Origin of the sequence: Flavobacterium sp. SLB02 (assembly GCF_009664855.1) — a bacterium.
Classification (GTDB): Bacteria; Bacteroidota; Bacteroidia; order Flavobacteriales; family Flavobacteriaceae; genus Flavobacterium.
The window spans coordinates 6,154,875-6,270,217 of record NZ_CP045928.1 but is presented as its reverse complement, the minus strand read 5'-3'; the positions used below and the strand labels follow the sequence as shown (position 1 = coordinate 6,270,217).

Below are 115,343 nucleotides of genomic sequence, written 5' to 3'. Positions count from 1 at the left end.
TATAAAACGGAGTGATTACTCGTTTGAAATGTCAGTTTTGCGATATGCGGAACCGCTAAACCTATAAAGGCTATTGGACCTGCAAAAGCGGTAACACTTCCGGCTAAGATACTTGTGGCGAATATGATGATCAGTCTTGCCTTTTTATAATTCAATCCCATGCTTTTAGCGTAATTTTCGCCAAGAAGTAGTGCATTTAGCGGTTTGATGCTGCTAGCGCTTAAAAGCAAACCAAAACCAACACAAAATGCCAGGATAGAAATAGAGGTCCAGGAAAGGTTTCCGAGGCTTCCTAATGACCAAAAAGTAAATTTTTGTAACTGTTCTGCCGAACTAAAATAAGTTAAAACGCCCACGATAGCGCTTGTAAAGCTACCAAACATAAGTCCTATAATTAGAATTGCCATTGTGTTTCGTAAACGCTGTGCTACTAACAAAACCAGCATTAAAACCAAAACACTTCCTAATGTTGAGGCAAATACGATTCCGTACGGGGACAATAAAATTACGTTTAAAAACGAGGGTAAAAAACCTGCTCCTAAAATTACAATGGCTACGGCTAGTATTGCTCCGGAACTTAATCCTAAAACATCCGGGCCCGCCAACGGATTCCTAAATAAGGTTTGCATTAAAAGTCCGCTTATAGACAAACCTACACCAACTAGCATTGCCGTAATTGCTTTTGGCAAACGATAATTAATTATGATATATTCCCAGGTCGATTTACTGGCCTGACCTCCTGTTAAACTCGTACATACTTCTTTGAACGGAATAGTAATAGAGCCCAGACTAATGTCCAGAAAAAACATAAATAAAAGTGCTAAACCAAGTACTGAAAACAGGATTATATTTCGCTTTTTATTGATCAATACGCTTAGTTTAATTTTGATGCAAAAGTAAATTCATAGCTTGGCAATAGATCAGGATGAAAAATCTTGATATAATCTTTTAGCACTAAATCCGGACGACTTGGAGCCAATTCATAATAAACGGTTCCTCCGGTTGCGCCGTATTTACCTTCGAATGTATAAACGTTTTTATTTTTAAAGGCATCGAACTGACTGTAATGCGGATTTGTCTTTTCTATTTCGGCTAAAGTTTTAAACGATCCTGAAGCAATCCAGAAATTGGCAGTTTTGGCTTTTACCAATACTTTTTCAAAGGATAAACCTTCGCTTCCCGTTCCTTTTAAATCTGCCCATAAATAATTAGCATGGGCATCTTTCATAAACTGTGCTACCCAGCTATTTCCTTTGGCTACATACCAAACATCTTCGTACATAGAACCGTATAAAACAGTTGAAGTGGCAGGTTTATCGGCCACTAATTTTTTGGCCTGATCGTAACTCAAAACAATTTTATCAAATAATTCTTTGGCTTTGTCTTCTTTACCAAATAAAGCCCCGTAAAGTTTGATCCATTCTGCTTTTCCTAGTGGAGACTGCTCCATCCAGTCGGCTTGAATTAAAACATTTAAACCACTTTTCTTTAAATTATCCAGCGCTGGATTATTATTGTCTACACCAAAAGTTACAATCAAATCCGGAGACAATTCGATTAATTGCTCGATATTTAACTTTTCGTTTTCACCAACATTTTTAACTGATCCTTTATCGATTAGAACTCTTGTTTTCTCAGATGAAACATAATCAGTATGAGGAAATCCGATCAATTTATCTTCGACTTCTAACATTTCAAGAAACGGAATATTGGTTGTTGAGGTTACTACAACAGATTCTAAAGGAACTTTTATTGTGGTATATTTTTGTAAGCTGTCCGGAACTTTCGCTTCTTTTTCTTTTAGAACATAAGTAAACTTTGCATTGGCATTTGGCCACGGTTCTGTTACGGTTACAACTGAATACCCATCGTGCTTTACGATAGATAGGCCAGATGCGTATTCGATACTATTTTTTGCATTGGCAGATTTTGCAACAGTTTCAGTTTCATTTTTTTTACATCCTACAAGAAGAAAAAAAGGTAAAATAAAAATCAATTTAGAGAATAAATGTTTCATATATAGGTTATCTTATTTTAAGGAATAGTTATTGATTTCATGATTTTGACATTTAATTTAAATCATCACCATTTCATCATTTACGTTTTGATAGTGACAAAGGTAACGCAATTTCTATTTTTTTTATTTACCTTTATTCTTACAAAACGCAACAAATACCACTTTTAACCTATGAATAGCATAAAAACAAAAGTTTGTTCCAGCTGCGAATCTTCTTTTACTTGTGGAGATATTTCAGCAGAAAGCAAATGTTGGTGCAATGATTTTCCTCCTATTTTTAATCTTTCTGAAGGTGGCGATTGCCTCTGCCCGGTTTGTTTTAAAGAAGCTTGCGAAGACAAAATTGATGCTTATGTAGAAACGATTACACCTCAAAAAGCGCTTAAAAACAAAGCTATAACTTTATCCAAACAGGAAAAATTAATTGAAGGAATCGATTATTATATTGAAAATGGCAATTATGTTTTTAAAACATGGTTTCATCTAAAAAGAGGCTCTTGCTGCGGAAATGATTGTCGTCATTGCCCATATTAAAAGTTATGAGTTATGAATTATTAGTTATAAATTTATAACTGTTTTTTTTAATGCTATTGGTCTTTTGCGTTAGGGATAGCAGCGGTATCTTTTTATTTTTTTCTTTAAAAAATAAAAGATATAGCGGATAGCCCGACCGTAGGGAACGCCATAACAATTCACAACTTACAACTTACAATTCACAATTATAATGATTTACTTAATTACAGGAGGCGAACGATCAGGAAAAAGCAGCTATGCGCAAAACCTGGCTTTACAACTTTCAGATTCACCGATTTATGTGGCAACGGCAAGAAAATGGGATACTGATTTCCAGAACAGAATCGATCGCCATCAACAAGAACGTGATGAACGATGGACGAATATTGAAGAGGAAAAGTATTTAAGTAAAATTGATTTTACCGAAAAAATAGCCTTGATCGATTGTGTAACGCTCTGGCTGACCAACTTTTTTACAGATCATCAATATGATGTGAATTTAAGTCTGGACGAAGCTAAAAAAGAGTTTCTTTCGATTGCCAATCAAAAAAATGCCACACTAATTATTGTCACCAACGAAATTGGAATGGGTGTTCATGCCGAAACTCATATTGGCAGAAAATTTACCGAATTGCAAGGCTGGATGAATCAGTTTTTGGCATCTAATGCTGATGAGGTGTTTTTGATGGTTTCAGGGATTTCGGTTAAGATAAAAGGCTGACAATGGCAATTTCAAAAATCAATGTCAATGTCAATAAAAAATCTCAAATTTTAAAATCCCAAATTCCAACGCTATACTTTATCTTTACTTAAATATTAAAATTTCACATTAAAATAATTTTTGTCATTGACATTGAAATTGTCATTGATATTGAGTTGGAATTTGGAATTTATATTTTGGAATTTTCCACATATTTGGAATTTAAAAAAAATGGAATTTAATAATGAGCTACTTAGATGATATTTTAAAATCGCGCCGGGATACCCGACATTTTACTGCCGATGAAGTTCCTGATGAAGTAATAGAGAAAGCTTTACAGGCCGGACATTGGGCACCATCTGTTGGTTTGACTGATGCTACGCGCTATTTTATCATTAAATCTGATGAAGTTAAAACGGCTGTAAAAAATCTGTTTTTAGATTACAATAAAAAAGCAGAGGAACTTACCGATAATCCGGAACAAAAGGAGCACTATAAAACCTTGAAATTGGAAGCGATTGAAGAAGCACCAATCGGGCTTATTATTGCTTATGATCGATCGGTTCTCAATCAGTTTACGATTGGGACTGTAGGCAGTAACGAAGCGGTAAAATTTAGTTCGGTTTGCGCTGCCCAAAATATCTGGCTTTCGCTTACAGAGCAGGGTTACGGCATGGGTTGGGTTTCGATTTTAGATTATTATCAGTTTAAAAAGATCCTTGATTTACCTGAAAATATAGAACCTTTGGGTTATTTCTGTATTGGAAAACCAGCAACGAATTACGATAATCAACCTATGTTGCAGCAGTTACATTGGAAACAAAAATCTGAAGCTCCGATTTGTACAGAAATTAAAAACGTTACCGAAATTCCTGTTTTAGATTTTAATCTAAAAGTTGAAAAATCAGCTGAACCAAAACCTGATTTCACTAGACTTTTACAGGAAAAAATAGATTCTAAAACCAAACCTATTGGTTCTTTAGGAACTCTGGAAAAGCTGGCTTTTCAGATGGCAACGGTTTTTGAAACTCTGAATCCAAAAATAACAAATCCTAATATTGTGGTTTTTGCCGCAGATCACGGCATTGCCAATCATGGCGTGAGTGCTTATCCGCAAGATGTTACCCGACAAATGGTGGGTAATTTTCTCGAAGGTGGTGCAGCGATAAATATTTTCTGTAATCAGAATGACATTCAATTATCGATTGTAGATGCTGGTGTAAATTATGATTTCCCCACCAATGCGAATTTAATTCATGCGAAAATTGCAAAAGGAACGCAGTCGTTTTCACACATTCCTGCTATGAGCGAAACCGAATTACAGTTGTGTTTCGATAAAGGAAAATCGATTGTTGAGCACATTGCTAAAACCGGTTCTAATTGTATTGGTTTTGGCGAAATGGGAATTGGAAATACTTCTACAGCTTCGGTTTTAATGAGCCTTTTAACGGGTTTACCTATCGAAGATTGTGTTGGAAAAGGAACTGGAGTCGAAAATGAAAAACTACTTGAGAAACAAAATATTCTAAAAAAAGCGATTGAAAATTATTCCGGTCAAGCCGAATTAAAACAACAGCTCTCCTATTTTGGAGGTTTTGAAATTATACAAATCGCCAGCGGAATGTTGACCGCTTTTGATAATAAAATGCTAATTTTAGTTGATGGCTTTATTTGCAGCACCGCATTTTTGATTGCTTTTAAAATAAATCCTGACATTAAAAATAACGCCGTTTTCTGTCATTGCTCTGCCGAGAAAGCGCATCAAAAACTTCTTGATTACCTAGATGCAAAACCTATTTTAAATCTTGATTTACGTTTGGGCGAAGGAACTGGATGTGCAATTGCTTTTCCAATTTTAAAATCGGCTGAAACTTTTTTGAATGATATGGCAAGTTTTGAAAGTGCGGGGGTTAGCAGGAAATGAAAAAAGTCGCAGTTTGCAGTTTCAGTTTGCAGTCCTAATCGTAAATATATAATCACAATTCTTAAATGAAAAAAGAACTACATATTTTCTTTACCTCTTTAATGTTTTACACCAGAATTCCTTGTCCCAAAAACATTGACCATCATCCTGATTATTTAAACAAAGCCACTCGGTATTTCCCTTTGATTGGCTGGATTGTGGGGAGCATTTCTTTTCTGGCTTTCTATCTTTTTTCGTTTTTTCTTTCAACAGAAACAGCGGTAATTTTTGCCCTTGTTGTTTCTGTTCTTACTACCGGAGCTTTTCACGAAGATGGCTTTGCAGATGTTTGTGATGGTTTTGGTGGCGGCTGGACCAAAGAAAAAATCCTGATTATTATGAAAGACAGCGCGATTGGTGCTTATGGAGCTATTGGTTTGGTTTTGCTTTTTTTATTAAAATTCAAATTGCTTTCAGAATCTGTTTCGCTTTTTAAAGGAGATAATTCTATTGCACTTATTCAGGTTTTTATTTTGTTTATTTCTGCTCATGCTTTGAGCCGTTTGGCTGCCATCTCTATTATTTTTACGCATGAATATTCCAGAGACGATGCTTCGAGTAAAAGTAAACCTATTGCAAAAAACCATAACTGGAAAGAAATTTTCGGTTCGTTTTTCTTCGGATTACTTCCTCTTTTCGTTTTCTCTTATTTTCAATATAAATTCCTTTTGGCTTTAACTCCGGTTTTTATAACGCGATTTTTTCTTGCGCGTTATTTCCAGAAATGGATTGATGGTTATACTGGAGACTGTCTTGGTGCAACACAACAGGTTTGCGAGGTTGTTTATTATTTAAGTATTCTTTTGATATGGAAATTTATCTAGTTCGTCACACCGAAACGATTTGCGAAAAAGGAGTTTGTTACGGACAATCTGATGTAGATTTGGCAGAACCTTTTGAATCTGTTTTTGAAAATATCGTTTCGCAATTACCTCCTGAAGCAATAATTTTTTCGAGTCCACTAAAACGTTGTGTCATTTTAGCTGAATATATTCAGAATCATATTAAAACAATTGCATTTGAAAAAGAAGATCGTTTAATGGAAATGAATTTTGGCGATTGGGAAATGAAAAACTGGAATAAAATTCCGCCGGAGCAACTTAATCCCTGGATGGAGGATTTTGTAAATATCAGGGTTTCAAATGGCGAATCGTTTGTTGTATTACACGAACGAGTGGGGATTTTTTTATCTCAAATTTCAAAAGAAATAACAAAACCTATCATTATCGTAGCGCACGCAGGAGTAATACGTAGTATTTTATGTCATCACACTTCGTTGCATCTGAAAGATGCCTTTAATAACAAAGTAGATTTTGGTGAGGTAATAAAAATAGCACTTTAAATACCTTTTTGTTTAGATTTTGTCCTTAATAGTCAAACAAATTAGAAAATTCGATATTTTTAACTTTATCTTTGCAACCAATTAAGGTTGTGTTTTTTCGAAACACATTAAAAGGGAATCAAGTAATAATCAAAATCTTGAGCTGTACCCGCAACTGTAAGCTTAGTTCTAAAAAGAATGTTTGTTGTTAACTCTAATACCACTGCTCGCCCCGGCGAATGGGAAGGTAAACAACAAGACGCAAGCCAGGAGACCTGCCTTTGTAACAAATATCGAGCTCTCGGGAAAAAGAGTTTAGAAATTATGACTTTAAAAAAACTTTTCGCATTTTGTTTATTGCTGTTGTGCCAAATTATTATGGCGCAGAATGATACTATTACCAGCTTGAAAGAAGTTGTAGTTTCTGATGCTAATCTAAAAAAATACTCCGCCTCCCAATCGGTTTTAAAGCTCAATGATTCTGTCATTAATAAAAATGAAGCTTTATTAACAGATTTACTAAATTATAATTCTACTATTTACTTTAAAGAATACGGACGCGGAATGCTTTCGACAGTTGCTTTTAGAGGTACAACTGCATCGCAAACGGCTGTTATCTGGAACGGAATTAATATTAATTCTCAAATGAATGGAAGTACGGACTTTAATACGATTGCAGGATCTGACTATAATTCTGTAAGTGTAAAAGCTGGTGGAGGAAGTGTTATATATGGCAGCGGAGCGGTTGGAGGAACCGTGCATTTAAATAATGACCTGAGTTTTTATAAAAGATTCGAAAACAATTTAAAATTAGATTACGGAAGTTTCAACACGATTGGAATAAATTTCAAAACTAATATTTCGAACAAAAAATGGAGTGCACAAATTGGCTTTTCTAAAAATAGTTCGACAAATGATTATAAATATCTAAATAGTTATACCTGGAAAGGTGAACAGCGCTGGAATCAAAACGGGCAATACGATATTATAACAATGAGCGCCAATGTGGGTTATAAAATTGATGCAAAAAACACTCTGAAACTTTACAGTCAAACATCAAATACAGACAGAAATACTTCATTAGTAACAGAAAATGAAACTAAAAGTAAATACATAAATGGTTTCAATCGAAATTTATTAGAGTATGATGGTGATTTTGGTAAATTCAAAACTAATTTCAAAACAGCTTATATTTTTGAAAACTATCAATACTTTGCCGATAACACAAAAGATTATTATAGTTATGGTAAAACCGAGAGTTTAATTACAAAGCTAGATTTAGGATATACTCTTTTTAAATCGACACAAATAAATGGTATCGTAGACTACAATAGAACAAAAGGTTACGGAACTAGTTTTGGGGATCACATTCGCGAAATCAGTTCTGCTTCGTTACTTGTAAAACAAGATATTTCGACCGATTGGAAAAGTGAATTTGGTATCAGAAAAGAATTTACAGATAACTATGAATCACCGCTTTTATTTTCTCTGGGATCTACGTATCAATTGAGTAAGTTGTACAATTTAAAACTAAATGTGTCAAGAAATTTCAGAATCCCAACTTATAATGATCTTTATTGGAGTCCGGGTGGTAATCTGAATTTAAAACCTGAAAGTTCTTATCAGGCTGAAATTGGAAACGTTTTTACATTCAAAAACTTTTCTTTTACCCAGACTTTTTATTACCTCAAAATAAAAGATTTATTGCAATGGGTTCCAGGTAAAAACGGAATTTGGTCCCCACAAAACACTGACAAAGTAAACAGTTATGGAACTGAAACCTTATTGAGCTGGAAACAGCAATTTGGCAAAAACTATTTTGGAGCAAATGCGTCTTATGCATATACAGCCTCTAAAGATGAAGAAACTAAAAACCAACTGTTCTTTGTTCCATATAACAAAGTTACTGCCGCTATTTCTTATACCCGAAATAGAATTAACTTCTATTATCAATTTTTATATAATGGTTTTGTCTACACCAGAGCAGATAATAATCCGGACGAAATTATAAACGATTATACAGTCTCAAATCTGGGTATCAATTATGATTTTAACTTTCTGGATTCTTTTAAACTGGGCTTTAAAGTTTTAAATCTATTCAATAAAGATTATGAAGGATATGAAGACCGACCAATGCCTGGCCGTAATTTCAACATGTATTTAACTCTAAAATTTTAATATTTATGAAACTTAGTAAATTACTTTTAATAGCGCTTAGCATTTCATTATTTGCTTCTTGTTCAAGCGACAATGATGACAACGATACTGATGAGCCAAAAGGACAATATGAAAATGGATTTTTCATATTAAATGAAGGAAGTTCCGGACAAGGAACTGTTTCTTTTTCAAGCAATGATTTTAGTGTCTTCGCAAAAGATGCTTATATTGCAGCTAACCCAAATGATAAAATTGGAAAGTTTGTTCAAAATATTTTTTTTGATGGTGATAAAGCTTATATCATCGCAGGTGGTTCTAACGTAATTAATGTTGTAAACAGATACACATTTAAATTAATTGCAAAAATAGAAACAGGACTTGCTAATCCAAGATATGGAGTTGTTAAAGACGGGAAAGCTTACGTTACAAACGCTAATACCTACTACAACTTTGAAAAACCAGAGGAAAACCCTAACGGAAATACGGATGATTATGTAGCTGTAATTAATTTGGCAACTAATACTTTAGAATCTAAAATTGAATTAAACGCTACTGCCAACAGAGTAATTTTAGAAGATGGTAAATTATATATTACTGAACCTCTTAACAGCAATAAATTGTTAGTTGTAGACATTGCAACAAAAAAATTAGAAACATCTGTAGAAATAGGCTACAGCTCTGATTGTATCGAAGAAGAAAACGGGATTTTATATATTTTAAGAGGTCCTTACCAACAAAGAAGTGAGATTGTAAAAGTAAAACTATCAGACAAATCTGTTTCTAAAATTACATTCCCTGAAAGTTTAGATGGTGCTTCTTTAATGGATATTGAGGATAATAAAATTTATTATACAGTAAATAGTGCAGTGTATACTATGGCTCTAAATGCCACGGCACCTTCTACAACAGCAATTGTTACTTCAGAAGCAGGATACTTATATGGATTTGCAGTTAATGACAACCGCATATATATTGCAGATGGAAACTTTAAAGCAGATGGTAAAGCATACATTTATAACCTAAGTGGTGAATTACTAAAAACATTAACTACAGGAGTTGGATCAAACGGTTTCTACTTTAATGATTAATTCCTAGCTATAGAATTGGTTTTTGGATATTCTATATTGCTAAAAAAGGCTTTCATTTCTGAAAGCCTTTTTTATATTTATTATTTTAATGATCTTAAAAGTCCCTCCGGAGCATCTTTAACATACATCTGATTTCTGATACCATCCATTGCTTTGGTATCTGTAAAATTCTTTAAAACAATACCTTTATCCAGTTGCGCTTTTTTACCCGTTGCTCCTGTAATTTGCGAAATAGCAACACTTAATAACGGTTCTGATGTATCACCTAAAACTCCCAGATTAGTAATACGCTCTAGTTGTTCATAAGTTGGTTTTAATCCATCTGTATACTCTCCAAAATCAGCAGCATTTACTATTTTTAGCACCAAAGGCTGCATAGCGTATTTGTGATTTAGATTTCTTTTTGCTTTTCCAAAAGTTGGAGAATCATATAAAGTAACAGAACCAACGTTTTTACCCACTGTTGTTTCCCCTATCTGAACTACTGAAATATACGGCACCAAACCATTTATAACTAATTCACTCGCAGAAGCTGTACCTGTAGTAGTTAGAATATATACTTTAGACAAGTTTAAACTGCTTATTGCCGCTCCATCTACTTTGTCTACAAAACGATTATTTAGATATTCCGGATTATCAATTTCAAAAGCTGCATTTATTTTTGCATTCCATTTTTCCTTAGCAAAAATCTTGTCCGTAAACTGACCTGTAATCATACTTGCCAAACGCGTTGCAGTTTGTATAGAACCGCCGCCGTTATATCTTAAATCCAAAACAAGATCTGTAATTCCTTGCGATTTCAATTCGGCGAAAGCAGCATTTAATTGCGCATCGTAATTGGCATAAAAACCATTATACATTAAATAACCAATTTTATGACTACCTGAAGTAATCACTTTATTGATAAAAATAGGATTTTCGTCTAAAGTTGTTTTTACTAAAGAAACTGTTTTTCCATTAGATTCAAAACTTGTACCATTAAAATCAGCCATATTTAGAGTATAACTATCGGCTGCCAAAAGAGATTGATAGTTTGAAACGGTAAGTTGAGTTCCATTTATTGCTGTAAAAAGATCTCCACGTTTTATTTGTTTTCCTGAAGCATCAGAATTAGGAATAATATAACGTACATAACCCACTAAATCAGTTGTACTATTAGGCTTATAACTTAATCTAAAGTCGACACCATTATTTTTTGTAGTTCCCTGAAGTTCCTGTTCTAAAACAGTATAATCAGATACAATCCAACTAAAGCGATCAATTGCCTGACCTTTTGGAAATTTGCTAATAGGTTTATTTAATAAAGCCTGGAATAAATCTTCCGGTTGAGAATATCCTCGTAAAAAAGAATTTAATAATTCCTGATTATTATTAAAACGTTCATCGGCTAAATTAGGTACATCGGCTTGCCATAAATAGTATTGATTTAAGCCTTTCCAAATAAAATCATTCACCTGCAAATCAGCCGGAGCGGCAACATCATCCTGATCCTCACAAGACTGCAAAGAAAAAGCAAGTAAAAATAATAACAGTACGCCCTTTAAAATTGTTTTCATATAGTAGGTATCTATGTAGTATTAACGTAAAAATAGTATCTTTAGTTTTAACTATGATATTTTTAAAGTGTTTTTTATTATAAAAAAAATTATACTCTGCTGTAACAAAAATAATAGTGCCTCGTCTTGACTATATAAGCTAACGAATAACCAACCAATTTTATGAATCAGAATGTGTTTATAGAATTAATAAATCCTTTTAAAGACAAAGTTTTTCGTCTGGCAAAAAGATTATTAACCAGTACAGAAGAGGCCGAAGATGCTACGCAGGAAGTAATAGTTAAATTATGGAATAAAAAAGAAAATTTAGACAGCTATAATAGTGTCGAGGCACTAGCGATGACAATGACAAAAAATTATTGTCTGGATCAGTTAAAATCGAAAAGAGCAGGAAATCTTCAAATTGTACATAATAACTATACCGACCGGGAACCTCAGTTGGATAAAAAATTAGAGGATTCGAATAGCTTAGAATGGGTGGAGAAAATTATAAGTCAGTTGCCCGAGCAATTACAAATATTAATTCAGTTACGCGATGTTGAACAATATGAATTTGATGAAATTGCTAAAATTGTCAACATGAATGAAACGGCTATTCGGGTAGCACTTTCGAGAGCGAGAAAAAAAATTAGAGAATCAATGGTTAACACACACAGTTATGGAATTCAATAAAATAGAAGATCTATTAGAAAAATACTTTCAGGGAGAAACCAGTATTGCAGAGGAAAAAGAATTAAAAGACTATTTTTCTTCACCAAATGTTGCGCAGCATTTAAAGCAATACAAACCTATATTTGGTTATTTCTCTCAGGTAAAAGAACAAAAATCGACGCAGGACATACCACTAAAAACTAAAAAACGAAATGTGGCGTGGTTATCGATAGCGGCTTCTGTTGTTGTTTTACTAGGAGTTGGAACCTATTTTTATGTAAGCGAAAAAAATGCAGCTCTGGCTGTAGCGCAAACAGAACTAGGAACCTATGATAATCCGGAAGAAGCATTAGCAGCAACTCAAAAAGCTTTAGCCTTATTATCAAGCAATGTTAATGTAGGTATTGGAAGTGTACAATACATTAAGGAATATGAACAATCAAAAAATAAAATTTTTAAACAATAAAACATCAATCAAAATGAAAAATTTCATCATAACACTAGTTTTCGCATTCGTTACCACTACTTTTTATGCACAGGGTGCATTTGACAAATTTGATGGTCAGGACGATGTAACCTCTGTAATTGTAAACAAAAAAATGTTTGATTTAATGAGCAAAGTAAAAGCTGATCCCTCTGATAAAGAAACACAACAGTACATTAATCTCATTAAAAAATTAGACAACTTAAAAGTGTTTACTACTAAAAATCCTAAAATTGAAGCTGATATGAAAGCCTCTGCTGACAAATATGTAAAAACGGCAGGATTAGAAGAATTAATGCGAATTAATGATGGCGGGAGAAACGTTAGAATATCTGTAAAATCAGGAGCATCAGATTCTCAAATAAGAGAATTATTAATGTACGTTGACGGGGCGAAAAACGACGAAACTGTTTTATTATCATTAACAGGTAATTTTGATATCAACGAAATTTCAGTACTTACAGATAAGATGCAACTTCCTGGTGGTTCTGATCTAAAAAAAGCCTCTAAAGGCAAAAAATAAGATGAAAACCAACATTTTTACCTCAGCCCTTTTAGTATTACTGACTTTAGTAAGTTGTAATTCTGATCCTTCGTTGCAAAAATATTTTGTAGAAAACACAGATAACAAAAATTTTATTGCTCTTGATGTTTCTCCAAGTATTTTAAACGTAGAAAAAACAAAATTATCTGCAGAACAAAACGAAGCTTTAAAATCATTTGACAAGATGAACATTCTGGCTTTTAAAGCGAACACTACCAATCAGGTTCAATTTGAAGCAGAAAGAGCCAAAGTCAAAGCGATTCTAAAAGATCCTAAATACCAGCAATTGATGAGTTTTGGCTCAGGTAAAGATGGCGCGTCAATAAGTTATGTAGGTTCTGATGACAACATCAAAGAGTTTGTAGTTTTTGCCAATAGAAAAGAAAACGGATTTGCAGTAGTGCGTGTATTGGGCGAAAACATGAACCCAAATAACATCATGACTTTAATGTCTGTTTTAAGAGAATCAAAAATCGACATGGAACAATTGAAACCTTTACAGCAATTGGTTAAATAATACATCTATCTTACTTTAAACGAGAAAGCTCCATAATTTTGGAGCTTTTTTTTATATAACATTTTTAGAAGATTATACTGAATAATACTTTATTTGAATTGCTTTGATATGAACCTAATTTATCTATATTTGTTATTAACCAAAACATGAAAATAAATTAATATGGTACAAAAAACATCGAATGCCTTTATAGCGGCATCATGGGTAGCTCTTGGAGCAGGAATGGTTGGATACATCGTTGGACTTGCTAGAGCCGAAATGCTACTAAATGAAAAAGGATATTACTTTACAGTTCTAATGTTTGGTCTTTTTGCTGTAGTTTCATTACAAAAAAGCGTTAGAGACAGACTTGAAAAACTTCCCGTAACAGATATTTACTACGGAATTTGCTGGTTCGGAACACTTTTATCAATTGTACTATTAGCTGTTGGACTTTGGAATGCTACCATTTTACCAAGTGAAAAAGGTTTTTACGCATTTGCATTTTTATTAGCATTGTTTGGCGCTATTTCAGTACAAAAAAATACGAGAGATAATATGGCATTTAGCCAAAATGAGTAATCTCTAGCATTATAATCAAGCAAAAACAACTTCCAGGTCAACAAAACGAAAAGCTCCATTATTGGAGCTTTTTTATTACAAAATACTGTACTGCAAAATTTAATATTAACAAAAATTAATCTACATTTATCCCTTAATTAACATCTAAAAATCATTGATGAAAACTACTTTAAAAACCCTATTACTTTTTTTAATTCTTTTACTAAACAGCTGTTCTAGCGATAATAACAGCGAAGAAAATCCTGAAACCCCTACTTCACCAACCTCAAAATTTGCAATGACAGCAAAAGTTGATGGCACATTGTGGGAAGTCAACAATCCTTTTAACTCAAATTTTGCCACAAAGCCATTATTTGATTATTATCCTGCAACAGAATATATTCAACTTGTAGGAAGAAAAGGATTAGAAGAAATTAGACTTTACATTAAAAGAAGCGATCTTAAAATAGGCAGCTATACTATTACTAAAAGCACATATGACGCCTCAAAAACACAGATTGAAGTTTCGATGGCTTTGAGTAAAGAAAATATGCAGGAGGTAATTGAAGGAAATATATCAATAACTGCAATTGATTTAAGTGCAAAAACCCTTGCAGGTACATTTTCATTTAGTTGTGTTGAAGACGATTCAAAACCTGTAAGCGCTTCAAACCCTATTACAACAAAAGTAACAGATGGTACTTTTAATTTTAAATATGATTTTGCTTATTAAGAATGAAGATTGAATGTTGCAAAACTATACCTGATCTCTTTTTAAAGAATCAACATACCATAAAACTAAAAAAGCTCCAATTTTCATTGGAGCTTTTCTTTTTATATTAGAATTTGAGATTATTTACTCAAATACATTTTTCTTCTAGAGTACAATTCGTAGAATTGATCGTCTTTTAAGTCATCAATAAACAAGATACTTTCTCCTGTCGATTTCATCTCTGGTCCTAATGCTTTGTTTACATTATGGAATTTACTGAAAGAGAAAACCGGTTGTTTGATCGCATAACCTTTTAATTGTGGGTTAAAATCAAAGTCAGTTACTTTATTATGACCTAACATTACTTTCGTAGCATAGTTTACATAAGGCTCTCCGTAAGCTTTTGCAATAAATGGTACCGTTCTTGACGCTCTAGGGTTTGCCTCGATAATATAAACTGTATCGTCTTTTATCGCAAACTGAATATTGATTAGACCAACTGTTTTCAGCGCTCTTGCAATCTTTTTAGTATGATCTTTAATTTGTTGCATTACGAATTCTCCTAAGTTAAAAGGAGGCAATGTAGCATTACTATCTCCAGAGTGAACTCCGCAAGGTTCGATGTGCTCCATAATTCCTATGATATACACATTACCATCAGCATCACAAATTGCATCAGCCTCAGCTTCGATTGCTCCGGCTAAATAGTGATCCAGCAATAATTTATTTCCTGGAATCGTTTTCAATAAATTGATAACGTGTTCTTCTAATTCTTTTTTGTTGATTACGATTTTCATTCCCTGACCTCCTAATACATAAGAAGGACGAATCAATAATGGAAAATCTAAAGTATCAGCAAGTGCAGAAGCTTCGTCAGCCGTTTCAGCAATTCCAAATTGTGGGAAAGGAATATGTAGTTCTCTCAATAAATCTGAGAAACGTCCTCTGTCTTCTGCTAAATCAAGTGCATCAAAACTAGTTCCGATAATTTTTACTCCGTATTTAGATAATTTTTCAGCCAGTTTCAAAGCTGTTTGTCCACCTAACTGTACAATAACACCTTCTGGTTTTTCATGCTGAATGATATCGTAAATATGTTCCCAGAAAACTGGTTCAAAGTATAATTTATCAGCCGTATCAAAGTCAGTTGAAACCGTTTCAGGATTACAGTTGATCATGATTGTTTCGTAACCACATTCTTTAGCAGCCAAAACTCCGTGTACACAAGAATAATCAAACTCAATTCCTTGTCCAATTCTGTTTGGTCCTGAACCCAGAACTATAATTTTCTTTTTATCGGTTACAATACTTTCGTTATCTACATAACGCTCACCATTTGCTTTTTCGATTTCAGCCTCAAAAGTAGAGTAATAGTAAGGTGTTTTTGCCTTAAACTCAGCCGCACAAGTATCAACCAATTTAAACACACGGTTAATGTTTTGATCCATACGTAAAGTATGCACTTCACTTTCTAAACAGTTTACCATGTGAGCAATTTGTCTGTCGGCAAAACCTTTTTGTTTCGCTTCAAGCAAAAGTTCTTTTGGAAGATTAGATATCTTATAGTTCGAAATTTCTTTCTCTAAAGTATAAAGTTCCTCGTATTGTTTCAGGAACCACATATCGATTTTAGTAATTTCATGAATACGGCTCAACGGAATTCCCATTGCGATAGCATCATAAATTACAAAAACACGATCCCAACTTGCAAAAGTTAGTTTCTCTATAATCTCTTCGTAGTTTTTATATCCTTTTCCGTCAGCACCTAAACCATTTCTCTTAATTTCAAGAGATTGAGTTGCTTTATGTAATGCTTCCTGAAACGAACGTCCAATTCCCATTACCTCACCTACAGATTTCATCTGAAGACCTAAAGTTCTGTCGGCACCTTCGAATTTATCAAAGTTCCAACGAGGTATTTTTACGATTACATAATCCAAAGTTGGTTCAAAAAGAGCCGAAGTCGATTTTGTAATCTGGTTTTGCAATTCATCTAAGTTGTATCCTAAAGCCAGTTTAGAAGCTATTTTAGCAATTGGATATCCAGTTGCTTTAGAGGCTAAAGCAGATGAACGAGACACACGAGGGTTAATCTCGATCGCTACGATATCTTCTTTTTCATCTGGCGAAACTGCAAATTGTACGTTACAGCCTCCTGCAAAATTACCGATACTACGCATCATCAGGATGGCATAGTCACGTAATTTCTGGAATGTTGTGTCTGATAATGTCATTGCTGGTGCCACCGTAATCGAATCTCCAGTATGAATTCCCATTGGATCCATATTTTCGATCGAACAGATGATGACAACATTATCATTTTTATCTCTTAAAAGTTCTAACTCATATTCTTTCCATCCCATCAAAGCTTTGTCAATCAAAACTTCGTGAATTGGTGATGCTTCAAGTCCGCGAGTTAAAAGCTCATCAAAATCTTCTTTTTTGTAAACAATTGCTGCTCCAGTTCCTCCAAGTGTAAACGAAGGACGAATTACAAGCGGAAAACCAAATTCCTGTGCAATTTCTTTTCCTTCTAAGTACGAAGTAGCTGTTTTTGCGGGCGCAGTTGGTACATTAATTTTTTCTAAAAGCTGTTTAAACTGCTCTCTGTCCTCGGTAATATTAATAGCGTTTACGTCAACTCCAATTAATTTTACTCCAAAATCCTGCCAGATCCCTTTTTCTTCAGCTTCCAAACATAAATTCAAAGCCGTTTGTCCGCCCATTGTTGGCAAAACAGCATCAATTTGTGGATGTTCTTTCAGAATCTCAATAATCGATTTTGTAGTTAAAGGTTTCAAATATACATGATCGGCCATTGTTGGGTCGGTCATAATAGTCGCTGGATTTGAGTTTATCAAGATAACTTCAATCCCTTCTTCACGAATAGAACGAGCAGATTGAGATCCTGCATAGTCAAATTCGCAAGCTTGACCAATAACAATAGGTCCTGACCCTATTATTAAAACTGATTTTATTGATGTGTCTTTAGGCATTTTGTATGTATTGTGTAGTTATTATATGTATTCAAAATCATTCACAGTGCTTTAGAAACTAGAATGTTACATTTTTTTTTACCGACAAGGTATAAAAAAAGGCGATACTAAAAAAGTAATCGCCTTATGTATGTTTATACAAACATTATTTTTTGTGTCTAGGCTCGCTAGAAACAGTTAATTTATGTCTTCCTTTAGCTCTTCTACGCGCCAGAACTTTTCTTCCATTCGCAGAAGCCATTCTGTCCATAAATCCGTGCTTATTTCTTCTTTTTCTTTTCGATGGTTGAAATGTTCTTTTGCTCATTGCTTTGTATCTTTAAAATGGTGTCTATTTTCTGTTTTTCTGTTTTGAATATCATTATTCCAAAACCGAGTGCAAATATACAAAGACTTTTTTTTCTCGCAAGTAGTTTTATAAAAATATTTTTAATTCATTTTACTATATTTGCAATCACAAATATACATCTATTATGTTTCACAAAAATATTAAACTTATTTTAGCCGGACTTCTTGTAGTTGCTGGCATCTGGCAATTTACGGAAAGCAATATCGGGAACGGAATCTTCCTTATATTATTGACGGCAATTCCAATATTTCTTTACTTTAAAAACGAATTTATCCTTTTAGCCTTCCTAAAATTAAGAAAACAAGACTTCGAAGGTGCTAAAAAATGGCTGGCATACATCAAAAACCCGGAAGCGGCTTTAGTTAGAAAACAACAAGGATACTTTAATTACCTTCACGGAATCATGTTATCTCAAACAAATATCAATCAGGCTGAGAAACATTTCAAAAAAGCAATCGAACTAGGACTATCAATGGATATGGATTTAGCCGTAGCAAAATTAAACCTTGCTGGAGTTGCAATGTCACGCCGCAGAAAGCTTGAAGCAACAAACCTACTTAACGAAGCGAAGAAATTAGACAAGCAAGGAATGCTGAAAGAGCAAATCACAATGATGAAAGATCAAATGAAGAAAATCTAGATTTCTTTAAATCACAATATTTTAAAATCCCAAATTCCAAAGAGTTTGGGATTTTTTGTTGTCAGGCTCATGGGAATCGAAGCGTCAACCCAATCTTGTCTTTGCAAGGAACGAAGCAATCTCATGCAGCACATCTTGAAAGCTTGCTTATTGTTTGGATGGTTGCTTCGTGCCTCGCAATGACTTTGTTTGCGCATACATTTTTCACGCAACTACCTTTATATAAGATCCCTAATCACAAAACATTTGGAATTTGGGATTTTAAAAAAAAAAAAAAAATGCAATTTCCCAAAATTTAATCTTCCAAGATGATCGAAGGTAAATTCTCATTCAGCCATTTATATTTATTCAGGATCATAATATGAGTTCCGCCTTTTACCACAATACAACTGTTGATATACTTTATAGGAAAAACATCATCCTGATCGCCATGAATATGAATCACTTTTGTATCGATTTCATTTCTGTCCCATAAAATAACCGATTCTACTGCCCATTGCAAATACTTAAGATCACGAACCGCTAAAAACTTCTCGTATAATTTAATTCGTTTATTGATTTTTTCTCCAAACGAATATTTTGCCAGATTTTCGATATTCAAAATCAACTTCATCGGAATCAGCTTGTAGGCTTTTGTAGTTTTACCAATTTTCATTCTTCTTGGAAATTCAACATTACTTCTCACACTCGAAATAATAATTACTTTTCGGGCTTCGATATGTTTTGCGATTTCCTGAACCAAAATTCCTCCAAACGAAACCCCAATTAAAACCGGATTCTCATGTTTGATATTTTTCGAAATTCTAAGCGCATAATCAGACAAGGATTCTTTGGGTTGCGGAATCTCCCATTCTAATAAACATACCTCAAAAACAGATTCGTCTAATTTGATTCTTTCAAAAATAGCAGGACTAGCCGCCAGACCAGGCATAAAATATACAGGGATTTTACTCATTTTAACAGAAACAGATTATGGTTACAGCTTTTAATTACAAGCTAAAATTACTTTATTTAGCAATATGCACTGCAAATCTTACACCATAATTATTTTAAACAAAATAAATTTACAAAAAAGCATACGTAACCCAAGCCTTTACCGGACTATCAAAAAATAATTTTATATTGAAAATCAAATGATTACCTTTGCACTCATTATAACCAATATCAAAAGATCCGTCCAAGATCTTTTGCACAATACTATTAACGTTCTTTTTCTATTATTTTTTTAATTCAATCCCCAAAAAACATGACTAATATGGAACCTATTGAAACTATGGAAATCAAAGACAATACTTTTGCAAGACAATTTGAAACCATAGTACCTGAAGGATTACTTTCTGTTGAATATTCATTTCAGGAAAAGAAAATCTTTCTAACCAAAATCAACTCACCAGAAGGTTTTGACAATCAAGCATTAATTGATGTCGTACTTAAAAACATCATGGAACTAATTATCGAAAAAAAATTCAGATTAATGCCTATTCATCCCAGAATTGTATTATTCATCAAAAAAAATCCTCAGTACAAGGAATTACTTCCTCCCGGAATTCGAATTTAATTTTTAAAAATACCCAATAAGTCTTAGCCATAGCCCACCGATAACCATGTAAATAAGCAACATTGTTAATCCGGTGACTAAACCTTTGACCCACCAGCTTTTTAAATCAACGTAGCCGCTCCCAAAGAAAACAGGTGCCGGCCCATGACCATAATGTGTTAAAGTTCCGTAAAGAGATCCGACAAAACCAAGCATAAAAGCTAATAACAAACCAGGAATTCCAAGCGAAACCCCTACACCAAGCAAAGCCGCATACATCGCAGCAACGTGTGCGGTCGCACTTGCAAAAAGATAATGACTAAAAAAGTACACCAGTATAATAATAGGAAAAGCCATTTGCCAGCTTAAACCTCCTATTTCGGCTTTTACCAAATTACTAAACCAGCCTATAAATCCTAATTCGTTGAGCGAACTGGCCATCATCACCAAAACCGAAAACCAAACGATGGTATCCCACGCTCCTTTTTCGGCTTTTACATCTTCCCACGTCAATACTGATGTTAAAAGCAAAACGACCAAACCAATAAATGCCGTTGTGGTAGCATCGATAGAAAATAAATCTCCTGTCATCCAAAGAAATAACAAAATAAAGAAAGTCAGCAACATCAACCATTCATCGCGAGTGATCGCACCCATTTCTTTTAGTTTCTGACCTGCAATTTGCGGAGCATCTCCTGTTTTCTTTAATTCAGGCGGATAGATTTTATATAACACAAAAGGAATCACAAAAAACGAAACCAAACCCGGAACGATTGCAGCAGTTGCCCAGGAAATCCAGCTTATTTTAATCCCCAAATCAAGGGCGAATTTTTGACACATTGGATTACTGGCCGTCCCCGTTAAAAACATTGACGAAGCGATCAGATTGACATTATAACTACTCAAAGTCAGGTATGAACCCAATTTCCTATGTGTTTCCGGCTTTTCAGGATCTGAGCCAAAACTCATTGCCATCGATTTCATGATAGGATAAATAATCCCTCCTCCTCTTGCTGTATTACTTGGCACGGCTGGAGCCAAAACCAAATCAGCTAATCCTAAACCATAGGCCAGACCAAGAGAACTTTTTCCGAATATTCTAATAAATAAAAAAGCGATTCTGTTTCCTAATCCTGTTTTAATAAAACCTCTCGCAATAAAAAACGAAATCCCGATCAGCCAGATTACTTTATCCCCAAAACCTCTCAGTGCCAAAGTAATTGATTTTCCCGCCTCACCCGGAGCTAACACTTGCGAAAAAGCTGTTAATGCAATAGCAATCATACACATGGTTCCCATTGGCGCCGCCTTTAGAATGATCCCTAAAATAGTAGAGACAAAAATGGCAAATAAGTGCCAGGCTTCATTTTTTACACCATCCGGAGCAGGAATTAACCAGATTGCAATTCCAGCTACAAGTGTGATTATGGCTTGAGGAATTTTTACTTCTTTCATAAGATGAGAATTAAATTAAACTAAAGTCTGCACTGAAACTGAATTAAAAACAGGTTGTCATTATAATATGCTGTATTAGGAATATTTTTATCGTATTTATCGATTTCAAATCCCATTTCAATACGACCTGTATAAGCTTTACCAAATTCAAGACTTATCATTGGCGTATAAGTTCTCCTTAAATTTGGACTTGTTTTAAAATTATTATCAAAGGATTCAAATCGGCAGGATAACTCCAATGCAGTCAGTTTTTTATAATCGACCAGATATCTTAAATTAGGTAAAAAATAAATACCACGCATTTGATAATCATCAATTTTAGCAGTTCTGCCTTCCGGAGGCAAAGAAAAATATAAATTTTGATTCGTTCCCTGTTTATATTCAATTTGCAAATCAAAAGTAAATTTATCGGTAAGCTTAAAATCACTTGTAATATCTGCCCCTACAGCAAAAACCTTTTGATTAGATCTTTTTCCAATTCCACCATTCAAACCCAAATTTATTTTATGAACTTTTGATAATCCAAAAACCCATCTGGTAGCATATTGTTTTCCGTTATCATTGTCCATTTCCTGATTTCTTCCGTTTCCGTTTAAAACTGAAATAGCATAACTTATAGGGATTTTACCTACATCGACAGATCCTGTTGCAGAAGCTCCGATTTGAAAACTCGTCCATCCGTTTTTCCCAAATTCATAATACTGGTTCGAAAAGTCAAATGATTTTATAATATCTACCGGAACTAATTCTTCAATACCAAATGCCGGACGAAACTGACCTCCGGTTAAAGCGATATATTTATTAAAAGTATATTTTGCATAAGCATTTTCAAGCACCTTCCCTTTAGGATCTGATTTGAAATCGGCCAGATTCACTAAAATTACAACTTCAGTTGCTTCACTTAACTTTGTATTTAGCCCTATACGCATTCTTTTAATATCAAACGAACTTTGAGTAACCTCACCTGTCGAATGATGAACTCCCAAAACATCTACATTTTCACCAAAACTTTCTAAATATCTAGCCTGTAAAAGACCTTTAAACTGAAACTGTGGATACTTAACACTACTTTCAGAGTCTTCAGGCGCAGGCTCAATGCCCGTTTGGGCATTCATAAAAAGTGGCAGTATAAAAAAAACAAAAACGATTATTACGTGTAAATTTTTACTCATAAGTACTACAAATAAAAAATTAAGCCAATATTGGCAATTGTAAAATTTCGAGCTCTTACTCTTATCTTCTATTCGAACCTCCATTCGCCGGTCTGGTCGTTGCTGGTCTTGCTACGGGTTGTGTTGGTCTAACAGCCTGGCGTGTAGACGGATTAGTTGGAGTAACCGGTCGCGTAGTTGGCCTTGTTGTAGGCTGTGTTGGCCGTACGGCAGGTCGGGTTGAAGGATTGGTTGGAGTTACAGGACGCTTTACAGGTCTTGTTGTATTTGCTGGTCTTGTCGATGGATTAGTAGGACGCGTTACAGGTCGGGTTGTATTTCCCGGCCTTGTCGAAGGGTTAGTCGGACGTGTTGCTGGTCTCGTTGTATTTCCTGGTCGGGTTGGTCTGGTAGAAGTTACCGGCGCCGGTCTTTTATAATCCCTGCCATTATAGGTAGTATTATAGCGACCGTTTGTACGGTTATCTCTCACGATTACCGATGTATTTCTTCTTGACACATAGTTATTGTAATATCTTGGATTTCTTATTACAACCGTTCTGCGATAATAAGGACTTCCGTAATAATGTCCGTGATAACCCCAATAATCATGGTAATAAACCGGACGCCACGGATGCCAGTAAGCAGGATAATATCCCCAATGCCATGGAGATCTATAAGCAACATATACAGGCGAAAATAAAAATAATACAACTGGCCATGCGCTCACACTAGGACTTACATAACTCGGGTTAGTGGTTGTTGTATTATAATTATTGGTTGTGTTATTATTTACAATTACACTACCATCACTTTTATAACCGGGATTTGGTGTCCCTGAAACACTATCTGAAGGTTCTACAATATAATTTTTACCATATAAATCTTCATCGCCAATGGCCTGAACGTGCACATTATTCTTTTTATCTTTATCAACTTCGATAACAGCGACATCTTGTGTTTCGTTATTATTAACAGCAACCTGAAGCACAATTACATGTGTATTGCCTTCCTTATGACTCTCGACCTCGATATAATCGATTTCTCCATCATTATTTAAATCTAAATTATTAACCTTATTATCCGGATCGTTTAATGCTTTTTCGAAATCTTCTAAAGTTTTAGATTTTTGAAAAATATCCAATACTGCATACAAATTAAGATTGTCCCCTGGTAAACCTAAAGCAACAGGCTCATTATCTGTTTGAGAAAATACAGGCAGACTAAATAAACCAGTCATTACAATAGCAAAAAATAAGAAGCGCTTTTTCATGTTAATAATTAGTTAAATAGAATTATGATGACTAAGGTATAAAAAAAACGTAAGAATTTAACATCATTACATAACTTTCTATAATTGAGACAAAAAACAGTCTAAACGTATTTTTTCTAAACCATTTTACTTGCAACAAAGCTTCTAATGTAAGATTAATATTCTTAACTTTGTAAATACCCCTCAACCTCTTAAGATATCTTTCTTTTATAATATCTTACAAAATACTCTTTAAGATTTATTACAACTTTAAGAAACAAAATTACGATGAGAAAACATTTACCTATTTTCATTTTCTTTCTTTCACTAACTTACAGCTACGGTCAGATTGAAGTTTCGAGAACTCTTGAAGATGCTATAAATAAAGCAATAGAAAAGAGTGTTTCATTAAAAAATAAAGACCTGGATATAGAGAAATTAAATCTTCAGGAAAAAGGTGTTTGGAACAAGTATATCCCTACTGTTGAAGCCAGCGCGCTATATACTTATTTTGATAATAAACTAACCGTCGATCTTCCTACGGCTACCATACCTATTGTAAATTATCCATTATTTGATGGGAAAACGGCTTTTAAAAATTACGGAAATATTTTTAACGGAAGTGTAATGGCCAAAACAGTTCTCTTTAGCGGAATGCAAATCCCGAACGGAGCCAAGGCAATTCAAGAAAAAACCAAAGGAACTGAATTTTTAAAAGAATCTGAAAAAGATCAAATCATAAAAGACGTCATTAATACATTTGACCAACTTGAGCTATTAAAACAAATAGACCAACTTATAAAAGATAGCGAAAACCGACTGGAAACAGAAACCAAACGTGTTACAAAAGCCATAGAACAAGGACTTGCTGTTCCGTATGACAGAGATAAAATTAAATTGGCATCATTAGAACTGGCTTCAAAAAAAATTGAACTGGACGGAAAACGAAGATTGGTTTATAAAAAGATTCAATATCTGACAGGATATTCTATTACTGAAATTGAGCAAGTTCAATACAATTTGGTTCCGTATTTAATTACAGATGAAAAATTAAGCACGCAAAACAAGCAGGAGATAAAAGCTCTGGAGTCGTTTAAAACCGCTTACGAATATTTATTAAAAAAGGAAAAAGGCACTTACTTACCTACTTTAGGCGCGTTTGGAGGTGTTTCGTATTCGAGTTTATTTAATGCAAATGCGACAACACCAATCATTACAGGAATAAACGAAGCTTTATATTTAGGATTAAACGAAGCAACGATTAGCAACAACTGGGTTGTGGGCGCGGCCATGAAATGGGAAGTTTTTTCAGGTTTTGAAAGAAAACACAAAGTACACGAAGCCAAGATAAACATAGAACAAGTTCAGAACCAGATCGACGATACCAAAGAAAAGTTAGAATTACTTCTCGAAAAAAACTTTGTTGATTATAGCGTTCTGACTCAAAAAATCAACATTACGCAACAACAGGAAAAAGTAGCAGGCAACAATTTGAATCTGGCCATAAAACAATATAAAGAAGGTTTGATCAACATATCTGAACGTTTGGAAGCCGAAAATGATTCTTATAAGGCATCGGTAAATAAAACCACTACTTTAATCGAACAGCGATTATCAGCCATTGAAACCATCATTGCTACCGGCGATCTATCAAAAAAATTATCTAAATAAAAGTTCTATTTTATGAAAAAAGTAATCATCATAATCAGTTTAATTTTCATTTTTATAAGCTGTCAAAAAGCTAAAAAAGAAAATGTAATTCAGGGAAAAATAGAAAAAGAACAAATTGCCGTTGTGAGTAAAATTCCGGGCAAAATTTTAAAAATCTTTGTCAAAGAAGGAGATATTGTCCAGAAAGGAGATACGCTTGCGATCCTTGATATTCCGGAAGTAGATGCTAAAAAAAGTCAGGCCGAAGGCGCTGTAATATCGGCCAAAGCACAATATAAAATGGCTGTAAAAGGAGCGACCGAAAATCAAATCAAACAGCTTGAAGCCAAAAAAATGGGGTTAAAAGAACAATATGAATTTGCTCAAAAATCAATTAAGCGACTGACCAACATGCTAAAAGATTCTTTGATATCACAACAAACTTATGATGAAACTTTTGCCAAATATCAAGGCGCTCAGGCACAATATAATGCCGTGGTTGCCGAATTGGACGACGCCAAAAAAGGTGCCCGTATCGAACAACAAACAATGGCTCTTGGTCAGCAAGACAGAGCTCTTGGCGCATTGCAGGAGGTAGAAACTGCTGATAAGGAACGTTATATAATTGCACCACAAAATATGAGTATCGAAACTATTACTCTAAATCTTGGCGAACTGGCTTTACCTGGTTATACTTTATTCAACGGATATATTGCCAATAGTACTTATTTTAGATTTACCATACCAGAAAATCAATTGGGACAATTTAAAAAAGGTCAGCAAATAACGGTTCATGTTCCATATAAAAAAGAAGATATAAAAGGAACGATTTCTACCATAAAACAACTTGGAGCTTACGGGAATATTGCAACCGCATATCCGGATTATGAAATGCAGGAAAGTTTATTCGAAATAAAAATAACACCTTCTAACGTAGACGGAACAAAAGATCTTATTACCAAAACCACTGTTACTTTATCTCTTTAGAACTATGCAAAATTTCTTTTCATTGCTTAAACGGGAATTCAGATTATTCTGGAGCAATAAAGTCCTGAGATTGCTTTTTATTGGAGCACCAATTCTCTATGGCGTTTTATTGGGTTATGTATACGGAAAAGGCAAAGTGACCGATTTACCTATCATCATTGTTGATCAGGATCACTCTGAATTAAGCTCAAAAGCCATTCAGATGTTTGAGGATAATGAGGTGCTTTCGATTGCTTCAATCTTGTATGATCAAAACAATCTTTCGCAAATTGCCATTCAAAAAGAAGCGACTTGTGTTGTTATTATTCCGAAGGATTTTGAAAAAATGACACTTACCAAAAAGTATCCGGAGATTACCACTATAGTAAACACCTCAAATGTTCTAACCGCCAATTATGCTTCAACAGCCATACAGGTTTGTCTTGGAACATTGAAAGCCGGAGTTCAAATTGAAACCTTAAGAAAACAAGGCGTTCCTGAAAATTTACTGGCATCGCAATACGAACCTTTTAAAACTACTTTCATAAAAAAATACAACCGGAGCACCAATTATATGTATTTTCTTTGGCCGGGTGTTTTGGCGACTGTTTTACAACAAGTACTTTTATTAGGATTAGCGCTTTCATTTGCATCAGAATTCGAAAATGGAACTTTTGAAGATTTAGTAAAAAGGTGCCCATCAATTTTAAATCTATTAGCTGTAAAAATGATTCCCTACATGATTATGAGCTTTGGTATTTGGTTCATTTACTGGCTTTTTACTTTATGGTTCCGATTACCTTTTTACGAAAATTTATTGCCGCTTACTTTTATTGCCGGCATATTTGTGCTTTCGGTTTCTTTTATTGGTATTCTGGTGAGTATTTTAGTTCCAAGCCAATTAAAAGCTACTGAGATTTTAATGGTTATTGCAACTCCAAGTTTCATCTTAAGCGGATTTACCTGGCCTTTAAGTCAAATGCCACAGGCTGTTCAGGCAATTGCGAATGTGATTCCGTTAACGCATTTCCTAAAAGCTTTTCGAATATTGATCATAGAAAAGGGAACTTTTTCTCAAACCACAAAACCTATTTGGAACATGGTTATCATAGGCATAGTTTGTTTTATTGCAGCTTATATTGCGTTATACTTAAAAAAGAAAAGCGTTTTGAAAGAAGTTTAAAACATCTCATTTAAAAACAATAAAAAAGCACAAGATCCCTCTTGTGCTTTTTTTAAATTAACAAAACTGTAAATAATAATAAATTAACTCATAATAATTTCACCAATCCAAACCCTACAATAACCGCGGTCCAAACTGCAATCATCCCCGGAATCATGAAACTATGATTTAATATCCATGAACCCGCTTTTGTTGTTCCGGATCTGTCAAAATTTATTGCGGCCAAATCACTAGGATAAAAACAGAAGAAGAAATACGCATATGAAGCTGGTATACAAGCAATCAATACCGGTGTCGGAATCCCTAAAGAAATTCCCAGAGGCATAATAACTAACAATGTTGCAGCCTGACTTTTCAGGAATGCAGAGGCGCAAAACATTGCCAGGGCAAAAGTCCACGGATGTGCCGTTACAGTTTCGCTAATAAGCGACAAGATGTAAGGTTTATTGTTTTCTATTACCGTATCACTCATCCAGGCAATACCAAAAATCATAATTGCAGCTACCATCCCTGCATTAAATACTTTGGTATCAGAAATACTTTTAGCTGATATTTTTGTTGCAAAAAGTATTATCGCACCAACTGCAAGCATTACAAATTGCAATACGATACTCATTTTTAAAGGATTTCCCTCTTTATCTAATGGAAGTATCGCTTCGGGAAAAATAGCAATAATTACAATTCCTAAAATTCCCAGCAGGAAAAGTGCTAAAGCTGTTTTAGATTTTTTTTCAAACTTGTTCGTTTGTTTCTCTAAATCTCCAAAAATGTATTTTCGTTGTTCTTCATCTTTTATTTTTTCCTGAAAATCAGGATCGTTTTCTAAATCTTTTCCTCTTTTCAAGCTCCAAAGTGCTGCAAGAAGCAAACCGGCAAGACAAGACGGAATTGTAATTTTTAGAATATCTATAAGACTTACATGTAAATTGGCTGCTGCAAAAATTCCAACCAATGCTGCTGCAGCTGCCGAAATTGGACTTGCCGTAATTCCTAACTGACTACAAATTGCTGCCATTGCCATTGGGCGTTCCGGGCGAATTTTATTCTTTATCGAAACATCATAAATAACAGGTAATAAAGGATAAACCGCATGTCCTGTACCTACAAGCATAGTAAGAGTAAAACTTGTTAATGGTGCTAAAAACACAATTTTATTTGGATTTTTACGCAGCAATTTCTCAGCATAACTTACAATTAAATTCAGTGCTCCTGTCGCTTCTAATGATGATGATGTGGTAACGACCGCAAGAATAATTAGCATTACTTCTATTGGAGGTTTTCCCGGTTCTACTCCATATAAAAACACTAATAAGGTAACACCTAAACCACCAAGCATACCCAAGGCAATTCCTCCATATTTTATTCCGAAATAAATAATTACAAGAAGTAAAACCAATTGGCTCCAAAACAAAAATGGGGCATTTGCCGGTATTGCTTTTTCAGTGTTTGTTTCTGCTTTCTTAACCGAATCACCTTGTGCTTTTTGCCTAGCAGTAGTTTCTTTTGCATCAATTGCCTTCGAAACATCCGGAATAGGAACATCGGCTATTTTTTGTTCTACAACTATACTTTCTTTGGTTTTGCTCTCTGCCTTATTTGCAAAACCAAAAGTAACTCCCGTAATTATCATAAAAAGACAAAGACGCATTTTTACACTTATTTTCATTTTAATTATATTTTAAATATTTGTTAATGGGTGATATTTAGAAAAACCTGCCTTGAAATTGTATAATAAACAGGTTGTTATCGTATGCTGTAGAATTTGCTATATTGTGTTTGTAGTTATCGAACTGCATTCCCATTTCGATGCGTCCGGTATACCCTTTTCCAAATTCCAAACCTGCCATTGGAGTATAAGTTTGTCTGGCGTTTGAATTGATTTTGAAGCTTCTGTCAAAATATTCATAACGACACGAAAATTCTATGGCAGTTAATTTTTGATATTTGATTTCATATCTCAAATTAGGCAGGAAATAAGCGCCACGCATTTCATAATCATTAATATTTGTTGTTCTTGAATCTGCAGCTAAAGAATAATACAGGTAATGATTGATTCCTTGTTTTGCTTCAAGCTGAGTTTGTAATATTAATTTATCTGACAATTTGAAATCAGCTGTAAGATCTAGTGCAACTGCAAAGACTTTGTGATTAAAAACCTCACCAATACCACCATTAATTCCAAAATTGATATTATGTTTTTTATCTAGTTCAAAAGCAAAACGCGAAGAATATTGTTTACCATCGTCTTTGTCTGACACTTGGTTTCTTCCATTACCATTTACAGCAGAAAAAGCATAACTAACGGGTAGTTTACCTAGATTAAAACTTCCAAAAACAGAAGCTCCAATTTGAAAACTCGCCCATCCATTGTTTCCAAATTCAGTATATTGATTGGAGTAATCAAATGATCTAAGAATGTCAGCAGGATTTAATTCCTCGATTCCAAAAGCGGGTCTAAACTGACCTGCCATAACACCGATATTTTTACTAAAAGTGTATCTTGCAAAAGCATTCTCTAAAACCTTTCCTTTGGGATCTGATTTAAAATCAGCAAAATTGGCCAGAATAACGATATCAAAACCTTCACCTAATTTGGTGGTAAGCCCCAGACGCATTCTTTTAATATCAAAAGTATCTTCGACCGCATCACCATTTGTATGTTGAAGTCCTGTTGTGGCATCTATACCATGCGAAAAGCCACTTAAGTAGCGTCCCTGAAAAAGTCCCTGCACTTTAAATTGCGGATACTTTACTTCAGTTTGGGCATTAGAATCTGTTGTTTGCCCACTTGATAAAAAGGGAAATAAAAAGAGTAGAAGTACAATCTTTTTGGAGAAAAATTTATTTAAAACGTTCATAATAAAAGTTTAGATTATTTTATTTTATAAAAACCAAGCTACTTACAGCCCTATTTTACTCTACTAAAATTATCTAATCCTTATAATTGCAGTTCTGATTTATATCATGTTTTTAACATTTGTTTAATAATTATTTTTCTATATTTTTTAATAAAAAAAAGGCGTTAGAATTAACTAACGCCCTTGATATTATTATATTTTTAACTAGATTACTTCTCAATCTCTCGCATAGAATCCATTTTTTTATGAGCAAGGAAACCAGCGACATCTTCAAAATGTTCTTTGACACGTTTGTTTCCAAACTCAAAAACTTTAGTAGCTAATCCGTCAAGGAAATCACGGTCGTGCGAAACCAGGATTAAAGTTCCGTCGAAGTCACGTAAAGCATCTTTAATGATATCCTTAGTCTTCATATCTAAGTGATTCGAAGGCTCATCCAGAATCAGTAAGTTAACAGGTTCCAACAATAATTTGATCATTGCTAAACGTGTTTTTTCTCCTCCTGAAAGTACTTTTACCTTCTTGGTAATATCATCTCCCTGAAACATAAAAGCTCCAAGAATATTTTTTATTTGTGTACGAACGTCTCCAACGGCAATATTATCGATGGTTTCAAAAATCGTAGCATTTTCGTCTAATAAAGAAGCCTGGTTTTGTGCAAAATATCCAATTTGAGAATTGTGTCCAATTTCTACACTTCCTTCATCGATACCAATTTCTTTCATGATCGCTTTGATCATAGTTGATTTTCCTTCACCATTTTTACCTACAAAGGCCACTTTCTCGCCTCTTTCGATCACAATATTAGCATCTTTAAAAACCACATGATCTCCGTATGATTTAGAAAGTTCTTTTACTACAACCGGATATTGTCCTGAACGTGCTGCTGGTGGGAATTTTAATTTCAAAGCTGAGTTATCTACTTCATCAACTTGTACGATAACTAATTTTTCAAGCATTTTAACACGAGACTGAACGGCATCTGTTTTAGAAAAAGTTCCTTTAAAACGATCAATAAAAGCTCTGTTATCAGCAATCATTTTTTGTTGCTCATCATACGCTTTTTGTTGGTGTACACGACGATCTTTTCTTAATTCTAAGTAATGAGAATACTTCGCTTTATAATCGTAGATTCTTCCCATTGTAACTTCGATAGTACGATTGGTAATATTATCCACAAACGCTCTATCGTGCGAAATTACTACAACCGCTTTTGCAGAATTGATCAGGAATTCTTCTAACCATTGAATACTTTCAATATCCATGTGGTTGGTTGGCTCATCCAGTAAAATCAAATCCGGCTTTTGCAATAAGATTTTAGCCAATTCAATACGCATTCTCCATCCTCCTGAAAATTCAGAAGTCTGACGTGTAAAATCTTCACGCTCAAAACCTAAACCAACTAATATTTTTTCAACTTCTGCTTCGTAATTTATTTCTTCGATAGCATAAAATTTTTCACTTAAGTCAGAAACTCTTTCGATCAATTTCATGTAAGCATCACTTTCGTAATCGGTACGAACGGTTAATTGTTCATTGATTTCATCGATTTCAGCTTTCATTTTAAAAATTTCACCAAAAGCTTTTGAGGCTTCTTCCATTACAGTCGAACCATCTTTAGTCAATAAATGCTGAGGCAAATATGCTACAACAGCATCTTTTGGAGTAGAAATACTTCCCGTAGAAGGTTTGCTCTGACCTGCAATTATTTTTAAAAGTGTCGATTTTCCCGCACCATTTTTACCCATAAGGGCAATTTTATCATTTTCATTTATAGCAAAAGAAACATCGCTAAATAATGTAGTTCCACCAAACTGAACCGAAATGTCGTTAACTGTAATCATTTAGATTTTTAGATTTTTAGACTGCTTAGATTTTTAGACTTCTTAGCAAGTGTTTTTTTGAAAGCGCAAAGATAGATTTTAATTAGAATGTGCCAATGAGATAATTAGATAATTTCTGAATTAGAAAATTTGCCAATTTGAGAATGTGCCCATTAGAAAAATCTTAAAATGAAAAATATCATAATGACATATTTTTTACCACACTCAACAAATTATCTAATTGACACATTGACTAATTTTCTAATTAAAAAAAATGTTCCCAAATGTTTCCAGAAACGGGGTTTTATTTTGAACTTGTATTCATACATTTGAAATACACAAAACAGGCAAAAGATGAAAATTTTAATAATAGAGGATGAAGCTGGTTTACGTGAAGTGGTACAACAATCACTTGAAAAAGAGAAATATATTGTAGAAACTGCATATGATTATATTTCGGGGCTAGACAAATTGGGCGCTTATGATTATGATTGCATTTTAATTGATATCATGCTCCCAAACGGAAACGGACTGGATTTACTGCAAGAATTAAAACGACAAAAAAAGCAAAGTGCCGTGATTATTATTTCGGCAAAAGATGCTGTCGATGATAAAGTAAAAGGACTCGATCTGGGTGCAGATGATTATTTGAGTAAACCTTTTCATTTATCTGAATTGCATGCCAGAATCAAATCCGCCATACGCAGGAACAATCATAATGGAGATAATCTGATTGTCTGGAAAAACGTAACGCTTTCTCCGGAACAAAGAACGGTTTCTATAGATAGTAAAGAGCTAATTTTAAATAGAAAGGAATTTGATTTGCTCTACTATTTCATCATTAACCCAAACCGACTTATAAATAAAACCGCTATTGCGGAATATGTTTGGGGCGACCATACCGATCAGGCAGACAATTTAGATTTTGTATATTCGCAGATTAAAAATTTACGAAAAAAACTAAAAGACAGTGATGCCGAAGTTGATATTCAGGCGGTTTATGGTATTGGATATAAAATGAATTAATGAAATTACAAAATTATACTCTTCGCTATCTGGCCATAACATTATTGCTTGTAATCCCAATTTGGGCAGGGATTTTTTATGTGCTGATTTTAGATGAAGTATATGACAATATTGATGATGATTTAAAGAACTCCAAAATCATGATCATTCGTCATGCTTTTGCCAATAAGGAATTATTGAACTCTCCTGAATTCGGAATCAATAAATTTACCATAAAACCACTTCCTAAAGGGGAATATTCTAATAAAGAGGAATTTTCGACCTCAAAAGAATTTATGGAATATGATAACGACGATGAACCCATTCGAACTTTAAAAACTGTTTTTAATGATGATAAAGGAAATCCTTATGAATTGACCATAAAAGCCTCGATTGTTGAAGAAGATGAGTTACTCGAAGATTTATTTCTGGCCTTAATAGGTTTATATGTTATGCTTGTTATTAGCATTCTGGCCGTTAACCATTTATTATTACAGAAAATCTGGAAATCTTTTTACACCATTTTAGAAAATCTGAAAGAAATAAAACTAGGAACCGGAAGCCAACTAAAAGCAATCGATTCTCCTATTGACGAATTTAATATTCTGGAAAAAGAAGTCGAGAAAATGCTCAATCGTAATGAATCGATTTATTCAAGCCAAAAACAATTTATCGAAAATGCTTCTCACGAATTGCAAACGCCTTTGGCCATTAGCATCAACAAACTCGAATTGTTTGCAGAAAATAGTGTTCTTGCCGATGAGCAATTAATGGAAATAGGAAAAATTACCGATACCTTAAGCCGATTAACGAGATTGAACAAATCTTTGCTGATGTTGTCGAAAATCGAAAACCAACAATTTTCTGAAGAGGAAGATGTTAATTTCAATAAACTTATTTTAGTACTAACAGAAGACTATTTTGATCTGGCCGATTTTAAAGAAGTAAAAATTACGGTAACCCAAAATGATACTTTATATTTTAAAATGAATAAAGGTCTGGCGATTGCTTTGATTAGTAATTTATTAAAGAATGCTTTAATACACAATCATCATAACGGTTTTGTGAATTTCATCATCAATAAAAACAACATCACAATCTCGAATAGCGGCAATAATTTTCCTTTAAACTCAGACCTTATCTTTAATAGATTCTACCGTCATACTACGACAAACGAGTCTACCGGTTTAGGTTTATCGATCGTGAAATCTATTATCAATAATTATTCTATTACGATCGAATATCTATTTACCAATAATCACCAATTCAAAATTATTTTTCCAAAAAAGTAGTATTTTTCTTCCTTTCCTAATTGTTTCCAAATTCAGGTTATACACTTGTATCAGAATTAAAACACACAATTATGAAAACGAAATTAAATCTGGCTGCATGCCTAGTTGTAGGATTAACATTTGGACTTTCTGCAAATGCACAAAAATCAGTGATTACAAAAGCTGCTTTACCTGCAAATGCACAAACTTTTTTAAAGACTCATTTTACAGGACAGGAACCAACTTCTATAATTGAGGATAAAGAAACATTCTCTAAAGATTACAAAGTAAGATTTGCCAACAACATTGAGGTAGAATTTGACGGAAAAGGAAATTGGGAAGAAGTCGATGGTAATCACCAAACAATTCCCGCTACTGTAATTCCTAAAAATATTGCGGCTTACATAAAAACAAATTTTCCCAATACCACAGTTACTAAAATCGACAAAGGAACCTGGGGCTACGAAGTAGATTTAAGCAATGGCATAGAACTGGAATTTAACTCAAAAGGGAATTTTTTAAGAATCGATAATTAAACAACATCAAATTAAATAATACAATCATGAAAAAAATATTTTTAACCGGCTTTATCGCTTTATCACTTTTATTTACCACTACATCATGCGATAGTGACGATGATAATAACGAATCTGTAATTAATGTTAGCGATTTACCAAAAGCTGCAGATACATTTGTTACGACTTATTTCCCTAACACGACTTATGTTACTATAACAAAGCAAAATATTGCTGATATAGACGGATCTATTTATGATGTTAAACTAAGCAATAATTTCGAAATTGATTTTGATGCCAATGGAAACTGGATCGATATAGACGGGAATCATCAGGCAGTTCCTGTTGCTCTGATTCCGGAGAAAATACAAACGTATGTAACAACAAATTACCCTAATCAGTTTGTGACTTCTATTGATAACGAAAAAACAACTGTCGAAGTTGAACTTTCTAATGATTTAGATTTAGTTTTTGATCTTCAGGGAAATTTCCTTCGAATTGATCAATAAGAATCATACATAATACTAAAAAAAGCTCCGAAATTAAAGTCGGAGCTTTTCTGGTTTAAGCTATTTCCTCTTTTAAATTCAAATCTATATTCTTACATCTTTAAAAATTTAGCCTTATCTTGTATAACAATTAAAATCAGCAAATTATGAGAATGAAATTAAACTTGATAGCCTGCCTAATTGCAGGATTAATATTTGGACTTTCTGCAAATGCACAAAAAACCGTTATTAAAAAAGAAGCTTTACCGGCAAATGCTCAAACTTTTTTAAAAACTCACTACGGATCAAAAAAGCCCAGCTATATACTAGAGGACAAAGAATTACTTTCTACAGAATACAAAGTTCAGTTTGACAATAAAACCGAAATCGAATTTGATAAAAAAGGAAACTGGAGAGAAGTAGACGGTAATGGGGATAAAATTCCTTCGTCTATTATCCCGAAAAAAATCGCTTCGTATGTAAAAACAAACTTTCGCAAAGAGAAAATAACCAAAATTGAAATAGGAACTTTTGGCTACGAAACGAAACTCACCAACGGTTTAGAATTAAAATTCAACTTAAAAGGAGATTTTACTAAAATCGATAAATAGTATTTAACTAAAATCTTACATTAATTTTTTGCCACAGATTATAGGATTATCACTGATTATTTCTCTAAAAAAAGTATAGCGTTTTCAAAAAAATCTTTTTTAATTTTATAATCTGTGGCAAAAAATGCAAAAACAAAACCCGACAAGTTCTACAACTCATCGGGTTTACTATTATTATCTCATTATCAAATTGACTAATTATCTAATTAAAATCAGTCTTTTCTCCATTTTTTAGTTTCCTCAAAAATATGCTCTAAGATGGCAGATTCTGTTTCGTCGAAATCTATATTTCGTCTTCCCATCACTAATTTGGCAGTTTCAAATGCTTTTTTGGTTACATAAGTAGTAAATCCGGCAGCTCCACCCCAGGAAAAACTCGGTACAAAATTGCGAGGAAAACCACTTCCGAAAATATTGGCACTTACTCCTACTACAGTTCCGGTATTAAACATCGTGTTGATTCCGCATTTACTATGATCTCCCATCATCAAACCACAAAACTGAAGTCCGGTTTTGGCAAAACCTTCGGTTTCGTAACTCCATAATTTTACTTCTTCATAGTTATTTTTCAGGTTCGAATTATTACTATCAGCTCCAATATTACACCATTCGCCTAAAACAGAATCTCCTAAAAATCCGTCGTGCCCTTTGTTTGAATTGGCAAAAAGAATCGAATTTTTAACTTCTCCCCCTATTCTTGATCCCGGACCAACTGTTGTTGCACCGTACACTTTGGCGTTTAGCTTTACCTGTGAATTTTCGCATAAAGCAAAAGGACCACGAATTACGGTTCCTTCCATAATTTCGGCATTCTTACCTATATATATAGGTCCTGTTGAAGCATTCAGCGTAACAAACTCTAGTTTTGCTCCTTCTTCGATAAAAACATTCTCAGGCGCTATAACATTTACGCTTTTTGGGATGGGCTGCGATTTTCTGTCTTCGGTTAGGTAAATAAAATCTTCACGAATCGCCGCGTCGTTTTTAGAGAAAATATCCCATGTATGTTCTACAGTCAGAGCATCTCCGTTATATTGGATGATTTCGTATGAATCAAAATCTACTTCTTCCTGATTTTCTGTAGTAAAAAAAGCGATAACATCCTCCCCTTTAAAGATGGCTTGATTTTCTTTTAAATCAGAAACCAGTTCTGCAAGGGTATCATTTGGTAAATATGCCGCATTGATCATCACATTTTCTTCCATTTCCACCATTGGGAATTTGGTTGATAAGTAATCTTCGGTAATCGTTGTTATGGTCGAACCTAAACGCGCTTCCCATTTTTGGCGAATCGTCATGATTCCGATTAGTATGTCAGCAACAGGTCTTGTAAAAGTAAAAGGTAGTAAAGCATTCCGGACGGGACCGTCAAAAAGAATGTAATTCATAAATATAAAATTTGTACTTGTTAAAATCTTGATTTGGTTATCGAGATCAAAGTTACAAATATTTTATTGGTTTCATAAAACCGATTGAAATCGCATATTGAAATTTTACCACAGAGTGCACAAAGTTTTTTTTCAGCAGAATTTTGTAAAAACACAAAGAACACCAAGCTTTGCGAACTTGTTTTAATAAAACTTCACTAAAATCTTTGTAAACTTTCAGAAACCTTTGTGAGCTCTGTGGTTAAAAATCGATGTTATTAAAGCAAAAATAATCCCATAAAAAAAGCCTTCCGGATTGGAAGGCTTTTGTATAAGTAAAAACAGTTATTAGTTTTTAACGTGTTTTGCATATTTAGTTTTGAATTTATCAATACGTCCTGCAGTATCGATAAGTTTAGATTTACCAGTATAAAAAGGGTGAGATGTTCTAGAAATCTCCATTTTTACAACTGGATACTCAACTCCGTCAACTTCAATTGTTTCTTTTGTATCTGCAGTAGATTTAGTGATAAAAACTTCGTCATTTGACATGTCTTTAAATGCAACTAATCTGTAATTTTCTGGGTGAATTCCTTTTTTCATCTTTTCTTTTTATTTTATTGTTTAGAGCATTTCTATTTTGAAGCTTTTTCATGGTTAGAAAAAGGTGTAAACAAAGGATACTCTTTTTTTGTTTAAAACTTTTAATTATTTCAGTTTGCAAATTTACAATTCTTTTTTAATCTACAAATGTTTATCCCACTTTTTTTTAGTTAAATTCAAAAAGCTTTTTTATCTCTCATATATTGGGAATTGCTATATTTGTGGATTAATTAAACTAATAATTATATGGATAAAAATATATCTCCTGCCAAGTCGGGAACTATGTACGGTCTTTTGTTCGGTGTTATAATGGTTTTAGAGTTTGTCATTATGTATGTAATTGGCATGAAATCATTAGTAAACTCAAGTGTTGGAGTAATTGTAAATATAGCCAACTATTTAGTTCTGCCTCTTATATTTATATACTTAGGTTGCAATCATTATAAGAAGGATATCAACAATGGATTCATATCTTTTTCTGAATGTTTAAAAACAGGAGTTTCAATTACTGTTATTGCAGGTCTGGTATATGCCGTATTTAGTGTGATTTTTAATCTGATATTTCCTGAATTCATAAACGAAATGTTAGAAATTTCTAAAGAAGGAATGATAACTCAGAATCCTAATATATCGTCAAAAGAATTAGAAATGGGACTTAGCATGGTTAAAAAATTCATGAACCCATTAATTGTTCTTCCAGTAACACTTGTCATGTATTCATTAATTGGATTAATTTATTCTTTAATTATTGGAGCAATAGTAAAGAATGACAAACCTTAAGTCTATAATAAAATATAAATGAATCTATCTATACTTATACCGCTTCTTAACGAAGAGGAATCACTAAAAGAACTCTATTCGTGGATTATTAAAGTGATGCAATCTAACAATTACTCTTATGAAATCATTTTTGTAGATGATGGAAGTACGGATGATTCTTGGAATATTATCGAAAGTTTTTCTAACGAAAACCCTAACGTAAAGGGAATTCGTTTCATGAAGAACTTTGGAAAATCACAGGCCCTTCATGCTGGTTTTGCAAAAGCGCAAGGAGACGTTATTATTACTATGGATGCCGATTTGCAGGATAGCCCGGATGAGATTCCAGGATTATACGAAATGATCACGGCTCAAAAATTTGATTTGGTTTCGGGCTGGAAAAAGAAACGTTACGACTCTGTAGTGGCAAAAAACCTTCCGTCTAAACTTTTTAACTGGGCAGCCAGAAAAACTTCAGGGGTTGAATTGAATGATTTCAACTGCGGATTAAAAGCCTACAAAAATACGGTGGTAAAAAACATTGAAGTTTCGGGCGAGATGCACCGATACATTCCTGTTTTGGCCAAAAATGCCGGTTTTAATAAAATTGGCGAAAAAGTGGTGATTCACCAGGCACGTAAATATGGCGAAACCAAATTTGGAATGGAACGTTTTATAAACGGTTTCCTTGATTTAATCACAATTTGGTTCTTGTCAAGATTCGGAAAAAGACCAATGCACTTATTTGGAGCAATGGGTTCTCTGATGTTTATTATCGGATTTTTACTGGCGGGTTATATTGGCGTTTCGAAATTGTACCATATGTATAACGGAATGAAATATAGCTTAATCACCAGTAATCCATGGTTTTTTATTGCTTTAACCACTATGATTTTAGGAACTCAGTTATTCCTGGCTGGTTTTCTTGGTGAAATTATCCTGAGAACTAAAAACAATGAAGCACGTTATAAAGTTGCCCGAGAGGTTAATTTTTAACGTAAAGTCCTAGCCCTGATAGAAGGGAAAATCCTTTTTTATTGTTTTTTCTACAATAAAAAAGATTAGAATGATAGCAGGATTAGCTCCTGAAAATTATTACTATTTTAAATTAAAATTATAAAAATATACGAATGATGAATATAGCACCTAATATATTGAATGCTGTAAACGAATGGTTAACACCTACATTTGACAACGATACACAAGCTGCGGTTAAGGAATTAATGACTACCTCACCAAAGGAACTTGAGGAAAGTTTTTATAAAAACCTTGAATTTGGAACTGGCGGAATGCGCGGTGTTATGGGCGTTGGAAACAACAGAATTAACAAATATACCCTTGGAAAAAATACTCAGGGATTATCTGATTATTTACACCAGGTTTTCCCAAACCAGCCTTTAAAAGTTGTTATTGCTTATGACTGTCGTCATAACAGTAATACGCTGGCTAAAGTTGTGGCTGACGTTTTCTCAGCAAACGGAATTCATGTTTACTTATTCTCTGATTTAAGACCAACTCCTGAATTGTCTTTTGCTCTTAAATATTTAGGCTGCCAATGCGGAATCGTACTTACGGCTTCTCATAATCCGCCAGAATACAACGGATACAAAGTTTATTGGGAAGATGGCGGACAAATTGTTCCTCCGCAAGATGCTGCCATTATCAATGTAATCGAAAATTTAAGCTACGATAAGATTAAATTTAACGCAAACGAAAGTCTGATTGAATATATCGATACTGAAATTGACAAGGCTTTTGTCAAATCATCTATCGAAAACGCAAGTTTTAATACTCCGGCTAAAGCCAAAGATAATCTACATATTGTTTTTACTTCGTTGCACGGAACTTCTATAAAATCTATTCCTGATACTTTATCGCAAGCGGGTTATACAAATGTGCATATTGTTCCTGAACAGGCAGAGCCAAACGGTGATTTCCCAACGGTTAAATCTCCAAATCCTGAAGAGCCCGAAGCTTTGACTATGGCTTTGGCATTGGCAGATAAAACCAATTCTGATATTGTTGTAGGAACTGATCCTGATTGCGACCGTCTTGGTGTTGCCGTTAGAAACAACGAAGGCAAAATGATTTTGCTTAACGGTAATCAGACGATGATTTTGATGACTTCTTTCTTATTGAAACAATGGAAAAAAGCAGGCAAAATCAATGGTAAACAATTTGTAGGCTCTACAATTGTTTCTACTCCGATGATGATGGAATTAGCCACAAGTTATGGCGTAGAATGCAAAGTTGGTTTGACTGGTTTTAAATGGATTGCCAAAATGATCAAAGATTTCCCGGAACTCGAATTTATTGGAGGTGGTGAAGAAAGCTTTGGTTTTATGGTGGGTGACGCCGTACGAGATAAAGATGCTGTTGCAGCTACATTATTAATATGCGAAGTTGCAGCTCAGGCAAAAGCAGCAGGAAGCAGCGTTTACAAAGAGCTTTTACAACTTTATGTTGAAAATGGTTTTTATAAAGAATACTTGGTTTCTTTGACCAAAAAAGGAATAGAAGGTTTGGAGGAAATTAATCAGATGATGATTAATTTACGTCAAAATCCTTTGAAAGAAATCAGCGGACAAAGAGTAATTATGGTGGAAGATTATCAATCATCGATTGCTTTGAATTTATTGACTGGTGAGGAATCTGCAATGGATATCCCCAAATCGAACGTATTGATATATTATACTGAAGATGGTTCTAAAATTTGTGCAAGACCAAGCGGAACTGAGCCTAAAATTAAATTCTACATTAGTGTTAATGCAGAATTAGATTCGGTTGCCAATTTTGATGCTGCAGAAAGTTTCTTAGACCAAAAAATACAAAATATCATTGCAGGAATGCAATTGAAATAATAACATTACAGAAATAGCAATCAGATTGATTATCCAACTAAAAGTTAAAATTGCATAACGATAAAAATCAAAATACTCTATTTCAATAAATTATAATTGTGCAGACAATGTCTGCACAATTTCAGCTACAATTCTAAGTAAATTATTATAGAATTATTACTGAAAAACTCGAAAGAGTAATTGCTAAAGCAGAAAAAAACATATATAAATAAATGAGTAACATAAAAAAAATAATTCCTTTTATATATCCGTATAAAAAATATGCATTCTTAAACATTTTTTTCAATGTTTTGTATGCGCTTTTTAGCACGCTTTCGTTTGTTGCTTTAATACCAATGCTTCAGGTGTTATTCGATAAAAACAAACAAATTACGGAAAAACCGGTATATCATGGAATTTTAAAAATTCAGGATTACGGTCAGGATTATTTAAGCTATTACATTACCACCACAAAAGGTACGCATGAATCCGGGTATGTCTTATCGATAATGGTCGCGATTATTATTTCGATCTTTTTGCTTAAAAACTTAGCCGATTATGCCGCTATGTTTTTTATCACTTTTTTACGAAATGGTGTTTTAAGAGATATGCGAAATGCAATGTACAAGAAAACACTGGAGCTGCCTTTGGCTTTTTATTCTGAAAAAAGAAAAGGAGATGTTATCTCAAGAATTTCAGCTGACGTAAATGAGGTTCAAAACTCATTTCTGGCTATTCTGGAACTTATCGTAAAAGAACCTCTGACGATTATTTTCACCATAACTACAATGCTGATTATTAGTCCCAAACTAACGCTTTTTGTTTTTATTTTTATTCCTGTTTCTGGTTATATTATTTCATTAATTGGAAAACAGCTAAAAAAACAATCTACTAAAGCACAACAGGAACAAGGTACTTTTTTATCGACTATAGAAGAAACTATTGGAGGCCTGAAGGTGGTAAAAGGATATAATTCTGAAAATTATTTCAACACCGTTTTTCAAAATTCTACAGAACGTTTTTTCAACTTATCAAATAGTATTGGTAATCGCCAGAACTTAGCCTCTCCTGCAAGTGAATTTATGGGAATCACTGTAATTGCGATCTTATTATGGTACGGAGGACAAATGGTTTTAATTGACAAAAGCTTAGATGGAGCTGCTTTTATCGCCTATATGGGATTAGCATATAATATCTTAACTCCGGCAAAAGCGATTTCTAAAGCTTCTTACGGAGTAAAAAGAGGAAATGCCGCAGCAGAACGTGTTCTTGAAATTTTAGATCAGGAAAACCCAATTACTTCTAAACCTGATGCTATTGTAAAAACATCTTTTGATGATAGTATTGAGGTTAAAAATATCAATTTTAAATATCAGGACGAAACGGTTCTAAAAGACTTTTCTCTTAGCATTAAAAAAGGACAAACTGTAGCCCTTGTTGGGCAATCCGGAAGTGGAAAAAGTACTATTGCCAACCTAATGACCCGTTTTTATGATGTAAATGACGGTACGATTTCTATAGACGGAATCAACATAAAGGACATGAACTTACAATCGCTTCGTGGTTTAATGGGATTGGTTACGCAAGACAGTATTTTGTTTAATGATACTATAAAAGCGAATATCTCATTAGGAAAATTAGACGCTACAGATGACGAAATTATCGAAGCTCTAAAAATTGCTAATGCTTTTGAATTTGTAAATGAATTGCCTTTAGGAATTTACACTAACATTGGAGACAGTGGAAACAAGCTTTCAGGAGGACAAAAACAACGTTTATCAATTGCCCGTGCGGTATTGAAAAACCCTCCTATTATGATTCTGGATGAAGCAACATCGGCTTTGGATACTGAGAGCGAAAAATTTGTTCAGGTAGCTTTGGAGAACATGATGCAAAACAGAACTTCGATTGTAATTGCGCACCGCCTTTCGACCATTCAAAAAGCGGATCTTATAGTTGTAATGCAAAAAGGAAAAATCGTTGAGCAAGGAACTCACGACGAATTGATTGCACACAACGGAACTTATAACAAACTAGTTACGATGCAGTCTTTTGAATCGTAAAATAAAAGAATCAACTTTTAGCCACAGATTACACAGATTAACACGGATTATTTTTCTACTAAAGAATTAAAATCATATATTTATTTGTATAATCTGTGGCTTTTTTTTTAGAATAAATCTTAAAACTCAAAAAATGTATCTCAACAATCCAAACATAACACTTCCTGATGATCCGGATACCATTGTTTGGAAATACTTAGACTTATCTAAATTTCTTGATTTATTATTGTCGAAGAAATTATTCATGTCCCGATCTGATAAATTTGAAGATCAGTACGAAGGTACTTTTAGCGAGCCTACTTTTGAGGAGATCAAAAAACTTGCCGTTGACAATCCAGAATTCTTAAGTTATTACAAGACACATCGCGAAAAAGTAGCCATTAGCAGCTGGCACATTAACGAATACGAATCGTTTGCCATGTGGCAGATTTTTACTCAAAACAGCGAAGGATTAGCCATTCAGTCTACTATTGGCAGATTACAAAAAGCAGTAAGACCTGAAAATAATTTTGACCAGTATATTGGCGAGGTCAATTACATCGACTATAAAAAAGAATACATTCCGTTTGATGATTTATTCTTCCCGTTTCTATTTAAAAGAAAAAGTTTCCAGTACGAGCGTGAAGTCCGCATTCTTACCGACACTTCAAAAAGTGAGATCAAACTAAATGACGGTTTAAAAATAAACGTTGATCTTAAACAATTAATTGAAAAGATATACATTCATCCAAAATCTGAAAACTGGTATAAAAAGCTGGTTATTGAGCTCGTAGAACGCTTAGGATTTGGTTTCGAGATCGAAAAATCTGATCTGGAAAGCGATATTTTGATTTAGATTTTTTTTTAAGCGGCTAAGATTCTAAGACGCTAAGTTGCTAAGTTTTTTTTGCCACCGATTACACATATTAAAATGATTTATATTCTAGTCGCAACGGATTGTGTTGATTACAACGAAATTCATTTTTTTTTTAAATCGCTAAGCTAAACTGGACTGAAGTCCAGCTCTACAATATTGGCCGAGCCTAACGGTTCTTTTTTATCGTAAAAAGAAAAAGCCCTTTAAAAATTAAATTACTTATTTTTTAAAGGGCCTTTTCTTTTATTTTAAAATCTTAGCAACTTAGAATCTTAGTAGCTTAGAAACTTTAAATAGGTTTATAACTCTTAACCTCCCATTTTTTAGATCCTAAATCAATGTAGTTATAATGCAAAACGTCGTTTTTATCGAATTGTCCGTTTTGGTTGGTATCTTCTATTGTTCTAAAGTATAAACGGCTTTTAGATTCTACTAAACTCCAATCTATTAATTCCTGAAAATCTTCGGAAATCTTTGTGAAGTTTTCTCCACTAATACTGCTTAGATATAATGTTTTAATATCTCCTGAATCAATTTTACCGTCTTTATTGGTATCAGAATCCGCCAGAGTATATACCATAATCTGGTTTTGGGTTCTATCTGCAACTGACTTTAAATATGTAGCCGTCAAGATCAAAGCCGGTTTATCTGTTAAAGGACGGATAGAATCTGAATCTACTTTTTGAAATTTTAAATTCTGTAAATATCCCGTAATTTCATATTCGCCTAAATTCGAAATTGTAAAGCTCACATCGTTTACACTCGAAGATCCATATCGGGATTTAGTTCCTTTTTCGAAAACGCGTAAATCGCCAACAGGATGAATTAAATAACTCGTTCCTTCCATCTGAATAGGCAAATCGGCTATTTCAATCTGTGTAGAATCTGTTTTGGATACCACATTTGATTTGTTGGCTGCATCATAAATCACTTTCGGTTTCTGAACTTCGTCTTTACAACTCACTAATGTTCCGACGATTGCCAAGGCTATATAGGTTAAAGATTTTTTCATGTATGCTAATTATATTAGGATATCAAATATAGTATTTTTGATTGTATTATTTCGTTTTATTGAATTTTACTAAGGTAAAGATGTTGAGAACTACGATTCCCAGATAAGCTAGAAAAAGATACCAATACTTTTTATACAGCGCCAAAACATATTGAAATTGCTTTTCTTTCCGTTCTTTTAAGATAAACTCTTTATTAGCTTCCCATAACCACATGTAATGGGAGTTATTTCTCGTAAATTTTTATCAACCTTCGGCTTCGGCAATATTAAAACAAAAAAATCATTGTTATATTGTTGGTAAGTAGGCATTTGTTCAATTGCTAAAATATCTAAAATTCTAACATAAACTTCATAAGCCATTTTATTTCCCAAATGAATCTGAACACCATTTATAGTATCATTTTCACGATTCATCTTCCTTAAAACAGCCTGAAGATTTTTTAAGCCTTTAGATTCTAAAATTTCAGAACTATTAAAATTAAAAACCTGATAATTTCTTTTAATAGATTCCAAATTTGACTTGGCAAGGGACTTTTCAGAAAAATAGACATCAATATATCCCTCGCTCTTAAAGACATCTTTTCTACACCAAGAATACAAACATAACAACGGAATAAAAACCAAAGATATTATTCCTGGCACGTAAAAAATCTTTTTTCTCTTTTCACGTTTGCCTGTCATAACCGCGCATTGAGCTTAATATTAAAAACTCTCGAAGTCATATAATTCGGAATAGCGTATTGATTTTTAGAATACACATCACGAACCCATGTATTGGTTATTGCGTTTTGATTATTAAAAAGATTAAAAATCTCTAATCCCAGAGATAATTCCTTAAAGTTTTTCAACCATTTTGCTTTTGCCACTTTAGTACTATTATCTACAAAAACTTTAGCAAAACCAACGTCTACCCTACGATAATCGTTCAATCGGTTTTGATACAAATAAGGATCAGAATAGGCCGGAGCCCCACCAGGCAAACCTGTATTATAAACCAGATTAAGATATAATTTTACACTTGGGATATTTGGCATATAATCCTGAAACAACATGGCAAACTTCAAACGCTGATCTGTTGGCCTGGCGATATATCCTTTGTTTTCGTAATTTTCTTCAGTTCTTAAATAACCAAAACTAATCCAGGATTCAGTTCCCGGAACAAATTCTCCGTTCAGCCTAAAATCAAGACCTTGCGCATAGGCAGTTGCGTTATTATTGGCGATATAACGAATTCTCACATTATCGATCGAATATACATTGACATCTGAAAGTGATTTATAATAAAATTCCGTCACCCATTTAAAAGGGCGGTTCCACATTTTAAAATTATAATCATTACTCAAAACAATATGTACCGATTCCTGAGCTTTTACGTTTGGATTCACAACGCCATCCAGATCTCGAAGTTCTCTATAGAAAGGCGGCTGATGATATAATCCTCCCGAAAGCCTGAAAACCATATCCATATCCCAGTCGGGTTTTATGGCAAACTGAGCACGCGGACTGAACACAATTTGATTTTTTCCTTCAACGACAGCACCTGAAACATCCCAACTCTGGAAACGTGCACCTACATTATACCAAATCTGATTAGATCCCAGTTCTGATTTTTTATTGTATTGGGCATAACCCGAAAACCTGTTGATGGTATTAAAATTTGTAGCACGAACATCCTGATATGGCAAAAGAGGTCCTGTATAAGGTTGGTAGGGCTGATTGTTTTTAGGCAAAATAACAATTGGAGGATTAATAGAAAATCCAGCTGAATCAATCATTTCCCATTCTACAATTCTGTCACGAATCGATTCTCTGGTATATTTTAGACCAAACTCTAATTGACTGTCGTTTTTCCATTCTTTAAAACCTTTAATTTCTACATTTGCGATCAAAGCATCAAGATCGTTTCTGGCGTGATTAAGTTGCGAACCAATTCCGCGTGTAAAATCAACCTGAGTTGGTCCTTCCTCCGCTACATTCCCTAATCGATATTGTGCCAAAATATCAAAATGCTCCTCCTCTATAGTATGAAACAGTGAGCCTATAAATTTTAAAGTTAAACTTGACGAAACTTTATAAGTTGTTTTTAAAGCACCAAAATAAGTATCATACTGATCGCGTTCTCTTCCTTCATAATACACCGCCAGCGACATGGGCTGATCGATTGTTCCAAATTTTGTTTCGCGTGTTAATGGCTGATACAAATATTTATTCTGAGAAATATTTCCCAAAAAACTCACCTGCCATTTATCCGAAATATCATAATTTATATTGGTCTGGATATCGGCAAAAGTAGGTGTATAATTGGTTTGTGTATCCTGGCTATTGACCAGTAAACTATTATTTCGATAACGAACACCCGTTACCGCCGACCATTTTTTATTTTTAGAAACGGCATCAACAGAAATACTTCCGCCCAATAAATTGGCTTCTAACGAAGCACCAAACTGAGTTGGTTTTCTATAGGTAATATCCAAAACCGAAGATAATTTATCTCCAAATTTGGCCTGAAATCCTCCAGCCGAAAAATCAACATTCTGAACTAAATCGGTATTGGTAAAACTCAATCCTTCTTGTTGTCCGGAACGAATTAAAAACGGACGATAGACTTCAACTTCGTTTACATACACTAAGTTTTCGTCGTAATTACCACCACGAACTGCATATTGTGTACTGAGTTCATTGTTTGAATTTACGCCAGGCAATGTTTTTAGAATATTTTCAATTCCTGCGTTTGCGCCTGGAATTTTCTTAATGGTAGCGGCATCAATTGTTGCAATTCCCTGAACTCGCTTTTTATTTCTGGAAGAAACAAAAACTTCTCCCATTTGCTCCTCTGAACTACTCATAACGGGATTAAAAACAAAAACTTCATTTGGTTTTAAACTCACTGTAAGGCTCATCATTTTTAAAGAAATATGAGTAAAAATCAGTGACAACTTTTTATTTGAAGGCACACTGATTTCAAAAAAACCATTGGCATCAGATTGCTTCGTAATACCTAAAGAGGCAATATTTACATCTGGAACAGGACGGTTATGATCATCTAAAATAACACCTTTGACACGAGCATTTTGAGCAAACGAAAAACACGTAATGCATAAAAAAAGAAAAACGAATAGTAGCTTATTATGGTTCAATCGCTTTGGTTTTATTTTTGTTGACTTCTAAAAAAACGAGTTTCAAAGATAGCAGAATTACCCACATTATCAATGACTTCTATTTTTAAATCGTTTTCTCCTTCCAGCAACAATTCATCATCAAAAGTATGCGTAATTCTTCTGGCCTTATTTTCATATTCAAATAAAACCCATTTTCCGTTCAGATATCCATTATATGATTTTATACCAGATGAGGAATCGCTAATTGTAAAATCGATTTTTTTCTGGTCACTGATCCATTTTCCTTCAACAGGTTTTGCAAGTTTAATAACCGGAGCAATTGTATCGAGAACCAAACCGTATTGACCAAGTATTTTAGCTTTGGCAGTAAAAACGTCTCCTTTTCTAAATGTTCCGTTATAACTGGTACCTTTCCCGATATACAATTTCTCACGCAAAGATTCAGGATAAGTACTGTCCTTAATAGTAATGGTAAAGTTTGAATGTACCGGAACTGTATCATCATGAATATAAACTTTGTTATTCCTTACATCAAAATTCATATTAAAATCTTCGTAGAAAGTTCCTGCCGGAAAGAAAACCGACATATTATCTTTCTCGAAATTGGAGTCCTTGTTATATCTGACAAAATATTTTGATGTAACAGGTTCTGCCTGCACGGGCGGTGTTGCAGTATCATACTCAATTGGAACTGTAATTGAATTGTGATTTCCGAAATAATCAGAAACTTCAATTCGATAAGTCGAAGCCAGATCGGGTTGAGCCGAAATTATACCGCGTTCTGAATCTGTTCTAATAATACTTAATGCAAAAGGCGTTTTCATAAAAAGTTTCTGAATACGCTGACTTGTCTTTTTATATCTTGAATAATCAATAAAAGCATTGATATAACGCATTTCGTCAAACGAATAGGTACTAAACTGATAATTATAATTTTGATTTCCGTTTAAAAAAGTGGAAACATTAAAAACTCCATTTTTGTTATGAGAAACATCATCATTATCAACCGCGTTAATTCCAAAACCAATTTTTCCGTTTGTTTTAACTTTTCCTGCTAGATAAGTTCCGTCTTTTTGAAGGGTCATATTCACCAACAGCGGTTGTTTGGACTGATTAACCGTTGCATTATCTAAAGGATAAACATATAAACTGGACAGCGTTGGTTTTTTGGTGTCCTTAATATTTTGATCAAATCCAAAAAACATCGGATTAATCACAAATTCTGTTTTGCTATCGCGAATTTCAAAATGCAAATGCGGCCCTTCAGAAGAACCTGTATTTCCGGAAAGCGCAATTATTTGCCCTTTTGTAACAGGTAATTCAAAAGGTTTGGGAAACACTTCTATTTCATATGCTTTTTCTTTATAATGCGTTTTTTTTACATATTCCTGAATTTCACCAACAGGAGTTTGTAAATGTCCGTAAACTGAAGTATACCCATTTGGATGTGTTATATAAATACATTTTCCGTTTCCGAACGTCGAAATTTTTATTCTCGAAACGTATCCTTCAGCAATTGCGTGCACACTTAATCCTTCTCTTTGATTGGTTTTTAAATCGAACCCTGCATGAAAATGATTGGGCCTTAGCTCCCCAAAATTACCGGAAAGCTGCATCGGGATATCAAGTGGCGGGCGGAAACCGTTCTTTGGATATTGCGTTTGAGCAAAAATAAAAGGGCAAAAAAACAAGGCAAGTAGTGAGAATTTCATAAGCAACATTTTTGCTAAGATAAAAAATTAAGAGGCCAAAACCGAGTAAAAAGCTACAAAAATACAATTGATTGAATTTCATTTAATTGGTTATTTTTAATGTAAAAAAATCGATAAAAAATTGCATTAATAAAAAGGAATACTAACTTTGTATGATTAAGTAATGAATAGGATTTACAATGAGTGTAATTGCAGAAATAATTGATACTCTTGAATATAAAGTCGAAAAGCTTTTTGAGAAGTCAAAAGCCTTAGAAAAAAATAATCAGGTATTACGATTAGAACTAGCCAAAGCTGCGCAAATTATCCAGAAACAATCTGAAGAAATGGAGGCTTTGAAAAAGCAATATGATACACTTAAAATAGCCAATTCGTTGCTCGGCAGCGACAATAACAAGAGAGAGACAAAGCTTAAAATAAATTCATTAATTCGCGAAATTGATTACTGTATAGCACAACTATCAGACTAGAAAGACATGGACGGAAAGCTAAGAATTAAAATATCAATTGCAGACAGAGTTTACCCGCTAACGGTAGAACCTACTCAGGAAGAAGGACTTAGAAGTGCTTCAAAAAAAATTGATGCTATGATCAAGCAATTCGAAGAAAGTTACGCGGTTCGTGACAAACAAGATGTTCTGGCGATGTGTGCCTTGCAATTTGCATCACAAGTAGAACAAAAACAAATTGATAACGCAATCGATGGCGAAGAAACCATCGAAAGAATTAAAAGATTAAATTCGCTATTAGATCAATATCTCGAAAATTAAACGTTCTTTACAGAAACTAAGATACTGCCTACATTAGTTCACAATTGGTAAACTCAACACTAACAAATTAAAGTGAGTGAATCTTCGCTACTATAGTATGCCATGCTTCGGCAAGGAAACTTGAACAGTGAGTTAGCTCAAAACTTGTCTTTACGAGTTTATTCAAGCAATTAATGTAGGCTTTTTTTATATATAAATTTTAACAAACATGGACATAATAACGATCATTATTTCAGGTATTATAGGGATTGCGGCAGGTTTTGCAATCGCTAAAATTATCGAAAAAAGCAATATTTCTAATCTAATCAAGAACGCAAAAAAAGAAGCTTCTTCAATTTTAAAAGATGCTAATTTAGAAGCCGAAAACATTAAAAAAGATAAAATTCTTCAGGCAAAAGAAAAATTCATTGAATTGAAATCTGAGCACGAGCAAGTAATTTTAGCCAGAGATAAAAAAGTAGCCGAAGTAGAAAAAAGAGTTCGCGATAAAGAATCTCAAATTTCTAACGAACTTTCTAAAGCCAAAAAAGTTAACGACGATTTTGAAGCTAAAACAAACGAGTACAATAACAAAATTGAAGTTTTAGACAAAAAACAAGCTGAAGTTGACAAATTACACAAAAGTCAATTGCAGCAACTTGAAGTTATTTCAGGACTTTCTGCAGAAGAAGCAAAAGAACAATTGGTTGAAGGTTTAAAAGCTGAAGCCAAAAGCAAAGCAATGTCTCATATTCAGGATACAATTGAAGAGGCAAAACTTACAGCACAACAAGAAGCTAAAAAAATTATCATCAACACTATTCAAAGAGTTGGAACTGAAGAAGCAGTTGAGAATTGCGTATCTGTTTTCAACATTGAATCTGATGATGTAAAAGGTAGAATTATTGGTCGTGAAGGACGTAACATTAGAGCGCTTGAAGCTGCAACCGGAGTAGAAATCATTGTTGATGATACACCAGAAGCTATTATTCTTTCTTGTTTTGATCCTGTTCGTAGAGAAATTGCGCGTTTGTCATTGCACAAATTGGTAACTGACGGACGTATTCACCCGGCAAGAATTGAAGAAGTTGTCGCTAAAACAGCCAAACAAATCGATGACGAAATTATCGAAGTTGGTAAACGTACGGTTATCGACTTAGGAATTCACGGTTTACACCCTGAATTAATAAAAGTAGTAGGTAGAATGAAATATCGTTCTTCTTACGGACAAAACTTATTGCAACACTCCAGAGAGGTTTCTAAACTTTGTGGTATCATGGCAGCCGAATTAGGCCTTAACGTAAAACTGGCAAAAAGAGCAGGTTTACTACACGATATTGGTAAAGTGCCGGATACTGAAAGTGATTTACCTCACGCATTATTAGGTATGCAATGGGCGGAGAAATATGGTGAAAAAGAAGAAGTTTGTAATGCTATTGGAGCTCACCACGACGAGATCGAAATGAAATCATTACTTTCTCCTATCGTTCAGGTTTGTGATGCTATTTCAGGAGCAAGACCAGGAGCAAGACGTCAGGTTTTAGATTCATACATTCAGCGTTTGAAAGACCTTGAAGAAGTGGCTTACGGTTTTAGCGGTGTAAAAAATGCATACGCAATTCAGGCTGGTAGAGAACTTCGCGTAATTGTAGAAAGCGAAAAAGTTTCTGATGATAATGCAGCCAACTTATCTTTCGAAATTTCACAAAAAATCCAAACCGAAATGACTTATCCGGGTCAGGTAAAAGTGACAGTAATTAGAGAAACAAGAGCAGTGAATATTGCGAAGTAATCTCTAAACACTATAAAATAATAAAGGCTATCTTCTACAGATAGCCTTTATTATTTATATCAATTTATGATTTCAAATATCGTTAAAGATGATTTTAAAACTAGTCCCTACTCCAACCTCGCTTTCAACAGAAATTGTCCCTTTCATAGCTTCAATTTGATTTCTGGTTATATACAAACCAATTCCGCGGGCTTCCTGATGTTTATGAAATGTTTTATACATTCCAAATAACAAATCACCATATACATTCAAATCAATACCCAATCCGTTATCGGTAATTTTTAAAGATTTATGTCCTTCGGGTTCAATCGAAAAATCAAACACAATAACAGGATCACGATCAGGATGCGCGTATTTTATGGCATTTGTTGCAAAATTCAACAAAACACTTTCCATATAAGCCGGATTAAAATTAACCGTCAAGTACTTCGGAACATTATTTATTATCGTGACATTCTTTTGTTTATCAAACCCTTTTATAGTCGAGATCGTTTTGTCGATATAATCACAAAGTTTTAAGGGTACAACCGCAATATTAATATTGCTTTGCGTTTTTACAATCTGGGTTAAATTTGAAATCGTATCATTTAAGTCATTAGAAACAGTTCTTAAATGTTCCAGCATCTCATTTACAGTTTGTCGCTCGATATCGGCATCAATAAAGTCCAAAATCGATTTTATATTGCCCGCCTGTGTATTTAGATTATGCGAAACGATATGCGAAAAATTTACCAGTCGGCTGTTTTGATCGCTGTATAATTTCATGGTTTTCAAAAGCTCTAACTCTTTTTCTTTTTGTAAAGAAACATCGGTATGCGTACCAATAACACGTAATGGTTTTCCGTTCTCATCCCTTTTGATCACTTTTCCACGATCCAGAATCCATTTATAATTACCGCTGGAAGTCATTACACGATGGTAATTTTCGTAATATGGAATCTTATTGTCAAAATGTTCCTGAATATCCGAATAGTATTTGGGCAAATCATCCGGATGCACAATTTTATCCCAGCGTTCCGGATCATCAAAAATATCAGTCGATTCGAGTTCCAGAATTTTAAGCGATAACGAAGAATAAAAAACATTATTGGTCACCATATCCCAATCCCAGATTCCGGCCGTAGAAGCTTCAAGAGCAAACTGAAAACGCTCTTCGGATATACGCAGCTTTTCTTCTTTATCTTTCAATTCTGTAATATCAGAAACATGGCCATAAAAACTAACGCAACCATCCGCAGGAGACAATTCGGTTTTAGAAGAAATTTTAAACCAACGCAATCCCTTTTTTGGAAGAACAGCCCTAAATTCAATCTCCCAGGGTTTTATGTCTCTTCGTGCTTTGACTAAGGAATCAAAAAAGAAATCGCGATCCTGAGGAAAAATTCTATCGTAGATAATGAGTTTAGGATCACTTGAAAACATTTCGGCGGTAAGCTCAAAAATTTCATCAGCAGATTTACTGACAAGAGGAAAAGTATAATTATTATCGCAATCAATAACAAAGTGAAAAAGCAAATCAGGCATTTCTGCAAATAACTTCTTGTAAAAATTATTCACCTCTAAGCAGTCCTCACTTCCGTATAAATCAAAAACCATATGCTACTTATTTTTACTTAAATTTAGTGATCAAAATAACATTTAAAACAATAAAAGCGCTGTTTGTCGATCTTATCTGCCTTTAGTAGAAAATACATCACAATATATTAAATTTTCACTTAAAATAACTTCTAATAGCAAAAAAATTATTTTCGGGGATGATAAGAATGCATGACTTCTTTTAGAAAACTTCGATCCAAATGCACATAAATTTCAGTCGTTGTAATAGATTCGTGCCCCAACATTAACTGAATCGATCGCAAATCGGCGCCATTTTCAAGTAAGTGAGTAGCAAATGAATGACGCAAAGTATGGGGACTAATACTTTTATGCAAACTAATTTTTACCGCCAAATCTTTGATAATCGTAAAGATCATAGCTCGCGTAAGCTGGTTACCTCTTCGGTTCAGGAACAAAGTATCTTCGTGACCTTTTTTTATGGTTAGATTTACACGAACTTCCTTGTGATAAATCTGTATGTATTTTTGAGTCAATTTCCCAATAGGCACAAAACGTTCTTTGTTTCCTTTTCCGGTAATTTTTATAAAACCTTCATCAAAAAATAAATCCGAAATTTTAAGCGAAATCAGTTCTGAAACCCTGAGTCCGCAACCATATAAAGTTTCTAACATGGCGCGGTTTCGCTCGCCTTCATTAGAACTTAAATCAATAGCCGCAATAAGCGCATCGATTTCCTGTACAGACAAAGTATCCGGTAATTTACGGCCAGTTTTGGGTGTTTCAATTAATTCCAGCGGATTATCATTTCTGTAATCTTCAAAAACCAGGTAATTAAAAAAACTTTTTAAGCCTGAAATAATCCGGGCTTGCGAACGCGGATTAACCTCTTTGGCAACAGCATATATAAATTGCTGTATCGTTTCGTCATTAATTTTTAAAGGAGAAACTTCAATGTGATTCGTTTCCAAAAAAAGACGCAATCGTTCGATATCAAAACCATAATTTTCGATGGTGTTTTTCGACAACCCTCTTTCGATTCGTAAATACGATTGATAATCTTTGATGTATCGGCTCCAATTCATACTTACAAAGTAAAACATTTTTAAGCATAAAAAAACCTTCCTGAATCAGGAAGGTTTTTAAGTATGAAATTATCTAATTAGATTAGAATTTGTAGCCTACAGATAAAGAGAAAACGCTGTTTTTAACTTTTGCGTTATCGCCTTCTTCGTTTTTATTAATATTTGATAAACCAAGATTATAACGTAAACCTACAGAAAGATTTTCAGTAAAATCATATCCAGCACCAAAGTTTACTCCAAAATCAATTGATTCGAAACCATCTTTTACATCTATATCCTCTGAATATTTTTCACCATCTACAGTTTCCTCATACTTTGATTTAGCACTTAGTAAAAATCCAATTTGCGGACCTGCTTCAAGACTAAATTTTTCAGCCACATAATATTTTGCCATTACTGGAATATTTAAATAGCTTACATTTACTTTATTTTCATATGAGCCAAAAAGATCACTACCTTCTTGTTTTGAACCTTGAGTTGAGAATAAAATCTCAGGTTGAATTGCGAATTTATCAGTAAGTTTAATTTCAGCAAAACCGCCAACGTGAAAACCAACTAACGATTTTGCATCATCAACATCTCCTGTAAAAGTAGATAAGTTTGCACCAGCTTTTACTCCAAATCTTGTTTCTTGAGCGCTAACACTCATAAATGCCATAACTGCAACTGCAGATAAAAGAACTTTTTTCATTATTATTTGTTTTGGTTAAATTAATTCGATGGCAAATATAGAAATATACTTACCAAAAAATTATTTGTATTTTAACATTTTTTGTAGTAACTAGGCGCAAAATCTTATTAAAAATATATTTTTCTTACAAAAAAAACCTTCCTGATTCAGGAAGGCTTTTTAAATATTTTCAATAAAATATTTAAAACTTATAAGCTGCAGAAAATGAAAAAACACTGTTATGAAGTTTAGTATCATCACCTGCTTCGGTTTTTGCGATATTCGCTAATCCTAAATTATATCTTGCCCCTATTCCAAAATGCTCTGTAAACTCATAACCTGCCCCAAAATTTAATCCAAAATCGATTGATTCGAAACTATCCTTAACATCATCTTCAACGGTTTGACTAAATCCATCCAGTTTTGTTTTTGTCTTTGCAGAAGTTAAAAATCCAATTTGTGGACCAGCTTCGATACTAAATTTTTCTGCTACATAATACTTAAACATCACCGGCACATTTATATAGGATAAATTAAAATTAATATCTCCCGTAAAAAATTCATCGTCTAAGTAATCTCCAATATTTGCAATTTTAGTTCCCTGAGTAGAGTACAGAAGTTCCGGCTGAATAGAAAATTTTTCAGAAATTTTTATTTCTACAAACCCTCCAACATTAAAACCTGTTCTTGATTTTAAATTAGCTCCATCTGTATCTCCTGTAAAGTTCGAAATATTTAGGCCACCTTTAAGACCATATTTAACATCTTGTGCATTTGTAAAGCCAAATGCCATAACTGCAATTGCAGATAAAATAACTTGTTTCATTTTATTTTTTTGGTTGATTAATTTCGCCAAATATAGAAATATACTTATTAAAAACCAGAATAAATCAGATACTATAATTTTGGGTGGTAAATTCTTATTATGAAAATTTTGAGCATAAAAAAACCTTTCTGAAATTCAGAAAGGTTTTTGAGATTAATTAATTCTTAAAATTAGAATTTATAAGCTAGAGATAACGCAAGGTTACTGTTTTTAGCACTATTGTAATAATCATCTTCATTATCAATATCTTTATCTGAAAGAGGAGATAAACCAATAGTATAACGAAGACCTACTGAAAGATTATCAGTAAAACTATAACCCGCTCCAATGTTAAAACCAAAATCTACTGATCTTGTATAATCTTTAATATCTTCACCATCAAGTTTTGCAGACAATAAAACACCTAATTGTGGTCCTGCTTCAACATTAAATTTTTTATCTACTATATAATATTTTGCTAAAACCGGAATATTTAAATAATTCAATTTATAATCGTAATCTCCTCCAAAACCATCAAATTTACTTCCCTGCGTTGAGAATAAAAGTTCTGGTTGAATAAAAAATTTCTCTACAACATGAATTTCAGCAAAACCGCCAACGTGAAAACCAACTAATGATTTAGTATCATCAACATCTCCACCAACTACTGTTGAAAGGTTAAGACCTCCTTTTATTCCAAATCTTGTTTGTTGTGCATTAGTAAATCCAAATGCCATTACTGCTATAGCAGCTAAAATAATTCTCTTCATCTTAATTTGTTTTGGTTAAATTTAATGTTCAAATATAAAAATATACTTCACAAAAAATAACTTGCATTTTAACAAATAAAGTGGTAATTAGACAGTTAAACTCATTAAAAGCAAACGAACAAACTTTTATTTGTTGTAAATTAAACCACAAACAAAAAAACCTTCCTAAATAATTAGGAAGGCTTTTAAAAAATATTATAATTCCGGTATTAGAAATGCAATGCAAAACCAATAGTAAATTGAAGAACATCTTTACCTGTACCAAAATTATCATTTAATGTTACGTTGTAACGAACGCCTGGCTCAATAGAAATGTTATTTCCAATAAACCATGCATATCCTCCCTGAATTCCTAAATAAGAAGCGTTTTCATCTGCATCTTTAATACTTGCTCCAGTGTAAGAAAGCTCAAAAGGAATTTTGTTGATTACATAATACTTTGCTCCAACTTTATAAGAGAACTTAGAAGTACCGTAATCTCCTCCTTCATCACCATACCCTAAACCAGCTTTTATCGCTAAATTATCCATAACGAAGTAACCACCTTCTGCTCCAATATTCCAAGAAGTTGTACCATCTTCTGAATTTAGTGCAAAACCTGTGTTACCAGTTCCTCTCGCGCCAAAAGAAGTATTACCCTCAATAAGGTATTTTCCTTTTTTAGTTTGCTCTTGTGCGCTTGCAAAACCAACTGTCATTACTGCAATAGCAGCTAAAATATTTTTTTTATGTTTACAATTTTTGTTTATTATTATTTCATAAAACTAATCTTATACTTGTTAAAAAAAGCCCAAGAGAAGACTGAAAAGTATTAAAATAAGACAGAATTCATAAAGAAACAAAAAACTGAAATTCAAAGGATTAAAGGCAAAAACACCAAATAACAACCGTAAAAAGCGAAAATGAGTGCGAATTTTATTAATTATTTAAACCAATATATAAAACAATAAAATCAAAATAATGTAGTTTTGACTAATAGATAACGTTAAAAAATACCAAATTTTAAAAAAACACTTTTATGAAAAAAATAATTTTAGCGGCTGTTTTGTTCATGGCAACATCAGCTACAATTCAGGCACAATTATTGAAACTTGGAGTTAAAGCAGGGGTTAACTTTGCAAGTCAAACTGGAGATTTTCCAGATCAAATTGACAAAGAAGGTATCACTAGCTACCATGCTGGTTTGGTTGCTGAAATAAAATTACTAGACAAATTTTCTATTCAACCAGAGCTTTTATACTCTACAACAGGTGCATCTTATAAATTTGATGATGTAAGTGGAGATATTAAAAATGAGCTAGGGTACATCTCCATTCCGGTAATGGCTAAATTTTATTTAAATAATACATTTAGTTTAGAAGTAGGACCACAGGCTTCTTTCTTAGTAAGTGAAAGAAATGATTTTGATGTTAAAAATGGTGAAACTTTTGAATTTGGTGTAAATGCCGGTTTAGGAGTAAAACTTACTGAAAACTTCTTTTTACAAGGTCGTTATGGTTTAGGATTGACAGAAGCTTCTAAAAATGCAGATGTTAAAAACTCTGTATTCCAGATCTCAGCAGGGTTTATGTTCTAAAAAAATATATCACATACTTTTATAAAAACCGTTCTATTAATTAGAACGGTTTTTTTATTTTTACCAAGTTCAATATCAATTGCAAAAATCAATTACAATTGCAATATCAATTTCAATATCAATAAAAAATAAATAACAAATTAGATTACCTAAACTTACATTACTTATATGGTTTAAAAATATCTAACTGTTTTTTCAAAATAACTTAAATATGAAAATCGCTATAATCAACGGACCCAATTTGAATCTTTTAGGAAAAAGAGAACCCGAAGTTTACGGAAGTCAAACCTTTGAAGATTATTTTGAAACGTTGCAAAAAACGTATCCCAATATCGAGCTGTCGTATTATCAAAGTAATATCGAAGGCGAACTGATTGGAAAAATTCAGGAATTCGGTTTTACTTATGACGGAATTATTTTGAATGCCGGCGCTTATACACACACCTCAATAGGTTTGGGAGATGCCATTAAAGCAGTAACAACACCCGTAATCGAAGTGCATATTTCGAATACTTACGCCCGTGAAAGTTTCAGGCACCAATCGTATTTATCCGGCAATGCAAAAGGAGTAATTTTAGGCTTTGGACTAAAAAGTTATAATCTCGCCATTCAATCTTTCTTGTAAGTCTTTATTTAACAATTTTTTAATAAGCTCATTTTTAACTTATTCTATTTTTGTTAGATATACCACTTTCATGAAAAACTATACTTTACTTGCCTTTTTATTTTTTTCAATCTCCAATTTTGCCCAAATAAAGGGAACTATAACCGACGAAAAAGGAAACCCGCTGCCTTTTGTTTCTGTATTTGAAGAAAACACTTATAGCGGAACCACGTCAAACGAACAAGGAAAATACCAGCTTAACATAAAAGAAGTTGGTAAAAACAAAATCGTTTTTCAATATCTGGGTTTCAAAACTCAAAAGATATCTGTTTCGGGAGATTCAAAAACAATAGTTTTGGATGTAAAAATGGCTGAAGAAAGCTTTGCTCTAAACGAAGTTGTAATTGATCCTAAAAAAAATCCTGCTGATGCTATTATAAGGAATGCTATAGCAGAAAAAAAAGACAACTCAGACAAAACCGGAAGATATACTGCCGATTTTTATTCGAAAGGAATGTTTAAAGTTAAGGATTTACCTAAAAAAATTCTGGGTAAAAAAGTAGATCTTGGTCAGGATATGGCATCCAATCTGGATTCTACAGGAACCGGAATTTTGTATTTATCTGAAACTATTTCTAAAATTACTTTTGAAAAACCTGACAAATTAAAGGAGAAAATTGTCGCTTCGAAAATTTCCGGAAACAATAAAGGATATAGCTATAACACCGCTTCGTTATCGACTTATGATTTTTATGATAACACGCTTGACTTTGATGTTAAGCTCATCTCTCCTATTGCTGATAATGCTTTCAGCTATTACAAATACAAGCTCGAAGGAACATTTTATGATGATAACAACCAACAGGTTTATAAAATTAAAGTCATACCAAAACGCGATAAAGAACCTGTTTTTGAAGGGTATATTTATATTGTCGACGATAGTTTTGCCATTTACGCCCTTGATTTAGATATAAAAGGGTATCGAATGAAGAATGAATTTACTGAAGTCATGACTCTAAAACAAAGCTTTAGTTACAATACAAAAAATAAAATCTGGACAAAAAATGCTCAAACACTCGATTTTAATGCTGGTATCTTTGGCGTAAAATTCTCGGGGAAATTTAATTATGTATATTCTAATTATGAGTTTCCAGCTTCTTTTGAAAAGAAAACTTTTGGAAATGAAATTGTTGCTTTTGAAGCCAATGCCAACAAAAAAGATGACGCTTTCTGGAATCAGATCAGACCAATTCCGCTAACAATTGAAGAAAGCACTGATTATACTAAAAAAGACAGTTTGCAGACCATTAGAAAATCTCAAAAATACATAGATTCGGTAGACACAAAAAACAATAAGTTTAAAGTCACCGATATTTTAATGGGTTATGATTATAAAAACACTTTCAAAAAATATTCGTTTGATTACAAAGGATTATTAAACATCGCTTCTTTAAGTTTTAATACCGTTCAGGGATTTAATTTAGATTCTGGTTTCTCGTTTAAAAAATGGAATGAAGACGAAGGTAAAAGCACTTCTATAAGCACGACTTTTAATTATGGTTTTTCAGATGAGCGTTTTAGAATTACCGGAGATTTTACGCATAAATTCAACAATATAAATTTCGCAACGATTAATATATCAGGAGGAACAAAAGTAGCTCAATTTAATAGTTTCGAACCTATAAGTAAGCTGGTCAATTCTGTAAGTTCTTTGTTTTTTAAGGATAATTACATGAAATTGTATAATCTGGAATATGCCCAGATTGGCTATTCACAAAACATCCTAAATGGCGTAAATTTATTTGGAAAAGCGGGTTACGAGCAACGAAAACCTCTCTTTAATACCACTGATTATTCTTTCTTTAAAAAAGATGACATCTATTCTTCTAATAATCCGTTGGCACCAAATGATTTTACAACGCCGGCTTTTGATCCTCATCACTTATTTAAAGCTGCAATAAGTACCCGAATTAACTTTGGCAACAAATACATTTCAAGACCTGACGGCAGATATAATATTAAAAATGATAAATATCCAACGGTTTTTTTAGCTTTCGAAAAAGCATTTGCTGCCAGCGAGAAAAAATACGAATTTGAACGCATTGGCGCTTCTGTTGTTTATGATTTATCATTAGGCAATAAAGGAACTCTGGGAATGAATTTAAGAGCAGGAAAATTCTTTAATGCCGAAAATATTTCATTTATCGATTACAGACATTTTAACGGAAACCAGACTCATATAGGAACAAGCGAACGTTATTTGAATGTTTTTAATTTAATGCCCTATTATGCCAATAGCACCAATGACAGTTATTTCGAAATGCATTTGGAACACAACGACAAGGGATTTATTATGAATAAAATCCCGTTATTGAATCTTTTAAAATCTACCATGAATCTTGGGTTTCATTCTTTGGCAATTCCGAACAGAAAGCCTTACACAGAATTTACGGCTGGTTTAGACAATTTAGGATTCGGAAAATTTAAATTGTTCAGAGTAGATTATGTTCATTCTTATCAAGGCGGCATTCAGCAAAATGGTGTTGTGTTTGGGCTGAAGATTCTAAATGTGTTAGACTAATCTAGGCACAAAGGATCAAAAGTTCAGAGTTACAAAGGTATATGCTTTGAGAAATTCTGGACTTCACCCAAAATAACAAGCTATTATAAAAAAAAATCCGTTTACCCTTGAAAAAGAATAAACGGATTTTTTTTATATTTCAATCTTTCTAAAGTTAAAACAAAACCTTTGTCCCTCTGAACCTTTGCCACTTTGAACCTTTGCCACTTTGAACCTTTTTTTAATGATAATCATCCGGTTCGATATGAATCAGGACATTACCCAATTCAGGAATTCTTTCTTTTAGGGTATCTTGTAGTTTATGTGATAAATCGTGGCCTTCTTTTACCGAAATTTTTGCCGATACAATAGCATGAAGATCGACATGATATTTCATTCCGGCTTTACGGATGAAACATTTTTCGGTTCCAAGGATACCGACCACTTTTAGGGATTCGATTCTGATTTCTTCGACTAAATCATCGTTCAGATTTTCATCCATAATTTCCCCAAGCGCAGGTCTGAAAATTTTATAGCTGTTATATAAGATAAAAAAAGCAGCAAAAAGCGCCGCCCAATCATCTGCTGATTCATACCCTTTTCCCATAATTAGCGCAATCGAAATACCAATAAACGCTGCTACTGATGTAATAGCATCACTACGATGGTGCCATGCGTCGGCGGCTAACGAAGAGCTATTGGTTTCTTTGCTACGCTTCATTACCAAACGATATGAATATTCTTTCCAGACAATAATTACACCCAGAACATACAATGTCCATGATTTTGGTAATCCGTGTGGAGTCTGGATATTGGCAATACTTTCGTACCCAATAATGGTTGCCGAGGTGATTAAAAAACCAACAACCAAAAAGGTTATTAAAGGTTCTGCCCTACCGTGACCATAAGGATGGTTTTCGTCTGCAGGTTTATTGGAATATTTGATTCCGAATAACACCAGACAAGACGAAAATATATCGGCAGTAGACTCGATCGCATCTGCAATTAAGGCATAAGAATTGCCAAAAAAACCTGCCAGGCCTTTTACCAAGGCTAAGCAGGTGTTTCCAACTATACTAAATATAGTAGCTTTTACAGCTTTTTGTTCATCTGTCATTTGAGACTATTTTTTTCGCCATTGAATTTCAAAAATTAAAAATTAGTGTAATTCGTGTAATTCGTGGCTAACTCTTATTACGCTCTCACGATTTTAGCTCCAATTGCTCTTAAACGCTCGTCGATACGCTCGTATCCACGATCGATTTGTTCGATATTTTGAATTGTGCTTGTTCCTTTTGCCGATAAAGCTGCAATTAATAATGAAATCCCCGCACGAATATCAGGAGATGACATTGTTGTTGCTTTTAGCTGAGATTCGAAATTATGCCCCATAACCACCGCTCTGTGCGGATCACATAACATAATTTTTGCTCCCATATCGATTAATTTATCCACGAAAAACAAACGGCTTTCGAACATTTTCTGGTGAATTAAAACATCGCCTTTTGCTTGTGTAGCCACAACCAAAACGATACTCAACAAGTCAGGTGTAAATCCTGGCCATGGTGCATCGGCAATTGTTAAAATAGAACCATCGATATCGGTTTTTACTTCATACCCGTCTTTGTGAGCAGGAATGTAAATATCATCTCCGCGTTTTTCGATTGTAATTCCTAGTTTTCTGAAAGTATTAGGAATCAAACCTAAATTCTCCCAGCTTACATTTTTGATCGTGATTTCACTTTTTGTCATAGCCGCAAGACCAATCCAGGAACCAATTTCGATCATATCAGGCAAGATTGTGTGCTCACATCCTCCAAGGCTTTCAACACCTTCGATAGTCAATAAGTTAGATCCTACACCTGTAATGTTAGCTCCCATTGAGTTCAACATTTTACACAATTGCTGTAAGTAAGGCTCACAAGCTGCGTTGTAAACTGTGGTTGTTCCTTTTGCCAAAACAGCAGCCATAACGATATTTGCTGTTCCTGTTACTGATGCTTCATCAAGCAACATATCTGTTCCTTTAAGTCCTTCTTTTGGAGATTCTACTCCGTAAAAGTGATCTTCTCTGTTGTATCTGAATTTTGCTCCAAGGTTAATAAAACCTTCAAAGTGCGTATCTAATCTGCGACGGCCAATTTTATCTCCTCCCGGTTTAGGAATATATCCTTTTCCGAAACGTGCCAAAAGCGGTCCAACAATCATAATAGAACCACGAAGCGCTCCTCCTTCTTTTTTGAAAGCTTCGGTTTCTAAATATCCAACATTAACTTCATCAGCCTGAAACGTAATCGAACCCGGTTCATTGCGTTGAATTTTAACTCCTAAATTACCCAACAAGGTGATTAATTTATTGATGTCAATAATATCGGGAATATTATTAATTTTTACTTTATCCCCCGTTAGAAGCACGGCACATAAAATTTGTAATGCCTCATTTTTTGCTCCTTGCGGAGTGATTTCTCCTTTTAAAGGAGTTCCTCCTTCGATTTTAAAAATTCCCATATTCTTTTTTTAGAGTTTCTGAGTTACTAAGGTTCTAAGATTCTAAGTTTTTCTCTTTGTAAAAAAACTCAGTAATTTAGCTGCTTAGCAACTTTTTATTTTTGTTTTTGTTTTTTAGGGCTTTGAGTTACTGATATTCTAAGATCCTGAGCTAAAAAAATTAGCAACTTAGCATCTTAATCCCGATAGCTATCGGGATAGTACCTTTTTTTACTTTTGATTATTTTTCTGAAAAGGTTTTGGTTTTCCCGGACCTTTATTGTTTTTGTTGCTTTGGATTTTTGGTTGTCCCGGTGGCGTGATTTTGTTCGACATGCGTTTGTTGGTACGCAATAAATCAGTAGTATTTAAAAGCTCTTCTGTGCTTTGTAATAAATTGATTTTTCCTCCTGACAATTCAAATAAATGCTCGAAAATCACATCATCTTTTACTGTGTCTTTGTTCCAGCTCAGGTATGATTTTTTCATGTGGTTGGCAATGACCAAAACCAATGCATTTTTCATTTCTCCATCTTCCCATTTATTGGCAACATCAATCATATATTTGATATTATTACCGTAAAATCTGTATTTAGGAAAATTTTGCGGATAGTGTAAAACATCCGGTTTTAACTGCAGCACATCTCTTGACGGAATTGGATAGGGTGATTCTACATTCAATTTAAAATCAGACATGATAAAAAGCTGATCCCATAATTTATGCTGAAAATCCGGTACATCACGCAAATGCGGATTCAGACTTCCCATAACCTGAATGATGTATTTCGCGGCTTTATTGCGCGTTTCATCATCTTCAATAATAGTTGCCTGATCGATCAATTTTTGCAAATGACGACCATATTCCGGAATAAGTAAACGCTGTCTTTCAGAATTGTATTCTAAATTAAAAACAACGTCATTCGCGACTTCTTTTTTATATTTTTCGACCATAATTTATAATGAAACTATACCTTCTATAGTAGAAACTTCTTTGTATTTGCTAATCACTTGATCAGCACTATGCATTGTAACATCTACAGAAACACTGGTAAATTTACCTGTTTTAGATTTTGTTGTTTTAATAACGGCGCCCATACTATCAAATGCTTTTTCAACCCGCTCGACATTATCGTCAACCGAAGGCACTATAAATTTATACAAATATTCTGCAGGCCAAGTATTTGAGTTATCTAACTCTACCTTTAATCTTTCGTAAAATTCGGCTGTGTTTTTTTCTTTATCGTTCTCCATTTGCACATTAAAATAGAAGGCAAATATACGTTTTTGATTTCAGATTTCAGATTTTAGATTTTAGATTTTTCAGACTAAAATAATTGTTTATTTTTCGCCACGAATTTCACGAATTTACACGAATTAATATCATCCAAAATCTAATTTCACGAATTATTGCATGTAATCCTATTTTATAAAGTTAAAGATTAGGGAAAATTCGTGAAATTCGTGGCGAACTTTTATATTTGAGAAAGTATTACACAAAAATTGGCTCGCTAAATCACAAAACAAGAATCTTAAAAAACTTTGCTACTGCGACTTTTCGAGATTAAACCGCAACACTATGAAAAAAATCCTTTTACTTCTTATCGCACTTATAATCAACAATCTTCAGGCACAGGAAATCAAAACGATGACTTATTTTCAGAATGATACCATCAAACTGGATCTGGATTTATACTTACCCAAAAAGAAAACTAACGAAAAAATTCCGTTGATCATTTTTGCTTTTGGCGGTGGATTTTCTGGCGGAGAACGTACAAGTGAAAAAGATTTTGGAATGTTTATGGCAAAAAACGGTTACGCAGTTGCCAGCATTTCATACAGTTTATATATGAAAGGAAAGGATTTTGGCTGTAAAGGAACCTTGACCGAAAAGATAAAAGCAATACAAATTGGTGTAAGCGATATGTGGCAAGCCACATCATTCCTGATCGAAAATGCCAACAAATACAATCTTGATGCATCAAAAATATTCATTTCAGGAATTAGTGCCGGTGCCGAAATTGGTTTTCATGCCTCGTTTTGGGATTATAAACTCATGAATTTATATAAAAACAATCTTCCTGAAAACTTTAAATACAAAGGTTTCATTGGTGGTTCGGGCGCTATTCAGGACATCAATTTAATCACAAAAGAAAAAGCGATTCCAATGTTATTAGCACACGGAAATAATGATGATACAGTTCCATATGCAGCTGGTTCACATCGTTCCTGCCCAACAAACGCTTCAGGCTGGTTGATTCTTTTTGGTTCTTATGCGGTTTATAATCATATGAATGATCTCCATAAAGATATTGAACTGATTACGTTTTGCGGCGGCGGACATGAATTCTCAGGCTATCTTTTTCATCAGGGACAACAATATGTTCTGGATTTTGTAAATGATGTTTTGAAAGGAAAAAGATTTGAATCACATATTATTATCCCGTCGGAGAAGAGGGGCAAGGATTCTGGAAAATATTTGTTTTGTGAGTAAATTAATAAAATAATTTCATGAAAGTAAAAATCATATTATCATTAGTTGTTTTAGGATTATTTACACAATGTAAAGAAGATAAAACAAAAAAAACTACACAAAAAACAGAAAAGCTATCAGCTCTTAACAACTATAATTTTATTGGAAAAGCAAGCATCAGATTTCAATTCTTCTCTGATAGCTCTTATGTTTTTACAATTATCGAAAAAGATGAGAATCACGATAAAATAGAAAAATTTAATGATTTCTGCTATTCTAAAAATGATACAATTTATTTCAGCCGAACAAGATTTCGTTATAATAGAAGCGAAAAAGCAGTAATCAAAAATAATTTTATTGAATTTATTGGAGGTGATTTCCCATTAAAAATTGAAATTCAAAAAAACCTGCTTCAAACAAAAAACAAATTGAATCTTGAAAAATATAATAATTATGCCTTTTTCTCTTTTGAAGAAGAATTTCATAAAAGTTATTTTAATTACAAACCAAACACCATAAAACCTTCAGATTTGAACCAAAAGGAATTAGCTGAAATCGATCAAATTTTAAAAAAATGTTTTTTTGATAATGCGTCAAAACTCAGAAAATTTGACAAATATGTAAATCAATGTATTGTCATAATAAACGAAAACCAAGAAAAAGAAGTTTTGATAAATAGTTATTGCAAGGATCCACGTGATGAAAAAGGTTTTAAATATTCTTTAATTCAAATGAATGATGGAGGAAATTGTAATATAAGTTTAAAAATAAATTTAACGAAGCACAATTATTCAGATCTGAATATTTCGGGTAGCGCATAAAAATAAAAATCATCAAAATATTTGGCTAAAGCCGAAATCATCAAATTCATAAATCCGTTGGTTAAAACCAACGGCTAGTCAAAATAGAATTCTATTTTTATCTCCTACAAGGTTTTTCAAAAACTTGTAGCTATTCATAACCAACTTAGCAACAATATAATTATCCTAGATAAACTGGACTAAAGTCCAGCCCTACAATATTTGCCGAGTCTACGACTCTCTTTCGTTGGAGTTGCGGAGGAACGATTCATTTTATAGGGCTGGTTTAGTCCAGTTTTAGCCAAAAGTAGCAACAATATCACCTAAAATTGCGAAATCATTCGCTCAAGGCAAAATAATCTTTTTAAATACAATAAGTTTAGGTAAATTTGCGCTTTATTTTAAGAAAGTGCAAAAACAAATCATAGTTTTAATTGGTGGCCCGGGAACGGGAAAATCTACTCTTATTAACGAATTGGTAGCTCGTGGCTACTGTTGTTATCCTGAAATTTCAAGACAAGTTACACTCGAAGCACAGCAACGTGGTATCGACCAATTGTTCCTGGAACAACCTTTATTGTTTAGCGAAATGTTGCTGGAAGGACGTATCAAACAATACCAAGACGCTCTTGAAGAACCCGACAATGTAGTTTTTATAGATCGCGGCATTCCTGATGTTGTAGCTTATATGGATTATATAGGCGATGATTATCCGGAGCACTTTGTAAAGGCTTGTGAGGATCTTAAATACACTAAAACTTTTATTTTACCACCTTGGGAAGAAATTTACGAATGCGACACCGAGCGCTACGAAAATTTCGAACAGGCGCTAACGATCCAGAAACACCTTGTTGAAACCTATAAAAAATATGGCTACGACTTAATTGAAGTGCCAAAAGATACGGTTGACAACAGAATTCTTTATATCTTAGATAAAATTTAGGCAGGTGTTTAAAGTTGCAAAACTAGAAACTGATTTCTAAATTTTTTAACTTTAAAACGAGACCATGCCAGAAGCACAAGAATTTCTTTTAAAATACTGGAAACACAACAGTTTTAGACCGTTGCAAAAGGAGATTATTGACTCGGTTTTGGATGGTCAGGATACTTTTGCCCTATTGCCAACCGGCGGTGGAAAATCGATTTGTTTTCAGGTTCCGGCCATGATGAAGCCGGGTATTTGCCTGGTCGTTTCGCCTTTGATCGCTTTGATGAAAGATCAGGTGGCAAATTTGCAAAAAAGGGAGATTAAAGCAATTGCGCTTACAGGCGGAATTCATACCGAAGAAATCATTGATCTTCTGGACAATTGCCAATACGGAAATTACAAATTCTTATACCTTTCCCCGGAACGACTTCAGTCTGACTGGATTTTGGAACGCATAAAAAATCTTCCAATAAATTTAATTGCAATTGATGAAGCGCATTGTGTTTCACAATGGGGACATGATTTTCGTCCGGCATATTTGAAGATTTCAGAACTAAAAAAGCATTTTCCAAAGATTCCGTTTTTAGCTTTAACAGCTACAGCAACTCCAAGAGTCATTGAAGATATTAAAACTGAATTAGGATTGAAAGCCCCAATAATTTTTCAGCAATCTTTTGAAAGAAAAAATATTGCCTATATGGTTTTTGAAGTCGAGGACAAATTGTATCGCACAGAACAAATCTTAAAGAAAAATCCGCAGCCTTCTATTATATATGTACGAAATAGAAAATCGTGCCTCAATATGTCGACGCAATTACAATCCTTAGGATTCAAGGCAACTTATTATCACGGTGGACTTTCATCAAAAGAAAAAGACAAAAACATGCAATTGTGGATGTCTGAACAAGCGCAGGTAATTGTAGCCACCAATGCGTTTGGAATGGGAATCGACAAAGACAATGTAAAAACGGTTATTCATACCCAGCTTCCTGAAAATATAGAAAACTATTATCAGGAATCCGGAAGAGCGGGACGAAATGGTGAGAAAGCTTTTTCTGTGGTATTGACAAATTCGTCAGACAGCATTCAGTCTGAACAGCAATTTTTAAGTATTTTACCGGATAAAAAGTTTCTGAATACTATGTATGTGAAACTTTGCAATTATTTTCAGATTGCCTATGGCGAAGGTTTAGACGATTCTTTTTCGTTTAAACTGAATCATTTTTGCCAGAAGTACGACTTCCCTACCCTTAAAACCTATAATGCTCTGCAATTTTTAAACCAGCAGGGAATTATTACGATGTCTCAGGAATTCTCTGAAAAAATTACGATGCAGTTTTTAATTGAATCGAAAGAAGTAATTCGCTATATGAGTCTGAACTCTAATGACGAAGAAATCATTCTGGCAATCCTGAGAACTTATCCGGGGATTTACGAAATGAAAATGCCATTTAATATTTCGCTAATTGCCAAAAAATCAAATCATACCGAAGCACAGGTTTCTGCTGTTTTAGAAAAACTAAAAGAGAAAGAAATTATTGAATACAAATCTAAAAATAACGACGCTACTATATTATTTAATGAAGTTCGCGAAGATAATCTTACCATAAACAGAGTTTCAAAATATCTCGAAAAACAAAATCAACTTAAAAAAGACCAGCTTTTATCTGTTCTGCATTATATAAAGGACAATAAAACCTGCAAAAACCGATTGATCCTGGATTATTTTGGAGAAGAAACTACAGAAAATTGCGGAGTCTGCTCCTATTGTATTACTCAAAAAGGAAAAATTACCGAAGCCGATTCGATTGCAGATAAAATTCTGCACTTATTAAAGACAGCAGCGTTGACTTCAAGAGAAATTGAAACCAAAATAAAATTAGATGCAAATGATGTAATTTTGGCACTTCAGGAATTACTTGAAAACAATTATATCACCATTCAGGCAAACAATAAATACACTTTAAAATTATAATGGAAAAATTGAGAATTATATTTATGGGAACCCCGGAATTTGCCGTTGGCATTCTGGATACCATTATCAAAAACAATTATGATGTTGTTGGCGTTATTACAGCCGCGGATAAACCGGCAGGACGCGGACAAAAAATAAAATATTCAGCAGTAAAAGAGTATGCTTTGGCAAACAATCTTACTTTATTGCAACCAACCAATTTAAAAGACGAAAGTTTTCTTACTGAATTAAAAGCGCTTAATGCCAATTTGCAAATTGTTGTTGCTTTTAGAATGCTGCCAAAAGTAGTTTGGGAAATGCCTAGTTTGGGAACTTTCAACCTTCATGCTTCTTTATTACCCAATTATCGTGGTGCTGCACCTATTAACTGGGCTATTATTAACGGAGAAACCAAAACCGGAGTTACAACTTTCTTCATTGACGACAAAATTGATACAGGTGCAATGATCCTAAATTCAGAAATCGCCATTGAACCGGAAGAAAATGCAGGACAATTGCATGATCGATTAATGTTATTGGGAAGCAAAACTGTGATTGATACCTTAAAAGTTATTGAAAGCAGAAAAGTAACAACAACAATTCAGGAAGATGATGCCGAAATTAAAACGGCCTACAAACTCAACAAGGAAAATTGCAAGATCGACTGGACGAAATCCGGAGACGAAATCAATAATTTAATTCGCGGATTAAGTCCTTATCCTGCTTCGTGGTGTTTCTTAAAAGATAAAAACGAAGAATTAAGCATCAAAATATACGAGGCCAAACTGGTTTCAGAAAGCCATTCTTATGAAGTTGGAAGCTTGATTAGCAGTAAAAAAGAAATCAAAATTGCGATCAAAGATGGCTTTGTTCAGCTTTTAAGTTTACAATTACCCGGAAAAAAGAGAATGCAAGTGGCAGAATTATTAAATGGGATAACTTTTTCTGATAGCGCAAAGGTCTATTAAGGTCAGTAAAACAGGGGTTTTTATCTGATTTTGAGGTGAAAACAACTAGCGTTATGAACAAAAAAAGCAAGTTATCAACAATTTTTGCTAAAATTAAAGAAAACACTTGCAAGGAACGGATTTCCTACTAAATTTGTGTATTAACAATTTTTTTTAACCAACAATTAATAACTAATTATTATGAACAAATCAGAATTAATCGATGCTATCGCTGCTGATGCAGGAATCACAAAAGCTGCGGCAAAATTAGCTTTAGAGTCATTTTTAGGAAACGTAGGAGCTACTTTGAAAAAAGGTGGTAGAGTTTCATTAGTAGGTTTTGGATCTTGGTCAGTATCTGCTAGAGCTGCTAGAGACGGAAGAAACCCTCAAACTGGAAAAACTATTCAAATCGCTGCTAAAAATGTTGTAAAATTCAAAGCTGGAGCTGAATTAGAAGGTGCAGTGAACTAAGTAAGAAAGTTCTCTAAACTTATAATATAATCAAAACCCTCCCCATGGAGGGTTTTTTTGTGCGGTTTAACGATTTTATTTGGGATTTTAAAAATTTTATGATTAAATTTAATAAAAATTGTAGCCGTATGATTTCAGAAAAATTAAAAAAAGGACACCTGCTTATTGCCGAGCCTTCTATAATTGGAGATTTATCTTTTAATAGATCGGTAATTTTATTAGCAGACCATAACAAAGAAGGATCAATAGGTTTCATCATTAATAAACCGTTAAAGTACACTATTAATGACCTGATTCCTGAAATTGAAGCCAGTTTCAAAATATATAACGGAGGCCCGGTTGAACAGGACAACCTTTATTTTATTCACAATATTCCGGAATTGATACCTAACAGTGTTGAGATTTCTAACGGAATTTATTGGGGAGGTGATTTTGAATCGACTAAAGACTTAATAAACGACGGATCTATTGGTAAAAACAATATTCGTTTTTTCTTAGGCTATACCGGTTGGGACGAAAATCAGCTTGAGAGTGAAATGCAGGGAAATTCCTGGATCATTACTGATAATAGTTATAAAAACAAAATTATCGGAAAATCGACCACCCATTTTTGGAAAGAGCAAATTATTGAGCTCGGAGGCGACTATCTTATTTGGTCGAATGCACCTGAAAATCCGTATCTGAATTAATTTTCAGATATAGATTCATTCAGTTTTTGCACTAATAAATGAGCCAGATTGCTTGTAAACTCCTTTTTTCGATACTTAGTTATCGGTTGTATCCCCGTGATTACATTTGTCAGAAATAATTCGTCAGCTTTTTGAAGATCAAATGGCGAAATTATTTCTTCTACCACTTCTATGCCTTCTACTTTTTTAGCCAAAGATAATATTTGTTTACGCATTATTCCGTTTAAACAACCTTCAGAAATTGGCGGCGTGATCATTTTTTTACCCACTACCATAAATAAATTTCCTTGTAATGCTTCGACAACATTTTTAGTATCATTGACTAAAAGACAGTTAGCCAAACCATTTTCGTGAGCAAAAATACTTCCGGTAACATTTATCATTTTATTAGTCGTTTTAATCGACGATAATAATTGTTTGGTTACATAGAAGTCTTTATACAAATCAACTTCATATTCTCCAATATTTAGTGCGTAAGAAGTGCTTTCAAGTGCAGTTGCGTGAATTAAAAATGAAACCTCATTGGTTTTTGGTAAATACAAACCTCCGTCATTTCTAAAAACAGTAATTCTGGCTCTGGCCGAAGAAGAAATATTTTTTTGATTTACAAGACTTAAAACCTGTTCTTCAAAATATTCCATTGTAAAATTCATCGGAATCTCCATACGAACCACACGCATCGAAGCCATTAATCTAAAATAATGATCTTCAAGAAACAAGATTTTATCATTGACTATTTTTAGTGTTTCAAAAACACCATCTCCATACAAAAAAGCACGATTTTGAGTTAATATATTATCGTCCTGTGCTACTATGTTTCCGTTAAAATTGATCATAAAAAAACCCTGAATTTTGTTCAGGGCAAATATAAGGTATAAAATAGAATTTTACTAAACAGATCCTATAAGATGTTTCAGATCTGAGATCTGATTCTCCCACAATTGTTTAGCTTCTCCTACCTCTTCTTTTTCTGCAAAATCGACTACCATTAATGATACATCTTTAGTCAGTTCATCAACTAAGATATGCAATTCAAAAAAGTATTCCGTATCCTTACTGCTTTCGTCAACCCATTTAAATTTTACCTTTTCTCCTGTTTTTTTAGAAGCCAAACGCGCTTTTTCCTGCGAGTCATTCCAGATAAAAGTGAAAAATTCGCCTCGTGAGTTTACATTGTCTGCAAACCATTCTGACAAACCTGACGGTGTTGATATATATTGATATAATAATTGCGGCGAAGAATTTATAGGAAACTCGATTTCGTAACGTATTTTTGGATCCATGTGCTACTTTTAATTTTTTCGAAATATAAGAATATATGTCCAAAAACAATGCATTTTTAAAAATATTTTTTTTTCTTCATTTTATTCTTGCAACCTTTAATATTATTTCTATCTTTGCACCCGCAATGAGGAACACGGTTCACTTGCAATCTTGGCGAGGTAGCTCAGTTGGTTAGAGCGCAGGATTCATAACCCTGAGGTCACGGGTTCAACTCCCGTCCTCGCTACAAAAAACAACCCCCTAATCATCAATTGATTAGGGGTTTTTTATTGGAATTTTGTTTCGAAAAATTGTATCAAGTAAGGACTCAAGATAGAAATTTTGCAAAAAGATAAATTTAACTCAAAGAAAAAGTAAATAAAACTTAAAACCTCTACTTCCCAAAAATAAGTTCATTTGCCAAATCTATTTCGTCCTGACTTATGGTATGCCCCATATTTTCATAGATTTTTTTAGTAACAGCTGCGCCCATTTTTTTCAGAAGCACTTCTGTTTCATTTACTCTTTCAACAGGTACGTGAAGATCGGGATCGCTGGTACCGATAAAAATTGGTGTGTTTTGGAAGTTTCCTTCGTAATGATTTTCATAAATCTTATCGCCAATAAGTCCACCAGTAAATGCTACAACGCCTCCGTATTTAGCGGCATTTCTGGCAGTAAATTCTAAAGCCAGACAAGCACCTTGAGAAAATCCCAGAAAATAGATATTCTCTTTTTCAATTCCGTTTTGCTGAATTGCAACAACAACCTGATGAATAGCTTCTAATGATTTTGAAAATGAAGGCTCATTTTCATTAATAGGCGCTAAAAAAGAATAAGGATACCAGGTTCTATTTTCTGCCTGAGGGGCAACCAAGGCAAAATCATCGACATTCAGATGTTTTGAAATCGAAAGAATATCATGAGCGCTTGCACCACGTCCGTGAATCATGATCAGCGCCTTTTTAGCATCATTTAAAGGCACACCGTCTGTTATAGTTTCTATATTCATAAGTTCTAAGATTATTTTTTCCAGATATCCAGATATTCATCCGGATGTTTTTTGAATTGTGCATGCACATACGGACAAAGCGGCAAGACCATCAAATTATTGGCGCGTACGTACGACGTCATTTCGTCTAAAAGTTTCTTGGCATATCCCTTTCCTTCTCCTTCAGGTTCAACACCAGTGTGATAAACCGTGAGCAAATCTGGTTTTATGCTTACTGTCATTTCGCCCAGCTTTTTATCATCAACATAAAGATTAAAGGCTCCATGCTTTTTCTCGTCTAATTCCAGTTTTATTGTTTCCATATATTTTCTCTTAAGAATCTAATTTACAAATTTTTAGCTTAATTAATTTGAACCAAATGATTTTCAATACTTGCTCTTTGAGATTCGTATTGTGCGGGAAGCTTTAAGTTTTGACCTAATTCTTCTAAGCTTTCATCAACTGTAAATCCTGGATTATCGGTGGCGATTTCAAATAAAACTCCACCTGGTTCTCTAAAATATAGCGAATGAAAATATTGTCTGTCTATTTGCGGTGTAATTGACAATCCGTAAGCTTCGATTTTTTCACGGAAGTGCATTAAAATTTCGTCATTTTGAACTCTAAAAGCTACGTGATGTACAGATCCGTTGGCAACATGTCCGCGTTTTTCATCTGTCAATTCTACCAAGTCAACAATTGCGGCATTTTCTACTGCATCGGTTGCATAACGATAACGGTTTACATCCTGATCAATCAATTTGTAACCAAATATTTCTGTTAAGATTGCTGCAGTGGGTTTAATGTCGTTTAAAGTCAGCGTAATATTATGAAAACCTTTTGTTGCTGCGTCAGCTTTTACTTCATCTGTTTCCCAACCTTTTCTGTTGTCTCCTGTTTTAGATTCGATTAACTCTAATTTCAACCCGTCCGGATCAAGGAAAGTAAGATATTTTTCGCCGAATTTTTCTGCCGGTTTATTGTAGATTACATTATATTGTTCAAAACGTTTCTGCCAAAAATCAAGACTTCCTTTAGGAACAGAATAACCAATTTCTGTCGCCATTCCAGATCCTTTTCTTCCTTGTTGAATTCCTTCTCCCCAAGGAAAAAAGGTTAAGATGGTTCCTGCGCTTCCCACTTCATCGCCAAAGTAAAAATGATAGGTTCCCGGGTCGTCAAAATTCACTGTTTTTTTGATGAATCTTAATCCGAGTATTTTTGAATAAAAATCGAAATTACGTTTAGCGTCGCCTGCAATGGCGGTAATATGGTGTAAGCCTAAGATTTGATTTTGCATGATATTTTATGTATTAAGTTGTTTTGATTTTCTTTTACAAATTTACCTCAGCTCTTGCTGTTTCCCGGTTAACCTAGATTAAGAAATAAAACTCAGAAATGAATAAAATACTGAAGTCAATTTTAGGCCTAAATTGTTGTTCATATAAAAGATAAGGTTTTATATCAAAAGTGTAGTCTATCACATTAAGTTCAAAAATAGACTCTTTCAAATCCTTATTATCTAAAACTTTTCTTTACACATAAAAAAACATAAAAAATAATAATGCTAATTGGGGTTAAAGTCCCATTTTTGTAAAATAATTAATGCGCTAACAATATGGATATAGTTAAATTTAAAATCACATCAAAAACGATCAAAGTAGAAGTACGCAATTCGAATAATTATGTTTTTAATTTTAATAGTGCTTTAGAAATTGAAAAAGAAGACAGAGACGTTTTATTGAAGCTTTACAATGCATTAGACATTCTTTTTAAGAAAGAAGCCCCTTCTGAAGTAAAAAACTATATCTCGCCCAACCAAACCAATATATTGGACCAGATTTCTGCTGTTGATGGTTTACAGGAAGAGAAATAATAAATTATCTGCCATATTTATTACCAAACAAGCCCTTAAACAGTAATTGTTTAAGGGCTTGTTTGGTAAATTTATTTCGAAAACTTTAAAATTGACTTTGTCAAAAAGACTTAACCAATATCGCAGCGCATTGTTGTGACGATTTTTTTGAAACCTGCTTTTTCATAGGCTTTAACTGCTGATTCATTTTCGTCATAGACCTGCAACCTTACCTCTGTTATTCCCTGAGATAAAATCCATTTTTTAAGAGCGGTGAGTAATAAACCGCTAATTCCTTGTCCTCTAAATTCCGGGCTTACAAACATAAAGCCGAGATATCCAAATACTTCGTGTTTTTCATATGGTTTTGCAGATCGAATTTGCGCGTAACCACTTCCGATAATTTCGTTATTACTTTCGACAACCAAAATTTCTGTCGCTTTATCTGATATTAATTCCTGTATATCATAATAGAATATTTCACCCTCTTTTAGCGTTGGATCAAATGGTCGTTCTGCGTCAACAAGAGTCTGCAGGAATTCGGCGAGCTTAGGCAAATCAGTATTGGCAGCAGGCCTGATCGTTATATTTTTGTTATCTGTACTCATATTTCAAATATATTAAATCCTTTTTGATTCAATAAAAAAGTGTTTAGAAAAATTCATTTTTAGCTTTTGCAAATGGTGTAGTTAATTCTGGTCGAAAATAATTAATTTTGAATTTAATAATTCATTTTCAAATTCATAAAGACAAAACTATTTGCTCTTTTATTAAACAAAAATCAAAGTATGGAAGAACAACTTTATGAAATAACAAAGAAGGTTTATGATAAAAACAACCGAAATTTGTTCACCTTTTTGACCGGCGCCGGAATTTCTGCTGATAGCGGAATACCAACTTACAGAGGAATAGACGGGATATGGATAAAAGGAACTCAGTTTCATAAACCGGAGGAATTTGGAACTTATAAATATTTTAAAGAACACCCGGAAGAGGTTTGGCAATATTCTCTTTTTAGAAAAAAAATGTTTGAAAATGCTGAACCCAACGAAAGTCATCGCGAAATAGTAGAGATTGAAAATCTTTTGGAAGACAAATTTCATTTAATAACTCAAAACATAGACAATTTACACAGGCGGGCGGGAACAAAGAGAATTTACGAAATTCACGGCAATAACAGAGAGATTAAATGTTCTAATGGCTGTAAAGAAATAGTACATCTTGCTGATGAAATAAAAGGAAAAGATATCGATGAAGATCTAACCGCAAACGATATTGAATTACTAAAATGCAAAGAATGCAGCAGCTGGATGAGGCCAAATATTTTATGGTTTGATGAGCGTTATGATGAAAAAACAAACAAAAGATTTAGCTCTTTGAAGATTGCTAAAAATTCAGGTATTCTTTTTATTGTTGGTACTTCCGGCGCAACAAATTTACCAATGGCAATTGCTGAAACAACTTTAAAATACGGATGAACAATTGTTGATATCAATACAGAGGATAATTTATTTACAAAATTAATTAAAGACAAGAAAAATAAAATTATTATTCGAGGCACCTCAACGGAAAATCTTAAAACCATAAAAGAAATATTTAAGAACATCTGCTAAGATCAACGAAAATTAAAAAATCAGAAAAAATAAAATCATGTCAATAAAACAAGAGTCAGAATTAATAGCAATGCAAAAGGTCAGTGAAGCTGTGGCTTATACTTTGAAAGAAATGAGAAACTTTGCCAAAGCAGGAATGACGACAAAAGAACTAGACGATTATGGCGGAAAAATCCTGAATGAATTAGGCGCAAAATCGGCTCCTTATTTAACGTATGGTTTTCCGGGATGGACTTGCATCAGTGTAAACAATGAATTTTGTCACGGTATTCCCTCAGATAAAAGAATTCTTAACGAAGGTGATTTAATAAACATTGATGTATCGGCAGAACTGGATGGTTTCTGGTCAGATAACGGAGGTTCGTTTGTAATTGGTGAAGATGTAAACGGACACCAAAAACTGGTTGACGCATCAAAAGATATTTTACAAAAAGCAATAGACAATATAAAAGGCGGAGTAAAAATTTCTGAAATAGGTTATCTTATCGAAACAGAAGCTAAAAAAAGAGGTTATAAAGTAATCAAAAATCTGGGCGGACACGGCATTGGCAGAAGCTTACACGAACAACCGGATGAATTATTAAACTATAAAAACCGATTTGATCAAAGGCGTTTTAAGAAAGATTCTGTTGTAGCAATTGAAACTTTTATCTCGACCTCATCCTCTATTGCGGTAGAACTTAAGGATGGCTGGACGATGGTAGGCAACAAAGGCGGACATATGGCGCAACACGAACATACTATTGTGGTTACGAACGGCAAACCTATTATTTTAACCGAAATGAACGGAATCTGGAATTAACAGATTCTCAAACGATACTTAAAAACAGACCCTTAAATACTAAAATTATTTAAGGGTTTTGTGTGTTGAGGGTCTAATTAAGAATAAAAACAATTTAACACATAGAAACATAGGTTATAGAACTGTAAAAGAGGATAAAAAAGAAACAAGTTTCTTCACACATAGTCTCGATAGCTATCGGGATGAATTAATGCTAGTGAAACGCCTTTTATAATTTTACAATCCCGATAGCTATCGGGACTATGTGTTAAAAATAATTATACTAAGAGTTTTATTTTTTTTATTTGTCTACCGATTTTTGCAATTGTGCAGGATATCGATCTCCTTGTATGGTGGTTTGGGCAAAAGCATCATCAATTTTTTTAATATCATCTACAGATAGTTTAATTGAGGCTCCACCAATATTTTCTGTTAATCGGTGTGATTTTGTTGTTCCTGGAATTGGAGCAATCCAGGTTTTTTGTACCAACAACCAACCCAATGCAATTTGCGCAGGAGTTGCTTGTTTTTGAGAAGCAATGGAAGATAATAAGTCCACTAATTTTTGATTGGCTTTTCTGTTTTCTTCACTAAAACGAGGTAACGAATTTCTAAAATCGGTCGCTTCAAAACTTGTACTTTCGGTAATTGCACCTGTTAGAAATCCTCTTCCTAAAGGGCTAAACGGTACAAAACCAATTCCTAATTCTTCAAGTGTTGGCAAAATTTCTACTTCAGGTTCTCTCCACCAAATAGAATATTCGCTTTGTAAAGCAGACACTGGCTGAACGGCATGTGCCTTTCGAATAGAGGATACACCCGCTTCAGACATTCCAAAATATTTTACTTTCCCTTCTTGTATAAGATCTTTTACCGTTCCTGCAACATCTTCCATTGGCACATTTTGATCTACTCTGTGTTGGTAGAATAAATCAATAACATCGGTTTTTAAACGTCTTAAAGATTCCTCGGCAACAGCTCTGATATTTTCTGGTCGGCTGTCTTGTCCGTTAAACGCCTGTCCTCCTTTAAAACCAAATTTGGTCGCAATAACTACTTCTTTTCTAAACGGGCTTAAAGCTTCTCCTACCAACTCTTCATTGGCAATACCATATGCTTCGGCAGTATCAAAAAAAGTAATACCCTGTTCATAGGCTTCCCTAATTATTTTTATAGCCTGTTGTTTTTCTATTTGGGCACCATAGGCAAAACTTAATCCCATGCAACCCAATCCCAGTGCAGAAACTTCTAAACCCTGAGTTCCTAATATTCTCTTTTCCATAACTTAATTTTTAAAAATATTGATATGATACCTTGATTATCATTTTTAATACTACAAATTTCCTCTAATAATTCCAGCTGTCTATAATACATATTACTGCCATTCTAACCATTTTTACTGATTTGCATAATCAAGCTAAGTTATTAAAAATCTGAGTAGTATATTTGTATGTATAATTTCATAGACGCATCATGGATCGTATCATAAAACTCGAAAAAGTTGCACAGTACAATCAATTAAAAGATATTGAAACACAGCATCCTTTAATAAGTGTTTTTGATAATTCTAATAGTAAAGCACTCCCCAATCATATCCGCATACACTTTAGTTTTTATGCTATATTTTTAAAAGCCGGAAATTGCGGCGAACTAAAATACGGGCGTAATAATTATGATTATGATGATGGTACAATGGTTTTTGTAGCCCCCGGACAAGTACTTGAGGTTAATAATACAGACAATTATAAATCTACAGGTTTAACATTACTTTTTCATCCTGATCTGATAAGAGGAACTTCATTGGCTAAAAATATAAGTCAATATTCATTCTTCTCTTATGACTCGCACGAAGCGCTTCATCTATCTTTGAAAGAACAGCAAATAATAAAAGATTTATTTAGTAAATTAGAATATGAATTAAGCCAGTCTATTGATAAACACAGCAAAAACATTATAAGTAATAACATAGAGCTACTTTTAAATTATTGTGTGCGTTTTTACGACAGACAATTTATTACCCGTGAGAATATCAATACTGATATTTTATCAAAATTTGAGAACTTACTAAATGCCTATTTTCAATCTGAAAACGCGCAAGATTCAGGTTTGCCTTCGGTGGGATATTTTGCAGATCGTTTGCATCTTTCTGCTAATTATTTTGGAGATTTAATTAAAAAAGAAACAGGCAAATCTGCTCAGGAACACATTCAGTTAAAATTAATTACCTTAGCCAAGGAACGAATTTTTGATACTGATAAATCGATTAGTCAAATCGCATTTGAACTGGGTTTTAAATATCCGCAGCATTTTAATCGAATGTTTAAAAAGAATACGGGTTACACCCCAATTGAATACAGAAGTTTAAACTAAAATCCATAAACCAAAAGAATGCTTGAGAATTTCCCTTTTTATTTAGGTCTGTTAATTATTATTTTATTACTGATTATGTTGGCTAATAAAATAAAAGTAGCTTATCCAATATTATTAGTATTGGCTGGATTGGCTATCAGTTTTATTCCCAAAGTACCTTTAATACAAATCGAACCTGATCTTATCTTCTTTATATTTCTGCCGCCATTATTATACGAAGCTGCCTGGACGGTTTCATGGAAAGAAATGTGGCGCTGGCGACGTATTATTACCAGTTTTGCCTTTGTCGTTGTTTTTGTCTCGGCACTATCTGTAGCATTAGTTGCGAATTATATCATACCGGGATTTTCATTAGCATTGGGTTTTGTCCTGGGCGGAATTGTATCGCCTCCTGATGCGGTAAGTGCCGGTGCTATTTTGAAATTTGTAAAAGTGCCTAAAACTATTTCATCGATTTTAGAAGGCGAAAGTTTACTGAATGATGCTTCGTCCTTAATTATTTTCAGATTTGCGATGATTGCCGTAGCGACAGAGCAGTTTATATTTTATAAAGCTGCAGTAAGTTTTAGCTGGATGATATTTGGTGGCGTTGGAATTGGTTTATTAATTGGATGGCTTTTTATGAAAGCGCACAAATATTTACCTACAGATGCCAATGTAGATATCGTTTTATCACTAGCAACGCCGTATATTATATATCTTGCTGCCGAAGAAGTTCATAGTTCCGGTGTATTGGCGGTTGTATGTGGCGGATTGTTATTGTCGAACAACCGACACCGATTTTTGAGCAGTAGATCTCGTTTGCAGGGTATAAATGTCTGGCAGAGTCTTACTTTTATACTCAATGGTTTTGTGTTTATGCTGATTGGCCTAGATCTGCCACAAATTACAAACGGACTTAAAGTCGAAGCTGTTAGCATTTCGTCGGCAATTGGTTATGGTGTCTTGATAACATTTGTTTTAATTGCCAGCAGGATTTTATCTTCTTACGGTGCGGTCCTTGTGACTCTTATTGCACGAAATTTTATTACCGTTGCCGATAGTAGAAATCCCGGTTACAAAACTCCCTTTATATTGGGCTGGACCGGAATGAGAGGCGTAGTATCATTGGCTGCAGCCTTATCTATACCTGTTTATCTAGATAATGGCAATGGCTTTCCGCAGCGAAATCTTATCTTGTTTATCACTTTTATCGTTATTCTTTTAACCCTCGTTATTCAGGGACTCACATTACCGTATTTCATTAAAAAAATCAATCTTACAGATGTCTATGATCCTCTTCCAAAAGAAGAAGCTCACAATAACCTGCGTCATGAATTGGCGGAATTTGCTTTAGATTATCTTAAAACCAATTATAGCGATCAGATCGAACATAATACTTCGCTACAGCATCTTATTCACAAATGGGAACAATACAGTAATGGCATTGATGATGAAGAAATAGGAAAAGAGCTTAAAGTAATTTATCTCGATTTATTAAATAAGCAAAGGCAATGGCTGATCAGTAAAAACAAAGAAGACCAAACTCTGGATGAAACCATCATTAGGCGACAAATGCATTATTTAGATATTGAAGAGGAAAAATTACGTTATATTTAAAAGTCATTTATTATAGCATTCTACTAAATCCGATCCTTTATATCCGGAATTTTCTCCGTCAGATTTTTCCAATATCGTTTTGGCATATGCTGAAGATGAAGCTTTGTATTTTTTCGGGATTCGATATTGACACTCTTGAAATAATTGCGCCATAAATCCTGAAAAAGTTCTTCGCCCTCATCGCTTATTTCGGCTAAGAATTTAAAAGAATTAGATTCAGTATTAAATTGTAATGCTACTGTCGAAACATTTTTAAGGTCATAATAAATACCATATTTACGCTTTGCATCATAAATTAACCAGCGCTGATCAGCATAACGGTTTTTAAAATGATTTTCTATAAGAGGCAGGACATTGCAATGGGGTTCGACGATTGCATAATACAATTGGTCTTTTGTTAATTGAAACCTGACAAATGCCTCCATTCGATGTGCTTCTTTCCCGGTCAGTCGAATGGCTTTTCGAAGTTCTAAAACATCATTATGACCAAAATCATCTTCTACATTTACAGAACTTGACAATACATATTGTACATACCGAAACATGATTTCTTCGATCTTATGGGTTTCTGATAAAAAGGCGTGATACAAACCCTGAAGTCCATTTTTCGAAAGACGTTTTTGCAAACCGCTTAAAACGCGTTTTACTTTTACCTCATCTGTAATCACGATATGATTGGTCGAAAAAAGCAAATCGGCAGAAGCTTCGTTTTTGGCAAAAACAATATCCTTCAATTTATATTCATAAATTTCGAATACGGCTGTAATCCAGCCTTCATAAGTTCCATCGTAAATTACCTGTGTCATTTAATTTAATTCAGCGATTGTAATTCTATTTGCTTTGCACATGCCACAAAAAAATATTATTAAACACATAGAAGCATAGATTTTTATGTCTCGTAAAGGAGATAAAAAAGAAATACATTTTTTTCACATAGCTATGTAAATTTTAAATAAGTGAAACGCCTTTTTTAGGTAAATAAAGGCTATGTATCTTTGTGTAAAAAATTACACCCAATACATTTAATTAAAATAAAGCAAGTTGATTCGAAAAGTCATTTTTGTATTTACTCTTTTGCGTATCTAAAATATGATTCTTGATTTGAATCGACGTTAAATCCTTTTGTAATTGAAATGGCGTTGCAAAAGCCAGAAAATATTTGGCGCGCGTATAGGCAATTCCTAATTTTTGCAAATCCTGAGGAACGAGTTTTTTAAATTTTCTTGCCGCCACAATTTTTTTTGCACTCAAAAACCCAATACCCGGAATACGCTTAATCAGTTCGAGATCGGCCGTATTGACATCAACCGGAAACTGATTCATATTGCGCAACGCCCAACCTAATTTGGGGTCGATATCCAGATCAAGATTAGGCTGATCAAAACCTACAATTTCATTTACATTAAAGCCGTAGAGCCGAATCAGCCAATCGGCCTGATACAAACGGTTTTCGCGAATCATAGGAACCGGAGTTCCTATTGCAGGAAGCCTGGTGTCATAACTTATAGGTACGTAGCCGGAATAATAAACGCGTCGCATGTTCATTTGATCATAAAAATAATTGGCCATTCCCAGTATTTCCATATCATTTTCCTGGGTTGCACCAATCACCATCTGCGTGCTTTGCCCCGCCGGAGCAAAAATTGGCGCTTTGTAGTTGAGTTTTTTTTCTTCTTTGTGACCAACAATTTCATTTTTCAGATATTCCATTGGTTTGATCACATCGATATGATTTTTATCGGGCGCCAATAATTTCAGACTTTTCTCTGTTGGCATTTCGACATTTACACTCAACCGATCGGCGTACATTCCGGCTTGCTGCAGTAATTCATCGCTTGCTCCGGGAATTGCTTTAAGATGTATATAACCATTGAAATTTTCCTCTAATCGTAATTTCTTGGCAATCCTTACCAAACGTTCCATCGTATAATCCGGGTTATCAAAGATGCCAGAACTCAAAAACAAACCTTCGATATAATTTCTTCTGTAAAAACCAATTGTAAGATCAACCACTTCCTGCACGGTAAAAGCAGCACGTTTTACATCATTACTTTTTCGGCTTACGCAATACGCGCAATCAAAAATGCAATGATTGGTCAGTAAAATTTTCAGCAACGAAACACAACGCCCGTCTTCTGTATACGAATGGCAAATACCATATCCTTTTGCATTTCCTAATCCTTTATCCTTATTCTTGCGATTACTTTGACTTGACGAACATGACACATCATATTTCGCTGCATCAGCCAAAATCGACAACTTCTCCATCACTCTTTCATGTACCATTTTGAGCCTTTTTAGTGGTTAAAAAACTAAATTTGTTTCATCTCAAAACTACTCTTTTATGATGCAAAAAATCTGAAATTGATTGTTCTAAATTGTATCAAATTTCAATAAAGCAATCTCAACTAATTAATAATAAAAACATTGAAAACATTTTTTTTAAACACATAGAGACATAGTTTTGGTCTCTTTAAAAAAGGCGTTTCACTTATTTACAACAAACATAGCTATCTCAATAAGAGAAATGTATTGCCTTTAATCAATTAAATCTAAATTAATGATAAAAGATCAAAGCCCGATTTTCCCTTCTGCCCAGTAGGCTTGTGTATAGATTTTTTTATTCGAAATACCTTTTGCTTTTAATGCCTTCCTAAAGGTCTGAATAGACTTTGCATTTCCCATTAAATAAAAATGTGCGTGTTGCCATAAATCCCAAATGGTATCGTCGAAATTATTTAGAATATTTACGGCACGTTCAGCACTATTAGCCGATTTGGGTATAATATCAACCGCAATTCCTAAATCTTTTGGTACTTCTGCAGAAGCTGGATCTAATTCTAAAATGCCCAAATAGTTGTTTTCATTCGCATTAATTTCATCTTTAAAACTTTTAAAAACACTTATACAGGTTTCATCTCCATAAAAAAACTGGTATTTTTCTTCGGTCTTAAAAAATTCAAAACCTCGCGGCAAACCTACCGTAATTTGATCATTTGGTTTTAGGTTTTCGACAAAACGACTTCCGGGACCTTTTTTATGAATATGAAAGATTACTTCAAACGTTCCTTCTCCGCTATTCCATTTACTTGGGGTATAATTGCGATAATTTGTATCATCAATCCTGATAATGATAGCCTGACCAATTTTAAAATTGATGTGCGGAAAATGACCTTTGAACCTGATTCTCTTTATATTTTCGCTCAGCAATTTAGTATCCGTAACTTTTACTTTGCAAATTTTACTGCTAAAGGCAAGTTCCATAAAATCTCCAATAATTTTGGGCATCGAATTCATAATGGTATGTTTTAATTTCAATGCAAAATTGAAACTAAAACATAAAAAAAAGGTTGGAGAAGAAATAGGGATGATTGGACTATTCGCGGAATTTTAATCTAAATACTAAAGGGGTGTCGCCGGTTATTTTTTTGAATAATCTCGAAAAATAAGTATGGTCCTCATATCCTAACATAAAAGCGATCTCTTTGACATCATATTCTGTATAATACAAAAATCGCTGTGCTTCTATAATCATCGCATTCTGCAGCCAATACGTCACCGATTTACCTGTCGCAATATTGACACAATAATTTAAATGTGAAGTAGTAATATTTAACTTCTTAGCAAAAAAAGAAGGACTTTCTAAAAAAGTAGCATCAGAAATTAATTGTTTAAAATTAGAATAAATCAGCATCGATTGATTTTTAAGTTCTGATACCGGAGTATTGGATGCTGAATAAATATTAACAAAACTGTAAACCAAAGCATTAAAAAGACCATTGACAATAGCCGTTTTATTTGAAATTGCTTTTTCAAAAGAACGGTGCAACAACGTAACGTTTTGTAAAAGATCCTTCTTCTGGAGTTTATCGATTTTATTGAACTGATCAGTAATTTTCAGGTGCTGAAAAACTGCTGCGCAATCATTCGGAATTAAAAATGGAGCGACACTAATATAATACCCAACTGCATCCGGCGACACCATTTTTGGTGCATGAATCTGAAAAGGTTTAACTATTGCAATACTTGGCGCACTTGCTTTTACCTCTATCATGTCGCATTCCATGATCACTTTTCCTTTCGTCAGCACAAATAAAATATAAAAATCATCACGATGCGTTCCTAATTTATTTATGGTTTCTGAATCCTTTCCTAATAAAGATAATTCGGCGATATAAATACCACCAACTGCTTCTGAACTCTGATTGTAAACAGGAATTTTCAAAATTTATTTTTTTGATTATTAAGGAAATATTAGTTCTAAACGATGAGGTTGTACAAACTTAGAAAATTAATCCTAAAATGATTATCTCTATCAGGTAATCTATTTTTAAAAAGCAAAATCCCTTTGAACATAAACTGATCAAAGGGATTTATTTCTTTATTAAAAAAAGTAAGAAAACTTAGAAAGTCACAAATTTCACTCCAAGACTAAACCATCTTGAAGGAAGCGGAACTGCACCAACTTCATAATAAGTAGCATTGAAAATATTTTGAGCATCGACATATACGGTTACTTTTTTGATCGATTGACTTACTCTAAAATCATTTACCCAATACGATGGTCCGGTTACTCTTTGACTAAAACGCGTTGCGAATAAAGCCGTAAAATTTTTATGCTGAAAATCTATAGTATTGGTTACCTGATGTTCCAGAGACGAAACCAAATATTTAGCATAAACAGCCGAAATTACATCCTGAAATTTAAAATCAAGATAAGAATATGCCAGATTGATATTCAACTTAGAATCGTTAGAAAAACTCACTCTATAATTGGTACGCAGGTTAAAACCATTTGTATTGAGGTTTCCGTAATTGTTACTTTGCCAAGGCTCGGTAGTTACGTTTCTTGTCCAATCGATAAAATTGCTGATCTTTCTAAAGAAATAATTGGCATTAAAACTAAAATCTCTTTTGATATATTTAAATCCGATTTCACTCTGAAAAGCATTTTCGGTATCCAGATTAGAGTTCCCAATATTTCCCGGACGCTGGTTGAGGTATAAATCCGTAAACGAAGGAATACGCTGGCTTGTTCCGATATTTCCGATGATCTTAAAAGCATCTGTTATGGCATAACTCGCATCAAGTCCCGGATAAGCCTGCCATTTATAATCTGAATTATAATTGACATAGGTTCCAAAATTTACATCAAGCTTTTCGATAAAAGTTGTTCTGTATTGCAGATAAATTCCGTAGTTGTCGCGATTATGATCCCCAATGTTAGACGAACTAATATCCTCTGTTCGTACTTCGGCTCCAAAACCTAATTCTCCAGTTTCCATTTTGTACGTGGTATTCAATTCCGCCGCAACTGAATTAGTATAATGCTGACTTCTACCCGCTTTAAGATTAGCAATTCCGTAATAACGATAATCATCATAATTGTATCTGTAACTTACTCTAGGCATCAAAGTCCATTTTTCAGAAAGCTGATGTTTTGATTGTACAGATGCAAAAGTTGTTTGCACCACTTCGCTTGAGTTTTTATCTCCCGGAGCCGCATAAAATCCGTTGGCGCCAAAACCATTCTTGATATAACCAAATGAAGTTAAAATTTCATTGGCATTATTTAACTGGTAATTACCCTGATAGAATATTTTATTATTTTCGAAAGCGGTGTTATAGCGGTATCCGTTGCTTTTATCGTGCGAAGCAAAAAGTGAATGTTGCTGTTTCTCTTTACTTAAAACACCTCCAACCTGAATTCCGGTACCATAAAAAGTATCACCGGTATCCTGTGTATCTTTTTCGAAGTTTGAACCTGCATAGGTATTTACTAAAAATCCGGATTGCGTTGGTTTTTTGGTAATAATATTAATCGCTCCGGTCAAACTATTTACTCCATAAGTAAGCGCTGCCGGACCACGTATGATTTCGATTCTTTCAATTACCTCAACGGGAATAGGCAGATTCAGCATATTATGCGCGGTTTGAGAATCTATTATTTTGGTTCCGTTTATAAGTACAACGGTTTGTTCGAAGCTTCCTCCGTCTACACTTACATCGGCCTGGCTTCCAAAAGGGCCTCTTTGTCTCAGGTCAACTCCGTTTGCATATTGTAGAATTTCCTGAACAGATCGTCCCGGTAATTTTGCAATTGTGGCCTGATCAATTACATATACGTTTCTGTTTTTCTTGGATATTGGTGTACTAAACCTGTTTTCATGAATAATTACTTCATCAATATTAATGGTATCTTTTTGCACCTGAGCTTGTAAACTAACACTTATTAGAGTCAGTGCAGCAAAATAAAGTTTTGTCATTTGTTTTAATTTTTTGCAAAAGTAGTATCTTGCCGTACTACTAATGTATACCAGTTTTACAAAAATGGATAGTCCGGTTCAAATTCCTTTTAAAAGTTTTATTCAGCTTAAGCCCGAAGAAACTACCGCTTTGTATTTGCAAATCGTTTTTGAGTTTATAAAAGCGATACAAATTGGCTTACTTCCTGAAGGCACAAAACTTCCGGGAACCCGTATATTATGCAAAGTCTTAGAAGTAAACAGAAACACTCTGATTAAAGCTTTTCAGGATCTCGAATTGCAAGGCTGGATCGAAATTTTGCCCAACAAGGGAACCTTTATATTATCTGAAAAACAACAAAAAAATAAAGCCGATTTTACTGACGATAACAAAAATGTTTCAAAAGCAAACGAAGGTTTTACCTTTAAACATTCTACTATTCTTGAAAATCCAAAAGAAACCAGCAATTTACCGTATCAGTTTAATGATGGTTTGCCTGATTTGCGATTGGTACAAAGTGATGTTCTGGCGAGATTGTATGTTTCTAAACTAAAAAACCAAAAAACGACCAAAACCTGGGAACAAATTCAGGCGCAATCGCATTTGAATTTTAAAACCCAGTTTTCTAATTTTTTAAATTTAACGAGAGGAATTCGCATTTCAACCTCCAAGTTACTTACTACAAGCAGTCATGAAATTAGTTTGTATCTCGTGACCAAACTACTCATTTCTCCAGGTGATAAAGTGGTGGTGGCTTCTCCGGGATATTATATTTCGAATATGACATTGTCTGATAGTGGCGCACAAATAATCACGATACCGGTTGATAAAGATGGCATCGATACCCAACAGTTAAAACAAATTTGCGAGGAACATCAAATTAGGATTTTGTATTTAACGTCCAATTATCATTATCCAACAACAACTTCATTGAGTGCAAAAAGACGAATGGAAGTTCTGGAACTGGCCAATCGCTACGGATTTGTAATTATTGAGGATGATTACGATTTTGATTTTCATTATGACAATAACCCCGTATTGCCCCTCGCCGCTTTAGATTCAAACCAAAGAGTAGTTTACATTGGATCGTTTGGAAGGTCTCTGCCGGCAGGTTTTGGTTACGGATTTATCGCTGCGCCATCTGCATTTATAAAAGAGTTAGAAAAACATCAAAACATTCTCGAACCCGGAATTGATGTTATAAAGGAACAGGTTTTAACCGATTGGATCAAGGAAGGTGAAGTGCATCGACTTTCGAAAAAAAACAAAAAAATCTACAAAGAACGCAGGGATAATTTTGTTTTATTATTGAAAGAAAAGCTCGAAGGAAAAATCAAATTTCAGGTTCCGCTAAGAGGTTTGGCAATTTGGGTAGAATGGCTGGATCACTTTAATTTGATACAATTGCAGAAACAATGTGCTGCAAATGGATTATTTTTGCCTAAAACGGTTTTATATCAAACCAAAAATCTCACGGCAACGCGTTTAGGTTTCGGACATTTTGATCCATCTGAAATGGAAAATGCCGTAACTATTTTACGACAGTCTCTCGATACTATTTTATAATCTAAGTGTTAGATATTTTTCGCGCAGATTTAGCAGATTTTTTTATAATCTCTTTAATCCTTTAATCTGTGCCTTGATTTAAAACATTTTAAAATAAAAACATAACATGGAAATAGAGCAAATTCTTGACCTGATATATCCTCTTCCGGAACTTTCAAAACTAAAACTTCAAAATTGCGCGAAAGAAGTGCGTTTCTCTAAAGGTCATATTTTATTGCGCGCTGATAAAATTGAAACCACTATTTATTTTATTCGAAAAGGAATTGCAAGAGCTTATGCTAATCGCGATGATAACGAGGTTACTTTTTGGTTTGGTAAAGAAGGAGACACGGTTTTATCAATGAAAAGTTATGTCGCCAAGCAGAAAGGATATGAAGATATTGAGCTTCTGGAAGATTGTGATTTATATGAATTAAAGTCTGAAAAACTGCATAAGCTCTTTGAAGAAGACATCCATATTGCCAACTGGGGACGAAAATTTGCCGAAAAAGAACTTGTAAAAACCGAAGAACGACTTATCTCCCGCCAATTTCGTACTGCTTCAGAACGCTATAAAGAATTACTTACGGATTATCCGCATTTGATTCAGCGGGTTCAATTAGGACATATTGCCTCTTATTTAGGAATTTCTCAAGTGAGTCTGAGTAGAATTCGAGCCGAAATAAAATAGTTTGCTTTTTTAACAAATGTAAAATTCCCGGTCAATTCCTTTTCTAACCTTTGCAAAAAAAGATATGAACTGGATTATTTTAATTATTGCCGGCTTATTTGAAGTGGGCTTTACGTTATGTTTAGGAAAAGCAAAAGAAACAACCGGAAACGAAATGTACATGTGGTATACCGGATTTTTGATATCGCTTATTGTTAGTATGGGACTTTTGATGAAAGCGACACAAACTTTACCTATCGGAACCGCTTATGCCGTTTGGACAGGTATTGGAGCGGTTGGAACCGTTTTAATTGGTATTTTAATATTTAAAGATCCGGCTAATTTCTGGCGACTCTTTTTTATTACGACCCTTATTGGTTCTATTATTGGTTTAAAAGCAGTCTCTCATTAATAACAAACTTTATAAAAACAGACGGATTAGCATTTACTAGTCCGTTTTTTTATGTCTAAATTTTTATTTTTTAAAATCAGGTATTTCTACGTAGTGCTGTAAATGTTAAAAAAGCGAATTTTGTTTGCAGAATGTGAGAAACCGTAAACAATTCTCAATAAACGATTATAAATTAGCAAGAGATTTAGTTAAAATTAAAAAAGATAGTCATTACAAATTTCAAACCTGAAAAAGAAAACCATGAAAAATCTTTGGTGTTGGCGTTGCAAAATGGAAGTTCCTATGCTGGATGAAAAGGAATATAAAATAGCCTCTAAACTCTATCGTGATGGTTTTCAAACAGGAAAATGCAGTATGACCAGAAAGAAACGCTTTAAAGACTTACTGGATTATTATAAAGATCTAACAGGATTTGAAGAAACCAATCCTAACGCGATCATGCACCATCGAATTGATTTATATGGTTCTGCATGTGAGAATTGCTCTAAACCTTACAGAACTCCAAAGGCTTCTTTATGTGCTGCATGCGGTAATAAAAGAGCATCTGTAATTATCAATTATACCGAAATTCTACACGAAGCAGCACCAAAATGGTGGCAGAGATTTTTAATTTTGAATAGAGCCGAGTAACTATTTTTATTTAATTTTATAAAAATCATAAAACTACGAAGATCAACTATAAAATTCAATTTGCTCTATTAATCCTTTGTATTTTTTTATTGGTTTAGCAATATTCGAGATATCCAATACAGGACTAAAAACGGGAACAGATCTTTTCTGGCAAATCTCTGCTTTTGTTCCGTTTATATCATCAGGAATTATTTTTGGAATGAACTTATATTCAAAACGAATTAAAGATTAAGTTGTCTGTATCTTTTTTATTTTAAGAACGTTGCTTTTCACTTAGATAAAGGAAAATCCTTTTTGCTAATCACCAAAAAAAAAATCTTCTTTACGGAGCTACTTGTGTGGATTGCTTTGCCAGTTCGCTATCGCTAGTGTCCTCATTCGGGATGACAACCACGAAAATAAATCTGCTTAATCTGTGAGAGAAAAAACTAATCGCACAAAGACGCTAAGGCGCAAAGTTTATATACAATCTTGTCATTCTCAGCGGCATTAGGCTACTAAAAAAATGTTTCTATTATAAAAATAGGGATGATAAGATTGTGCTCATAATAAATCGCTGACTATTTCTTCAATGTCAAAAATGCGTTAAAAAACTTTTCGGATAGCAGTTTTTCGACAATAAAAAATACTTTTGTGAGATAGGAAACAAAGACTTATCAGCAACCCGAAAACAATAGTATGGATTACGAAAAATTCATCTTCTGCCTCGAAGGTGTTCCAGACGTAGACGATGACAGAGCAACTCTAGTAGTAAAGAACTTAGAAGAAATCGCTATTGATCAAGGTATTGCCAGTATTTATAAAACCTGCGATACGATTGAAGGCCTGGAAGAAAGTTTGAATGTATTGCTTTATGAAGATCATAATTTTAAGGATTATGAGATCATTTATCTGGTAATGCCAGGTGAAGCCAATACTATTTGCCTTCATGATTATTATTACAGCCTCGAAGAAATAGCGGAACTTTTTGAAGGGAAGATGAAAGGTAAAATCATTCATTTTGCCAATCTGAAAGTACTGGATTTAAATGACGAAGAAGCCCAATATTTTCTGGACATCACCGGCGCGCGCGCGATTTCTGGTTACGGATCTACTTATAATAAAATTGCCAGTTCCAGTACAATCGATAAAGCTTTTTTTAGTTTGTATCAGGATAATGATGATATTACTGAAGTGGTAGAGGAATTGTATCAAAAACATTATGCTTTGTGCAAATTGCTCGATTTTAGATTGTATTATTGAATATGAAAGCAAAGACAATTGAAAAAATAAAAACCTATAGCCCAACAGGATTTCGCGAGAAGTTTCTAGGACAAGACAATCCTATTCATTTGCTTTTCAAATCGAATTCCGATCATTTTTTCTGTCTTGAAATTGAGGACATGATGCAAATGCAGTATCCGGTTCCGCCTTCTAAACATTCTTGCCACACTTTAATTTTTATTTCCTCAGGTCAGCATGTTATGAAATTGGGATATCAGGAATTTACGACTACAGATAACGAAATAATTGTGATACCTGCAGGCCAGATCTTCTCGCTTGAGAATGTTAATAATATACACAAAGGTTATATATGCCAATTTCACCCCGATATTTTAATTGGAAAATACGGCAGCCGCGAAATGATTAATGAATTTGATTTTATGAAAATTTCCGGTAATCCAAAAATCACGCTGGATGTTAACGATGTTACTGATATTACAGCTATTCTTAAGCGGCTTCAAAAAGAATATTCTGAAACCTCAAGTGCAAATCTCAATATCGTGCAATCGTATTTGATTACATTGTTTTATGAAATGAATAAAAATTCGGTTAAAAGTGCTAAAAGCATTTCGGCTGCCGAAGTTATTGCAAACAAGTTCAAAGAGTTAATTCATCAAAATATAAAAACACACCATTTGGTTCATTATTATGCGTCGTTATTAAACGTTACGCCAAATCATTTGAATAAATCTGTGAGAACTGTTACAGGAAAATCAGCAGCAAAATGGATTGATGAAACCATATTACTGGAAACCAAATATCTATTGTACCAAACTACGCTTTCTGTTAGTGAAATCGCCATGAAGGTAGGTCACGAAGATCAATCCTACTTTAGCCGTTTCTTTAAAAAACATGAAGGAATTACTCCTGTTCAGTACCGAAAATTGATTGATAAATCCTAATTATTGCTTGCAGAATCCTATCAAAACGAAAAGCCTTTATTGAAATTTGCAAACATAAAAAAAGCAAATTATGATTTATGTTTTTAAAACTTCCGTTGATACAAATTCGAAATTAGAGTTCGCAAATGCATTACTTCAGGAATTGCTGCCAAACGCTTTATGGAATTTTGATCTTGAAGATTGTGATAACATTTTAAGAATTGACAGTGAAGACGAAATAAACGAAAGGGTATTAAAAAATGAAGTTTTCGATTGTATCGAATTAGAATAAACTGCCATTTTTTAAATCCTCTAAAACCTCAACTTAACATCATGGATACTGCATTGCACCAGAACAAAACCTTTGACACTATTGATTACTCTGATCAGAAATTATCTGATAATGAATTTGTAAACTGCGAATTTATCAATTGCAACTTTTCTAAAAGTGATTTTAGTTCGATCGATTTTTTAGATTGTACTTTTAAAAACTGTAATCTCTCGCTTTCTGTTCTTAAAAATACAGGATTAAAAAACATCAAATTTATTGGCTGTAAATTAATGGGATTAGATTTCAGTGCCAGCAATAGCTTTTTATTTTCGATGTCTTTTCAGGATTGTCTTCTTGATTATTCGACTTTTATTTACAAAAAATTAAAAAAGACAAACTTCATAGATTGCTCCCTAAAAGATGTAGATTTTTCGAATACTGATTTGTCTTTGTCTATTTTTAAAAATTGTGATCTTGCCAATGCTACTTTTCAGGATTGTATTTTAGAGAAAACAGATTTCAGAACGTCAAGAAATTACACTTTTGATCCATCTGAAAATAAAATTAAAAGAACCAAAGTATCCCATGCTGCACTTGCGGGATTATTAGAAAAATTTGATTTGGATATTGAATAATTGAAAAAGTTTTCAGTCGGGGTTTTGAAGTGAGTGTGAAAATCTTTACAAAATTAGAAACAAAAAAAAAAGAGATGCAAAAACTGCATCCCTTTTTAAACTAATCTATAAATATTACTTATTTAATCCAACGTGGATCTCCAATTAAATTGTCTTTTAATGTTTGATTACCAATTGTAAAATTACCACCTGCAGCATCTGTAAATTGTGGGTTTGCAGTAGTTGCTGAAGTATCCACCTTATTACTTGCAATTGCAGTATTAGTGAAACTTGGTGCTAAATAATAATAGTTCTTATTAAATAATGGCTGGAATGTAGTTGTCTGATTGGTATAAATTGCACTTGTTGATGTAATCAAAGTATTTTTTACTGTTGATGTATTTGATCCAAAACGCAAATATAAAATTCTTTTATTCCCCGCAGTATTTGACACATTATATAATGTACAACCATCAATTAACACATTTGTTGTTAATCCAGTTCCTGAAAAACCACCATTAGCAGGAAGTACCGCATCAACTCGAACAAAATCACGTCCTATTGAACAAGAGTTGAAGGTACTGTTTTTCACCACTATACTTGCTACGTAAGTATTTCTGAAATCTATAAAATCTGCTTGTGCATTAGTATTTACATTTTTTACAATAGTATTATCCACAGTAAATGAAGTTACTTTTGAACCAGATACAGCTCCATACATTAAGGCACGTAAATAGTCGTGAATATAACAACCACTAATTAAAATATCTCCATAATTAGTATTAGCGCCAGATACTGTAATAAAACTAGTATCTCCCACAGAGGTTCCCTCTGAATCCAAATCAATTAATGAAACTTTACCAGTACCTGCAGTAAGTGTAAACTTAACATGTAATTTTGGTTTATCGCCAGCTCGTAATCCTCTTATGGTAATTTCTTTATTTACTATTATCTCACCTTTAAACACATTATAATCTCCAGGCATCAACACTAATGTTGAACCTGCAGGAGCGGCTGTAATTACAGCATTTAAGTCATCTGTTTCTTTTACTAAAATACCAGTTCCTATATCGATTCCAGTTTTAAAGCTTCTGACTCCTCTTGTTTTAGTTCCGTTTAATAAAGTCACTGCATAATCTGTTTCACCAGTTAATCCCATTACAACTGCCACTCCCTCTGTTTTTTCTGCAGGTGTAATGTTGTGTGTAATTCCGCCCGGTGCAATCGTAATTTGAGTTACAGTACTATTTGGAGTCCATCTTAAGGTAACTTTTGTTGCCTCAACATCTTTGTCCTCAATAGGAAATAAAATTTGCTCCGTTAATGTTTTTGCAGTGACATAAGACCATTTAGAATCTGCTAAACCTGCTGCACTTACTCCTTTTACCCTGATTGAATAAACGGTTTCTCCTTCTAACGGAATTGTTACCGGAAGTTCTGTTGGTAATACATTAACTGTTTTGTAGATTGTTTTAAACTCAGTGTCGTCTGCGCTAAATTCTACCACGTAATGATCTACATCATTTTTTACTGTCCAGTTCAATTCGACTGAAGTTTGATTTCTAACAAAGGCTTTAAGCTCTATTGGAGAAAATACGCTACTTGCTCCTATGTCTTCCAATACTGGTTCGTTGTAGCTTTCGCAACCGGCAACTATCAATAAAAACATAGCCAGCAATCCTTTAAATATATATTTTGCTTTCATAATTATATAACTATAATTTATTTGTTATTTTGATTAGTTTCCTAAGACCCAGTCATTTGTTAACTGACCGTTGCTTGCATCAATAAAAGTTTGCCAAATTGGCCAAAATTGTCTTTTATCAGGATCAACTCCGGCTTTGTACAAAGTAGTTATTTTATTATCTTCTAATTTATCCCATGCTTTGGATGTAAAACCAACCGGAGCTACAGTTTCACCTCGGTTTAAACCATAAATATCCAATGTAATTCCGTCATCTTTATATTTATAGTACAATATTGAAGGCACATCTGCATAAGCAGCAGAACGTGTTTTAAGATCAGCCATTTTAACTTTAGCTTCGTCTAATTTTACTTTTAACAAATTCCATCTTACAAGAGAAAATTTACGCTCCATTTCTCCTGTAAATTCATATTTATTTTCTTCAACAATAGCATTAAACATAGCATCTTTACCAGTCAGTTTATCAACATAAGTGTCTACTTTTACAGCCTGATCTGCAGGCGCAAAAGCCCTGCGTCGGATTTCTTTTAAATAACCTGCAGCAGCTCCTGGCCCTTCTATTTCGTTAGCAGTCTCGGCAGCAATTAAAAGCACTTCTGCATATCGCATATAAATTTTATTTAGACCATCGTCATTTGGAGCCGTAACAAGACGGTTCATCCATTCAAAACGATATTTACCAAAATACCAGGTCTGTAAATCCGTAAGTTCTTGTTTTGCTTTACCATTTACAGCAGCTCCCCATTTATAAGGTACGCAAGTAACATCTCTGCGGGTATCAGCCCTGTCATAATCATAAAAAACAAATGGCAACGGGCCGTTAACTCCACCTTTATTAGTTCCCATTTGTTGAAACTGATCTGCAGCATCATGTCTAACGGCAAAGGTAAAGAGTACCCTTCCTCTTGTAGCGGCAAAAGGAATTTCCCAAAGTGATTCTCCTCCGGCTGTTACAACTTCCTGATTGTATTTTCTCCACAATCCTTCAAAAGTTGGTTCTAAATGTGCAGAACCACTATTAATAACTGAACGGCATTCATCTAATGCCAGCTTATACATTTTTGCTACTGAAAGCTCCGGATCTTTACTTCTTCTAACTCCATCAGAATATTGCTGATATCCGCTTGCCATCATTGCCAGACGAGCTCTTAAACTTTTTACAAAAGCTTTATTTACTCGTTCTGTACTGTTTGTTGCTGCAGTTTCATTAGGCCAGGCTACCAAATCTGAAGCTTCACCTAAATCTGCAATCAATTGCTTATAAATTTCGTCACGGCTTGTTTTAGGTATATAAATAGTTGCAGTAACAACTGGTTCAAAACGGGCAGGAACATCCCCCCAGTTTCTTACCAAATCGGCATAATAAATGGCACGAAGTGTCAATGCTTCTCCTAACAATTGTCCTAATTCTTTATTAGATTTTACATTACCATATCTACGCAAACCTCTAATACACAAATTGGCACGTTCAATTCCTTCATACATCATTGCCCAGGCATTTTTTGGCGAGTTCATTTCTGTATTATCGGGTCTTGCATTGTAAACTACCAAATCAGATTTAACGTTATCACTAGAAGATGCTAAAAGCCACTCCGTATCTGTATTCAATCCCTGATAAGCTAAAAGTCTTCCTCTGTAGGACTGCTCCTCTCCAAATGATACCTTTATACCGTCAACAGCACCTTGTGCTAATTCAGCATTAGCAAAGATAATCTCGTCTCCTAATGTCGATTGCGCAGGAGTATCAAAGAATTCATCTCCAAAATCCTGACAAGAAGCCAACAAACCTGAGATAATCAATCCTGCTATTATTACTTTATATTTCATTTTGATAAATTTTAAATTAGAAATTAAGGTTTAAACCAAAAACCAATTGTCTGCTGCGAGGATATGCTGAATAATCAACTCCTGGCGTAAGTGGTGTTTTTCTTTTTGTTGACACCTCAGGATCCGGACCAGAATAATTTGTAATTATAAAAACATTAGTTGCTGTAAAATAGAACCTTAACTTACTTACTCCCAGTTTCGAGGTCAATGCTTGCGGTGTGCTGTACCCTAAGGTTAAATTATTTAACCTAAAGAAAGAGCCATCTTCTACTGCCCAGTCTGTAAACATAAATTTCTGCATGTAAGGAGACCACATTGTCGTGTTGGCATTTAGCGCCTCTAATGTAGCAGGATCTGTCACTAATTGCCCAGAAGCAGGATCTAAATTTGTCCATCTTGTACCATCTGCCATTTCAGTGCTTAAATTTTTATATTGCCCGTTTCTGTTTGAAGTTGAAAACTCAGCTTTGTTAGCATTGTAGATATCATTTCCAATAGTCCAGTTGAAAGCCGCAGAAAGATCAAAACCATAAGCATTCGCATTGATAACTAAACCTCCAGTACTTTTTGGATTTGCATTACCAATAATGGTTTGATCTGATGCGGTAACTTTATTATCTGCAGAACCATCTGTATTTTTTAATTTCATCATTCCTGGCTGTACAGCACTCCCAATAGCACTACTTGCATCAACAACACCGGATTTTAAAATATACTTTCCTCCAGTGTAATCAAAATCCGATACTTCGTATCGTCCGGCACTTTGATAACCGTACATTAACCCCATTGGTGAACCCACATTTACTGCGTAATCATTACCAATATCAGTAGATGCCCAGTTGGTATTTACTCCAAAATTGTCCATCACACCAAGAGAATTAATTCTGTTTTTGTTAATACCTACATTCACAGAAAAATTTAAACCAAAATTCTCTCTTTCAATTGCTACAAAGTTTACGGTAGCTTCGAAACCTGTATTTTGAGTTTCACCCATATTTCTGTACTGAGTTTTATATCCTGTACCTCCTACCGGAAATTCTATTAACAAATCATGAGTTACATTTTTATACACATCAAAAGTTCCATTCAAACGATTTTTAAAGAATCCAAAATCAAGACCAACGTTTTGTGTAACGGTAGTTTCCCATTTCAAATTAGGATTTGCCAAAACACTCGATGGAGCCCAATAGCTTTCAAAACCATTTATATAAGAGTTCGTATTAGACATATAACTTTGAACTGTTTGTCCTACCGGAATATTATTATTACCCGCTTCACCATAACTAAGTCTTAACTTCAAGAGATTCAGCCATGAAGTGTTTTTAAGGAAACTTTCTTCAGAAATCTTCCACGCTGCTGCTGCTGCTGGAAAATATCCCCATCTATTATCATCCATAAATCTGCTTGAACCATCTGCACGAAAAGAAGCTGTTAATAAATAACGATCTTTATAATCATAATTTACACGTCCGAAGAATGACAATAATTTATCATCAGGGCTGTAAAAATTATCAACAGAAAACGGTGTTCCCTGAGTTGTCAATTTTCTTGCATCATTCAGGTCAAAGAATCCAGGATAATTTAACATTGTCGTGGTTACATTATTTGAAGTAGTAGTGATCATTTCTTCTCCCAAAAGTGCTGTTAAATGATGGTTTTCTCCCAAAATATTTTTGAAATCATAATTTAATGTATTAGCATTTCTAAAACGAACATCTTTACGATCGCTCATCACCATTGCCGGCTTTCCTGCTCCAACTTTAGCAGTACTTGAGAAATAGGTCGATGAACCATAGAAACGATAATCCTGATAATTGTAATTATCTAATCCTAAATCACTTTGAAATTTTAGATTTTCAGCAAGCTTCCATCCAAAGCTTCCTAATAAATTGTAATTTTTTCTGGATTGCTGGCGATTATTATCTGATATCGCCAAAAATGGATTTACTAAATAACTGTTCACACTTTGGTCATCATTATCTGTAGTCAAGCCCGGCATTGGAATTGGGGAATAACCCACACTGTGACGCAAACGGCTATCTAGTGATGAAACTTCATTTTGTTCATTAGCACCACCACCATTTATTTTTGTATCAGAATAACGTACTGTAAAACCAAGATCAATTTTATCACTTGCTTTATTCTTTAATGCCAATGATAAGTTATTTCTTTTATAATCAGAACCAACCATAATGGCTTTCTCATCATAATAAGCATAATTAAAATTATAGCTCAACTTGTCTGTTCCTCCGCGAATTCCTAAATCACGGCTACTTACTTCACCACGACGTCCATAAATTTGCTTTTGCCAGTCTGTTCCTTTTACTCCATTATACAAATCGCGGTCCTGCCAGTTTCCAAAATACTTGGTATAAGAATTTGGATCGCTCATAATAGTTTTATCAGTTTGAGAAAGCAAAGCATATTCGTATTGCCATTTTACAAAATCATCTACCGGAAGAACATCAATATCATTTGCCATTGTTTTCATGCCATAGAACATATTGAAACTTACGTCCATTTTTCCATTTTTACCGGTTTTCGTTGTAATAATGATAACCCCGTTTGCTCCTCTGGAACCATAGATTGCTGTAGAAGCAGCGTCTTTTAATACGGTCATTGATTCAACATTAGAAGCTGCAATATCGCTCATACTGTTTACAGGAAAACCATCCACTATAATTAAAGGTGAAGCATCCTGGGTTAACGATCCTCCGCCACGAACTCTAATCTTAATATCTGCATCCGGAGAACCTTCACTTGAAGTCACCTGAACTCCCGCTATTCTTCCCGTTAAAGCTTCTGCAATATTAGAAACAGGAACTTTCTTCAATTCATTTCCTGAAATTGAAGAAACTGCACCTGTTAAATCAGATTTCTTTACTGATCCGTACCCAACAACAACAACTTCATTTAATGCATTGGAGTCCTCAGATAAAACAACATCAAGTTTCGATTTACCGGCAACGGCTTCTTCTTTAGTCTTAAAACCTATAAAGGAATAAGTAACTATAGCTTTCGGGTTTGAAAGTTTTAGTTTATAGCGTCCGTCAAAATCTGTAGAAGCACCATTTTTTGTTCCTTTTTCTAATACATTAACACCGGGTAAAGTTAGTCCTGCAGCATCTTTAACGGTTCCTTCAAGTGTTACGGTTTGAGCATTCATTCTATTGCTCGTCAGTAAACACAATAAGAAAACAACTGCAAAGCAACAATGTGTTCCTTTGTTAAATAAATCTTTAAAATTCATGGTTGATTGTTTAAGTTATTAATAGTTTATTGTTTTATAAGTGGTTTTTTAAAGTTGTAATCTATTCCGCTTTTTATTTACTAAAAGGCTATTCTTACTGAGAATAATGCTTGTTTTAATTTCTAAACAGCTCCTTTTTAATGCTATGATAAAAAGTTGTAATCGATTACACAAACATAAATATTTTTTTTATATAAAAAGTTAAAATTCATAATAATTTCATAAATAAAATAAAGCATTAAAAATAAAATGCCCTTTTTATACGACTAATGTAATTTTAGTCGAATATAAATATGAATTATAATATTATTTTTTTGTGAATTCATTGCGATTTTACAGAAAAAACAATCGATTACATCTCTAATGACTGCAGATTTAGTAATGATCAAATCAAGACCGCAAATATTCTTAAAGAGAATGAGAAAAAATATCAATGAATTCGTGAAAGATTCATAATGAAGAAAGACAATAGCTCAAAAATGGATTGATTAACTTATAACCACACAAAAAAAGCCCTTAAACAAATTTGTTTAAGAGCTTTCTATTTTTAAAAGAAAATATTTACATCTTCTTAAGCACGCTGCAATTGTAAATTGCTTTTATGTTTTTGCATTAGAACAAAGGTGACAACCATTCCAATAATTGCCATTACAACACCAATAAGGTTTGGCGAGGCATAACTGTATCCTGCAGCTAACGGTAATCCTCCTAAAAAGGCTCCCAAAGCATTCCCGATATTAAAACTTCCCTGAAGTGCTGCCGAGGCAATCATCTCAGCATCTTTGGCCGTTTTAATCATTAACATTTGGATGGGTGCAATAACAGAAAAAGAAATAGCACCGGTTAAGAAAGTCAGGAATAAAGAAATGTATTGATTTGAAGAGAATAAATAAACCAGAATTAAATCGATTGACATTACAAATAATAAAGCTAATACGGTTGGTGCCGGCGAATATTTATCAGCCAGTTTACCTCCCAAAAAGTTACCAACTACCATACCCAAACCTGCTAAAATCAAAATATACGAAACGTCTTCGGCCGAAAATTTAGATACATTAATTAATAAAGGCGCGATATAACTAATCCAGGCAAACAATCCTCCAAACCCCACTGCAGTAATTCCGATAATTAGCCAGGCTTCGGTTTTCTTGAAAAATTGCAATTGGGTTTTCATATTTACATTTCCGCTTTTCTCCAGATTTGGCATCCATAAAGAAATAAATAAAAAGGTAAGCAAGCCAACAGCAGCAATTAATATAAAAGTATAACGCCATATAAAATGATGTCCTATATAAGTACCAATAGGCACCCCTATTAAATTGGCCAATGTTAGACCCGAGAACATAATTGCAATAGCCTGCGCTTCTTTGCCTTTATCGGCCAGGCGGCTCGCTACAACTGCTCCAACCCCAAAAAAGGCTCCGTGTGGTAATCCCGAAAGAAATCTGGAGGCGAATAAAAAATTATAGGTAGGCGCGATGATCGAAAGCGCATTAAATACAGTTAACATCAATGCTAAAATTAAAAGCATTTTTTTTGGCGGAAAGTTTCTTCCCAGGATGACTAATAAAGGAGCTCCAATAACAACTCCCAGCGCATATGCAGAAATTAAATATCCTGCGACCGGAATCGAAACTTTCATATCTGAGGCAATATCTGGCAACAAACCCATCATAACAAACTCGGTAATACCGATAGTTAATCCTCCTAATGAGAGTGCGATAAGACTTTTTTTCATTTGTTTTTACAAGAAAGGAATAGATTTTCTATGGTGCAAAGTTAACGCTGTTAAACAGAAAATTAGTTGTACATTTGTGATATAAACTTGTAAATTTAAGATATGCCAATATTAAATCAATTCAAAACTCTGGTCATTGATGAATTTGAAGACGAGAAATTTCACCTTCCGCCGCACACCCATACTTATTATGAAATTATTTATATCAAAAAAGGAAACGGCGTTCACCATCTGAACAACAACTTATTACCTTATAAAACAGGTGATCTTTTTGTGATTTCGCCGGAAGACGAGCATTATTTCGATATTAAAAAATCGACCCGTTTTTTCTATATTAAGTTTACCGATAATTATTTCAACTCGAAACAAAACCTTACTTGCGATGAATTTTTAATTCACACTCCGGAAAGTTTCATGCGTGATAAAACATTAAAAGAAACCGTTCTTAAACTAGATGATCCCTGCAAAACAATATTAAAAAACACAATCGAAAACATTGCAGCTTACAATTGCAAAACCGACGTTTCTACCTCGCCTATTGTATTCTATCAGATTCTTTCGATTTTCGGGTTAATTAAAGAAACCATGCGCGGGCAGAATCTTGTCGTGAAAGGAAATTCGATTGATAATGAACAAATCACTTCTTATATTCATCAGAATATCTACCAGCCAAAATTGGTTCAGATAAAAGTGATTGCGAATCATTTTAATATCGCAGAAACCTATTTTAGCGCTTATTTCAAAAGAACATTCGCTATTAGTTATCGTGAATATATTCATAATTTGAGAACTACATTAATCGAAAAACGAATTCACAACAATCAGCTTCCTATTAAACAAATTGCGTATGAGTTTGGTTTTACAGATGAAAGTCATCTTTCGAACTATTTTAAGAAGAGAAAAAACATGAAACCTACAGATTTCAAAAAAACTTAAAATTGGAAATCTTAAATATATAGTTGCTCTTAAAAAAAATATCTAAATTTGTACTTTCAAAAAACAATTTCATTGACTAAAAAATTCCACATATTATTTCTCTTTTTAACTCTTGGCTTCTTTTTGATGTCCAGTTCGGGTTATGCTTGTGGAAGAGCCCAAGAGAAAATGGATTGTAAAAAGAAGGAAACTTCTAAAAAAGAAACTTCAAATTCCTGCAAAAAGAATTGTTGTAAAGAAAATAAAAAAGATAAAAAAGGCCAAAACGGCTGCAACGGAAAATGCGACCATTCGGGTTGTACAACTTCATTTCTTCAATTGAGCTTAGTCACAAACGAAATTGATTTAAGCAATAATCTTTTTAATTTTTCTACAAAAAAGCCAATCTCATACTACAATAATGCTAGTATTTCTGATGGTTTTACTTCTATCTGGTTACCTCCAAAAATAAAATAATTGGATTTCTGACAGCCATAATTATGTTTAGCCGCTAAGGCTCTAAAACTCTAAGGTTCTGAGAGAAAAATCAAACTTTGCGTCACTGGGACTTTGCGAGATTAAGTATTGAATTAAAAAATAAATTTATTTAACTTAGAGGATAAATTCATATTCTCTATCAAAAATCACATAAAATGAAAAAGACAATTTTAACTATAGCAGTAGTAATCACATTATTATTTTCTACAAATACTATTCAGGCAACTACAATAAAAACAGTAATAACTACAAATGAAGATGTTGATTCTAGTCAGTTACAAGCTGTTTATGATGCTTATTTTACGGTAAAAGATGCTTTAATAAAAAGCGATGCCAAATTAACTTCGGCGAAAGCTAATGATTTACTAGCTGCAATTACTGCCGTAAAAATGGATAAGCTAAAAAGTAACGAACATACTGTTTGGATGAAAGTGGTAAAAAAATTAACCGCCGATGCCAAAAATATTTCAGGTACTTCTGATCTTAAAAAACAACGTGAGACTTTTAAATCACTTTCAAAAAACACCTACGATTTAATTAAAGTTTCTAAATCTGATGTAGCGGTTTACAAACAATATTGCCCAATGGCAGATGCTGATTGGTTAAGCAAAGAAAAAGCAGTTAAGAATCCATATTACGGTTCTTCGATGCTGACTTGCGGAAACGTGGTAGAAACCATCAAATAAATATGACACTCTACATCAAAAACATGGTGTGTGGTCGCTGTAAAATGGTTGTGAAGTCTGAGTTGGACAAACTCGGACTTCATACTATTTCTGTTGAATTAGGCGAAGTAGAACTGCAAGATGATATTACCGATTCTCAAAAAGAGATTTTACTAAAAAACCTTCAGGCTTTGGGTTTCGATTTTATTGACGATAAAAAAAGTAAAACCATTGAGAAAATTAAAAATCTAATTGTCGATTTGGTTCATCATAAAAATAACGAACTCAAAGTTAATTTGTCTGATTATTTGGTCGAAAACCTCAATCAGGATTACAGCATGCTGAGTAATCTGTTCTCGGAAATTGAAAATACTACCATTGAAAAATACTTTATCAGCCAAAAAATAGAAAAGGTAAAAGAACTACTGATTTATAATGAACTTTCGTTAAGCGAAATTGCTGACATACTAAACTATAGCAATGTCGCTCATTTAAGCAATCAGTTTAAGAAGATTACGGGTTTCACGCCTACTTATTTTAAACAGCTGAAGGATAAAAAACGCATTCAAATAGAGAATTTGTAAAAGGTCAATTGTCTCGCAAAGTCGCAAAAGCACAAAGTTTTTAATCTCTCGCAGAATCTGCGAGAGATTATTTTTATTATCTTAATAAACATAAAACTTCGCGACTCTGCGACTTTGCGAGATTATTACAAAACCCAGAAGAGCCAAAATTATTAGCGCTTTTTGCGGTTAAATAATATTACAAATCATTCTCAAAATTATACAAACCGTTGTAAAACTTACTTCGGAAATTTGCATTGTAATACCTTAAAAACAAAAAGAACAATGACTCATCAATATATAATTTCAGGAATGTCATGCAATGGATGCCGTACTAAAGTCGAGAAAACGCTAAATGAAGTTGAAGGAATTCAGGCCGAAGTAACATTAGATCCGCCAGTAGCCACCATAACAATGGAAAAACATATTGTAACTGAAAAATTTCAGGAAGTTTTATCAGCTGCGGGAAAGTATACTATTGAAATGAAGTCTCCAACTCATGGTACAGAACCCGCTGTAAAATCATGTTGTTCAGTTCATAAAAAAGAAGATCACTCTTCAGATTCCCATAAAAAAGAAAAAACTGCAATTCCTCCTAATGCAACCGGAGTTTTTTACTGCCCTATGCATTGCGAAGGCGATAAAACCTATAATAAACCCGGAGACTGTCCGGTTTGTGGCATGGATTTGGTTGCTCAAATTGCCATTGGTACACAATTTACCTGCCCAATGCATCCGGAAGTTATTTCGAATCAGCCGGGCGACTGCCCAATCTGTGGGATGGATTTAGTGGCCATGCAGGCATCTGAATCTGAAGAAAACAAAACGTATACTGACTTATTAAGGAAAATGAAGATTGCGACATTGTTTACGCTTCCAATCTTTATTATTTCAATGTCAGAAATGATTCCGAATAATCCACTTTTTAAAATTATGTCGATTGAAAAATGGAACTGGGTTCAGTTTTTATTTTCAGTTCCGGTTTTGTTTTATGCGGGATGGATGTTTTTTGTTCGTGCCTATAAATCGATTATTACCTGGAATTTAAATATGTTTACCTTAATTGGAATTGGAACGAGCGTTGCGTTTCTATTTAGCGTTGCGGGAATGTTTTTCCCGGATCTTTTTCCATCCGAATTCAAATCACATCACGGAACCATTCATCTTTATTTTGAAGCCGCAAGCGTTATTATAACTTTGGTTTTATTAGGACAACTATTAGAAGCCAAAGCGCACGGACAAACCAACGGCGCGATTAAAGCATTACTAAAATTAGCGCCCACCGAAGCTACTTTAGTAGAAAACCGAACGGATAGAACCATCTCTATTCACGATATTAAAAAAGGAGATTTACTTCGTGTAAAACCGGGAGAGAAAATTCCGGTTGACGGAAAAATAACTTCCGGGGAAAGCAGTATCGACGAAGCGATGATTACCGGAGAACCTATTCCTGTTGATAAAAAAACGGGAGATACTGTAATTTCAGGAACTATAAACGGAAACAAATCATTTGTGATGATAGCCGAAAAAGTAGGTTCAGAAACTTTGCTTTCTCAGATTATTCAAATGGTAAACGATGCAAGTCGTTCGAGAGCGCCAATTCAAAAACTGGCAGACCGCGTTGCGAAATATTTTGTTCCAACCGTTGTTGCCATTTCTATATTGACCTTTATCCTCTGGGCAAAATTTGGTCCGGAACCTTCTTATATCTACGGATTAATTAATGCGATTGCCGTTTTAATTATTGCCTGTCCTTGTGCTTTAGGATTGGCGACTCCAATGTCGGTTATGGTGGGCGTTGGAAAAGGTGCTCAACACGGAATTTTAATCAAAAATGCCGAAGCGCTCGAAAACATGAATAAAATTGATGTTCTGATTACAGATAAAACCGGAACGATTACAGAAGGAAAACCAACAGTAGAGAAAATTTATGCGATCGATAATAACAAAGACATTCTTTTGCAAAACATTGCTTCACTAAATCAGCACAGCGAACATCCTTTGGCGCAAGCCGTTGTTAAATTTGCAAAAGCCAAAAATCAGCAATTATTGGAAGTTCCGGATTTTGAAGCCGTTGCCGGAAAAGGGGTATTAGGAACCGTTAATAACTCAAAAATTGCATTAGGAAACAAAAAACTAATGGAACAGATAAACGCTTCTGTTTCTGATGATTTTGAAAGCAAAATTACAGCCGAACAAAATCTGGGAAAAACGGTTTCATACATCGCGGTAAACAATATTATTGCTGGTTACGTAGCCATTACAGATGCCATAAAAGTAAACAGTGCCAAAGCGATCAAAGATTTGATCGATCAGGGCGTTGAAGTTATTATGCTTACCGGAGATAATAAAAATACAGCCAAAGCGGTGGCAGATCAGCTTCATTTAAGTTCTTTTAAAGCCGATTGTCTTCCAGAAGATAAACTGAGAGAAATTGAACGTTTGCAAGCCGAAGGAAAAGTGGTGGCGATGGCCGGTGACGGAATCAACGATGCTCCGGCTTTGGCCAAAGCAGATATTGGAATCGCAATGGGAACCGGAACAGATGTTGCCATCGAAAGTGCTAAAATAACGCTTGTAAAAGGAGATTTAAACGGAATTGTAAAGGCTAAAAAACTAAGTTATTCGGTGATGAAAAACATCAAACAGAATTTATTCTTCGCCTTTATATACAATGTTTTGGGCGTACCAATTGCGGCGGGAATTTTATATCCTGTCTTCGGGATTCTGCTTTCGCCAATGTTAGCCGCGCTGGCTATGAGCTTAAGTTCGGTTTCGGTAATTGTAAATGCTTTGCGATTGCGAAACCTCAACCTTTAAAAAACCAACATGAAACTACATACTATTTTAATTGTTTTTTTGATTGCCTTTAGCGCAAAAGCCCAAAAAGTAGTTCGCTATGATTTACACGTTCGGGACACAATTGTCAATTTTTCCGAAAAAGAAAAACGCGCTATTGCGGTTAACGGACAAATTCCGATGCCAACATTAACTTTTACCGAAGGTGATATTGCCGAAATTTATGTACATAACGATTTAAAAAAAGAAAATACTGCACTGCATTGGCACGGTCTATTTCTGCCAAATAAAGAAGATGGTGTTCCGTATTTAACGCAAATGCCCATTAAACCGGGAACAACGCACAAATATACTTTCCCAATTATCCAAAACGGAACCTATTGGTATCATAGCCATTCGGGATTACAGGAACAAATTGGTTTATACGGACTTTTCATCATTAATAAAAAGAAAGACGATTCGACTTTTAGAAAAGGAATCGACGATTTACCAACCGTTCCCGTTATTTTAAGCGAATGGACCGATCTAAAACCAGAGAACGTGCAGCGAATGCTTCATAATGCGAATGATTGGTTTGCCATAAAAAAAGGCACAACTCAAAGTTATGCCGAGGCAATTAAAAAAGGTCAGTTTTCGACCAAAGTCACCAACGAATGGAAACGTATGAATGCCATGGACGTGAGTGATGTTTATTACGAAAAGTTCCTTATTAACGGAAAAAATGAAGATCAGCTTTCGCAGTTTAAAGCAGGTGATAAAGTTAGATTGCGAATTGCCAACGGAGGCGCTTCGAGTTATTTCTGGCTGACGTATGGCGGCGGAAAAATAACGGTTGTGGCCAGCGATGGAAACGACGTTGAACCTGTAGAAGTCGACCGTTTGATTATTGCCGTTTCTGAAACTTATGATGTGGTGGTTACGATTCCTGAAGATAAAAAATCTTTTGCTTTTTTGGCTACAGCCGAAGACAGAACCGGATCTGCTTCTTTGTTTTTAGGTGAAGGAACCAAACAGTCTGTTTCTCATCTTCCGAAATTAAAATATTTTGAAGGGATGAAAATGATGAACGACATGATGAAGATGAACGGAGAAATGAATGATATGGGGATGAAAATGTCTCTCAATAAAATGGATATGAATGCCGTAATGTATCCTGAAATTTCTGGTGAAGATGCATCTGTAAAACCTGAAGATCATTCGATACATAATATGGAAGGTATGAAAATAGATGACATGAAAATCTCGAGCGATACTACAGAAGTTGCCGAGATTACGACTTTGAATTATGGAATGCTAAAATCTCCAACCAAAACAACATTGCCAAAAGATGCTCCGGTAAAAGAATTACGTTTTGAATTGTCCGGAAATATGAACCGTTATGTCTGGAGTTTAGACAATAAAGTGATTTCTGAAACGGATAAAATCTTAATTAAAAAAGGAGAAAACGTTCGTATTGTTTTGTACAACGGATCGATGATGCGCCACCCAATGCATTTACACGGACATGATTTCAGGATTATAAACGAGCATGGCGATTATTCTCCGCTAAAAAACGTAATTGATATTATGCCAATGGAAACCGATATCATCGAATTCCAGGCAAATGCCGATGGCGATTGGTTTTTCCACTGTCATATCTTATATCATATGATGGCGGGAATGGGACGTATTTTTAGTTATGAAAATTCAGCTCCGAATCCGTTGATTCATGATCCGAAAATGGCGTACAAAATGCTAAAAATGGACGATCGTATGTTTCATTTTATGGCAGAAAATGATTTTGCATCAAACGGAAATGATGGTGAAGCGATGTACAGCAACACCCGTTGGAGCATTGGAACCGAATGGAGATTGGGTTATAACAATGAACACGGTTATGAAACCGAAACTCATATTGGTAGATATATTGGTAAAATGCAATGGTTTATGCCTTTTATAGGTTTTGACTGGCGTTATAGAAAAATGGGAATGGACGAACAGGAACAAAATATGTTCGGACAAAAAAATACCAAAGACAATCGTTCGGTTTTCAGTATTGGAGCTGAATACACTCTGCCCATGCTCGTAAAAGCTCAGGTTGAAATGTATACCGATGGAAATGTGAGGATTCAATTTGAACGAAAAGACATTCCGATTTCGAGACGTTTGCGAATGAATTTGATGTGGAATACGGATAAAGAATACATGGCGGGTTTAAAATATATTGCCGGAAGAAACTTTGGGATCACGACACACTACGACAGCGATATGGGAATTGGTTTTGGACTGAATCTGAATTATTAACAATAATTTTAATATTGCATTGACCTCCATTAACTTATCGTTGACAATTTCGAAAACCAAATCGTATTATATTTGAAAAACAATCGTTTATCAAAAAAAGAATAATATCTAACAACTAAATTATATTAAAAATGAAAAAATTATTTACCGTTTTAGCCATCGCTTTATTTACAATTGGATTACAAGCGCAAGACGCAAAACCAGCTCCTAAAAAAGAAAAAGCGAAAAAAGAATCCTGTTCTAAAAAATCAGGTGACGCAAAAGACAAAAAATGTTGCTCTAAAAAATAATTGCAGCATCATTTTACCAAAAAGGCTTCGAATATGTTCGAAGCCTTTTTTTATGTTTTTTTTCGCCACGAATTTCACGAATTGACACTAATTTAAAACACGCTCCTATTTGCACAAATTAATTCGTGTTAATTAGTGAAATTCGTGGCAAAAAAAACTCGTTATCAACTTTGACAAAGTTCTTCGCAAAGAAATCCTTTTAATCTTTTAATCTGTGGCAAAAAAACTAAAAAACTATTTTACGGTTGCCACATTTCCTGTTCTGGTGAGAACTCCCCAGCTTTGACTTTCGCCTTTTATGGCTCTCTTAAGTGCTCTAAAGAGAATTACGTACATCAATTGTCTGTAAACAAATCGTTGTGGAATTAACCATATTAATTTAGTCAGTTTTTCTTTTTCGAAAATAAAAGCAATAACGCTAACTAGCATATCTACTACCATAAAAGCGATATAGTAAACCAATATTTTATGCAGACTATCCGGATCGTTATGATTCCAGATCAAACTTACAATAAGAACTAAATCCGCAAGAGGCGCAAAGATGGGCAACACGATTTGAAAGAGAAGAATGTTGGGCAAAGCAACCATTCCTAAACCTTTATATCTTGGGTTAAAACAGGCGTCTCTGTTTTTCCAAAAAGCCTGCATAATACCATAACTCCAGCGAAAACGCTGTTTCATAAACTCTTTTAAACTTTCGGGAGCTTCTGTTACTGCTACAGCTTCAATGCAATTTATAATACGATAGTCATTTCTTAAAATACGAATAGTTAAATCGCAGTCTTCTGCAAGTGTATCGGTTGTAAAACCACCTGCTTTTTCTATTGCTGTTTTCCTAAATGCACCAATTGCACCGGGAACAACCGTAATTCCGTTTATTAAATCAAAAGCCCTACGGTCAAAATTCTGTGCGGTTGTGTATTCAATGCTCTGCCATTTGGTAAGCATAGTATTTTCATTTCCGACTTTTACATTTCCGGCAATGGCGCCAATTTCTTCATTGTTTTTTAATTGAATGGTAAAACCTTTCATCAATTGCGAAATGGCATTGGTTCTAAGTTGTGTATCAGCATCGATGCAAACCACATAATCACTTTCCGTTAAAGCAATTCCGTAATTTAATGCCGATGCTTTTCCTCCGTTTGGTTTTGTATTCACTTTTACTTTCGGATTGTTGGCAAAAGCTTCATTGATCATGGCAAAAGTTTTATCCTTAGATCCATCATCTACAAAAACGATATCAAAATCCGGATAATCCTGACCCAGTAAATTTTCGATTGTTTTTACTGCGTTTATTTCTTCATTATAAGCCGGAACAATAATGCTCACTTTTGGAAGTGACTTAATAGAGGTTTTATAAACAGGGGGATATTTATGGTCTTTCCATTTTTTTATTAAAGCCATTATCGCCATTAATGCAATTCTCAAAAATCCAAGGAAGATAGCAACCCAAAATGTGGCTGTAATAAAATGCCCAAACCAATATCCGAAATCAAAAATTAAGTTGTCGACTGTAATAAACGGACCTTGGGCTTTTGGCATAATCTCGTCTTTGGTTTTACCAAGCAAATGTGCAACCGTAGTAAACTGAATATGTCTGTCTTTAAAATATTTAATAATTCGGGGCAGCGCTGTTACGGTTGCCTCTCTGTTTCCGCCCGCATCGTGGAGCAAAATAATTCCTTTATCGGGATTTGTCTCATATTGCGATATAACCCTGCTATAAACAGAATCGGCACTTACGCCTTTTTCCCAATCATTTGGGTCGATACTTTCTCCAACCGTATAATAATTTTGTGCTTTACTTAAAGCAATAGGTTTTAGTTCGGCTTCAGTTGTTGGTTCAGCGTCTGCATTATAAGGCGCTCGAAAAAGCACTGTACTTTTTCCGGTAACGGCTTCTATTAATAATCTTGTGGTTTCCATTTCTTTCGCCGCTCTTTCCGGACTTACCAAAGCAATGTTTGGATGTGTAAAAGTATGGTTGCCTATTTCGTGGCCTTCGTTATAAATTCTTTGCAGCAACGGAATATTATTTTCTCCCTGAA

The 115,343-nt window shown here is 34.0% G+C and carries 106 protein-coding genes, 1 tRNA gene and 1 riboswitch (2 of these 108 cut by a window edge); of the genes, 62 read left to right on the top strand and 45 right to left on the bottom strand.

Features of this window, described 5'->3' with window-relative positions; genetic code table 11:
* Positions 1-869, bottom strand: partial view of an iron chelate uptake ABC transporter family permease subunit gene (locus tag GIY83_RS24340; RefSeq protein ID WP_370514224.1) — the 5' portion only. Its footprint begins 160 nt before the window's first position; 869 of the gene's 1,029 nt are visible here — the first part of the coding sequence; its start codon is at positions 867-869; its stop codon lies beyond the left edge, outside the window.
* A 5-nt stretch (positions 870-874) separates the two neighbouring features.
* Positions 875-2,017 (bottom strand): ABC transporter substrate-binding protein, encoded by a 1,143-nt coding sequence (locus GIY83_RS24335; protein WP_208683917.1) that lies wholly within the window; start codon positions 2,015-2,017, stop codon positions 875-877.
* Positions 2,018-2,188: 171 nt separating this feature from the next.
* Here GIY83_RS24335 and GIY83_RS24330 point away from each other — a divergent pair, with 171 nt between their 5' ends.
* From GIY83_RS24330 to GIY83_RS24300, 7 genes are all read left to right on the top strand, one after another.
* A complete protein-coding gene (locus GIY83_RS24330) occupies positions 2,189-2,551 on the top strand; it encodes a DUF5522 domain-containing protein (protein WP_194616763.1) in 363 nt (120 codons plus the stop codon).
* A 190-nt stretch (positions 2,552-2,741) separates the two neighbouring features.
* The gene (cobU, locus tag GIY83_RS24325) at positions 2,742-3,251 is read left to right on the top strand and encodes a bifunctional adenosylcobinamide kinase/adenosylcobinamide-phosphate guanylyltransferase (RefSeq protein WP_208683916.1); all 510 of its coding nucleotides are present in this window, start codon (positions 2,742-2,744) and stop codon (positions 3,249-3,251) included.
* Positions 3,252-3,474: 223 nt separating this feature from the next.
* Positions 3,475-5,154, top strand: coding sequence for a nicotinate-nucleotide--dimethylbenzimidazole phosphoribosyltransferase (gene cobT, locus GIY83_RS24320; RefSeq protein WP_208683915.1), 1,680 nt, complete (start codon positions 3,475-3,477; stop codon positions 5,152-5,154).
* Positions 5,155-5,219: 65 nt separating this feature from the next.
* A complete protein-coding gene (locus tag GIY83_RS24315) occupies positions 5,220-6,017 on the top strand; it encodes an adenosylcobinamide-GDP ribazoletransferase (RefSeq protein WP_208683914.1) in 798 nt (265 codons plus the stop codon).
* Positions 6,002-6,535, top strand: a complete 534-nt coding sequence (cobC, locus tag GIY83_RS24310) for an alpha-ribazole phosphatase (protein WP_208683913.1) — start codon at positions 6,002-6,004, stop codon at positions 6,533-6,535. The genes GIY83_RS24315 and cobC overlap by 16 nt, the downstream gene beginning before the upstream one ends.
* A gap of 67 nt (positions 6,536-6,602) precedes the next feature.
* A riboswitch (cobalamin riboswitch) is annotated at positions 6,603-6,812 on the top strand.
* Between the two features lie 80 nt (positions 6,813-6,892).
* Positions 6,893-8,692 carry a TonB-dependent siderophore receptor gene (locus GIY83_RS24305; RefSeq protein WP_229029170.1) on the top strand — a complete coding sequence of 600 codons (1,800 nt, stop codon included), beginning with the start codon at positions 6,893-6,895 and terminating at the stop codon, positions 8,690-8,692.
* A gap of 5 nt (positions 8,693-8,697) precedes the next feature.
* Positions 8,698-9,759, top strand: coding sequence for a YncE family protein (locus tag GIY83_RS24300; protein WP_208683911.1), 1,062 nt, complete (start codon positions 8,698-8,700; stop codon positions 9,757-9,759).
* Between the two features lie 80 nt (positions 9,760-9,839).
* Here the strand turns inward: GIY83_RS24300 and GIY83_RS24295 are convergent, their stop codons facing one another.
* Positions 9,840-11,315 (bottom strand): S41 family peptidase, encoded by a 1,476-nt coding sequence (locus GIY83_RS24295; protein WP_194616770.1) that lies wholly within the window; start codon positions 11,313-11,315, stop codon positions 9,840-9,842.
* Between the two features lie 162 nt (positions 11,316-11,477).
* Between GIY83_RS24295 and GIY83_RS24290 the strand changes: the two genes are divergently transcribed.
* The 6 genes from GIY83_RS24290 to GIY83_RS24265 all read left to right on the top strand — a co-directional run bounded on the left by GIY83_RS24290 (position 11,478) and on the right by GIY83_RS24265 (position 14,784).
* Positions 11,478-11,987 carry an RNA polymerase sigma factor gene (locus GIY83_RS24290; RefSeq protein WP_194616771.1) on the top strand — a complete coding sequence of 170 codons (510 nt, stop codon included), beginning with the start codon at positions 11,478-11,480 and terminating at the stop codon, positions 11,985-11,987.
* On the top strand, positions 11,974-12,432 hold the full coding sequence (locus GIY83_RS24285; protein WP_194616772.1) for a hypothetical protein: 459 nt from the start codon (positions 11,974-11,976) through the stop codon (positions 12,430-12,432). The genes GIY83_RS24290 and GIY83_RS24285 overlap by 14 nt, the downstream gene beginning before the upstream one ends.
* Before the next feature lie 13 nt (positions 12,433-12,445).
* Positions 12,446-12,973, top strand: a complete 528-nt coding sequence (locus GIY83_RS24280; protein ID WP_194616773.1) for a DUF4252 domain-containing protein — start codon at positions 12,446-12,448, stop codon at positions 12,971-12,973.
* Position 12,974: 1 nt separating this feature from the next.
* On the top strand, positions 12,975-13,511 hold the full coding sequence (locus tag GIY83_RS24275; RefSeq protein ID WP_208683909.1) for a DUF4252 domain-containing protein: 537 nt from the start codon (positions 12,975-12,977) through the stop codon (positions 13,509-13,511).
* Positions 13,512-13,673: 162 nt separating this feature from the next.
* Positions 13,674-14,072, top strand: coding sequence for an inner membrane protein YiaA (yiaA, locus tag GIY83_RS24270; protein WP_194616775.1), 399 nt, complete (start codon positions 13,674-13,676; stop codon positions 14,070-14,072).
* Positions 14,073-14,229: 157 nt separating this feature from the next.
* A complete protein-coding gene (locus GIY83_RS24265; RefSeq protein ID WP_208683907.1) occupies positions 14,230-14,784 on the top strand; it encodes a hypothetical protein in 555 nt (184 codons plus the stop codon).
* Between the two features lie 119 nt (positions 14,785-14,903).
* Here GIY83_RS24265 and carB read toward each other — a convergent pair whose 3' ends face one another.
* Entirely contained in the window at positions 14,904-17,759 is a 2,856-nt protein-coding gene (gene carB, locus GIY83_RS24260; RefSeq protein ID WP_194616777.1) for a carbamoyl-phosphate synthase large subunit, read from the bottom strand.
* A gap of 145 nt (positions 17,760-17,904) precedes the next feature.
* Entirely contained in the window at positions 17,905-18,066 is a 162-nt protein-coding gene (rpmH, locus tag GIY83_RS24255) for a 50S ribosomal protein L34 (RefSeq protein ID WP_008464848.1), read from the bottom strand.
* 166 nt (positions 18,067-18,232) lie between these two features.
* Here rpmH and GIY83_RS24250 point away from each other — a divergent pair, with 166 nt between their 5' ends.
* On the top strand, positions 18,233-18,748 hold the full coding sequence (locus tag GIY83_RS24250; RefSeq protein WP_035682014.1) for a hypothetical protein: 516 nt from the start codon (positions 18,233-18,235) through the stop codon (positions 18,746-18,748).
* Positions 18,749-19,043: 295 nt separating this feature from the next.
* Here the strand turns inward: GIY83_RS24250 and GIY83_RS24245 are convergent, their stop codons facing one another.
* A complete protein-coding gene (locus GIY83_RS24245) occupies positions 19,044-19,703 on the bottom strand; it encodes an alpha/beta hydrolase (protein ID WP_194616778.1) in 660 nt (219 codons plus the stop codon).
* 291 nt (positions 19,704-19,994) lie between these two features.
* On the opposite strand from GIY83_RS24245, the gene GIY83_RS24240 reads away from it, so the two are divergent.
* Positions 19,995-20,306 (top strand): GNAT family N-acetyltransferase, encoded by a 312-nt coding sequence (locus tag GIY83_RS24240; protein ID WP_228520454.1) that lies wholly within the window; start codon positions 19,995-19,997, stop codon positions 20,304-20,306.
* Positions 20,307-20,309: 3 nt separating this feature from the next.
* On the opposite strand, the gene GIY83_RS24235 is transcribed toward GIY83_RS24240, so the two are convergent.
* From GIY83_RS24235 to GIY83_RS24225, 3 genes are all read right to left on the bottom strand, one after another.
* Entirely contained in the window at positions 20,310-21,740 is a 1,431-nt protein-coding gene (locus tag GIY83_RS24235; protein WP_208683905.1) for an anion permease, read from the bottom strand.
* Between the two features lie 20 nt (positions 21,741-21,760).
* Entirely contained in the window at positions 21,761-22,912 is a 1,152-nt protein-coding gene (locus tag GIY83_RS24230; protein WP_229029169.1) for a porin, read from the bottom strand.
* A 61-nt stretch (positions 22,913-22,973) separates the two neighbouring features.
* Positions 22,974-24,164 (bottom strand): hypothetical protein, encoded by a 1,191-nt coding sequence (locus GIY83_RS24225; protein WP_194616780.1) that lies wholly within the window; start codon positions 24,162-24,164, stop codon positions 22,974-22,976.
* Between the two features lie 267 nt (positions 24,165-24,431).
* On the opposite strand from GIY83_RS24225, the gene GIY83_RS24220 reads away from it, so the two are divergent.
* From GIY83_RS24220 to GIY83_RS24210, 3 genes are read left to right on the top strand one after another with little or no spacing between them, the layout of a single operon-like run.
* On the top strand, positions 24,432-25,814 hold the full coding sequence (locus tag GIY83_RS24220; protein WP_229029168.1) for a TolC family protein: 1,383 nt from the start codon (positions 24,432-24,434) through the stop codon (positions 25,812-25,814).
* Positions 25,815-25,826: 12 nt separating this feature from the next.
* A complete protein-coding gene (locus GIY83_RS24215) occupies positions 25,827-26,780 on the top strand; it encodes an HlyD family secretion protein (protein ID WP_194616781.1) in 954 nt (317 codons plus the stop codon).
* A gap of 4 nt (positions 26,781-26,784) precedes the next feature.
* Positions 26,785-27,942, top strand: coding sequence for an ABC transporter permease (locus GIY83_RS24210; RefSeq protein ID WP_208683903.1), 1,158 nt, complete (start codon positions 26,785-26,787; stop codon positions 27,940-27,942).
* 88 nt (positions 27,943-28,030) lie between these two features.
* On the opposite strand, the gene GIY83_RS24205 is transcribed toward GIY83_RS24210, so the two are convergent.
* The 3 genes from GIY83_RS24205 to GIY83_RS24195 form a co-directional block, all read right to left on the bottom strand.
* Positions 28,031-29,608: an anaerobic C4-dicarboxylate transporter gene (locus GIY83_RS24205; RefSeq protein ID WP_229029167.1), complete on the bottom strand. Its 1,578-nt coding sequence runs from the start codon at positions 29,606-29,608 to the stop codon at positions 28,031-28,033.
* Positions 29,609-29,645: 37 nt separating this feature from the next.
* A complete protein-coding gene (locus GIY83_RS24200) occupies positions 29,646-30,800 on the bottom strand; it encodes a porin (protein ID WP_208683902.1) in 1,155 nt (384 codons plus the stop codon).
* Between the two features lie 209 nt (positions 30,801-31,009).
* A complete protein-coding gene (locus GIY83_RS24195; RefSeq protein ID WP_194616783.1) occupies positions 31,010-32,644 on the bottom strand; it encodes an ABC-F family ATP-binding cassette domain-containing protein in 1,635 nt (544 codons plus the stop codon).
* A gap of 333 nt (positions 32,645-32,977) precedes the next feature.
* Here GIY83_RS24195 and GIY83_RS24190 point away from each other — a divergent pair, with 333 nt between their 5' ends.
* The 5 genes from GIY83_RS24190 (at position 32,978) to GIY83_RS24170 (ending at position 36,513) form a co-directional block, all read left to right on the top strand.
* The gene (locus GIY83_RS24190) at positions 32,978-33,649 is read left to right on the top strand and encodes a response regulator transcription factor (RefSeq protein ID WP_208683900.1); all 672 of its coding nucleotides are present in this window, start codon (positions 32,978-32,980) and stop codon (positions 33,647-33,649) included.
* Entirely contained in the window at positions 33,649-34,920 is a 1,272-nt protein-coding gene (locus GIY83_RS24185; RefSeq protein ID WP_208683898.1) for a cell wall metabolism sensor histidine kinase WalK, read from the top strand. Before GIY83_RS24190 ends, GIY83_RS24185 begins: the two co-directional genes overlap by 1 nt.
* Positions 34,921-34,991: 71 nt before the next feature.
* Positions 34,992-35,435, top strand: coding sequence for a PepSY-like domain-containing protein (locus GIY83_RS24180; protein ID WP_208683896.1), 444 nt, complete (start codon positions 34,992-34,994; stop codon positions 35,433-35,435).
* A 26-nt stretch (positions 35,436-35,461) separates the two neighbouring features.
* Positions 35,462-35,923 (top strand): PepSY-like domain-containing protein, encoded by a 462-nt coding sequence (locus GIY83_RS24175; RefSeq protein WP_208683894.1) that lies wholly within the window; start codon positions 35,462-35,464, stop codon positions 35,921-35,923.
* 146 nt (positions 35,924-36,069) lie between these two features.
* Positions 36,070-36,513 (top strand): PepSY-like domain-containing protein, encoded by a 444-nt coding sequence (locus GIY83_RS24170; protein WP_208683893.1) that lies wholly within the window; start codon positions 36,070-36,072, stop codon positions 36,511-36,513.
* A 212-nt stretch (positions 36,514-36,725) separates the two neighbouring features.
* On the opposite strand, the gene GIY83_RS24165 is transcribed toward GIY83_RS24170, so the two are convergent.
* On the bottom strand, positions 36,726-37,901 hold the full coding sequence (locus tag GIY83_RS24165; protein WP_208683892.1) for a GlmU family protein: 1,176 nt from the start codon (positions 37,899-37,901) through the stop codon (positions 36,726-36,728).
* A 327-nt stretch (positions 37,902-38,228) separates the two neighbouring features.
* Positions 38,229-38,483: a type B 50S ribosomal protein L31 gene (locus GIY83_RS24160; RefSeq protein ID WP_029272307.1), complete on the bottom strand. Its 255-nt coding sequence runs from the start codon at positions 38,481-38,483 to the stop codon at positions 38,229-38,231.
* 246 nt (positions 38,484-38,729) lie between these two features.
* Here GIY83_RS24160 and GIY83_RS24155 point away from each other — a divergent pair, with 246 nt between their 5' ends.
* The 5 genes from GIY83_RS24155 to GIY83_RS24135 all read left to right on the top strand — a co-directional run bounded on the left by GIY83_RS24155 (position 38,730) and on the right by GIY83_RS24135 (position 44,980).
* Positions 38,730-39,263, top strand: coding sequence for a DUF4199 domain-containing protein (locus GIY83_RS24155; protein ID WP_194616790.1), 534 nt, complete (start codon positions 38,730-38,732; stop codon positions 39,261-39,263).
* Between the two features lie 18 nt (positions 39,264-39,281).
* Positions 39,282-40,238 carry a glycosyltransferase family 2 protein gene (locus GIY83_RS24150; protein ID WP_194616791.1) on the top strand — a complete coding sequence of 319 codons (957 nt, stop codon included), beginning with the start codon at positions 39,282-39,284 and terminating at the stop codon, positions 40,236-40,238.
* 137 nt (positions 40,239-40,375) lie between these two features.
* Complete coding sequence (locus GIY83_RS24145; protein WP_208687258.1) at positions 40,376-42,103, top strand: phospho-sugar mutase; 1,728 nt, start codon at positions 40,376-40,378, stop codon at positions 42,101-42,103.
* Positions 42,104-42,315: 212 nt separating this feature from the next.
* The gene (locus tag GIY83_RS24140; RefSeq protein ID WP_194616792.1) at positions 42,316-44,145 is read left to right on the top strand and encodes an ABC transporter ATP-binding protein; all 1,830 of its coding nucleotides are present in this window, start codon (positions 42,316-42,318) and stop codon (positions 44,143-44,145) included.
* Positions 44,146-44,278: 133 nt separating this feature from the next.
* On the top strand, positions 44,279-44,980 hold the full coding sequence (locus GIY83_RS24135) for a hypothetical protein (protein ID WP_194616793.1): 702 nt from the start codon (positions 44,279-44,281) through the stop codon (positions 44,978-44,980).
* A 310-nt stretch (positions 44,981-45,290) separates the two neighbouring features.
* On the opposite strand, the gene GIY83_RS24130 is transcribed toward GIY83_RS24135, so the two are convergent.
* The 4 genes from GIY83_RS24130 to GIY83_RS24115 form a co-directional block, all read right to left on the bottom strand.
* Positions 45,291-46,013: a hypothetical protein gene (locus GIY83_RS24130; protein WP_194616794.1), complete on the bottom strand. Its 723-nt coding sequence runs from the start codon at positions 46,011-46,013 to the stop codon at positions 45,291-45,293.
* A 177-nt stretch (positions 46,014-46,190) separates the two neighbouring features.
* Positions 46,191-46,694, bottom strand: coding sequence for a hypothetical protein (locus GIY83_RS24125; protein WP_208683891.1), 504 nt, complete (start codon positions 46,692-46,694; stop codon positions 46,191-46,193).
* Complete coding sequence (locus tag GIY83_RS24120; protein WP_208683890.1) at positions 46,691-49,150, bottom strand: carboxypeptidase-like regulatory domain-containing protein; 2,460 nt, start codon at positions 49,148-49,150, stop codon at positions 46,691-46,693. The genes GIY83_RS24125 and GIY83_RS24120 overlap by 4 nt, the downstream gene beginning before the upstream one ends.
* An 11-nt stretch (positions 49,151-49,161) precedes the next feature.
* Complete coding sequence (locus GIY83_RS24115; RefSeq protein WP_208683889.1) at positions 49,162-50,844, bottom strand: M23 family metallopeptidase; 1,683 nt, start codon at positions 50,842-50,844, stop codon at positions 49,162-49,164.
* A gap of 179 nt (positions 50,845-51,023) precedes the next feature.
* Here GIY83_RS24115 and GIY83_RS24110 point away from each other — a divergent pair, with 179 nt between their 5' ends.
* The 3 genes from GIY83_RS24110 to rny all read left to right on the top strand — a co-directional run bounded on the left by GIY83_RS24110 (position 51,024) and on the right by rny (position 53,385).
* A complete protein-coding gene (locus tag GIY83_RS24110; RefSeq protein ID WP_065451073.1) occupies positions 51,024-51,314 on the top strand; it encodes a hypothetical protein in 291 nt (96 codons plus the stop codon).
* 6 nt (positions 51,315-51,320) lie between these two features.
* On the top strand, positions 51,321-51,614 hold the full coding sequence (locus GIY83_RS24105) for a cell division protein ZapA (RefSeq protein ID WP_041516860.1): 294 nt from the start codon (positions 51,321-51,323) through the stop codon (positions 51,612-51,614).
* A gap of 208 nt (positions 51,615-51,822) precedes the next feature.
* Positions 51,823-53,385, top strand: a complete 1,563-nt coding sequence (gene rny, locus GIY83_RS24100; RefSeq protein ID WP_055091880.1) for a ribonuclease Y — start codon at positions 51,823-51,825, stop codon at positions 53,383-53,385.
* 72 nt (positions 53,386-53,457) lie between these two features.
* Here rny and GIY83_RS24095 read toward each other — a convergent pair whose 3' ends face one another.
* The 6 genes from GIY83_RS24095 to GIY83_RS24070 form a co-directional block, all read right to left on the bottom strand.
* Positions 53,458-54,981 (bottom strand): PAS domain-containing protein, encoded by a 1,524-nt coding sequence (locus tag GIY83_RS24095; protein WP_208683888.1) that lies wholly within the window; start codon positions 54,979-54,981, stop codon positions 53,458-53,460.
* A gap of 146 nt (positions 54,982-55,127) precedes the next feature.
* Complete coding sequence (xerD, locus tag GIY83_RS24090; RefSeq protein WP_194616926.1) at positions 55,128-56,024, bottom strand: site-specific tyrosine recombinase XerD; 897 nt, start codon at positions 56,022-56,024, stop codon at positions 55,128-55,130.
* Between the two features lie 82 nt (positions 56,025-56,106).
* Entirely contained in the window at positions 56,107-56,715 is a 609-nt protein-coding gene (locus GIY83_RS24085; protein WP_208683887.1) for a porin family protein, read from the bottom strand.
* Positions 56,716-56,896: 181 nt separating this feature from the next.
* Entirely contained in the window at positions 56,897-57,520 is a 624-nt protein-coding gene (locus tag GIY83_RS24080) for a porin family protein (protein WP_208683886.1), read from the bottom strand.
* A gap of 170 nt (positions 57,521-57,690) precedes the next feature.
* Positions 57,691-58,269 (bottom strand): porin family protein, encoded by a 579-nt coding sequence (locus tag GIY83_RS24075; protein ID WP_208683885.1) that lies wholly within the window; start codon positions 58,267-58,269, stop codon positions 57,691-57,693.
* A gap of 209 nt (positions 58,270-58,478) precedes the next feature.
* Positions 58,479-58,967, bottom strand: a complete 489-nt coding sequence (locus GIY83_RS24070) for a hypothetical protein (protein WP_208683883.1) — start codon at positions 58,965-58,967, stop codon at positions 58,479-58,481.
* A 320-nt stretch (positions 58,968-59,287) separates the two neighbouring features.
* Between GIY83_RS24070 and GIY83_RS24065 the strand changes: the two genes are divergently transcribed.
* From GIY83_RS24065 to GIY83_RS24055, 3 genes are all read left to right on the top strand, one after another.
* Positions 59,288-59,845, top strand: a complete 558-nt coding sequence (locus GIY83_RS24065; protein ID WP_194616802.1) for a porin family protein — start codon at positions 59,288-59,290, stop codon at positions 59,843-59,845.
* Positions 59,846-60,056: 211 nt separating this feature from the next.
* Positions 60,057-60,470, top strand: a complete 414-nt coding sequence (aroQ, locus tag GIY83_RS24060; RefSeq protein ID WP_194616803.1) for a type II 3-dehydroquinate dehydratase — start codon at positions 60,057-60,059, stop codon at positions 60,468-60,470.
* A gap of 70 nt (positions 60,471-60,540) precedes the next feature.
* Positions 60,541-63,030, top strand: a complete 2,490-nt coding sequence (locus GIY83_RS24055) for a DUF5686 and carboxypeptidase regulatory-like domain-containing protein (RefSeq protein ID WP_208683880.1) — start codon at positions 60,541-60,543, stop codon at positions 63,028-63,030.
* A gap of 220 nt (positions 63,031-63,250) precedes the next feature.
* On the opposite strand, the gene GIY83_RS24050 is transcribed toward GIY83_RS24055, so the two are convergent.
* The 4 genes from GIY83_RS24050 to GIY83_RS24035 all read right to left on the bottom strand — a co-directional run bounded on the left by GIY83_RS24050 (position 63,251) and on the right by GIY83_RS24035 (position 66,747).
* Entirely contained in the window at positions 63,251-64,126 is an 876-nt protein-coding gene (locus GIY83_RS24050; RefSeq protein WP_208683878.1) for a cation diffusion facilitator family transporter, read from the bottom strand.
* Positions 64,127-64,203: 77 nt separating this feature from the next.
* The gene (gene murA / locus GIY83_RS24045; RefSeq protein WP_208683876.1) at positions 64,204-65,517 is read right to left on the bottom strand and encodes a UDP-N-acetylglucosamine 1-carboxyvinyltransferase; all 1,314 of its coding nucleotides are present in this window, start codon (positions 65,515-65,517) and stop codon (positions 64,204-64,206) included.
* Positions 65,518-65,727: 210 nt separating this feature from the next.
* On the bottom strand, positions 65,728-66,447 hold the full coding sequence (locus tag GIY83_RS24040; RefSeq protein ID WP_194616807.1) for a DUF4290 domain-containing protein: 720 nt from the start codon (positions 66,445-66,447) through the stop codon (positions 65,728-65,730).
* A 3-nt stretch (positions 66,448-66,450) separates the two neighbouring features.
* On the bottom strand, positions 66,451-66,747 hold the full coding sequence (locus tag GIY83_RS24035; protein WP_017498101.1) for a DUF493 family protein: 297 nt from the start codon (positions 66,745-66,747) through the stop codon (positions 66,451-66,453).
* A gap of 325 nt (positions 66,748-67,072) precedes the next feature.
* Between GIY83_RS24035 and GIY83_RS24030 the strand changes: the two genes are divergently transcribed.
* The 7 genes from GIY83_RS24030 to GIY83_RS24000 all read left to right on the top strand — a co-directional run bounded on the left by GIY83_RS24030 (position 67,073) and on the right by GIY83_RS24000 (position 73,758).
* A complete protein-coding gene (locus GIY83_RS24030) occupies positions 67,073-67,987 on the top strand; it encodes a S9 family peptidase (protein ID WP_194616808.1) in 915 nt (304 codons plus the stop codon).
* Between the two features lie 17 nt (positions 67,988-68,004).
* On the top strand, positions 68,005-68,787 hold the full coding sequence (locus GIY83_RS24025; protein WP_194616809.1) for a hypothetical protein: 783 nt from the start codon (positions 68,005-68,007) through the stop codon (positions 68,785-68,787).
* A 388-nt stretch (positions 68,788-69,175) separates the two neighbouring features.
* Complete coding sequence (locus GIY83_RS24020; protein WP_194616810.1) at positions 69,176-69,709, top strand: AAA family ATPase; 534 nt, start codon at positions 69,176-69,178, stop codon at positions 69,707-69,709.
* A gap of 64 nt (positions 69,710-69,773) precedes the next feature.
* Positions 69,774-71,669, top strand: coding sequence for an ATP-dependent DNA helicase RecQ (locus tag GIY83_RS24015; RefSeq protein WP_208683874.1), 1,896 nt, complete (start codon positions 69,774-69,776; stop codon positions 71,667-71,669).
* Positions 71,669-72,616: a methionyl-tRNA formyltransferase gene (gene fmt / locus GIY83_RS24010; protein ID WP_208683872.1), complete on the top strand. Its 948-nt coding sequence runs from the start codon at positions 71,669-71,671 to the stop codon at positions 72,614-72,616. The genes GIY83_RS24015 and fmt overlap by 1 nt, the downstream gene beginning before the upstream one ends.
* A gap of 180 nt (positions 72,617-72,796) precedes the next feature.
* On the top strand, positions 72,797-73,069 hold the full coding sequence (locus GIY83_RS24005; RefSeq protein WP_017498096.1) for an HU family DNA-binding protein: 273 nt from the start codon (positions 72,797-72,799) through the stop codon (positions 73,067-73,069).
* A 128-nt stretch (positions 73,070-73,197) separates the two neighbouring features.
* A complete protein-coding gene (locus GIY83_RS24000) occupies positions 73,198-73,758 on the top strand; it encodes a YqgE/AlgH family protein (protein ID WP_194616813.1) in 561 nt (186 codons plus the stop codon).
* Here GIY83_RS24000 and GIY83_RS23995 read toward each other — a convergent pair.
* Complete coding sequence (locus tag GIY83_RS23995; protein ID WP_208683870.1) at positions 73,755-74,594, bottom strand: aminotransferase class IV; 840 nt, start codon at positions 74,592-74,594, stop codon at positions 73,755-73,757. The two genes, GIY83_RS24000 and GIY83_RS23995, sit on opposite strands and share 4 nt — an antisense overlap.
* Positions 74,595-74,648: 54 nt before the next feature.
* The gene (locus GIY83_RS23990; protein ID WP_026984135.1) at positions 74,649-75,041 is read right to left on the bottom strand and encodes an START-like domain-containing protein; all 393 of its coding nucleotides are present in this window, start codon (positions 75,039-75,041) and stop codon (positions 74,649-74,651) included.
* A 153-nt stretch (positions 75,042-75,194) separates the two neighbouring features.
* Between GIY83_RS23990 and GIY83_RS23985 the strand changes: the two genes are divergently transcribed.
* Positions 75,195-75,268 (top strand) — tRNA-Met (locus GIY83_RS23985).
* 147 nt (positions 75,269-75,415) lie between these two features.
* On the opposite strand, the gene GIY83_RS23980 is transcribed toward GIY83_RS23985, so the two are convergent.
* From GIY83_RS23980 to GIY83_RS23970, 3 genes are read right to left on the bottom strand one after another with little or no spacing between them, the layout of a single operon-like run.
* Positions 75,416-76,033, bottom strand: a complete 618-nt coding sequence (locus GIY83_RS23980; RefSeq protein WP_208683868.1) for an alpha/beta hydrolase — start codon at positions 76,031-76,033, stop codon at positions 75,416-75,418.
* Between the two features lie 11 nt (positions 76,034-76,044).
* Positions 76,045-76,335 (bottom strand): GNAT family N-acetyltransferase, encoded by a 291-nt coding sequence (locus GIY83_RS23975; RefSeq protein WP_208683866.1) that lies wholly within the window; start codon positions 76,333-76,335, stop codon positions 76,045-76,047.
* A gap of 38 nt (positions 76,336-76,373) precedes the next feature.
* Positions 76,374-77,312, bottom strand: a complete 939-nt coding sequence (locus GIY83_RS23970) for a ring-cleaving dioxygenase (protein ID WP_208683864.1) — start codon at positions 77,310-77,312, stop codon at positions 76,374-76,376.
* Between the two features lie 318 nt (positions 77,313-77,630).
* Between GIY83_RS23970 and GIY83_RS23965 the strand changes: the two genes are divergently transcribed.
* Positions 77,631-77,888, top strand: coding sequence for a hypothetical protein (locus GIY83_RS23965; RefSeq protein ID WP_194616827.1), 258 nt, complete (start codon positions 77,631-77,633; stop codon positions 77,886-77,888).
* Positions 77,889-77,998: 110 nt separating this feature from the next.
* On the opposite strand, the gene GIY83_RS23960 is transcribed toward GIY83_RS23965, so the two are convergent.
* Complete coding sequence (locus tag GIY83_RS23960; protein WP_194616828.1) at positions 77,999-78,475, bottom strand: GNAT family N-acetyltransferase; 477 nt, start codon at positions 78,473-78,475, stop codon at positions 77,999-78,001.
* 180 nt (positions 78,476-78,655) lie between these two features.
* On the opposite strand from GIY83_RS23960, the gene GIY83_RS23955 reads away from it, so the two are divergent.
* Positions 78,656-79,345, top strand: coding sequence for a Sir2 family NAD-dependent protein deacetylase (locus GIY83_RS23955; protein WP_229029166.1), 690 nt, complete (start codon positions 78,656-78,658; stop codon positions 79,343-79,345).
* A gap of 172 nt (positions 79,346-79,517) precedes the next feature.
* The gene (gene map / locus GIY83_RS23950; protein WP_194616830.1) at positions 79,518-80,282 is read left to right on the top strand and encodes a type I methionyl aminopeptidase; all 765 of its coding nucleotides are present in this window, start codon (positions 79,518-79,520) and stop codon (positions 80,280-80,282) included.
* A gap of 280 nt (positions 80,283-80,562) precedes the next feature.
* On the opposite strand, the gene GIY83_RS23945 is transcribed toward map, so the two are convergent.
* Positions 80,563-81,543, bottom strand: coding sequence for an aldo/keto reductase (locus GIY83_RS23945; RefSeq protein WP_208683862.1), 981 nt, complete (start codon positions 81,541-81,543; stop codon positions 80,563-80,565).
* A gap of 191 nt (positions 81,544-81,734) precedes the next feature.
* On the opposite strand from GIY83_RS23945, the gene GIY83_RS23940 reads away from it, so the two are divergent.
* Together GIY83_RS23940 and GIY83_RS23935 are read left to right on the top strand one after the other, a co-directional pair.
* Complete coding sequence (locus GIY83_RS23940) at positions 81,735-82,631, top strand: AraC family transcriptional regulator (protein ID WP_208683860.1); 897 nt, start codon at positions 81,735-81,737, stop codon at positions 82,629-82,631.
* Between the two features lie 18 nt (positions 82,632-82,649).
* Positions 82,650-84,230 carry a Na+/H+ antiporter gene (locus GIY83_RS23935; protein ID WP_208683858.1) on the top strand — a complete coding sequence of 527 codons (1,581 nt, stop codon included), beginning with the start codon at positions 82,650-82,652 and terminating at the stop codon, positions 84,228-84,230.
* Between the two features lie 23 nt (positions 84,231-84,253).
* Here the strand turns inward: GIY83_RS23935 and GIY83_RS23930 are convergent, their stop codons facing one another.
* From GIY83_RS23930 to GIY83_RS23910, 5 genes are all read right to left on the bottom strand, one after another.
* Entirely contained in the window at positions 84,254-85,036 is a 783-nt protein-coding gene (locus GIY83_RS23930) for a TIGR03915 family putative DNA repair protein (RefSeq protein ID WP_194616834.1), read from the bottom strand.
* A 220-nt stretch (positions 85,037-85,256) separates the two neighbouring features.
* Entirely contained in the window at positions 85,257-86,516 is a 1,260-nt protein-coding gene (locus GIY83_RS23925; RefSeq protein ID WP_194616835.1) for a putative DNA modification/repair radical SAM protein, read from the bottom strand.
* Positions 86,517-86,801: 285 nt separating this feature from the next.
* Entirely contained in the window at positions 86,802-87,527 is a 726-nt protein-coding gene (locus GIY83_RS23920; RefSeq protein WP_194616836.1) for a siderophore-interacting protein, read from the bottom strand.
* A 79-nt stretch (positions 87,528-87,606) separates the two neighbouring features.
* Positions 87,607-88,455: an AraC family transcriptional regulator gene (locus tag GIY83_RS23915; RefSeq protein ID WP_194616837.1), complete on the bottom strand. Its 849-nt coding sequence runs from the start codon at positions 88,453-88,455 to the stop codon at positions 87,607-87,609.
* A 178-nt stretch (positions 88,456-88,633) separates the two neighbouring features.
* On the bottom strand, positions 88,634-90,496 hold the full coding sequence (locus GIY83_RS23910) for a TonB-dependent siderophore receptor (protein WP_208683855.1): 1,863 nt from the start codon (positions 90,494-90,496) through the stop codon (positions 88,634-88,636).
* Between the two features lie 64 nt (positions 90,497-90,560).
* Between GIY83_RS23910 and GIY83_RS23905 the strand changes: the two genes are divergently transcribed.
* The 8 genes from GIY83_RS23905 (at position 90,561) to GIY83_RS23870 (ending at position 96,783) form a co-directional block, all read left to right on the top strand.
* A complete protein-coding gene (locus GIY83_RS23905) occupies positions 90,561-92,042 on the top strand; it encodes a PLP-dependent aminotransferase family protein (RefSeq protein ID WP_194616839.1) in 1,482 nt (493 codons plus the stop codon).
* Between the two features lie 106 nt (positions 92,043-92,148).
* The gene (locus tag GIY83_RS23900; protein ID WP_194616840.1) at positions 92,149-92,712 is read left to right on the top strand and encodes a Crp/Fnr family transcriptional regulator; all 564 of its coding nucleotides are present in this window, start codon (positions 92,149-92,151) and stop codon (positions 92,710-92,712) included.
* A 64-nt stretch (positions 92,713-92,776) separates the two neighbouring features.
* Positions 92,777-93,103 (top strand): multidrug efflux SMR transporter, encoded by a 327-nt coding sequence (locus GIY83_RS23895; RefSeq protein ID WP_121322022.1) that lies wholly within the window; start codon positions 92,777-92,779, stop codon positions 93,101-93,103.
* Between the two features lie 240 nt (positions 93,104-93,343).
* Positions 93,344-93,733 (top strand): hypothetical protein, encoded by a 390-nt coding sequence (locus tag GIY83_RS23890; protein ID WP_228520459.1) that lies wholly within the window; start codon positions 93,344-93,346, stop codon positions 93,731-93,733.
* 678 nt (positions 93,734-94,411) lie between these two features.
* The gene (locus GIY83_RS23885; RefSeq protein WP_194616841.1) at positions 94,412-94,975 is read left to right on the top strand and encodes a DUF6642 family protein; all 564 of its coding nucleotides are present in this window, start codon (positions 94,412-94,414) and stop codon (positions 94,973-94,975) included.
* A gap of 2 nt (positions 94,976-94,977) precedes the next feature.
* Positions 94,978-95,898, top strand: a complete 921-nt coding sequence (locus tag GIY83_RS23880) for an AraC family transcriptional regulator (RefSeq protein ID WP_208683853.1) — start codon at positions 94,978-94,980, stop codon at positions 95,896-95,898.
* A gap of 70 nt (positions 95,899-95,968) precedes the next feature.
* The gene (locus tag GIY83_RS23875) at positions 95,969-96,169 is read left to right on the top strand and encodes a hypothetical protein (RefSeq protein ID WP_194616843.1); all 201 of its coding nucleotides are present in this window, start codon (positions 95,969-95,971) and stop codon (positions 96,167-96,169) included.
* A gap of 41 nt (positions 96,170-96,210) precedes the next feature.
* Complete coding sequence (locus tag GIY83_RS23870; protein ID WP_194616844.1) at positions 96,211-96,783, top strand: pentapeptide repeat-containing protein; 573 nt, start codon at positions 96,211-96,213, stop codon at positions 96,781-96,783.
* Between the two features lie 118 nt (positions 96,784-96,901).
* On the opposite strand, the gene GIY83_RS23865 is transcribed toward GIY83_RS23870, so the two are convergent.
* The 4 genes from GIY83_RS23865 to GIY83_RS23850 all read right to left on the bottom strand — a co-directional run bounded on the left by GIY83_RS23865 (position 96,902) and on the right by GIY83_RS23850 (position 105,282).
* Positions 96,902-98,467: a DUF5123 domain-containing protein gene (locus GIY83_RS23865; protein ID WP_208683851.1), complete on the bottom strand. Its 1,566-nt coding sequence runs from the start codon at positions 98,465-98,467 to the stop codon at positions 96,902-96,904.
* A 33-nt stretch (positions 98,468-98,500) separates the two neighbouring features.
* Entirely contained in the window at positions 98,501-100,294 is a 1,794-nt protein-coding gene (locus tag GIY83_RS23860) for a RagB/SusD family nutrient uptake outer membrane protein (protein ID WP_194616846.1), read from the bottom strand.
* 16 nt (positions 100,295-100,310) lie between these two features.
* A complete protein-coding gene (locus GIY83_RS23855) occupies positions 100,311-103,544 on the bottom strand; it encodes a TonB-dependent receptor (protein ID WP_194616847.1) in 3,234 nt (1,077 codons plus the stop codon).
* A gap of 571 nt (positions 103,545-104,115) precedes the next feature.
* Positions 104,116-105,282, bottom strand: a complete 1,167-nt coding sequence (locus tag GIY83_RS23850) for an MFS transporter (protein WP_208683848.1) — start codon at positions 105,280-105,282, stop codon at positions 104,116-104,118.
* A gap of 102 nt (positions 105,283-105,384) precedes the next feature.
* On the opposite strand from GIY83_RS23850, the gene GIY83_RS23845 reads away from it, so the two are divergent.
* The 7 genes from GIY83_RS23845 to GIY83_RS23815 all read left to right on the top strand — a co-directional run bounded on the left by GIY83_RS23845 (position 105,385) and on the right by GIY83_RS23815 (position 113,295).
* On the top strand, positions 105,385-106,218 hold the full coding sequence (locus GIY83_RS23845) for an AraC family transcriptional regulator (protein WP_208683846.1): 834 nt from the start codon (positions 105,385-105,387) through the stop codon (positions 106,216-106,218).
* 72 nt (positions 106,219-106,290) lie between these two features.
* Positions 106,291-106,674, top strand: coding sequence for a hypothetical protein (locus tag GIY83_RS23840; protein ID WP_208683844.1), 384 nt, complete (start codon positions 106,291-106,293; stop codon positions 106,672-106,674).
* Positions 106,675-106,850: 176 nt separating this feature from the next.
* Positions 106,851-107,381 carry a DUF3347 domain-containing protein gene (locus GIY83_RS23835; RefSeq protein WP_208683842.1) on the top strand — a complete coding sequence of 177 codons (531 nt, stop codon included), beginning with the start codon at positions 106,851-106,853 and terminating at the stop codon, positions 107,379-107,381.
* Positions 107,382-107,383: 2 nt separating this feature from the next.
* Positions 107,384-107,944 carry an AraC family transcriptional regulator gene (locus GIY83_RS23830; protein ID WP_194616852.1) on the top strand — a complete coding sequence of 187 codons (561 nt, stop codon included), beginning with the start codon at positions 107,384-107,386 and terminating at the stop codon, positions 107,942-107,944.
* A gap of 264 nt (positions 107,945-108,208) precedes the next feature.
* Complete coding sequence (locus GIY83_RS23825) at positions 108,209-110,743, top strand: heavy metal translocating P-type ATPase (RefSeq protein ID WP_208683840.1); 2,535 nt, start codon at positions 108,209-108,211, stop codon at positions 110,741-110,743.
* Positions 110,744-110,752: 9 nt separating this feature from the next.
* Positions 110,753-113,005: a multicopper oxidase family protein gene (locus GIY83_RS23820; protein WP_208683838.1), complete on the top strand. Its 2,253-nt coding sequence runs from the start codon at positions 110,753-110,755 to the stop codon at positions 113,003-113,005.
* A 131-nt stretch (positions 113,006-113,136) separates the two neighbouring features.
* Entirely contained in the window at positions 113,137-113,295 is a 159-nt protein-coding gene (locus GIY83_RS23815) for a hypothetical protein (RefSeq protein WP_194616855.1), read from the top strand.
* A 234-nt stretch (positions 113,296-113,529) separates the two neighbouring features.
* Here GIY83_RS23815 and GIY83_RS23810 read toward each other — a convergent pair whose 3' ends face one another.
* A protein-coding gene (locus GIY83_RS23810) for a polysaccharide deacetylase family protein (protein ID WP_208683835.1) crosses the window boundary here: on the bottom strand, positions 113,530-115,343 show its 3' portion. Its footprint extends 1,582 nt past the window's final position; the window shows 1,814 of its 3,396 coding nt (coding positions 1,583-3,396); the start codon falls outside the window, past its right edge — the gene reads right to left on this strand; the stop codon is at positions 113,530-113,532.

What these genes read in the sequence shown, in the direction of transcription:
- GIY83_RS24335 (WP_208683917.1), bottom strand. Translation starts at nt 2,017, where the DNA reads ATGAAACATTTATTCTCTAAATTGATTTTTATTTTACCTTTTTTTCTT.
- GIY83_RS24330 (WP_194616763.1), top strand. Translation starts at nt 2,189, where the DNA reads ATGAATAGCATAAAAACAAAAGTTTGTTCCAGCTGCGAATCTTCTTTT.
- cobU (WP_208683916.1), top strand. Translation starts at nt 2,742, where the DNA reads ATGATTTACTTAATTACAGGAGGCGAACGATCAGGAAAAAGCAGCTAT.
- cobT (WP_208683915.1), top strand. Translation starts at nt 3,475, where the DNA reads ATGAGCTACTTAGATGATATTTTAAAATCGCGCCGGGATACCCGACAT.
- GIY83_RS24315 (WP_208683914.1), top strand. Translation starts at nt 5,220, where the DNA reads ATGAAAAAAGAACTACATATTTTCTTTACCTCTTTAATGTTTTACACC.
- cobC (WP_208683913.1), top strand. Translation starts at nt 6,002, where the DNA reads ATGGAAATTTATCTAGTTCGTCACACCGAAACGATTTGCGAAAAAGGA.
- GIY83_RS24305 (WP_229029170.1), top strand. Translation starts at nt 6,893, where the DNA reads ATGGCGCAGAATGATACTATTACCAGCTTGAAAGAAGTTGTAGTTTCT.
- GIY83_RS24300 (WP_208683911.1), top strand. Translation starts at nt 8,698, where the DNA reads ATGAAACTTAGTAAATTACTTTTAATAGCGCTTAGCATTTCATTATTT.
- GIY83_RS24295 (WP_194616770.1), bottom strand. Translation starts at nt 11,315, where the DNA reads ATGAAAACAATTTTAAAGGGCGTACTGTTATTATTTTTACTTGCTTTT.
- GIY83_RS24290 (WP_194616771.1), top strand. Translation starts at nt 11,478, where the DNA reads ATGAATCAGAATGTGTTTATAGAATTAATAAATCCTTTTAAAGACAAA.
- GIY83_RS24285 (WP_194616772.1), top strand. Translation starts at nt 11,974, where the DNA reads ATGGAATTCAATAAAATAGAAGATCTATTAGAAAAATACTTTCAGGGA.
- GIY83_RS24280 (WP_194616773.1), top strand. Translation starts at nt 12,446, where the DNA reads ATGAAAAATTTCATCATAACACTAGTTTTCGCATTCGTTACCACTACT.
- GIY83_RS24275 (WP_208683909.1), top strand. Translation starts at nt 12,975, where the DNA reads ATGAAAACCAACATTTTTACCTCAGCCCTTTTAGTATTACTGACTTTA.
- yiaA (WP_194616775.1), top strand. Translation starts at nt 13,674, where the DNA reads ATGGTACAAAAAACATCGAATGCCTTTATAGCGGCATCATGGGTAGCT.
- GIY83_RS24265 (WP_208683907.1), top strand. Translation starts at nt 14,230, where the DNA reads ATGAAAACTACTTTAAAAACCCTATTACTTTTTTTAATTCTTTTACTA.
- carB (WP_194616777.1), bottom strand. Translation starts at nt 17,759, where the DNA reads ATGCCTAAAGACACATCAATAAAATCAGTTTTAATAATAGGGTCAGGA.
- rpmH (WP_008464848.1), bottom strand. Translation starts at nt 18,066, where the DNA reads ATGAGCAAAAGAACATTTCAACCATCGAAAAGAAAAAGAAGAAATAAG.
- GIY83_RS24250 (WP_035682014.1), top strand. Translation starts at nt 18,233, where the DNA reads ATGTTTCACAAAAATATTAAACTTATTTTAGCCGGACTTCTTGTAGTT.
- GIY83_RS24245 (WP_194616778.1), bottom strand. Translation starts at nt 19,703, where the DNA reads ATGAGTAAAATCCCTGTATATTTTATGCCTGGTCTGGCGGCTAGTCCT.
- GIY83_RS24240 (WP_228520454.1), top strand. Translation starts at nt 19,995, where the DNA reads ATGACTAATATGGAACCTATTGAAACTATGGAAATCAAAGACAATACT.
- GIY83_RS24235 (WP_208683905.1), bottom strand. Translation starts at nt 21,740, where the DNA reads ATGAAAGAAGTAAAAATTCCTCAAGCCATAATCACACTTGTAGCTGGA.
- GIY83_RS24230 (WP_229029169.1), bottom strand. Translation starts at nt 22,912, where the DNA reads ATGAGTAAAAATTTACACGTAATAATCGTTTTTGTTTTTTTTATACTG.
- GIY83_RS24225 (WP_194616780.1), bottom strand. Translation starts at nt 24,164, where the DNA reads ATGAAAAAGCGCTTCTTATTTTTTGCTATTGTAATGACTGGTTTATTT.
- GIY83_RS24220 (WP_229029168.1), top strand. Translation starts at nt 24,432, where the DNA reads ATGAGAAAACATTTACCTATTTTCATTTTCTTTCTTTCACTAACTTAC.
- GIY83_RS24215 (WP_194616781.1), top strand. Translation starts at nt 25,827, where the DNA reads ATGAAAAAAGTAATCATCATAATCAGTTTAATTTTCATTTTTATAAGC.
- GIY83_RS24210 (WP_208683903.1), top strand. Translation starts at nt 26,785, where the DNA reads ATGCAAAATTTCTTTTCATTGCTTAAACGGGAATTCAGATTATTCTGG.
- GIY83_RS24205 (WP_229029167.1), bottom strand. Translation starts at nt 29,608, where the DNA reads ATGAAAATAAGTGTAAAAATGCGTCTTTGTCTTTTTATGATAATTACG.
- GIY83_RS24200 (WP_208683902.1), bottom strand. Translation starts at nt 30,800, where the DNA reads ATGAACGTTTTAAATAAATTTTTCTCCAAAAAGATTGTACTTCTACTC.
- GIY83_RS24195 (WP_194616783.1), bottom strand. Translation starts at nt 32,644, where the DNA reads ATGATTACAGTTAACGACATTTCGGTTCAGTTTGGTGGAACTACATTA.
- GIY83_RS24190 (WP_208683900.1), top strand. Translation starts at nt 32,978, where the DNA reads ATGAAAATTTTAATAATAGAGGATGAAGCTGGTTTACGTGAAGTGGTA.
- GIY83_RS24185 (WP_208683898.1), top strand. Translation starts at nt 33,649, where the DNA reads ATGAAATTACAAAATTATACTCTTCGCTATCTGGCCATAACATTATTG.
- GIY83_RS24180 (WP_208683896.1), top strand. Translation starts at nt 34,992, where the DNA reads ATGAAAACGAAATTAAATCTGGCTGCATGCCTAGTTGTAGGATTAACA.
- GIY83_RS24175 (WP_208683894.1), top strand. Translation starts at nt 35,462, where the DNA reads ATGAAAAAAATATTTTTAACCGGCTTTATCGCTTTATCACTTTTATTT.
- GIY83_RS24170 (WP_208683893.1), top strand. Translation starts at nt 36,070, where the DNA reads ATGAGAATGAAATTAAACTTGATAGCCTGCCTAATTGCAGGATTAATA.
- GIY83_RS24165 (WP_208683892.1), bottom strand. Translation starts at nt 37,901, where the DNA reads ATGAATTACATTCTTTTTGACGGTCCCGTCCGGAATGCTTTACTACCT.
- GIY83_RS24160 (WP_029272307.1), bottom strand. Translation starts at nt 38,483, where the DNA reads ATGAAAAAAGGAATTCACCCAGAAAATTACAGATTAGTTGCATTTAAA.
- GIY83_RS24155 (WP_194616790.1), top strand. Translation starts at nt 38,730, where the DNA reads ATGGATAAAAATATATCTCCTGCCAAGTCGGGAACTATGTACGGTCTT.
- GIY83_RS24150 (WP_194616791.1), top strand. Translation starts at nt 39,282, where the DNA reads ATGAATCTATCTATACTTATACCGCTTCTTAACGAAGAGGAATCACTA.
- GIY83_RS24145 (WP_208687258.1), top strand. Translation starts at nt 40,376, where the DNA reads ATGAATATAGCACCTAATATATTGAATGCTGTAAACGAATGGTTAACA.
- GIY83_RS24140 (WP_194616792.1), top strand. Translation starts at nt 42,316, where the DNA reads ATGAGTAACATAAAAAAAATAATTCCTTTTATATATCCGTATAAAAAA.
- GIY83_RS24135 (WP_194616793.1), top strand. Translation starts at nt 44,279, where the DNA reads ATGTATCTCAACAATCCAAACATAACACTTCCTGATGATCCGGATACC.
- GIY83_RS24130 (WP_194616794.1), bottom strand. Translation starts at nt 46,013, where the DNA reads ATGAAAAAATCTTTAACCTATATAGCCTTGGCAATCGTCGGAACATTA.
- GIY83_RS24125 (WP_208683891.1), bottom strand. Translation starts at nt 46,694, where the DNA reads ATGACAGGCAAACGTGAAAAGAGAAAAAAGATTTTTTACGTGCCAGGA.
- GIY83_RS24115 (WP_208683889.1), bottom strand. Translation starts at nt 50,844, where the DNA reads ATGAAATTCTCACTACTTGCCTTGTTTTTTTGCCCTTTTATTTTTGCT.
- GIY83_RS24110 (WP_065451073.1), top strand. Translation starts at nt 51,024, where the DNA reads ATGAGTGTAATTGCAGAAATAATTGATACTCTTGAATATAAAGTCGAA.
- GIY83_RS24105 (WP_041516860.1), top strand. Translation starts at nt 51,321, where the DNA reads ATGGACGGAAAGCTAAGAATTAAAATATCAATTGCAGACAGAGTTTAC.
- rny (WP_055091880.1), top strand. Translation starts at nt 51,823, where the DNA reads ATGGACATAATAACGATCATTATTTCAGGTATTATAGGGATTGCGGCA.
- GIY83_RS24095 (WP_208683888.1), bottom strand. Translation starts at nt 54,981, where the DNA reads ATGGTTTTTGATTTATACGGAAGTGAGGACTGCTTAGAGGTGAATAAT.
- xerD (WP_194616926.1), bottom strand. Translation starts at nt 56,024, where the DNA reads ATGAATTGGAGCCGATACATCAAAGATTATCAATCGTATTTACGAATC.
- GIY83_RS24085 (WP_208683887.1), bottom strand. Translation starts at nt 56,715, where the DNA reads ATGAAAAAAGTTCTTTTATCTGCAGTTGCAGTTATGGCATTTATGAGT.
- GIY83_RS24080 (WP_208683886.1), bottom strand. Translation starts at nt 57,520, where the DNA reads ATGAAACAAGTTATTTTATCTGCAATTGCAGTTATGGCATTTGGCTTT.
- GIY83_RS24075 (WP_208683885.1), bottom strand. Translation starts at nt 58,269, where the DNA reads ATGAAGAGAATTATTTTAGCTGCTATAGCAGTAATGGCATTTGGATTT.
- GIY83_RS24070 (WP_208683883.1), bottom strand. Translation starts at nt 58,967, where the DNA reads ATGACAGTTGGTTTTGCAAGCGCACAAGAGCAAACTAAAAAAGGAAAA.
- GIY83_RS24065 (WP_194616802.1), top strand. Translation starts at nt 59,288, where the DNA reads ATGAAAAAAATAATTTTAGCGGCTGTTTTGTTCATGGCAACATCAGCT.
- aroQ (WP_194616803.1), top strand. Translation starts at nt 60,057, where the DNA reads ATGAAAATCGCTATAATCAACGGACCCAATTTGAATCTTTTAGGAAAA.
- GIY83_RS24055 (WP_208683880.1), top strand. Translation starts at nt 60,541, where the DNA reads ATGAAAAACTATACTTTACTTGCCTTTTTATTTTTTTCAATCTCCAAT.
- GIY83_RS24050 (WP_208683878.1), bottom strand. Translation starts at nt 64,126, where the DNA reads ATGACAGATGAACAAAAAGCTGTAAAAGCTACTATATTTAGTATAGTT.
- murA (WP_208683876.1), bottom strand. Translation starts at nt 65,517, where the DNA reads ATGGGAATTTTTAAAATCGAAGGAGGAACTCCTTTAAAAGGAGAAATC.
- GIY83_RS24040 (WP_194616807.1), bottom strand. Translation starts at nt 66,447, where the DNA reads ATGGTCGAAAAATATAAAAAAGAAGTCGCGAATGACGTTGTTTTTAAT.
- GIY83_RS24035 (WP_017498101.1), bottom strand. Translation starts at nt 66,747, where the DNA reads ATGGAGAACGATAAAGAAAAAAACACAGCCGAATTTTACGAAAGATTA.
- GIY83_RS24030 (WP_194616808.1), top strand. Translation starts at nt 67,073, where the DNA reads ATGAAAAAAATCCTTTTACTTCTTATCGCACTTATAATCAACAATCTT.
- GIY83_RS24025 (WP_194616809.1), top strand. Translation starts at nt 68,005, where the DNA reads ATGAAAGTAAAAATCATATTATCATTAGTTGTTTTAGGATTATTTACA.
- GIY83_RS24015 (WP_208683874.1), top strand. Translation starts at nt 69,774, where the DNA reads ATGCCAGAAGCACAAGAATTTCTTTTAAAATACTGGAAACACAACAGT.
- fmt (WP_208683872.1), top strand. Translation starts at nt 71,669, where the DNA reads ATGGAAAAATTGAGAATTATATTTATGGGAACCCCGGAATTTGCCGTT.
- GIY83_RS24005 (WP_017498096.1), top strand. Translation starts at nt 72,797, where the DNA reads ATGAACAAATCAGAATTAATCGATGCTATCGCTGCTGATGCAGGAATC.
- GIY83_RS24000 (WP_194616813.1), top strand. Translation starts at nt 73,198, where the DNA reads ATGATTTCAGAAAAATTAAAAAAAGGACACCTGCTTATTGCCGAGCCT.
- GIY83_RS23995 (WP_208683870.1), bottom strand. Translation starts at nt 74,594, where the DNA reads ATGATCAATTTTAACGGAAACATAGTAGCACAGGACGATAATATATTA.
- GIY83_RS23990 (WP_026984135.1), bottom strand. Translation starts at nt 75,041, where the DNA reads ATGGATCCAAAAATACGTTACGAAATCGAGTTTCCTATAAATTCTTCG.
- GIY83_RS23980 (WP_208683868.1), bottom strand. Translation starts at nt 76,033, where the DNA reads ATGAATATAGAAACTATAACAGACGGTGTGCCTTTAAATGATGCTAAA.
- GIY83_RS23975 (WP_208683866.1), bottom strand. Translation starts at nt 76,335, where the DNA reads ATGGAAACAATAAAACTGGAATTAGACGAGAAAAAGCATGGAGCCTTT.
- GIY83_RS23970 (WP_208683864.1), bottom strand. Translation starts at nt 77,312, where the DNA reads ATGCAAAATCAAATCTTAGGCTTACACCATATTACCGCCATTGCAGGC.
- GIY83_RS23965 (WP_194616827.1), top strand. Translation starts at nt 77,631, where the DNA reads ATGGATATAGTTAAATTTAAAATCACATCAAAAACGATCAAAGTAGAA.
- GIY83_RS23960 (WP_194616828.1), bottom strand. Translation starts at nt 78,475, where the DNA reads ATGAGTACAGATAACAAAAATATAACGATCAGGCCTGCTGCCAATACT.
- GIY83_RS23955 (WP_229029166.1), top strand. Translation starts at nt 78,656, where the DNA reads ATGGAAGAACAACTTTATGAAATAACAAAGAAGGTTTATGATAAAAAC.
- map (WP_194616830.1), top strand. Translation starts at nt 79,518, where the DNA reads ATGTCAATAAAACAAGAGTCAGAATTAATAGCAATGCAAAAGGTCAGT.
- GIY83_RS23945 (WP_208683862.1), bottom strand. Translation starts at nt 81,543, where the DNA reads ATGGAAAAGAGAATATTAGGAACTCAGGGTTTAGAAGTTTCTGCACTG.
- GIY83_RS23940 (WP_208683860.1), top strand. Translation starts at nt 81,735, where the DNA reads ATGGATCGTATCATAAAACTCGAAAAAGTTGCACAGTACAATCAATTA.
- GIY83_RS23935 (WP_208683858.1), top strand. Translation starts at nt 82,650, where the DNA reads ATGCTTGAGAATTTCCCTTTTTATTTAGGTCTGTTAATTATTATTTTA.
- GIY83_RS23930 (WP_194616834.1), bottom strand. Translation starts at nt 85,036, where the DNA reads ATGACACAGGTAATTTACGATGGAACTTATGAAGGCTGGATTACAGCC.
- GIY83_RS23925 (WP_194616835.1), bottom strand. Translation starts at nt 86,516, where the DNA reads ATGGTACATGAAAGAGTGATGGAGAAGTTGTCGATTTTGGCTGATGCA.
- GIY83_RS23920 (WP_194616836.1), bottom strand. Translation starts at nt 87,527, where the DNA reads ATGAATTCGATGCCCAAAATTATTGGAGATTTTATGGAACTTGCCTTT.
- GIY83_RS23910 (WP_208683855.1), bottom strand. Translation starts at nt 90,496, where the DNA reads ATGACAAAACTTTATTTTGCTGCACTGACTCTAATAAGTGTTAGTTTA.
- GIY83_RS23905 (WP_194616839.1), top strand. Translation starts at nt 90,561, where the DNA reads ATGGATAGTCCGGTTCAAATTCCTTTTAAAAGTTTTATTCAGCTTAAG.
- GIY83_RS23900 (WP_194616840.1), top strand. Translation starts at nt 92,149, where the DNA reads ATGGAAATAGAGCAAATTCTTGACCTGATATATCCTCTTCCGGAACTT.
- GIY83_RS23895 (WP_121322022.1), top strand. Translation starts at nt 92,777, where the DNA reads ATGAACTGGATTATTTTAATTATTGCCGGCTTATTTGAAGTGGGCTTT.
- GIY83_RS23890 (WP_228520459.1), top strand. Translation starts at nt 93,344, where the DNA reads ATGAAAAATCTTTGGTGTTGGCGTTGCAAAATGGAAGTTCCTATGCTG.
- GIY83_RS23885 (WP_194616841.1), top strand. Translation starts at nt 94,412, where the DNA reads ATGGATTACGAAAAATTCATCTTCTGCCTCGAAGGTGTTCCAGACGTA.
- GIY83_RS23880 (WP_208683853.1), top strand. Translation starts at nt 94,978, where the DNA reads ATGAAAGCAAAGACAATTGAAAAAATAAAAACCTATAGCCCAACAGGA.
- GIY83_RS23875 (WP_194616843.1), top strand. Translation starts at nt 95,969, where the DNA reads ATGATTTATGTTTTTAAAACTTCCGTTGATACAAATTCGAAATTAGAG.
- GIY83_RS23870 (WP_194616844.1), top strand. Translation starts at nt 96,211, where the DNA reads ATGGATACTGCATTGCACCAGAACAAAACCTTTGACACTATTGATTAC.
- GIY83_RS23865 (WP_208683851.1), bottom strand. Translation starts at nt 98,467, where the DNA reads ATGAAAGCAAAATATATATTTAAAGGATTGCTGGCTATGTTTTTATTG.
- GIY83_RS23860 (WP_194616846.1), bottom strand. Translation starts at nt 100,294, where the DNA reads ATGAAATATAAAGTAATAATAGCAGGATTGATTATCTCAGGTTTGTTG.
- GIY83_RS23855 (WP_194616847.1), bottom strand. Translation starts at nt 103,544, where the DNA reads ATGAATTTTAAAGATTTATTTAACAAAGGAACACATTGTTGCTTTGCA.
- GIY83_RS23850 (WP_208683848.1), bottom strand. Translation starts at nt 105,282, where the DNA reads ATGAAAAAAAGTCTTATCGCACTCTCATTAGGAGGATTAACTATCGGT.
- GIY83_RS23845 (WP_208683846.1), top strand. Translation starts at nt 105,385, where the DNA reads ATGCCAATATTAAATCAATTCAAAACTCTGGTCATTGATGAATTTGAA.
- GIY83_RS23835 (WP_208683842.1), top strand. Translation starts at nt 106,851, where the DNA reads ATGAAAAAGACAATTTTAACTATAGCAGTAGTAATCACATTATTATTT.
- GIY83_RS23830 (WP_194616852.1), top strand. Translation starts at nt 107,384, where the DNA reads ATGACACTCTACATCAAAAACATGGTGTGTGGTCGCTGTAAAATGGTT.
- GIY83_RS23825 (WP_208683840.1), top strand. Translation starts at nt 108,209, where the DNA reads ATGACTCATCAATATATAATTTCAGGAATGTCATGCAATGGATGCCGT.
- GIY83_RS23820 (WP_208683838.1), top strand. Translation starts at nt 110,753, where the DNA reads ATGAAACTACATACTATTTTAATTGTTTTTTTGATTGCCTTTAGCGCA.
- GIY83_RS23815 (WP_194616855.1), top strand. Translation starts at nt 113,137, where the DNA reads ATGAAAAAATTATTTACCGTTTTAGCCATCGCTTTATTTACAATTGGA.